The sequence below is a fragment of the Kitasatospora sp. NPDC098652 genome, from assembly GCF_044760155.1.
Taxonomy (GTDB): domain Bacteria; phylum Actinomycetota; class Actinomycetes; order Streptomycetales; family Streptomycetaceae; genus Kitasatospora.
In genome coordinates, this window is record NZ_JBIWAQ010000004.1 from 222,174 (window position 1) to 336,335 (window position 114,162).

Here is a 114,162-nt window from a genome sequence, read left to right on the forward strand (position 1 = left end):
AGCAGCGCGAGAGCGCCGAGGCCTACGCCGACCGCGTCCGCACCGAAGCCGAACAGCACGCCGCCGAACTGCGCACCGAGGTCGAGCAGTACGCCGTCGACCACCGCGCCGAGGCGGAGCAGTACGCCGCCGAGCAGCGCGCCGAGGCCGAACGGGCCGCGGCCGAACTGCGCGCCCTCGCCCAGCAGGAGACCACCCAGCAGCGCGAGAGCGCCGAGGCCTACGCCGACCGCGTCCGCACCGAAGCCGAACAGCACGCCGCCGAACTGCGCACCGAGGTCGAGCAGTACGCCGCCGACCACCGCGCCGAGGCCGACGAGCTGCTGGCCCAGGCCGACGCCGCCGCCGAGCAGCGCCGGGCCGAGGCCGCCCAGGACGCCAAGGCCACCCGCGAGAAGGCCGCCGCCGAGCTGGCGCTGGCCGAGGAGCAGGCCGAGACGGTCCGGGCCGAGGCCGGCCGGGAGCTGTCCGAGGCCCGCGCCACCGCCGACGCCATCCGCGCCGAGGCCGCCGCCGAGCTGGAGCAGGCGCGTGCCGACGGCCAGGACGTGGTGGCCGCCGCCCGGGCCGAGGGGGCCGAGCTGGTCTCCGCCGCCGAGGACGAGGCCGCCGAGGTCCGCCAGTCGGTGGCCGGCCTGCACGAGGCCGCCGCCGAGCAGATCGCCGCGCTGCGGGCCACCGCCGAGCAGGAGGCCGCGGACACCCGCGAGCGGGCCGAGCAGGACGCCACCGAGCTGCGCGAGCTCGCCGAGCGGGAGACCACCGAGCAGCGCGAGGCCGCCGACCGGTACGCCGCCGAGGTGCGCGAGCTCGCCGACCGCGAGACGGCCGAACAGCGCGAGCTGGCCGACCGCGAGACGGCCGAGCTGCGCGCCCGGACCGAGGCCGAGACCACCGCCCTGCGCGAGCAGACCGAGCTGGAGCTCACCGCCGAGCGCGAGGCCGTCGAGGCCGAGCTCGGCCGGCAGCGGGCCGAGGCCCAGGCCTACGACGAGCAGCTGCGCGCCGAGGCCGAGGCCGAGCTGCGGGCCGCCCAGGAGGCCGCCGAGCAGCTGCGCGCGGACGCCGAGGCGCAGGCCGCCCGTACGGTCGCCGACGCCGACGCCCAGGCCCGGCGGACGATCGCCGAGGCCGAGGAGCTGGCCGCCGGGCTGCGCGCCGAGGCCGAGGAGTACGCACTGGCCACCCGCACCCTGGCCGACGAGTACGACGCCGCCACCCACGCCCGCGCCGACGCCTACGACGCGCAGACCCGGGAGGCCGCCGAGCAGTTCGACAAGGCCACCCGGGACCGCGCCAAGTCCGTGCTGGAGAAGGCCTTCGCCGACGCCGAGTCGCTCGGCGAGGACGCCCAGACCACCGCGCTGGCCACCACCGCCGCCGCCGAGGAGCAGGCGGACGCGATGGTCGCCGCCGCCCGCAAGGAGGCCGACCGGCTGGTCGCGGCCGGCGAGGCGGCCGGTCAGGCCGAGGTCGAGAAGGGCCGCGCCGACGCCGACACGCTGCTCGCCGAGGCCCGCCGGGACGCCACCGCGATCCGCGAGCGCGCCGAGGAGCTGCGCGAGCGCACCGACGCCGAGGTGGAGGCGCTGCACGAGCGGGCCCGCAAGGAGAACGCGGCGGCCATGAAGTCGGCCGGCGAGCGGGTGGACGCGCTGGTGACGGCCGCCCAGGAACAGCTCACCGAGGCCGAGGAGCAGGCGGTGGCCACCGTCGCCGAGGCCGAGGACCGTGCCGCCGCCCTGGTCGCGGCCGCCGAGGAGCGGGCGTCCGAGCTCACCTCGGAGGCGTCCGCGGAGGCCAGCAAGGTCCGGCTGTCCGCCGTCCGCAAGGCCGAGGGGCTGCTCAAGGAGGCGGAGACCAAGCTCGCCAACTCCACCGAGCGGGCCGAGTCGCTGATCGCGAAGTCCGAGGCCAAGCTGCGCGCGGCCGAGGCGGAGGCCGAGGAGCGCCTCGACGGCGCGGCCGCCGAGGCGGAGAAGCGGCTGCGCGACGCCGACCGCACCGCGGACGAGCAGATCGAGCTGGCGAAGGCGGAGGCCGAGCGACTGATCGCCGAGGCGAAGGCCGAGGCCGAGCGGGTCACCGAGGAGGGCCGGCGCGAGCTGGACGAACTGGTGCGCCGCCGCAAGGACATCAACACCGAGATCTCCAGGGTCCAGGACGTGCTCTCGGCGCTGGAGGCGTTCGAGGCACCGACACCGGTCGCCCAGGTCAACGGGGGAAGCAACACCAAGAAGGACGGGGGCGCCAAGGCCGGTGCCGGAGTTGGCTCCCCCCGGTCGGGTGGCAATCGTTCCAAGAACGCACCACCCGATTGAGCGGACATTGGCGGTCATTGTCCGTGAGACAACGGCATTTCGCCGTCGACACTCCGGTACCGTGTCAGGATTCCCTCAACCACCTCAGCGGTTTGACGACAGGAAGCCCAGAGTCCCATGAGCGACAGTCACTCCCCTCACGGCTTCGACCTGGTACGCCGTGGGTACGAGCGCGCCCAGGTCGACGAGCGGATCACCAAGCTGGTGGCCGACCGTGACAGTGCCCTGACCCGGATCAGCGCACTGGAGAAGCGCATCGAGGAGCTCCACCTCGAAACCCAGACCGCCCAGGCGGCGGTCGCCGAGCAGGAGCCCTCCTACGCCGGCCTCGGCGCCCGGGTCGAGAAGATCCTGCGGCTCGCCGAGGAGGAGGCCAAGGACCTGCGCGACGAGGCGCACCGCGCCTCCGAGCAGCACCGCGAGCTGGCCGAGGCCGCCGCCCAGCAGGTCCGCACCGAGGCCGAGAACTACGCCAAGGACCGCAAGGCCAAGGCGGAGGACGAGGGGCTGCGGATCGTCGACAAGGCGAAGAGCGACTCCGCCCAGCTGCGCGCCGAGGCCAACAAGGACGCCCAGAACAAGCGCGAGGAGGCGGACGCCCTCTTCGAGGAGACCCGCACCAAGGCCGCCCAGGCCGCCCTGGAGTTCGAGACGAACCTGGCCAAGCGCCGCGAGCAGTCCGAGCGCGACCTGGCCGCCCGTCAGGCCAAGGCCGAGAAGCGCCTGGCCGAGATCGAGCACCGGGCCGAGCAGCTGCGCCTGGAGGCCGAGAAGCTGCGCACCGACGCCGAGCGCCGGGCCCGCCAGACCGTCGAGACGGCCCAGCGCCAGTCCGAGGACATCGTGGCGGACGCCAACGCCAAGGCGGACCGCATCCGCAGCGAGTCCGAGCGCGAGCTGGCGGCGCTGACCAACCGTCGCGACAGCATCAACGCCCAGCTGACCAACGTCCGCGAGATGCTGGCGACGCTGACCGGCGCGGCCGTGGCCGCCGCCTCGCTGCCGAACGACGACACCATGGGCGTGCCCGCCCAGCAGTCGCGCTGACGCAGCCGCTGACGCGGTCGTCCGACAGGCCCTCACCCGCCCGGGTGAGGGCCTGTCGTGCGTCCGCCCGTCATCACCTCGGGGGCAATTACCGGGGGTACGCCCCGTCGGGCCGCTGGTGCCCGCTGCTGAGCTGGTTCCCCTCGTCGTCCGACACGGTGCCGTACCAGGAGGTGCACCAGACCGACACCGAGTCGGGCCAGTACTGCACCTCGAAGGGGTGCCCGGAGCCGTAGTCGCCGTACGAGGTGACGATGAAGGTCTCGCCGGGGCGCATCCAGTAGTCCTCGCCCAGCGGCTCCAGGGTCAGCTCCACCAGCCCCTCGCCGCGGTTGGTCACCGGCATCCGGCCGGTGACCTCCAGCGCGGAGAAGTCCCAGCCCGCCGCGTCCGGGCTCATCCGGCGGCCACCCGGGCGAGCAGCCGGCGGACGGCGGCGTCGAACGCGCCCGGGGACTCCAGGGCGCTCAGGTGGCCCACGCCGGGGACGACGGTCAGCTCGGCGTCCGGGCGGGCCCGGTGCATCAGTTCGGCCTCCTCGGGCGCCACCAGGGCGTCCTGGGCGCCCGCGAGGAACGCCACCGGCACCCGGAGCCCGGCCAGCACCTCCAGGGAGTCCGGACGGGCCGCCATGGCCCGCTGGGCCCACGCGACGGAGGCGGGCGGCGCGGCGGCCACCATCGCCTGCACCCGCTCCACCAGGTGCTGGGAGTCGGGCCCGAGCTGCCCGGCCGCGACCTGCTCGTCCAGCAGCAGCTGGACGCTGCCCCGGGCGGTCACGGCGGCGGCGATCCGCTCCCGGTTGGCCCGCACGGCGTCCCGGTCCGCGGTGGCGCGGGTGTTGGCCAGCAGCAGGCCGGACAGCCGGTCCGGGTGGCGGCGGGCGAAGGCGAGCGCCACGTAGCCGCCCATGGAGAGTCCGCCGACCACCGCGCGGTCGATCCCGGCCGCGTCCAGCAGCAGCGCCAGGTCGTCGGCGACGAGGTCCAGCGAGGGTTCGTCGGTGCCCAGCTCGGTCCCGCCGAAGCCCCGCTGGTCGGGGGCGAGCACCCGGACCTCGTCCCCGGTCAGTCCGGGCAGCGCGTCCAGCTGGGCGGACCACATCGAGGCGTTCAACGGGAAGGCGTGCAGCAGCACGAGGGGTGTTCCGGTACCGCTCTCGCGGACGGACACTGCGGAGGGGAGCTGGCTCATGCAGCCACCGTATTGCGGCGCGCCCGACGGGCCCACTCAGCGGGCCGCGATATCCGCTTTGTCCTAGCCTGCCAGAGAGCAAGGGAGCGCCAATGATCGAGTTGCACGACCTGACGAAACGTTACGGCAAGACGCTCGCGGTGGACCGGCTCAGCTTCTCGGTCCCCCAGGGAGTGGTCACCGGCTTCCTCGGGCCCAACGGCGCGGGCAAGTCCACCACCATGCGCATGATCCTCGACCTGGACCGCCCCACCAGCGGCCGGGTCACCATCGACGGCAAGCGCTACGGGCAGCTCAGCGAGCCGCTCAAGTACATCGGCGCCCTGCTGGAGGCCAAGGCCGTCCACCCCGGCCGCACCGCCCGCGACCACCTGCTCTGGCTCGCCCAGAGCAACCGGATCCCGGTCGGACGGGTGGACGAGGTGCTCGCCCTGGTCGGCCTCACCCCGGTCGCCCGCAAGCGCGCCCGCGGCTTCTCGCTCGGCATGGGCCAGCGCCTGGGCATCGCCTCCGCCCTGCTCGGCGACCCGGAGATCGTCATGTTCGACGAGCCGGTCAACGGCCTCGACCCGGAGGGCATCCTCTGGATCCGCAACCTGATGAAGCGCCTGGCCGGCGAGGGTCGGACCGTCTTCGTCTCCTCCCACCTGATGAGCGAGATGGCCGTCACCGCCGACCACCTGGTGGTCATCGGCAAGGGCCGGCTGCTCGCCGACCTGGCGATGCCGGAGTTCATCCGGCGCAACTCCCGCTCCGCCGTCCGGCTGCGCACCCCGCAGCCCGAGCGCCTGCTCGACGTGCTGGCCAGCGCCGGCCTGCGGTACGAACCGGGCCCCGACGGCTCGTACGAGGTGGTCGACGGCGACATCGCCCGGCTCGGCGAACTGGTCGCCGCGCACGGCGTGGTGCTGCACGAACTCAGCCCCCAGCAGGCCTCGTTGGAGGAGGCGTTCATGCAGATGACGGCGGACTCGGTGGAGTACCACGCGGGCGACGGCCCCGGCCGGGACGCCGCCGGCGCACCCGGCGAGTGGGGCGCGGGCTGGAAGGCGGACGGCGCCCGGCCGGCCGCGGCGGCGCGGCAGGAGGAGAACTGAGATGACGTCCTTCCCGGCGATCCTGCGCTCCGAGTGGACGAAGATCCGCAGCGTCCGCTCCACCGTCTGGACCCTCGCACTGGCCTTCGTGGTCACCGTCGGCATCGGCGCGCTGCTGTCCCTGCTCACCAACAACAACTTCACCGAGTTCAGACGCCACGAGGTGACCCCGTTCGACGCCACCGGCACGGCCTTCTCCGGCATCATGCTCGGCGAGCTGGCCATCATCGTCTTCGGGGTGCTGGCGATCGGCAACGAGTACAGCAGCGGCATGATCCGGGTCACCCTGGCCGCCGTCCCCCAGCGCGGCACCCTGCTGGCCGGGAAGGCGCTGGTGCTCGGCGGGCTGGCCCTGGCGGTCTCGCTGGTGACCGCCTTCGTCACCTTCTTCGTCGGCCAGGCGCTGCTCGGCTCGCACTCCACCACCCTGGGCGAGCCGAACGTGCTGCGCGCGGTGCTCGGCGCCGCGCTCTACCTGACGATGCTCTGCCTGTTCTCGGCCGGCGTCACCGCCATGCTGCACAACCAGACCCTCGCCCTGGGCGTGCTGGTGCCGTTCTTCTTCCTGCTCTCGCCGATCCTCTCGGCGGTGCCGAAGGTCAAGACCCTGGCCCACTACTTCCCCGACTACGCCGGCTCGCGGATGCTGCTGGTCTACGAGCAGAACGGCCAGCCGTACGGGCCGTGGGCGGGCTTCACGATCTGCCTCGCCTGGACCGCGGCCGCGCTGGTCGGCGGCGCGCTGGTGCTCAAGAACCGGGACGCGTGACGGCGCGGCGGACTCAGTAGCGCGGAGCGCCGCGGCCCCGCAGCAGGTTGGAGGCCCGGCGCTCCCGCGCGCCCCAGCACGCCCGGTGCCAGTGCCGCCGGTCGTCCACCCCGCCGCCGTGCATCGGCCAGGCCACCACGTGGCCCACCCCGGGCGGGATCTCCTGGTCGCAGCCCGGGCAGCGGTAGAACCGCCCCGAGGTCCCGGCGACCGTCTGCACCACCCAGTCGTCGCCCTGGTAGTTCTCGGTGCGGCGCAGCGAACCGCCGAGCGGGGCGGCGGCCGGCTCGGCGTTCTCGCGGTCGGCGGCGCTCTTGATCCGGTTGCGGCGGGGCACGGCGGTCTGCCTCTCTTCCGGGGGCTCGAAGTCGCTCCAGCCTAAGGGTGTCAAACCCTTTTATCGGCCTCTATCACGGCTTCGGCCGACCCGTCCGGGGTTTTTGCCGAGATCCACCCGATCATCGGGGAAATCGGGGGTTCCGCGTGCCATTGGCACATGACATCGGATACCCACGAGTGGACAGGCGGGGCCCGCAGACCCTGCGTGCACCCGAGGAGGCCCCCAGGATGACCAAGACCAGCCCGCGCGCCGAGACCCGCCGACCCGTCGGCGTGCGCCCGCCCGCCCCGGGCCCGGCGCTCACCTCCGTACCGCCGCTGGCCGTCACCGGCGAACCGCTGACCGCCGCCCAGCGCACCGCCGCACTGCCGCCGGACACCGCCCCGGTACGGGTCGGCGCGTTCCTGCTGTCCGCGCAGTTCCCCGGGCAGAGCCACGGCGAGGTGCTGGAGCGCACCGTCCGGGCCACCGTCGAGGCGGAACGCGCGGGCCTGGACAGCGTCTGGCTGGCCGAGCACCACTTCGTCCCGTACGGAGTCTGCCCCGATGCCGCGACGCTCGCCGCGCTGCTGCTCGGCCGCACCCGCCGGATCGGCATCGGCACCGCCGTCAGCGTGCTCTCCACCAGCCACCCGGTGGCACTCGGCGAGCAGGCCGCGCTGCTGCACCTCACCTCCGGCGGGCGCTTCACGCTCGGGGTGGGCCGCGGCGGGCCGTGGATCGACCTGGACGTGTTCGGCAGCGGGGTGGACGCCTTCGAGACCGGCTTCCCGGAGCGGCTGGACCTGCTGCTGCGCTGGCTGCGCGGCTCCCGGGTCGGCGCGGACGGACCGCAGTTCTCCTTCCCCGAGGTCGCGGTGGTGCCGCGGGCCACCGAGTCGGTGCGCCGACCGGGCCTGGGCAGCTGGCTCGGCCTGGACGAGCCCTCCGGCCCGGTGCGCTTCCCCCGCCAGCGCCAGGACGCCGACGGCCTCGCCGAGGAACGAGACCGCACCGGACGGCCGCTGGCCGGCCCGCCGGTGGTGGTCGCCTGCACCTCCCCGGGCGGGGTGCGGCTGGCCGCCGAGCGCGGCCTGCCGATGCTGCTCGGCATGCACTCCGGCGACGACGACAAGATGCGGATGCTGGAGCTCTACCGCGCCGCCTGGCTGGCCGCCGGGCGGGGCGAGGAGCAGCTGCGCCGGGTGACCCGCCAGCACGTCGCGGCGGGCGTGGCCCAGGTGGACGACCGCACCTCGGCGGCCCGGGCCACCCTGCTGAACGCGATGCCCGGCTGGTTCGAGTACGGGCTCGGCGCCCACCGCACCGTGGACGGCCGCGAACGCAAGATGCGCGACCCGCACCAGTACACCGAACTGCTCTGCGACCTGCACGCGGTGGGCACGCCCAAGCAGTGCGCCGACCGGCTGCTGGCCACCGCCGAGCGCACCGGGATCCGCCGCTTCGCCCTGCTCGCGGAGGGCAGCGGCGACCGCGAGGCAACCCTGCACAACATCGCCCGGCTCGGCTCCGAGGTACTGCCGCAGCTGGGCTGACCCTCCGGGCCCGGACCGCCGCCCCTCCCCCCGCACCGGGGGACGGGACGGCCGGCTCCGGCCGGATCAGCAGTCCCGCAGCTCCTCGGACTGGTTGAGCAGCTGCTCCCGGACGGAGGTGAAGCGGTCGTACCGCGCCTCGTTGGCCTCCGACGGCACGAACACCGCCACCCGGTGACAGTTCTGGAAGGCCAGCCGGACGCCGAAGTGGCGCTGCAGGGCGCCCCGGATGGCATCGCTGGCCAGGGCGCGCAGCAGCTGGCCGCGGGCCTGCTCGCTGGGCGGCGGCACCTGGTTGTCGGCGAAGTCGGTACCGTCGACCTTGGCCTGCGCGACCAGCGAGCTGATCAGGTCCCAGGCGTACGGCAGCGAGACGCGGACGCAGTCGACGAATTCCCGCTCGTCGACCTCGCCCCGCTCGGCCTTTTCCAGCAGGGCCGGTGAGACGTCGAGCGACATGGATTCTCCTCTCGCGGTCCACCCGCGCGGCGCCCGGGTGGTCGTGCGTAGTCCAAGCTCACAGGGAGGGTGGGCGAAATCGCAGGCGGTGTCCGGAACACCGTCGAACGGGGGTTTCCGGCACCTGTTGCGAAGGCGGCGGCGCCACGGGACGTGACGTCCTGAACACCGACCGCGTCAGAACAGCGTGGCAGTCAACGGCGGAGCAGGCCGGTCGTTCCTACGGATTGCTCCGGAAATACGCCGTGGTGCACCAGATTGGCCTGATCCCGTCGGATCGTTCATCTGAAGTCTCCATCCCCGTTGACAGCGACCCCGCATCCGTAGCGTCACACACCGTAGCGACCCCAGGGGGCGTACGCCAGAGCGCGGCGAGCGGCGTCGGGTCCGCCGAACCTCCATGTTCGCGGGGTTCGCGCTTTCTTCACCCGGTCGTCTCGGAATCGCATCAACTGGCCCCGGTGGGCTAGCGTGGTCGACCGTGCGTCTCGTAATTGCCCGCTGCTCAGTCGACTATGCCGGTCGGCTCTCCGCCCATCTGCCCTCCGCCACCAGGCTGATCCTGGTCAAGGCCGACGGCAGCGTCAGCATCCACGCCGACGACCGCGCCTACAAGCCGCTCAACTGGATGTCCCCGCCGTGCGTCCTCAAGGAGGCCGACGGGGTCTGGACGGTGGAGAACAAGGCCGGCGAGAAGCTCATCATCACGCTGGAGGAGGTGCTGCACGACTCCTCCCACGAACTCGGGGTGGACCCGGGCCTGATCAAGGACGGCGTCGAGGCGCACCTCCAGGAGCTGCTCGCGGACCGGATGGAGGTGCTCGGCACCGGCTGGTCGCTGATCCGCCGCGAGTACCCGACCGCGATCGGCCCGGTCGACATCCTCTGCCGCGACTCCGACGGCGCCACGGTGGCCGTGGAGATCAAGCGCCGTGGCGAGATCGACGGCGTCGAGCAGCTCACCCGCTACCTCGAACTCCTCAACCGGGACCCGCTGTTGGCCCCGGTCAAGGGCGTCTTCGCCGCGCAGGAGATCAAGCCCCAGGCCCGCGTCCTGGCCACCGACCGGGGCATCGGCTGCGTGGTGCTGGACTACGACGAGCTGCGCGGCATCGACGACGACAAGCTCAAGCTGTTCTGACCGGTCAGCCCGACGTGCTCGACGTCGGGCTGGGCTGACCGGTCGGACTGGGGGACGCGGTCGACGTCGGGCTCGGCTTGGCCGTCGTCGCGGACGGGCTCGGCGACGGCGAGTTGCCGGTCCCGCCACCGGTGCCGCCACCGGTCTGACCGCCGCCTCCCCCGCCGTTGCCGCCCCCGCCCGACCCGCCGGGCTTCGGCCCCGGCGGCTGCTCCGACGGCTGCGGCTGCTCCGGGGCGGGCTGCTGCGACTGCTGCGGGGCCGCCGAGCCGGTGGCCCCCGGCGAGGAGCTCGACCGCTTCGACGGTGTGGCGCTCGGCGAGTGCGAGGCGCTCCCGCTGGCCGAGGGCTCCGCACCGGCCCCCGTCGCCGGGCCGCCCGGCTCGGTGCCGCCCGCCCCGGCCGTGCCCGGGGAGGCGTCGGCGGAGGGCACCGGCATCGGCGCGTTGCCGGTGTCGCCGACCTGGTCCAGCTGACCGTGCGGGTCCTTCGCCTTGTGCTCCTCGGGCCCGGTGAGGCTCATCGCCACCGCCGTACCGAGCACCCCGAAGGTGAGCAGGGCCGCGGAGGCCACCACCACCTTGCGCCGCCGCCCGGCCCTGGCCTTGAGGCCGGCCGGCACCCGGGCGGCGATCTTCCGGATCACCGGCCCGCGGCCCGACGCCGCCGCGGCGGTCGCGGCGGCCGGCAGCTGACGGCCGTCGGCACGCAGCAGGTCGAGCATCCGGCCCGCGGCGGCGACCCCGCGCGGCTCCCCCGCGGTGGCCCGCAGGGTTAGGGCGGTCTCCAGTTCGGCGATCGCCCGGGAGGGCTGCTGGAGGCAGATCGCGAGCACGCCCGCCTCGTGGTGGAACCAGGCCTGGTCGACCGTCGATCCGGTCCGCCGGGCCGCCTCCAGGCCGAGCTGGAGGACCCGCTCCCAGGCGCCCCAGCGCAGCGCCAGCGCCAGGGCGGGGGCGGCCGCCCTGGCCAGTCGGACGACCGCCTCGTGCCGCCCGGCCGTACGGTCCGCGAGCAGCACGCCGATCAGGACCTCGGCCTCGGCGGCGATCTGCGCCAGCGACACCGAGCTGTGCCCGACCCACCAGGCGAAGTGCTGGGCGGCGCCGTCCACGCAGCCGCGGGCCGGCCAGTGCGGGGCGAGCAGTTCGAGCGCCCCGGCGGTCAGCCGGTGGTGCCCGCCGATGGACACCGCGAGCCCGGCGTCGGCGAGTTCGGCCAGCGCGCTCTCGCCCTGGCCGACGTCGATCAGCGCGGGCAGGTGCGGCGCGGTGGGGCATTCGCCGCCGAGCGCGACGGCCAGCCGCAGCACGGCCTGCGCGGACTCGCCGAGCCCCTCGGCGAGCCGGACGGCGGGCGAGGCGGTCTCGGCGACCGAGGGCAGCGGCACGGTGCGCCGCAGCGCGTTCTCCCGGATCGCCGGGTCGGGGTCGTGGGCGGGCTCGTCGACCGCGCCGAAGACGTCCAGCCGGTCCTCCTCGGCGGCGACCAGCGCGTCCACCGCGACGTCCCGCTGCCGCAGCAGCGCGGCGGCCTGGACGAAGCGCAGCGGCAGCCCCTCGGACTCGAACCAGAGGTCGACCGCCCAGGCCTTCTCGGCGGCGTCCAGCGGCCGTCCGGCGAGCCGGGCGGTGAGGGCCAGGCAGGCGGGCCGGGAGAGGCCGGGGACGAGGTGGTCGCGCAGCCGGGAGTCGGCGGGCAGCGGCGGGCAGCCGGGGGCGACCGAGATCAGGAAGGCGCAGCCGGGGGCGGCGGCGAGCAGCTGCTCCAGCTCGTCGCCGGCGGGCTCGGCCTCGTCGATCACGACGACCGCGGCGACCCCGGCGAGGTGGGCGGCCAGCCGGGCCGGGTCGGGGCGGTAGCCGGGGGCGTGGTGGGTGGCCGCGAAGAGGTCCTGGAGCAGGTCGGCGGCGGTGCGGCGGTGGCCGCAGAGCTGGACGACGCCGCCGGGGGCGAGGTCGGCGGCGGCCTCGGCGACGGCCGACAGCAGGGTGCTGCGGCCCGAGCCGGCCTGGCCGACCAGGCGTATCGAGCGGCCCTCGGCGAGCAGGCCGAGGAGTTCGGCGATGTCGGCCTCGCGGTCGAGCAGCGGCAGGTCGGTGGGGCCGGCGCCGAGGGCGAGCGGGCCGACCGCCCGGCCGACGCCGCCGACCGGGCCGCGGGCGGGCTCGCTGCGTTCGATCCGGCGCGGGCGGGGCCGCCACTCCTCCGGACAGGGCCGGGCCTCGGAGCCGTCCGGGGCGCCGACGCCGACCAGCAGGGCGCCGGAGACCAGTTCGCCGCCGCGGGTGCGGGCGGCCTCCTGCCGGAACTCCCCGGATGGCTGTGCCACGTTCTGCTCCGCATCGTGTTCGGCCGCCGGCGCCCCGCGCCGGCCGGCACACGTCTCGGTCGCGGCCGCGGGCGGGCTGTGGGCAGCCGGCCCCGGGCGGCCGTCGTCTGACGGGCAGACTCTTGCACATCCGGGCCCGGCCGTGCAGTGCGGTCCGGTGCGGGGAAGGTGAAGGCCGGCGGGGCCGGTCGGGCCCGGCCCGGTCGCGGCGGGCGGCCCGAGGGCGCGTGAACAGGCGTACGGAACGTTCCGCGAGCCGCTCCGTACGCCCCCGGAACGGGCGTCAGGAGGCCTGGACCTCGGGGATCCCGCCGTCGACGGTGAGGATGCGGTGCAACTTGGTGGCCACCAGCAGCCGCTGGAGCTGAGCGGGGACGGCCCGCAGCACGAGCCGGCGGCCGATCCGGCCGGCCCGCCGGTGGGTGCCCATGATCACGCCGAGGCCGGTGGCGTCCCAGAACTCCAGCCGGCCGAGGTCGAGCACGAGGTCGCCGAGGCCGCCGTCCACGGCCTGGTGCAGCCTTGCCCGCGCGTCGGCGGCGGTGCGCACGTCGAGGCGGCCTTCGATGGCCAGCGCCGTGTGGTCGCCGGTGATGCGCATGCTCTCCTCCTTCGCCTGGGTGGCCTGGTGCGGGGCGGGTCCGGCCCCGGCCGGCACGGACCGGGAGGCGGGACGGCCGCTGGATCGGAGTGGGACGGCCCGGGCGGAACGCCTGCGTCGGCTCGGCTCGCGCCCGGCCCCGGTCGGAGTGCCGGGTTCCCTCATCTGACGGTGGAGCAGCGCCGCAGGTTGCTGTTTTCCGCCCTGATCTGAAGCAACTTCACTCGTCCGAGGGAATATACGCAGGAACTCTCCACACCTACGCTCGATTACCGCCCAAATCACCCGTCTGCGGCACCCGGCGTGAGGAAACTCACCCGCCCCGGTACGGCGGGCCGTACGATGCCCCGATCGCACGGCCCACCAGGGCGTTCAGCCCCGCGGGCTCACTTGCCCTCGTACGGGTAGAAGCCCCGGCCGCTCTTGCGGCCGAGGTCACCGGCGGTGACCATGCGGGCCATGATCTCCGGGGCGGCGAACTTCTCGTCCTTGGTCTCGGTGTAGATGTTGTGGGCGGCGTGCAGCAGGATGTCGACGCCGGTCAGGTCGGCGGTCTGCAGCGGGCCCATCGCGTGGCCGAAGCCGAGGCGGCAGGCGGTGTCGATGTCCTCGGCGGTGGCCACGCCCGACTCGTACAGCTTGGCGGCCTCGACGACCAGCGCGGTGATCAGGCGGGTGGTGATGAAGCCCGCCACGTCCCGGTTGACCACCACGACGTCCTTGCCGACGCCCTCGGCGTAGGCGCGGGCGGCGGCCAGCGTCGCGTCGCTGGTCTTGTAGCCGCGGACCAGCTCGACCAGCTTCATCATCGGGACCGGCGAGAAGAAGTGGACGCCGACGACCGACTCCGGCCGCTGGGTGACGGCCGCGATCCGGGTGATCGGGATGGCGGAGGTGTTGGAGGCGAGGACGGCGCCGTCCTTGGCGAGCTTGTCCAGCTCGCGGAACACGCCCTCCTTGACGTCCAGGTTCTCGAACACGGCCTCGACCACGATGTCGGCCTCGGCGACGGCGCCCAGGTCGGTGGTGGTGGTGATCCGGCCCAGCGCGGCCTCGGCGTCCTCGGCGCTCAACTTGCCCTTGGAGACGAACTTCTCGTACGAGGCGCGGATGCCGGCCAGGCCCCGCTGCAGCGCCTCCTCGGTCACGTCCCGCAGCACCACCGGGTGACCGGCCTGCGCGGACACCTGGGCGATACCGGCACCCATCAGGCCGGCACCGATCACGGCGATCTGCTTGCTGGACGCATTGCTCATGGCTGGGTCTCCCGATGCCGTCGCCGCCCTGCGGGCGGGCCCTGAAGGCGGCTCAGGGCAGGGATCACCCACCGGCAGCCGCTTTGCTCTGGCGGGGACTCTAGTGCCCAGACCGTCCGTGCCATAGCAATCGGGAGTGTGATCTGCAACCGACCTGGTCACCCGACCAGGATGGTCGTCAGATGGTCAGACCGAGGTCCTGGGCGAGGATCGCCGCCTGCACCCGGCTGCGCAGCCCGAGCTTCGCCAGGATCCGGCTGACGTGGGTCTTGGTGGTCGCCTCCGCCATCTCCAGCCGGCGCGCGATCTCCCCGTTGGACATCCCCGCCCCGACGCAGGCCAGCACCTCCCGCTCCCGCCCGGTCAGGCCCGCCACCGCCGTCCGGGCCTCCGGTCCGACCGGGCGCCCGGGCCGGGCGAAGGCGCCGATCAGCCGCCTGGTCACCGAGGGCGCCAGCATGCCGTCCCCGCGCGCCACCGTGCGGATGCCCTCGACCAGGGTGTCCGCCTCCAGGTCCTTGAGCAGGAAGCCGGCCGCGCCGGCCCGCAGCGCGCCGTAGACGTACTCGTCCAGGTCGAAGGTGGTCAGCACCAGCACCTGGGCCGCCCCGGCCTCCACCACCTGACGGGTCGCCGAGACGCCGTCCAGCCGGGGCATCTGGACGTCCATCAGCACCACGTCGGGCCGCAGTTCCAGGGCCAGCCGGACGCCCTCCTGCCCGTCGGCGGCCTGCCCGACCACCTCGAACCCGGGCTCCGCCCGCAGGATCATCACCAGCGCCGCCCGCACCGCCGCCTGGTCCTCGGCCACCAGTACCCGGATCGTCATGCCCGTCCCTCGCTCTCCCGGCGGCGCGGCAACTCCGCGCGCACCCTCCAGTACCCGTCCCGCGGCCCGGCCTCGAAGCTGCCGCCCAGCAGCGCGGCCCGCTCCGACATCCCCACCAGCCCGGCCCGGGCGCCGGGCAGTTCACGGCCCGGTTCGCCGCGGAACGGGCTGTCGACCGCGATCCGCAGCGCGTCCGGGCCGAACTCCAGCCGCAGCGCGACCAGTCCGGGCCCGGCGTGCTTGAGCGCGTTGGTCAGCGACTCCTGCACGATCCGGTAGGCGGCCAGCCCGACCGGCACCGGGAGGTCACCGCGCTCGCCGTCCTCGGTCAGCTCGAAGTCCAGTCCGACGCCCTGCCCGGCGGCCCGGGCCTTCTCCAGCAGGGCGTCCACCGCGGCGAGGTCGGGGGCCGCGTACGACTCGTCGGCCTCTCCCCCGCCGCTGTCCCGAAGCAGTCCGATCATGCGACGCATTTCGGCCAATCCCTGGACGCTGTTCTCCCGGATCACCGCCAGCACCTCGACCAGCGGATCGCCCTCGGGCAGGCTCCGCCGCCGGGCTGCCGACTGCGCGCCGGTGGCGTGGATCGCGATCGCCGACAGGTGGTTGGCCACCACGTCGTGCAACTCCCGTGCCATCCGGGACCGTTCGGCGACGACCGCCTCGCGCCGGTCCATCTCCGAGAGCAGCGCGGTCTGTTCGGCCCGTAGCCGCTCGTTCTCCGCCTGCTCCCGGTGCTTGCGCACCAGGTCCCCGGTCCACACCGGCGCCAGGAACACCAGCGAGCTGACCACCACGATCAGCAGCCCGGCCGAGGTCCCGGCCACGTACCAGGCCAGGCTGGACAGCACCAGCACGGTCGCGCCGCCGCTCAGGTGCAGCACCCGCGACATCCGGCTGGTGCCGTAGAGCACCGCCGCGTACAGCAGGTCGGTGTACATGATCGTCGTCGCCAGCAGGCTGCCGGCGAAGATGCTCCCCGCGAAGGCCAGCCCGCCCAGCGACACCGCCAGCACCGGCCGGGTGCGCCGGACCAGCTCCAGCCCCGCCGTCACCAGCAGCGGCGCCACCACGGCCCACAGCGGCACCCGGTCCGCTCGGTCGTACACCTTGAAGACGATCAGCACCGCACCGCCGAGCACCCCGCACAGGGCGATCAGCCGGTCCAGTTGCCGCGGGGGGAGGGACGGTACGAGCACGCCCCCATCTCACCATCCCCGGCCGCCCGCCCGGCTCCGATCCGCGGAGGAGCCCACTACATCGAAAGGTGCAGGCCGGGACGGCACCGGGCGACGACGACAACACCGCGCCCGCGCACGAGGCTGGGGGCACCGCCGAAAACGACCGGGAGCAGAAGTGATCGTCACCCTCATCGTCGCGGCCGAGATCTCCTGGTGGATCGTGCTCGGCCTCGCCCTCTCCGCCCGCTACCTGCTGCGGTGGCGCCGCGCCAGCACCGTGCTGCTGATCGGCCTGCCGGTGGTGGACCTCGCCCTGTACGCCCTCACCGTGCTGAACCTGCGCGGCGGCGCGCAGGCGAGCTGGATGCACGCCCTGGCCGCGAGCTACGCCGGCTTCTCGGTCGGCTACGGCCCCTCGCTGGTCGCCTGGGCCGACCGGCACTTCCTGCACCGCTTCGCCGGCGGCCCCAAGCCGCTGCCCTCCCCCAAGTACGGCCCGGAGCGGACGGCGTACGAGTGGCAGATCGCCAAGCGGACGGTCGTCTCCGCCGTGATCACCCTGGCGCTGATCAGCCTGCTCGTCCCGCTGTCGGCCGGCTCCGCCCACTTCGGCACCTTCGCCCAGTGGTACTGGAGGCTGGGCATCGCGGCCGTGGTCAACGTGGTCGTGGCCGGCTGCTTCTCGCGCTGGCCCAAGGAGCCGCCGGCGGGCGTCACCGTGGTGGACGGCCGGGTGGTCGAGCAACCCGCCCCGGAGAAGGTGTCCCAGGACGCCTCCTAGCGGTTCTCCCCCGGCACCCAGAGCACGTCGCCGCGCTCCTTGTTGGCCACCCGGGCCAGGATGAACAGCAGGTCGGACAGCCGGTTCAGGTACTTCGCGGTCAGCGGGTTGACGGAGTCCCCGTACGCGTCGATCGCCGCCCAGGTCGAGCGCTCGGCCCGCCGCACCACCGTGCAGGCCAGGTGCAGGTGGGCCGCGCCGGGCGTGCCGCCGGGGAGGATGAAGCTGCGCAGCTTCTCCACCTGCTCCAGGTAGTGGTCGCAGTCCCCCTCCAGCCGGTCCACGTAGGACTGGAGCACCCGCAGCGGCGGGTACTTCGGGTCCTCGACCACGGGCGTGGAGAGGTCGGCGCCGACGTCGAACAGGTCGTTCTGGACCCTGACGAGCACGGCCGCGACGTCCTCGGGCAGTGCGCCGACCGCGAGGGCCACCCCGATCGCCGCGTTCGCCTCGTTGGCGTCGGCGTACGCCATCAGCCGCGGGTCGGTCTTGGTGGTCCGGCTCATGTCGCCGAGCGCGGTGCTGCCGTCGTCCCCGGTACGGGTGTAGATGCGCGTCAGATTGACCATGCGGCCAGCCTAGCCGGGGAGGTCAGGCGACGTTGACCCTTTGCCCGGGCGGGGCCGCCTCCAGCCAGGCCAGGAAGCCGGTGAGCGCGTCCTCGCTCATCGCCAGCTCCAGCGGCGCCCCGTTGTGCAGGCAGCGCAGCACCACCGAGCCGGAGAGCAGCGCCAGCTCCTCCTGGCCCTCCGGGTAGCGCCGGCCCAGGACCTCGATCTCCCGGCGGGGCAGGACCTTGCGCGGGCGCGGGGCGTACGAGAAGACCCGGAACCACTCGATCGAGTCGCCGCTGTACCGCCCGATACCGAAAACCCACCCCTTGCCGTCGGTCGGGGGGACCGGGGCTGAGGTGGGTTTGCCGTTCTCGTCGAGGTCGGGCTGCGTCGAGGCGTCGGCGGGCATTTTGAGCCGGTAGCTGCAGTCGAACGTGCCGCCGACCCGCTGGATCAGGCGGCGGCGTACGGCGAAGGCCATCAGGCCGATCACTCCCAGCGCCACGACCGCCGCACACACCACAAGCGCGAGGACCATGCTCACCTACCTCCTCGCTACCCGCGTTCCCCGTTTGCGGCCGTCCCGGACGACCGCGCTGACCTACCAACTACGACGACAGTCCCGGGGTCACGCTCAGGCGTCCCCGGGACCGTCGGTCGACCCCGCGAAGTCGGGGTCCGGCACACTCAGGCGTGGGCCTTGAGGCCGCGCGCCGCGAACAGCCGGACCTCGGCGCGACGCTCGGCGTGCGCGTCCAGGTCGGACTTGGCCGCCTCCAGCGCGCGCTCGGCACGCGCGACATCGATCTCGTCCGCCAGCTCGGCGATCTCCGCGAGCAGAGACAGCTTGTTGTCGGCGAAGGAGATGAAGCCGCCGTGCACCGCGGCGATGACGGTGCCGCCGTCCACCGTGCGGATGGTGACCGGACCGGTCTCCAGCACGCTCAGCACCGGGGTGTGGCCCGGCATGATGCCGGTGTCACCGGAGGCCGTACGGGCGACGACGATGGTGGCCGCACCGGACCACACCTTGCGGTCGGCTGCGACCAGCTCGACGTGCAGCTCAGCCAACGTGGGCTCCTAGGCTCATGCAACCCCCGATTACTCGGGAGTTTCGGTAAGAATAACGGCCCCGCGCCCCCGGCATGAAACCGGCGGCACGGATTTGACCGGAATCACAGCCGATGTGCCGCGAGGGGTGGTCCCCAGGCTCGGGGGCCACCCCTCACGGTCACTCAGCTGCTACCGGCCGCGACTACTTCTTCGCCAGCTCGGCGGCGTTCTTCTCGAGGTCCTCGATGCCACCGCACATGAAGAAGGCCTGCTCCGGAACGGAGTCGTACTTGCCGTCGGCGATCGAGTTGAAGGCCTCGATGGTCTCCGACAGCGGCACGGTCGAGCCCTCGACACCGGTGAACTGCTTCGCCACGTAGGTGTTCTGCGAGAGGAAGCGCTCGATGCGACGGGCGCGGTGCACCGTGATCTTGTCCTCTTCGGACAGCTCGTCCATACCGAGGATGGCGATGATGTCCTGGAGGTCCTTGTACTTCTGCAGGATCCCCTTGACGCGGATGGCCGTGTCGTAGTGGTTCTGCGCGATGTACCGCGGGTCGAGGATGCGGGACGTGGAGTCCAGCGGGTCGACGGCCGGGTAGATGCCCTTCTCCGAGATCGGGCGCGACAGAACGGTGGTCGCGTCCAGGTGGGCGAAGGTGGTGGCCGGGGCCGGGTCGGTCAGGTCGTCCGCGGGGACGTAGATCGCCTGCATCGAGGTGATCGAGTGACCGCGGGTCGAGGTGATGCGCTCCTGGAGGAGGCCCATCTCGTCGGCCAGGTTCGGCTGGTAGCCCACCGCGGAGGGCATGCGGCCGAGCAGGGTCGACACCTCGGAACCGGCCTGGGTGAACCGGAAGATGTTGTCGATGAAGAGGAGCACGTCCTGCTTCTCGACGTCACGGAAGTACTCCGCCATGGTCAGCGCGGAGAGCGCGACGCGCAGACGGGTGCCCGGCGGCTCGTCCATCTGGCCGAAGACCAGCGCGGTCTTGTCCAGAACGCCCGAGTCGACCATCTCGTCGATGAGGTCGTTGCCCTCACGGGTGCGCTCGCCGACGCCGGCGAACACCGACACACCACCGAAGTTCTCGGCGACGCGGTAGATCATCTCCTGGATCAGAACGGTCTTGCCGACACCGGCACCACCGAACAGACCGATCTTGCCACCCGTGACGTACGGGGTGAGCAGGTCGATGACCTTGATGCCGGTCTCGAACATCTCGGTCTTGGACTCGAGGTCCTTGAAGTCCGGCGCCTTGCGGTGGATCGGCCAGCGGACCTCGACCTGCTTGTCGAACTCCGCCTTGTCGACGTTCAGCACGTCACCGAGGGCGTTGAACACCTTGCCCTTGGTGATCTGGCCGACCGGCACGGAGATCGCGGCACCGGTGTCGGTGACCTGCGAACCGCGGACCAGGCCGTCGGTCGGCTGCATCGAGATGCCGCGGACCAGGCCGTCGCCGAGGTGCTGGGCGACCTCGAGGGTGAGGGTCTTCCTGCCCGTGCCGTCGGGGTTGTCCACCTCGACGTGCAGGGCGTTGTACATCTCCGGAATCGCGTCGACGGGGAACTCCACGTCGACGACCGGGCCGATGACCCGCGCGACGCGGCCCGTCGCCGTGGTCGGCTCAACAGTGGTGGTCATTCTCATTCGCTCCCGCGGCTAGCGTCGGCGAGGGCGTTGGCGCCGCCGACGATCTCGCTGATTTCCTGGGTGATCTCGGCCTGACGGGCCGAGTTGGCAAGCCGCGTGAGCGACTTGATGAGCTCGCCGGCATTGTCCGTCGCGCTCTTCATCGCGCGGCGGCGGGCGGCGTGCTCGGAAGCGGCCGACTGCAGCAGCGCGTTGTAGATCCGGCTCTCGACGTACCGCGGCAGCAGCGCGTCGAGCACGCCCTCCGCCGACGGTTCGAAGTCGTACAGCGGGAAGATCTCCGACTTGGCCGGCGACTGGTCGCTGAGCTGGACCTCGTCCAGCTTGAGCGGCAGCAGCCGCGCCGCGACCGCGTCCTGCGTCAGCATGGACACGAACTCGGTCGAGACCACGTGGAGTTCGTCCACGCCGCCGGTCTCGGCCGTGAAGGCCTCGATCAGCTCGGCCGCCACCATCTTCGCGTCGCCGTAGGTCGGCTTGTCCGAGAAGCCCGTCCACGAGTTCCCCACCGCCAGGTTGCGGAAGGTGTAGTACGACAGACCCTTCCGACCGACGACGTAGGTCACGACGTCCTTGCCCTCGCCGCGCAGGCGCTCGGAGAGCGTCAGCGAGGCCTTGATGGCGTTGGACGAGTAACCGCCGGCCAGGCCGCGGTCCGCCGTGATCAGCAGGACCGCCGCGCGGGTGGCGTTCGGGTTCTCGGTGGTGAGCGGGTGCTTGGCGTTGGACCGGGTGGCCACCGCCGTCACCGCCCGGGTGAGCTCGTCGGCGTACGGAGCGGAGGCCGCCACCGCGCGCTGCGCCTTGCCGATGCGCGCCGCGGAGATCATCTCCATCGCCTTGGTGATCTTCTTCGTCGCGGTGACAGAGCGGATCCGGCGCTTGTAGACCCGAAGCTGTGCTCCCATGGGTCGTTACGTCCTTTCCCTCGCTACCGGACTCAGGCCTGCTCGGAGAGCAGCTTGCCGTCGGCGGTCTGGTAACCCTGCTTGAAGGCCTCGATCGCGCCGGTCAGGGCGTCGACGGTGCCGTCGGCCAGCAGACCGGTCTCGACGATGCCGGCGAGCAGGTCCTTGTGCTGCAGGCGGACGTGGTCCAGGAACTCGCGCTCGAAGCGACGGATCTCGGCGACCGGGACGTCGTCCAGCTTGCCGGTGGTACCGGCCCAGATGGAGACGACCTGCTCCTCGACCGGGAACGGCTGGTACTGGCCCTGCTTGAGCAGCTCGACCATGCGCGCACCGCGCTCCAGCTGGGCCTTGGAGGCCGCGTCCAGGTCGGAGCCGAAGCCGGCGAAGGCCTCCAGCTCACGGTACTGGGCGAGGTCCAGGCGCAGACGGCCGGCGACCGAGCGCATGGCCTTGATCTGGGCGGAGCCACCGACGCGGGAGACCGAGATACCGACGTTCACGGCCGGGCGGATGCCGGCGTTGAACAGGTCGGACTCCAAGAAGCACTGGCCGTCGGTGATGGAGATGACGTTGGTCGGGATGTACGCCGAGACGTCGTTGGCCTTGGTCTCGATGATCGGCAGACCGGTCATCGAGCCGCCGCCCAGGGCGTCGTTCAGCTTCGCGCAGCGCTCCAGCAGGCGGGAGTGCAGGTAGAAGACGTCACCCGGGTAGGCCTCGCGGCCCGGCGGGCGGCGCAGCAGCAGGGAGACGGAACGGTAGGCCTCGGCCTGCTTCGACAGGTCGTCGAAGATGATCAGGACGTGCTTGCCGTCGTACATCCACTCCTGGCCGATGGCCGAACCGGTGTACGGGGCCAGGTACTTGAAACCGGCCGGGTCGGACGCGGGAGCGGCCACGATGGTGGTGTACTCCAGCGCGCCGGCCTCCTCCAGGGCGCCGCGGACGGACGCGATGGTGGAGCCCTTCTGGCCCACGGCGACGTAGATGCAGCGGACCTGCTTCTCCGGGTCGCCCGAGCGCCAGTTGTCGCGCTGGTTGATGATCGTGTCGACGGCCACCGCGGTCTTGCCGGTCTGGCGGTCACCGATGATCAGCTGACGCTGGCCACGGCCGATCGGGGTCATCGCGTCGATGGCCTTGATACCGGTCTGCAGCGGCTGCTTGACCGACTTGCGGGCCATGACGCCGGGGGCCTGCAGCTCAAGGGCGCGACGGCCGGTGGCGGCGATCTCGCCGAGGCCGTCGATCGGGTTGCCCAGCGGGTCCACGACGCGGCCGAGGTAGCCGTCGCCGACCGGAACCGAGAGGACCTCGCCGGTGCGGCGCACGGTCTGGCCCTCTTCGATACCGCCGAACTCACCGAGGACGACGACACCGATCTCGCGGGTGTCGAGGTTCAGCGCGAGGCCGAGCGTGCCGTCCTCGAACTTCAGCAGCTCGTTCGCCATGACCGAGGGCAGGCCCTCGACATGCGCGATGCCGTCCGCCGCGTCAGTGACCGTGCCGACCTCTTCCACAGAAGCGGCGTCCGGCTGGTACGACTGGACAAAGTCGGCCAGCGCGTCCCGGATCTCCTCCGGACGGATCGTAAGCTCCGCCATCAGGCTTCCCTGCTCTCCTAGTTTGCGATCCTCGGCCCGCCGTTGAGGGCCGGCCGCAAGTACTCGACTCTCGGCCGGGTCGTATGAACCGGCCGTACGTTTTGCCGACTCCATGGGGAGCCGGTTTCCCGACCGAGGGTCGGATGGGCTGCTCGGTGCTGCTCGGTGCTGCTCAGCCTTCGAGCGACTGACGAGCGCCTTCGAGGCGGCTCGACACGGTGCCGTCGATGATCTCGTCGCCGATCTGCACCCGCACACCGCCGACGACCTCGGGGTCGACGTCGATGTTCAGGTGGACCTGGCGGCCGTACATCCGGCCCAGAGCACCGGTGAGGCGCTCCTTCTGGGTGTCCGACAGCGGCACCGCGCTGGTGACCAGGGCCACCATGCGGCCGCGGCGCGCGGCGGCGAGCTTCGAGTAGGACTCGAGGCCCTGCTCCAGGCTACGGCCGCGCGGCGCGTTGACGAGGGCGGTGACCAGCCGGACGGTGCCGGCGTTGGCGCGGCCGCCGAGCAGCTTGTTGATCAGCCCGGCCTTCGCGCCGGTGCCGGCCTTCGGCTCGGTGAGCGCGGCGCGCAGCTCGTGCGAGCCGCTGACCACCCGGCCGAAGCGGAACAGCTCGTCCTCGACGTCGTCCAGGGCGCCGGCCTTGTCCGCGGCGATGACCTCGGCGTAGGCGGCGAGCTCCTCGACCGCGTCCACCAGGTCACGCGCACCCGACCAGCGGGATCGGACCAGGCCGGAGACCAGGTCGACGGTCTCGCCGGAGACCTGACCGGTCAGCAGCGAGGTGACCAGCTGGGCCTTGTCCTGCCCCGACCGGGACGGGTCGGTCAGCACGCGGCGCAGCGACACCTCGCGGTCCAGCACGGCCGTGACGGCGGTGAGTTCCTCGGCGAGCTTGGCCGCGTCCACCGAGGTGGAGTCGGTCAGGCTGTCCAGGTTCTGCCGGCCGGCGGCAAGCGCCTCGCGGCTGGCGCCGATCACTTGGCCGCACCCTGAGCCACGGCGGCCTTGGCCTCGAGCTCGTTCAGGAAGCGGTCGATCACGCCGCTCTGCCGGGCGTTGTCCTCGAGGGACTCGCCGACGATGCGGGAAGCCAGCTGGGTGGCCAGCGAACCCACGTCCTGACGCAGGGCGGCAGTCGCCTGCTTCTTGTCGGCCTCGATCTGGGCGTGGCCGGCGGCGACGATGGCCTCGCGCTGACGCTGGCCCTCCTCGCGCATCTCGGCGAGCTGGGCGGCGCCCTGCTCGCGAGCCTGCTCGACGATGCGGGCAGCCTCGTGGCGCGCCTCGGCGAGCTCGGCGCGGTACTGCTCAAGCAGGGCCTGGGCCTCCGCCTGGGCGGCCTCGGCGCGCTCCATGCCGCCTTCGATGGCGTCCCGGCGCTCCGACAGCACCTTCTCGATGCTGGGGAGGAGCTTCTTGCCGAGCAGACCGAAGACGATGAAGAAGCAGAGCAGGCCGATGATGATCTCGGGCCACGCGGGAAGCAGGGGGTTCATCTTCTCCCCCTCCTCCGCGAGCTGTGCCGCGAAACTCATATCTGGACCTTCCTCGAAAGGGTCTACGGCGTGGGAATTACTTGCCGGCGCCGAAGACGAACGGCATGACGATGCCGATGAGGGCGAGCGCCTCGGTCAGCGCGAAGCCGATGAACATGTTGGTGCGGATCAGACCGACAGCCTCGGGCTGACGGGCCATGGCCTGGACACCGTTACCGAAGATGAGACCAACACCGATGCCGGGGCCGATCGCGGCGAGGCCGTAACCGAGGGAGGCGACGGAACCGTAGACCTCAGCGAGGTTCTGCATTTCAGCTTGTCCTTTGCGGGGTGGTGGACCGGTGGTGGTTGGCCACCGGGCGTTCGGGAGGGGTGGCAGCCGGAGCTGCGTGGCTCAGTGCGCCTCTTCCAGGGCACCGGCGATGTAGCTGCTGGCCAGCATCACGAAGATGTAGGCCTGCAGGAACTGGACCAGCAGCTCGAAGGCGGTGAGGCCGACGGCGACCACGAAGGAGGCCGAGCCGTACAGCGCGCCCAGGGTCGGGCTGAGCAGGTACCAGGAGGCGACGGAGAACATCACGACCAGCAGGTGGCCGGCGAACATGTTCGCGAAGGCTCGGACCGCCAGGGTGAAGGGGCGCACGAAGATGTTCGAGAAGAACTCGATCGGGACCAGGATGAACATGACCCAGCCCGGGATGCCCGACGGCCAGCAGAGGTTCTTCATGCCGCCGACGAACCCGTGGGTCTTGAAGGTCAGCGTCATGTAGGTGATCCACACGACCGCGGCCAGACCGGCCGGGAACGCGATCGCCGCCGTCACCGGGAACTGGGCGAACGGGATGATCGACATGATGTTCATCAACCAGATGAAGAAGAACATCGAGACCAGCATCGGGACGTACTTCTCGCCCCGCTTGCCGATCGTCTCCAGCGCGATCGAGCGCTTGACGAAGTCGTAACCGATCTCGGCGACCAGCTGCAGCTTGCCGGGGACCAGGCGCGGCTTGGCGAAGGCGGCCCAGAAGAACACGACGATCAGGAGCGCGACGATGATCGACAGCAGCATCGGCTTGTTGAAGTCGACGCCGCCGACCGAGAAGATCGGCTTGAACTGGAACTCGTTCAGGCCCGGGGCCGGGAAGCCGCAGCCAGCGTCCCCGAAGTGGCAACTGCCTGAGGCGAGCGAGGACGTGAGTTCAGCACTCACCACGGACTCCTTCGTCGTGACGCATGGTTACGGCAACCTCGGTGTGTCGGCGTGGCCTGCGACCACGGAGCGGCACTGGAACTTGATGGGTTTCTCGCCGACCCCGCGCGACGGCGCGCTGCGCGACCACGGGATCATCGAAGACTGCGCGGGTCCGGGGGGCGATCCGTCCAATGTCCGGACAGACCTGGCCTCTTCCCGTACTCCGTTGTTGCGACGGACGATAGCAGCCCGTCAGTGCGGCATAAACACCGCCCCCCTCGTTGGGGGGACAGCTGGGCCTCGTCACTGTTGACGACCCTTGTCGGAGGGCTTGTCACCCTTGCTTTCCGAGGCGTGGGGGTCGACGTAGAACATCTTGGCCTTGAGTGCGCCGCGCACCTGGAAGCCGGTGAAGACCAGCACGCAGCCGATCAACGTGAAGGCGAAGGTCTGCCGGTTGAAGAGCTCGGTGTCCTTGAACACCGCGAGCACGATGCCGACCAGCAGGATCTGGGTGGTGTACACCATCAGCGCCGCGGCCATCATGATCTGCGGGTTCGACCTGGTCAGCCGCTCGAGCGCGAACTGGCCGGAGCTGAAGAAGGCCAGCACCAGGAGGGCGCCGAAGAAAGCGCCGAGCAGGCCCTTCCCACCGGCGACGGCGAAGGAGATCGCCATGGCGATGATCCCGGCGACCGCAGTGGGAATCGCGGCGCCCCGGAGGATCTGGGCGTCGGTGGACGGCATGTCGGCAGCTCCGGCGGCATGTCGATGTGGCGGGGGACGGGCACAGATGGTGGCGGGGTGACACCGGACCGAGTGGCCGCCGCCGGACCGCCCGCGGTGAGCGGCGGATCCGTCGAGGGAGACCGACCAGGGACGGAAGTCCTCCACCTGTCAGGTCTTTCGGCGTGTTCTCGGTACTCGTGAACGGTATCACAAACTATTTGATGAGAGCTTTACCATGAATGTGTGGCTCCTGTCACACCGACGGCGCAACGAATCCGCCGTACGGGTGAGCCCACCTGGCGGATCGTCAACTTCGCTGTCACCGGCGGCCGGTGGCCTTGTGGTGGTCGGTGGACGCGGTGGACCCCCGGCTGGCTTCACCCAGAAGTTGCTTGTCCTTCGCCGACAGTTCGGCCATCGGGGCGGACGGCGAGCGCCGCCGGTACCGCGGCGGGACGAAGGACTGCACCGCCCGGGGCGCCCGCGGCCGGAACCGCGGCGTCAGCAGGACCACCAGGCCGACCAGGCAGAGCCCGGCGAGGGTCAGCACCACCGTGCGGCCGGTGTTGGTCACCGAGAAGGCGACCGTGCCGAAGGCGATCAGCGCGGCCCAGAAGTACATGATCAGCACGGCCCGGCTGTGCGAGTGCCCGACCTGGAGCAGCCGGTGGTGCAGGTGGCGCTTGTCGGCGGCGAACGGGGACTGGCCGGCCCAGGTGCGGCGCACCACCGCGAGCAGTAGGTCGGCCAGCGGCAGCGCGATGACCGTCAGCGGCAGCAGCAGCGGGATGTAGATCGGCACCAGGGTGTGCACGGTGGCGGTCTGCGAGCCGGTCTCGCTGTTGATCAGGTCCGGGTCGACCCGGCCGGTGATCGAGATCGCCGCGACGGCCAGCATCAGGCCGAGCATCATCGAGCCGGAGTCGCCCATGAAGATCCGCGCGGGGTGCATGTTGTGCGCCAGGAAGCCCAGGCACATGCCGATCAGCAGCACGCTGAACAGCACGGCGGGGGCCGCGTCGGAGATCGTGTAGCCGTACCAGAGCCGGTAGCTGTACAGGAAGAAGGCCATCGCGGCGATGCAGACCATGCCGCCCGCCAGGCCGTCCAGTCCGTCGATGAAGTTCACCGCGTTGACCATGACGACGACCAGGGTGACCGAGATGACCATGCCCTGGGTCGGGCTCACCGCGACCGAACCGACGCCGGGCACCGGGAGGCTGATCACCGTGACGCCCTGCCAGACCATCACGCCGGCGGCGATCATCTGGCCGCCCAGCTTGACCAGGGCGTCCACGCCCCACTTGTCGTCCAGCACCCCGAGCAGGAACATGATCCCGGCGCCGGACAACAGCGCGCGGATGTCACTGCCCCCGTTGAACACCTTGCTCAGGTTGTCCAGCTGGGAGGCGACCAGGATGCCCGCGCACAGTCCGCCGAACATCGCGATGCCGCCGAGCCGGGGAGTGGGCTCGCGGTGCACGTCGCGGGCGCGGACCGGGGGCATCGCGCCCGCCGCGATGGCGAACTTCCGGACCGGGCCGGTCAGCAGGTAGGTGACGGCGGCGGTGCAGAACAGCACCAGCAGATACTCACGCACCACTGGCCTCCTGCATCACTGTCGAACGGGGAGGTACCGAAGGTACTCCCCTGCCTTCCCGGGGTTCGAGGTGCGTCGCCACGGCACACACCTTATTGAGTCGGACGCCCGGGACGTGCATCGCGGTTCGCTCTCCCGGGTAGGAGATCCGAATCCCCGCGGACGCCCGGGCCTCAGGCCCGCCCCGCGAAGGCCGCCGCCAGCTCCCGGACCTGCGCCGCGACCGGCCCGGGGGGCTCCCCGGCGAGCAGCCGGCCGATCAGTGCGGCGATCCCGGCCAGCTCCGCCTCCCCCATCCCCTGGCTGGTCACGGTGCCCGTGCCCAGCCTGATCCCGGAGGCGTCGGCGGGCGGCGCCGGGTCGTACGGCAGCGCGCACTTGCCGAGCAGCAACCCGGCCGCCGCGCAGCGTCGTTCGGCCTCCGCACCGGTCACGCCGAGCGGGCTGACGTCGGCGGTCACCAGGTGGGTGTCGGTACCGCCCGTCAGAGGGCGCATTCCGGCCTCTGCGAGCCCCCTGGCGAGCGCCTGCGCCCCGGACACGGTCCGCTGCGCGTACGCCCGGTAGGCGGGCGTCCCGGCCTCCGCGAGGGCCACCGCCTTGCCGGCCACCTCGTTCATCGCCGCGCCGCCCTGGCTGAACGGGAACACCGCCCGGTCGATCCGCTCGGCCAGCTCCGCGGTGGACAGCAGCAGACCGCCGCGCGGGCCGCGCAGCAGCTTGTGGGTGGCGGCCACCGTGACGTCCGCGTACGGCACCGGGGAGGGCGCCACACCGGCCGCGATCAGGCCGGTGGTCTGCGCGACGGAGGCGATCAGATAGGCGTCCACCTCGTCGGCGATCTCCCGGAAGGCCGCCCAGTCCGGGTGCCGGGGGTAGGAGATCGAGCCCGCCACCACGGCCTTCGGGCGGTGCCGCCGGGCCAGCTCGCGCACCTGGTCCAGGTCGATCAGGCCGTCGTCCTCGCGCACGCCGTAGCCGGTGAACTCGAACCAGCGGCCGGAGAAGTTGGCCCGCGAGCCGCAGCTGAGGTGGCCGCCGTGCTCCAGCGACATCGCCAGCACCCCGTCACCGGGCCGCAGCAGCGCCGCGTAGGCCGCGAGCATCGCCGAAGTCGCCGACCGGGGCTGGACGTTGGCGTGCGGCGCGGCGAACAACTCGCGCGCCCGGTCGATCGCCAGCAGCTCCGCGGCGTCCGCCAGCGCGCAGCCGGTGTGGTGCCGGCGGCCGGGGTAGCCCTCGGCGTACTTGTCGATCAGCGGCCCGGTCAGCGCCGCCAGCACGGCGGGCGTGGTCAGGTTCTCCCCCGCCAGCAGCTGGATCGTTTCGGCGCGCCGCTCGGACTCGGCGGCCAGCAGGTCGGCGATCTGCGGATCCGCCCGGTGCAGCGCCTCGGACGCCCACGGGCGCCCCGTCGTCGCGGTCGGGCCGGTCGCGGCATCGGTGACGGTCATGGCAGGGCTCCCGGGCGCGGCAGGGACGGTGCCCCCAGCGTAGGACGGTCGCCCCCGTCCGGCCCGCCGAGAAGGGGCCGTTCGGCCGTCAGCGCGGCGCGGGCAGGCGTCAGCGCGGCGCGGGCACGCCCGTCAGCGCGGTGACCACCGGGTCGACCGCGTGGAATATCTCCTCGCCGCAGTTGCGGAACATGCCGATCGGAGCGCCGTACGGGTCGTCCACCTCGTCGGACTCCGGGGTCGCGGCCAGCAGCCAGCCGCGCAGCGCGGCGGCGGCCCGCACCAGGGCGCGGGCCCGCTCGGTGACGTCGGCGCCGCGGCGCGGGTCGGGCAGGGTGCCCGGGTCGATCGTCCGGACCAGCCGGGTGAACTCCTTCATCGTGAAGGTGCGCAGGCCCGCCTCGTGGCCCATCGAGATCACCTGGGCGCGGTGGTCCAGGGTCGCGGTCAGCACCAGGTCGGCCTCGACCACGTGCTCGTCCAGCAGTTCCCGGCCGGTGAAGCCCCCGCTGTCGGCGCCGTACTCGTCGAGCACGGTCGCCGCGTGGTCCTCCATCGGCGCGCCCACGTGGCCCCAGGTGCCGGCGCTCTCCACCAGGATCCGCCCGGCCACCCGGGGGCTGAGCCGGGTGTCCAGCTCACGCCGGGTGAGCCGCTCGGCGATCGGCGAGCGGCAGATGTTCCCCGTACAGACGAACAGGATCCGGAAGTGGTCCAGCGGCCTGGGACCCACGCTCAGGTACGGCGCTATGCCGGGCCCGTCATGGAGCGAGGCGGTGGGTGTCAACTTCCGGCCTCCAGGTCGGGGACGACCTCCCTCAGCTGCTCGATGCTGATCGCCCCGGCCCGCAGGAGCACGGGCACCTTGCCGGTGACGTCGACGATGGACGAGGCGGTGGCGTGGTCGGCGGTGCCGCCGTCCAGGTAGACCGAGATCGCGTCGCCCAGCTGGGCCTGCGCCTCGTCACAGGTCGCCGGGGACGGGCCGCCGGTCTTGTTGGCGCTGGAGACGGCGAGCGGGCCGGTGCTGTTCAGCAGCTCGATGGCGACCGGGTGCAGCGGCATCCGGACCGCGACGGTGCCGCGGGTCTCGCCGAGGTCCCAGCGCAGCGAGGGCTGGTGCTTGGCGACCAGGGTGAGCCCGCCGGGCCAGAACGCGTCGACCAGCTCCCAGGCCTGCTCGGAGAAGTCGGTGACCAGGCCGTGCAGGGTGGTCGGCGAGCCGACCAGGACGGGCGAGGGCATGTTGCGGCCGCGGCCCTTGGCGGCCAGCAGCTCGCCGACGGCCTCCGGGGAGAAGGCGTCCGCACCGACCCCGTACAGGGTGTCGGTGGGCAGCACGACGAGTTCGCCGCGGCGGATGGCCGATGCGGCCTCGCGCAGGCCGGTGGCGCGGTCCCCGGCGTCGGCACAGTCGTAGCGGCGGCTCATCGGTGCGGTCCCCTTCCGGAAAGGCTCATGACGTTCACGGCGGTGTTCACGACCCGGCCCCGCGGCCGGTCGTACGGTGCTCGATGTTCACGACCCGACCCTGCGGGCGGTCGTGCGGTGCTCGATGTTCACGACCCGACCCTCCGGGCCGTCGTGCGGTGCTCGATGTTCACGACCCGACCCTCCGGGCCGTCGTACGGTGCTCGATGTTCACGACCCGACCCTCCGGGCGGTCGTACGGTGCTCGATGTTCACGACCCGACCCTCCGGGCGGTCGTGAAGCGGGGCCGGTTGTTCAGGTCGCGGTGGTCGGCCGTGTCCGTCCAACCGCGCTCCTCGTTGAAGATCCACGGCACCTGGCCGCCCTGCTGGTCGGCGTGCTCGATCACCACCGCGCCGCCCGGGCGGAGCAGCCGGGCGGCCACCCGCTCGATGCCGCGGATGGTGTCCAGGCCGTCCTCGCCGGAGAACAGGGACATCTGCGGGTCGTGGTCGCGGGCCTCCGGCGCGACGTACTCCCACTCGGTGAGCGGGATGTACGGCGGGTTGGAGATCACCAGGTCGAAGCGGCCGTCCCAGGAGCGGTCGTCCTCGAAGGCCTTGGTGGCGTCACCGGCGTGCAGGGTGACCCTGGCCCGGTCCGGGCTGGCCTCGATGTTGCGCCGGGTGTACTCCAGCGCCCCCGCGTCCAGCTCGAAGGCGTGCACGGTCGAGCGCGGCAGCTCCTGGGCCAGGGCGAGCGCGATGGCGCCCGAGCCGGAGCACAGGTCGACCACCAGCGGCTCGGCGACGTCCATGTCGCGCACCGCGTCTATCGCCCACTCGACGACCGTCTCGGTCTCCGGCCGGGGCACGAACACCCCGGGGCCGACCGCCAGTTCGAGGTAGCGGAAGAACGCCCGCCCGGTGATGTGCTGCAGCGGCTCGCGGGCCTCGCGGCGCGAGACCGCCTCCCAGTAGCGGGCGTCGAAGTCGGCGTCCTGCACGGTGTGCAGCTGGCTGCGCTTGACGTTGTGGACGTAGGCGGCAAGTTCCTCCGCGTCGAAGCGCGGCGACGGCACGCCGGCCGCGGCCAACCGCTGGGTGGCCTGGGCCACCTCGGCGAGCAGCAGGTTCATCCGTACGACCTCATGTTTCTGCGCTCCGGCTTCGGTCTTGCGTCGGGCTGGGGCGCGCCGGTCTCAGTTCTCTTGGGCCGCGGCGAGCTTGGCCGCCGCGTCCTTGTCGACGCAGGACTGGATCACGGCGTTCAGGTCGCCGTCCAGGACCTGGTCCAGGTTGTACGCCTTGAAGCCCGTGCGGTGGTCCGAGATGCGGTTCTCCGGGTAGTTGTACGTCCGGATCCGCTCGGAGCGGTCCACCGTGCGGACCTGGCTGCGACGCGCGTCCGAGGCCTCCCGCTCGGCCTCCTCCTGCGCGGCGGCCAGCAGCCGCGAACGCAGGATGCGCATCGCCTGCTCCTTGTTCTGCAGCTGGCTCTTCTCGTTCTGGCAGGACGCCACGATACCGGTCGGCAGGTGGGTGATCCGGACCGCCGAGTCGGTGGTGTTGACCGACTGGCCGCCCGGGCCGGAGGAGCGGTAGACGTCGATCCGCAGGTCGTTGGCGACGATCTCGACCTCGACCTCCTCCGCCTCGGGGGTGACCAGCACGCCCGCCGCGGAGGTGTGGATGCGGCCCTGCGACTCGGTGGCGGGGACGCGCTGCACGCGGTGCACGCCGCCCTCGTACTTCAACCGGGCCCAGACGCCCTGGCCGGGCTCGGCGCTGCCCTTGGTCTTCACGGCCACCGAGACGTCCTTGTAGCCGCCGAGGTCGGACTCGTTGGAGTCGATGATCTCGGTCTTCCAGCCGATCCGCTCGGCGTAGCGCAGGTACATCCGGAGCAGGTCGCCGGCGAACAGCGCGGACTCCTCGCCGCCCTCGCCCGCCTTGATCTCCAGGATGACGTCCTTGTCGTCGCTCGGGTCGCGCGGGACGAGCAGCAGCCGCAGTTCCTCGGTCAGCTCGTCGCGGCGCGCCTCGGAGTCCTTCACCTCGGAGATGAACTCCGGGTCCTCGGCGGCGAGTTCGCGCGCGGCCTCGATGTCCTCGCCGGCCTGCCGCCACTGCCGGTAGACCCGGGTGATCGGGGTCAGCTCGGCGTACCGCTTGGCCAGCTTGCGGGCGTTGTTCTGGTCCGCGTGGACCGACGGGTCGGCCAGCCTCGTCTCGAGGTCGGCGTGCTCGACGAGGAGCTCTTCGACTGCCTCGAACATGGGGTGGCCTTCTTCCCGGGGACTCGGAACGTGCGGGGGGGGTGCGGAACGGGGCGGAGCTGCGCGGTTCGCGCTGGGACGCGAACGGCGCCGGCCCCCTGCGCCCCCGACAACGAGTAGGGGGCACCGGGAACCGGCGCCGAGGGAGCGCTAGGCCTTCGCGCTGTGCTGCTTGCCGAAGCGGGCCTCGAAGCGGGCCACGCGGCCACCGGTGTCGAGGATCTTCTGCTTGCCGGTGTAGAACGGGTGGCACTGCGAGCAGACCTCGGCGCGGATCTCGCCACTGGTCTCGGTCGAGCGGGTGGTGAACTCGGCGCCGCAGGTGCAGGTCACGCGGGTGACCACGTACTCCGGGTGAACGTTGGACTTCAAGGGGTTCTCCTAGTTTTCGGGAGGGCACCGGGTCGGCGGCTGGGAATGCCGCACGTGAACCGGGACCGACGGACCAGTCTGCCAGGACCGGCCGCATCTTCCCAAACCGGGTCCCGCCGCGGCTTATTCCGGGGGACGTCGGGCCGACGGCTCAGCGGGCCGCGGTGGGCTTCACGGACGGCTTCACGGTCGGCTTCACGGACTGCCCGGCGGCGCCCGTCGTCGGGGCCGTGGGGGCCGCCTGGGCGGGGTTCTCCGGCTGGGCCGAGACCACCGCCTGCGGGAGGGGCTGGTCCGCCCTGAGCGCCGCCCAGAGGCTCCCGGCCTGCGGCTGCTGCTCGACCACCCGGTTGGGGTCGCTGGGCGCGGTCACCACCGGCAGGGTGACCATGCTCAGCTGGTCCGGCCCGATCCCCTTGAGCTCCTGCACGAGCCCGACCAGGGAGTTCACCGAGCCGAGCGCGGAGTCGGTGGTGACGCTCTTGGTCATGGTGTCGCCGATCGACCACAGCTTGACCGGGTTGGAGAACAGCCCGAGCCCGCCGGCCTGCTGGAGCAGCGACTTGACCATCTGCTTCTGCAGCTCGATCCGGCCGAGGTCGCTGCCGTCGCCGACGCCGTGCCGGGTGCGCACGAAGGCCAGCGCCTGCTGTCCGTCCAGATGGTGCTGGCCCGCCGGCAGGTCGAGCCCGCTGTCCTTGTCGTGGATGGCCACCGTGGTGGTCACGGTGGCCCCGCCTATCGCGTCCACGACCCGGGCGAAGCCGGCGAAGTCCACCTGGAGGTAGTGGTCCATCCGCAGCCCGGTGAGCTGCTCGGTGGTCTTGACGGCGCAGGCCGCGCCGCCCGCCTCGAAGGCGCTGTTGTACATCGCGCGCTTGGCCGCCGGGACGGTCTTGCCGGCGCCGTCGGTGCACTGCGGGCGGTCGACCAGGGTGTCGCGCGGGATCGAGACGACCGAGGCCCTGGAGTGGTCCTGGTAGACGTGGACCACCATCGCGGTGTCGGAGCGGGCGGAGTCGCCGGTGTCCCCGCCGGCCAGGTCGCCGTTCTCGCCGACCCGCGAGTCGGAGCCCAGCACCAGGATGTTGAAGGAGCCGTCGGTGGCGGCCGGGGGCCGGGCGTCGCCGAGCCGGGAGTCGATGTCGACGCTCTTGATGTTGCCGTTGAGCTTCAGGTACGCGTACGCCCCCGCGCCGCCGCCGGCGACGACGAGCGCGGCGACCGCGCAGGCGGACCACCGCAGGACCTTGCGGCGGCGACTCGGGACCCTCTTGTGCTCGGCCATACGGTCCAGAGTAAATCGGACAAGAAGATCAAATAGTCCCAAGCTGTCCCAACTCTGGAACAAAGCGGCCACGGACGCACGGAACCCCGGACCGCTCGCGCGATCCGGGGTTCCGTGCTGTGCAGCCGGTCCGACTACGGTCAGTCGCCCGAGCCGGGGGTGGTCTTGGCGATCTGCATCAGGAACTCGGCGTTGCTCTTGGTCTGCTTCATCTTGTCCAGGAGCAGCTCGATCGCCTGCTGCGAGTCGAGCGCGTGCAGCACCCGGCGCAGCTTCCAGACGATGGCCAGCTCCTCGCTGCCGAGCAGGATCTCCTCCTTGCGGGTGCTGGAGGCGTCCACGTCGACGGCCGGGAAGATGCGCTTGTCCGAGAGCTTCCGGTCGAGCTTGAGCTCCATGTTGCCGGTGCCCTTGAACTCCTCGAAGATCACCTCGTCCATCCGCGAGCCGGTCTCGACCAGCGCGGTGGCCAGGATGGTCAGCGAGCCGCCGTTCTCGATGTTGCGCGCGGCACCGAAGAACTTCTTCGGCGGGTACAGCGCGGTCGAGTCGACACCACCGGACAGGATGCGGCCGGAGGCCGGCGCCGCCAGGTTGTAGGCGCGGCCCAGGCGGGTGATCGAGTCCAGCAGGATGACCACGTCGTGGCCCAGCTCGACCAGGCGCTTGGCGCGCTCGATGGCCAGCTCGGCGACGGTGGTGTGGTCCTCGGCCGGGCGGTCGAAGGTCGAGGAGATGACCTCGCCCTTGACCGACCGCTGCATGTCGGTGACCTCTTCCGGACGCTCGTCGACCAGGACGACCATCAGGTGGCACTCGGGGTTGTTGTGGGTGATCGCGTTGGCGACCGCCTGGAGCACCATGGTCTTGCCGGTCTTCGGCGGCGCGACGATCAGACCGCGCTGGCCCTTGCCGATCGGCGACACCAGGTCGATGATCCGGGTGGTCAGCACGCCCGGGTCGGTCTCCAGGCGCAGCCGCTCCTGCGGGTACAGCGGGGTGAGCTTGTTGAACTCGGGGCGGCCGCGGCCGGTCTCCGGGTCCATGCCGTTGACGGAGTCCAGCCGCACCATGGCGTTGAACTTCTCGCGGCGCTCGCCCTCGCGCGGCTGGCGCACGGCACCGGTGATGGCGTCACCCTTGCGCAGGCCGTTCTTGCGGACCTGGGCGAGCGAGACGTAGACGTCGTTCTGGCCCGGCAGGTAGCCGGAGGTGCGCACGAAGGCGTAGTTGTCCAGGATGTCGAGGATGCCCGCGACCGGGATCAGGACGTCGTCCTCGCCGATCTGGGTCTCGACCGGACCGGCCTCGAAGCCCTCGCGGCCACGACGGCCCCGACGGTCGCGGTAACGGCCCCGACGGCCGCGACGGCCCTCGCCGAACTCGTCGTCGTCGTAGCCGCCCTGCTGGGCCTGCGGCTGCTGGGCCTGCTGGCCCTGGCCGCCCTCGCGGCGCTGCTGGCCGTCGCCCTGGCCCTGCTGCTGGCCCTGCTGGCCCTGGCGGTCGGTGCGCTCGCGGCGGTTGCGGCGGTCGCGACGCGACTCGCGGCCGTCGGCGTCCTGCCCGGCCTGGGCCTCGCCGGCGTCCTGGCGCTCGGTGCGCTCCGTGCGCTCGCCGCCGTCCCGGCGGTCACGGCGCTCGCGGCGGTCGCGACGGGTCTCGCGACCCTCCTCGCGGCCTTCGAAGGCGCGGGTCTCGGCCGGACGGTCGGCCTGCTTGGGCTCGGCCACCGCGACGGTGGCGGCCTCGGCGACGGTCTCCGCGGCCGCGACGGGCGCGGTCGGGGCGCCGGCGGCCGAGGTGGCGCGGCGGCGGGTGCGCTCGGCACGGGCCGGCGCGGCGGTCTCGGCGGCGGCCTGGACCGGGATCTCGATCTGGGCCTGCGGCTCGGCGGCCGGGGCCGCGGCAGCGGCGGCGGCCTTGGTGCGGCGGGCCGGCTTCTCGGCCGGGGCCTCGGCGTCCGCCTTGGCGGCGGTGCGCTTGGCGGCCGGGGCGCCACCGGCGGCGAGCAGCGGGTCCCCGCCGCTCTTCTCCTTGATGGTCTCGATCAGCTGGCTCTTGCGCATGCGTCCGGTACCGGTGATGCCCAGGTCCGCGGCGAGCTTCTGCAGCTCGGCGAGGACCATCCCGTCCAGGCCCGCGGCGGCACTGCGGCGGCGGCGGGCCGGGGCAGCGGGGGCGGCGGTCGCGTCCGACGCTTCGGCGTCCGGGCGCGCGCCCATCAGATCGGTGGAGTCGCTCACTAAGGGTCCTTCCCTGGAGCGGACGTCGGCCTGTCTGGCTCGGCGACCGGTTGTGCTGTCCTGACCAACGCTCGACTGCGTCGGTCCGAGGCGGTGATCCCTCGAATGGCGGGAGCCCGTCGAGGGAGAGCTGCGAGGTGCGGTGCGTGAAGCACGGTGGTGCTGAGGTGGCGCGTGGGCCGGTCGTGGGTCGACCTCCCCAGAGGGCGTTGCGCCCACGCTGCCTGCGAATCCCGGGCCCCCGTCGCGTGACGGTGGCCCGCGCTCCGCCCGTCCTGGCCTCCAGGTGGGAGACCGCGGGTGGGAGTCAGGTGCCGTCACGGCTTCGGGATGCGACCGCTTGTCGCGCAGGCAGGCTGCGTACGCGCTGCGGTGGGCTCCCGGAGAATCGTCGCCCCGGACATCGCGGCGGTTCCACGGCAGTGGAACGCTGGGATCGGGACGCGGCGCACCTAGCCCCGGAGGGCACCTGGTGCAGCAATGAGGTTAACACTACCGACCCCCTCAGACATTCCCCGACCTCGAGCTTGCCAATCGTGTCCGGACGGCCCGGCTCCACGCCGGGCCGAACCGGCAGCTCAGACGCCCAGCGGAAGCACGGTGGCCCCGGTGCGGTCGACCTCGAGCCGGTGCGCGGCGAACGCCGGATCGCCGCCGTGGCCGTGGTGCCCGGCGAAGGAGAGCACCTTGTCGACGCCCGCCTCGTCGGTGAGCGCCAGCACGGTCGGGCCGGCCCCGGAGATGACCGCGGGGACGCCCTCCGCGCGCAGCGCGCCGACCAGCGCGGCGCTGTCCGGCATGGCGGAGGCGCGGTAGTCCTGGTGCAGCCGGTCCTCGGTGGCGGCGAGGAGCAGTTCGGGGCGCCTGGTCAGGGCCTCCACCAGCAGCGCGGAGCGGCCCGCGTTGACGGCGGCGTCGGCCAGCGGGACGGTCTTCGGCAGCAGGCCGCGGGCGGTCTCGGTGAGCACCTCGCCGGCCGGCACGAACACCACCGGGACGACCTGCCCGGAGGGCTCCAGGGCGACCGCCTTGGCCGACTCCTCGTCGGTCCAGGCGATGGTGAAGTTGCCGCGCAGGCAGGCCGCGACGTTGTCCGGGTGGCCCTCCAGCTCGGAGGCGAGGGCCAGCAGCGCGTCGTCGTCCAGCGCGGACGGGCCGCCGATGGTGACGGCGCGGGCGGCCACGATGCCGGCGCAGATGGCGGCCGAGGAGGAGCCCAGGCCGCGGCCGTGCGGTATCCGGTTGGCACAGACCACTTCGAGGCCGCGCGGCTGGCCGCCGAGCCAGTCGAAGGCGGCCCGCATCGAGCGGACCAGCAGGTGGCGCTCGTCCCGCGGCAGCGTCTGCGCGCCCTCACCGGCGATGTCGACGGAGAGGCCGGAGTCGGAGACCCGGACGACGACGTCGTCGTACAGACCCAGCGCGAGCCCGAAGGCGTCGAAGCCCGGGCCGAGGTTGGCGCTGGTCGCGGGAACCCGGACCCGGACGGCGGCGGCACGGAACGCAGGACCGGCCATGCGGTGGACTCTCCTGGGGAAATCGGGCGGCGCGGAGCGCGTCGTCGGTGCGAGGTGGGGAAAGGGCCGCGGGCCCCTCGGGCCTGGCGGTCGCTGTCGTCGGCGCGGCCCGTACCAGGACGGGCCCGGGGCATGTGCCACACGGCCGGACCCAGAGTATCGAAGAGAGGTTCCCCAGTGGTACACCCCGTGGGCCTTCGATCTGGTGTGTTGCCGGTTCTGGCCGGAATGCGCACCCCCCGCGGTCAGGGAACGGGGTGGAATCGGATCGGAATGCGCCGCGGAATTGACACAAAAGTGTCACCGGAGAACTTCGACGGGCCGACCCCCGAAAGGGTCGGCCCGTCGCAGTGTCAGGCCCCGCCGTCAGTCCAGCAGTCCGAGCCGCCGGGCCGCGGCCTCCGGGTCGACCGGGACGACCTGCGGCTGCGGCGCACCGGCCACCGCCCAGTCCGGGTCCTTGAGGCCGTTGCCGGTCACCGTGCAGACGATCCGCTGGCCCGGGTCGACCAGTCCGGCCTCCGCCTTGGCCAGCAGGCCGGCCACCGAGGCGGCCGAGGCGGGCTCCACGAAGACGCCCTCCTGTGCGGCCAACAGCCGGTAGGCGGCGAGGATCTGACGGTCCGTCACCTTGTCGATGAGGCCGCCGGACTCGTCCCGCGCGGCGAGCGCGAAGTCCCAGGAGGCCGGGTTGCCGATCCGGATCGCGGTGGCGATGGTCTGCGGCTTGAGGACGGGCGCGCCGTCCACGATCGGGGCCGAGCCGGCGGCCTGGAAGCCCCACATCCGCGGGGTGCGGGCGGCCATCCCGTCGGCGGCGTACTCCCGGTAGCCCTTCCAGTAGGCCGTGATGTTGCCCGCGTTGCCGACCGGCAGGACGTGGATGTCCGGGGCGTCGCCGAGCATGTCGACGATCTCGAAGGCCGCCGTCTTCTGGCCCTCGATCCGCACCGGGTTCACCGAGTTGACCAGCGCCACCGGGTACTTCTCGGACAGTTCGCGGGCGAGCGTCAGGCAGTCGTCGAAGTTCCCGTCGACCTGGAGGATCTTCGCGCCGTGCACCAGCGCCTGGCCCATCTTGCCCAGGGCGATCTTGCCCTGCGGGACGAGCACGGCGCAGACCATCCCGGCCCGCACCGCGTAGGCGGCGGCGGAGGCCGAGGTGTTGCCGGTGGAGGCGCAGATGACGGCCTGGGCGCCCTCCTCCTTGGCCTTGGAGATGGCCATCGTCATCCCGCGGTCCTTGAAGGAACCGGTCGGGTTGGCGCCCTCGACCTTGAGGTAGACCTCGCAGCCGGTGCGCTCGGAGAGCACCTGGGCCGGTACCAGGGGCGTGCCGCCCTCCAGCAGGGTGACCACCGGGGTGGCCGCGGTGACCGGCAGGCGGTCCCGGTACTCCTCGATCAGGCCGCGCCACTGGTGGGTGTGCGCGCCTCGGACGACGTTCTCGGCAACGGCGTTCATGGCTGGTTCCTTATTCCCCTTCGACCCGCATGATGCTGGCCACGTCCCGCACGCTGTCCAGCGCGCGGAGCTTGTCGACCGTCGCCGACAGCGCGGCGTCGGTGGCACGGTGGGTGACCACGACGAGCGAGGCGTCGCCGTCGCGGCCCTGCTGGCGCACGGTGTCGATGGAGACGCCGTGCTCGGCGAAGACGGACGCGACCTGGGCGAGCACACCCGCCCGGTCGTCCACGTCCAGGCTGACGTGGTAGCGGGTGACCACCTCGTCCATCGGCTTGGCGGGCAGCTGCGTGTACACGGAGTCACCGGGACCGGTGGCCCCGGCCAGCTTGTTGCGGCAGACCGCGACCAGGTCGCCGAGCACCGCGGAGGCGGTCGGCGAGCCGCCCGCGCCCGGGCCGTAGAACATCAGCCGGCCGGCCGCCTCGGCCTCGACGAACACCGCGTTGTACGCCTCGCGGACGGACGCCAGCGGGTGCGAGAGCGGGATCATCGCGGGGTGGACCCGCGCGGTGACGGACTCGCCGTCGGCGGCCCGCTCGCAGATCGCCAGCAGCTTGACCACGCAGCCCATCGCCTTGGCGGAGGCGATGTCGGCGGCGGTGACCTCGGTGATGCCCTCGCGGTAGACGTCCGCCGCGGTGACCTCGGTGTGGAACGCGATCCCGGCCAGGATGGCGGCCTTGGCGGCGGCGTCGAAGCCCTCGACGTCGGCCGTCGGGTCGGCCTCGGCGTAGCCGAGCGCGGTGGCCTCCTCCAGCGCCTCCGAGTAGCCGGCGCCGGTGGTGTCCATCTTGTCGAGGATGAAGTTGGTGGTGCCGTTGACGATGCCCAGCACCCGGTTGACCTTGTCCCCCGCGAGGGACTCGCGCAGCGGGCGCAGCAGCGGGATCGCGCCCGCCACCGCGGCCTCGTAGTACAGGTCCACGCCGGCCGCGGCGGCCGCCTCGTGCAGCTCGGTGCCGTCCTTGGCGAGCAGCGCCTTGTTGGCGCTGACCACCGAGGCGCCCTGCTCGAAGGCGGACAGGATCAGCGATTTGGACGGCTCGATGCCGCCCACCACCTCGACCACGACGTCGATGTCGCCCCGGGTGACCAGGGCCTCGGCGTCGGTGGTGATCAGGTGCTCGGGCACCCCGGGGCGCACCCGGCCGGCCCGGCGGACCGCGATCCCGGCGAGCTCGACCGGGGCACCGATGCGAGCGGCGAGGTCGTCGGCCGTCGTCGTCATGATGCGCGCCACCTCGGAGCCCACCACACCACAACCCAGCAACGCCACCTTCAGCGGGCGCGTACGCATCATCCGACTCCGCTCTGCATTCTTCGTGCTTCGGTATTTCCGGCGGTTTTCAGGGGCCGCCGGAGACTTCGGTCCGTACCAGTCTCGGGGACTTTCCGCACGGATCTACGGTCGTTCCATGATCTGAGACGAGAATTTCGTCATCCGATATCCAGGCGCAGGAGATCCTCCTCCGTCTCGCGCCGGACGATCACCCGGGCCGCGCCGTCCTTGACGGCGAGCACCGGCGGCCTGAGGGCGTGGTTGTAGTTGCTCGCCATCGAGCGGCAGTAGGCGCCGGTGGCGGGCACCGCGATCAGGTCGCCCGGAGCCAGGTCGGACGGCAGGAAGGCGTCCCGGACGACGATGTCGCCGGACTCGCAGTGCTTGCCGACCACCCGCACCAGCATCGGCTCGGCGTCGCTGGTGCGCGACACCAGGGCCACCGAGTACTCGGCGTCGTACAGCGCGGTGCGGATGTTGTCGGACATCCCGCCGTCCACGCTGACGTAGGTGCGCAGGCCCTCCAGCGGCTTGACGGTGCCGACCTCGTACAGCGTGAACGCGGTCGGGCCGACGATCGCCCGGCCCGGCTCCACGCTCAGCCGGGGGGTGTTCAGGTTCGCGGCGGCGCACTCCCGGCGGACGATCTCGGCCAGCGCGGCGGCGATCTCGGCCGGCTCGCGCGGGTCGTCCTCGCTGGTGTAGGCGATGCCCAGGCCGCCGCCGAGGTCGATCTCGGGCAGCTCGACGCCGTGCTCGTCGCGGATCCCGGCCAGCAGGCCGACCACCCGGCGGGCGGCGACCTCGAAGCCCGCCATGTCGAAGATCTGCGAGCCGATGTGCGAGTGGATGCCGCGCAGCTCCAGGCTGTCGTGGCCGAGCACCCGGCGCACCGCCTCGGCGGCCGCTCCCCCGTTGAGGGACAGGCCGAACTTCTGGTCCTCGTGCGCGGTGGCGATGAACTCGTGGGTGTGCGCCTCGACGCCGACGGTGATCCGGATCAGCACCTGCTGGCGCACGCCCTGGCGGGCGGCGATCGCGGCCAGCCGCTCGATCTCCTCGTAGGAGTCGACCACGATGTGCCCGACGCCGGTCTTCACGGCGTGTTCCAGCTCGTCCACCGACTTGTTGTTGCCGTGCAGCGCGATCCGCTCCGGCGGCATCCCGGCGGCCAGCGCCACCGCCAACTCGCCCACGCTGCACACGTCGAGGTTGAGGCCCTCCTCGTGCAGCCAGCGCACGACCGCCTTGGAGAGGAAGGCCTTGCCGGCGTAGTAGACGTCCGCGTCGGTGCCGAAGGCGTCCCGCCAGGCGCGGGCCCGGCTGCGGAAGTCCTCCTCGTCCAGCACGTAGGCGGGGGTGCCGAACTCGGCCGCCAGCCGCTTGACGTCGATCCCGCCGACGGTGGCCACGCCCTCGGCGTCGCGGGCGACGGTGCGCGACCAGACCTTGGGGTCGAGCGCGTTGAGGTCGGCCGGCGGGGCCTGGTAGTGGCCCTCGGGCAGGACGTCGCCGTGCCGGGGGCCTGCGGGGTGTGCGGAACGACTCATGTCCGGGTTCCTTCGAGACCTATGGCGAGGGGCGGCGACGGTCCCCGTTGACCGTCAGCCGCCCCCCGCTGAGCGCTTGGGGGTGGTGCCTACATCCGCTCGGGCGCCGTCACGCCCAGGAGCGTGAGGCCGTTGGCGATGACCGTGCGCGTGGCGTCGGCCAGCCAGAGGCGGGCGCGCGTGAGGTCCGTGACCTCCTCGTCGCCCCGGGGCAGGATGCGGCAGTTGTCGTAGAAGCGGTGGTACTTGGCGGCCAGGTCCTCCAGGTACACGGCGACCCGGTGCGGCTCGCGCAGCTCGCCGGCCGCGGCCAGCACGCGCGGGAACTCGCCGAGGTGGCCGAGCAGGTCGGACTCCCACTCGGTGGCCAGCAGCTCCGGTTTGAAGTCCTCGGCCACACCGCGCGTGATGCCCTGCTCGTCGGCGTTGCGCTGGACGGCGCACATCCGCGAGTGGGCGTACTGGACGTAGTAGACCCGGTTCTCGTTGGTCTGGCTGGTCAGGATGTTGATGTCCAGCGTGATCGTCGAGTCCGTGGAGGAGCGCGCCAGGGTGTAGCGGGCGGCGTCGACGCCGATCCACTCGACCACGTCGTCGATCGTGATGATGTTGCCGGCCCGCTTGGACATGCGGACCTCTTCGCCGTCGCGAAGCATCTTCACGAACTGGCCGATCTTCACCTCGATGTTGTGGCCCATGTCGTCGCCCGCGCAGGCCGCGATGGCCTTGAGGCGGTTGACGTAGCCGTGGTGGTCGGCGCCCAGCATGTAGAGCGCGACCTCGGCGCCGCGGTCCCGCTTGGACAGGTAGTACGCGGCGTCGGCGGCGAAGTAGGTCTTGTCGCCGTCGGCCTTGATCAGGACGCGGTCCTTGTCGTCGCCGAAGTCGGTGGTGCGCAGGAAGACCGCGCCGTCCTGCTCGAAGACGTGGCCCTGCTCGCGCAGCCGCTCGATGGCCTTCTCGACGGCGCCCGAGTCGTGCAGCGTCTTCTCCGAGAACCAGACGTCGAAGTGGGTGCCGAACTCGTCCATCGAGCGCTTGATCTCGGCCACCATGAGCTTGAGGCCCTCGGTGCGGAAGACCTCCAGCTGCTCGGCCTCGGGCAGGTCGAGCACGCCCGGGATCGCGTCGGTGAGCGCCTTGGCGATGTCGACGATGTACTCGCCGACGTAGCCGCCCTCGGGGACCTCACGGCCGTTCGCGGCGGCCTGCAGCGAGGCGGCGAACTTGCTGATCTGCACGCCGGCGTCGTTGAGGTAGTACTCGGTGGTGACGTCGGCGCCGGAGGCCCGCAGCACCCGCGCCAGCGAGTCGCCGACGGCGGCCCAGCGGACGCCGCCGATGTGGATCGGGCCGGTCGGGTTGGCGGAGACGAACTCCAGGTTGATCTTGAGGCCCTTGAGCGCCTCGTTGCGGCCGTAGGCCTCGCCCGCCTCGACGATGGTGCGGGCGAGCGCACCGGCGGTGGCGGTGTCCAGGGTGATGTTCAGGAAGCCCGGACCGGCGATGTCGACCTTGGCGACGCCGGTGATCCCTCGCAGGCGCTCGGCCAGGGCCTCGGCAACGGCTCGCGGCGGCTTGCCGGCCGCCTTGGCGAGCTGGAGGGCCACGTTCGTCGCGTAGTCGCCGTGGTCCCGGTTCTTGGGCCGCTCGACCGTCACGTGCTCGGGCACGGCGACGGCCAGCTCGCCCGCCTCGACGGCGGAGCTCACTGCGGCCTGGATTGCCTGGGAAAGGTCTGCGGGGGTCACGACGCCAAGCGTAGGCGAGACGGGGTGCCCGCCCGCCACTCGGTTTGCCGGTTGAGACGGCGCGGGACGGCGCCCCCTGGGGTGTCAGCCGTGATCCGTACGCTCTGTTCGCTCAGGGCGAAACCCGCCGGGCCGTTCCGCGGCCCGCATCAGTCGGCGGACCAGGGCCACCAGGTCGGCGGGGTCGAAGGGCTTGCCGAGGTAGCCGTCCACCCCGACCGCCTCCCCCAGGTCGAGGTCCGCCGGGGTGCAGGCGCTCACGATCGCGATCGGCAGCCCGCTGGTGTCCGGGGTCGCGCGCAGCCGGGCCGCCGTCCGCAGGCCGTCCAGCCGCGGCATCACCACGTCCAGCGTCACCACGTCGGGCTTCACCCGGCGGACGACCTCCAGGCACTCGGCGCCGTCGGCGGCGGTCACCACCTCGAAGCCCTCGAGCTCCAGGTTGACCCTGATCAGCTGGCGGATCACCTCGCTGTCGTCCACCACGAGGACCCGCCCGGACACTCCCGACACCTCACCGAGGGTATCGGCGGCCCCGCCGCCCCGTCCGGCCTTTGGACACTTCCGCCCGTCGGGCGGCCGCCGGCACTCCGACGATCTTTCCGGAAACCCGTGCACGGACCCCGCCGGAAGCCTGGTAGTGTTCATCCCGTCGGAACGCGCGAGTGACCGACAGGCCAACCGGCCCCCGTAGCTCAGGGGATAGAGCACCGCCCTCCGGAGGCGGGTGCGTAGGTTCGAATCCTACCGGGGGCACTTCGCAGGAAGTGCAACTGAGGCCCAGATCAGTGGAGTTGATCCACGGATCTGGGCCTTCGTCATGTCCGGGCACGGCTGCCCCGGAAGGGGTGCCGACGGGCCCGGGCCCCGGGGGGACGGGCCCGGACCCGTCGGGTCAGGGGGCGCTGCCCTCCACCTGGGTGTAAAGGGCCGCGATGGTGTGGTCGAAGTAGGCGCTGTACGAGGTGTCGTCGCTTTCGCCGCCCTGCTGGTAGCCGCCGATCGCGCCGACCACGTCCCCGGTCGCGGTGTTGATCCAGGGGCCGCCGCTGGTGCCGGCCGGGTAGGACGGGCAGTCGATCACCCGCTGGTAGGCGCTGTGCTGGGCGGTGGTGTTGGTGCAGAGGCTGGGCGTCTCGGCGTCGGCCGGGTAGCCGTACAGACGGACGGTGGCGCCGAAGGACTCGTCGGTGCCGAGCTTGTTGCCGCCGACCACGTCCTCGACGTTGCGGCCGTTGTTGGGGGCGGTCTCCAGGATCGCGAAGTCCTCGTCCACGTCGCCGTTCTGGGCCCAGCCGTCGGCGGTGTGGACCGCGGTCACCTGCCAGGTGCCGTACGGCGCGGAGCCGTCGCGGTAGCCGGGGGCGAAGGTCACGCCGCCGGCGCTGCTGACGCAGTGCGCGGCGGTCAGCAGCAGGTTGCCGGTGGCGCTGTGCAGCACGCTGGCGGAGCAGAAGTGGTTGCCGGGCCCGACCGGACCGCTGAACAGGGCGCCGACGGTGGAGGACTCCCGGTCGTCGGCGGGGGCGGCGGCCGTCCTCCCGAGCGCGACGCTGCGCACGTCGGGTGCGGCGGACGCGGTCGGCGACGGGGTGTCCGTGGCGGTCGGCGTCGGGGTGTCCGTCGGGGTGGGGGTGTCCGTCGGGGTCGGGGTCGGGGTCGCGCTCGGGGTGGTGTCCGCGGCCGGGCCCGGCGAGGCCGGCGCCGCGCTGGCGGTGGTCGGGGCGGGCACGACGGCCCGGGTGCTGCGGGCCACCTTCCCGGCGGCCGTCGCGTCCGACAGGCCGAACCCGTGCGTCCCGGCGACCACGCCGGCCACCAGGAGGGCGGACAGCGCGGTGAACAGCGAAGGGGCGAGCAGACGGTGACGGCGTGACCTCGCGCGGCGGTGCTGGCCCATTCCCTGACTCCCCTGCCCTGGTCGGTGGCGCCTCGTTCGGTCAATGACTGTGGCGCCTCAGCCTGGAAGGCTCGTTACCGTCGGCTTGGAGCTCGATGAGAAAGCGCCCACCGGAGCAGGAGCGTAACCGGAACGGGCTCCGCGATGAAGGCGGTGGAGGTCGAAGCCGGTGGATGTCGCGGCACGGCGGCGCCCCCGCGCTCCCCGGGCGGGTGGCCCGGGGAGCGCGGGGGCGCCGGGGTTGCGGTGCGCCGTCGCGGTCAGTCGGCCGGTGGCCGGTCCCGCCCCGCCTCCGCGCGGACCTCCGCGGCCGGCTTCACGTTGGCCTTCACGTCGGCCATGGCCGCGGCCCGCGGGCTCGGCCGGCCGTCCACGGCCGCCTGCGCGGCGGCCGGCGCCTGCGCGCCGCCCGGGACGGTGGTCGCCTCGGCGGGCGACGGCCGGTGGTCGATCATCAGGAAGGCGACCAGTGCAGCCAGCAGCAGCACGCCCATCGCGACCCAGGTGGCGACCACGTAGCCGTGCACCGCGCCCTGGGCCCGCACCAGCGGATCGCTGGTGATCCGGGTGGCCAGGTAGGTCGCGGTGGCACTGGCGGCGATCGTGTTCAGCAGCGCCGTACCGAGCGAACCACCCACCTGCTGGGCCGAGTTGATGGTCGCCGAGGCCGCGCCGGCCTCGTGCGGGGCGACCCCGAGGGTGGCCAGGCTCATCGCCGGCATGAACACCAGGCCCATGCCGAAGCCGATCAGCAGCACCGAGGGCAGCACCATGGCGGCCCACGGGCTGTCCACCTTCATCTGGGTCAGCCAGGCCATGCCGCCCGCGGCCAGCAGCAGCCCGGGGGTGATCAGGTTCCGGGACGGCACCCTGGTCATCAGCCGCGCCGCCACCCCGGTCGAGCTCAGGATGATGGCCGCCGTCATGGGCAGGAAGGAGACACCCGAGACCACCGGCGAGAAGTGCTTGATCGCCTGCATGTAGTAGGTGAGGAACAGGAACAGGCCGAACATGCCGACCATCGCCAGGCCCACCGAGAGGGCACCGCCGCCGCGGTTGCGCTCGGCCACGATGTGGATCGGCAGCAGCGGGTGCGCGGAACGCCTCTCGACCAGCACGAACACGGCCAGCAGGGCCAGGCCCAGCAGCAGCGAGCCGATCACAAGACCGTCGCTCCAGCCCCGGGTGACGGCCTCGGAGGTGCCGAACACGATGGCCAGCAGACCGCCGCAGCCGAGCAGCGCCCCGGGCAGGTCCAGCTTGATCCGGCGCCCCTTCTCGACGTGGTCGCGGTTGAGCACCCGGAATGCCGCGAAGGCGGTGACCGCGGCGATCGGAGCGTTCACGAACAGGCACCAGCGCCAGTCCAGGTACTCGGTGAGCAGCCCGCCGGCGATGAAGCCGATCGCGGCGCCGCCACCGGCGATCGCCCCGAAGATGCCGAAGGCCGTACTGCGTTCCTTCGGATCGGAGAAGGTGGTGGAGAGCAGCCCCAGCGCGGAGGGGGCGAGCAGGGCGCCGAACGCGCCCTGGAGGGCGCGGGCGCCGAACAGCATGGCCGGGTCGACCGCCGCGCCGCCGAGGGCGGAGGCGAGGGCGAAGCCCAGCAGGCCGAGGATGAAGACGCGCTTGCGGCCGAAGAGGTCGCCCAGCCGGCCGCCGAGCAGCAGCAGGCCGCCGAAGGCGAGGGTGTAGGCGGTGATCACCCACTGCCGGTCCGCGTCGGAGATACCCAGGTCCCGTTGGGCCGACGGCAGCGCGATGTTCACGATGGTGATGTCGAGGACGATCATGAGCTGGGCGATGGCGATGACCGTCAGCGCCCACCAGCGGCGACTGTCGGCGGTCCCATGACCGATGGCGGCGGGTTGAGCAGACACTGGTCGAGCCTTCCGGAGGGGGTACGGAGAGGTCACGCAGTCGCCTTCCAGCCAAACGCCGACGCCGGGGAATGGCAAGGAAAAACCTGACAAAATCGACTTTTGTCGGACAAAAGGACCAGGACCCCGGGACTTCTGACCGAGTCCCGGGGCCCTGATCCCCACCGCGCCGCCTCAGCGTGCCGGGAGCTCCACCCAGCGTGGCGAGAACCCCGCTGGGAACCCCGCTCGGAGCCCCACTCAGAGCCCCACTCAGAGCGCCGCTCAGAGCGCGGAGAGCTCCTCGACCAGGTCGTCCAGCCCCAGCGAGCCCTGCGAGAGCGCCGCCATGTGCCAGGCCTTGAGGTCGAACTCCTCGCCGCGCGCCTCGTGCGCCGCCCGCGCCGCCGCCCGGCCCCGCAGCCAGGCGCGCTCGCCCAGCTTGTAGCCGATCGCCTGGCCGGGCATGCCCAGGTAGCGGACCAACTCGCTGTCCAGGAAGTCGGCGGACAGGCCGCAGTAGCGGCCGAAGAACTCCCGGCCGTGCTCCGGGCTCACCGGCTCGCCCGGCCGGTACGGGGAGTCCGCCGGGAAGTCCAGGCCGACGTGCATGCCGATGTCGACGATGACCCGCAGCGCCCGCATCATCTGGGCGTTGAGGAAGCCCAGCCGGTGGCCCGGGTCGGTGAGGTAGCCGAGCTCGTCCATCAGGCGCTCGGCGTACAGCGCCCAGCCCTCCAGGTTGGCGCTCACCCCGCCGAGGCTCACCTGGTAGCTGGAGAGCCGGTCGGCGACGTACACCCACTGCGCGAGCTGGAGGTGGTGGCCGGGGACGCCCTCGTGGTACCAGGTCGACACCAGGTCCCAGACCGGGAAGCGCTCCTCGCCGAGGACCGGCAGCCAGGTCCGGCCGGGGCGGCTGAAGTCCAGGGCGGGCTGGGTGTAGTACGGCGCGGCGGCGCTGCCGGGCGGGGCGATCCGCGACTCGACCCGGGTGACCGGCTCGGCCAGGTCGAAGTGGGTGCCCTGGAGGTCCCGGATGGCCTGGTCCATCAGGCCCTGGAGGTACTCCCGGGCGGCCTCGGCGCCCTCGATCGCCGGGCCGTCCGTCTCCAGCCACTTCATCGCCGCCATCGGGCCGGCGCCCGGGCGGACCTTCTCGGCCTCGGCCTCCATCTGCGCGAGCAGGTCGTGGAACTCGCTCCAGGCCCACGCGTACGCCTCGTCCAGGTCCAGGTCCGCGCCCGTCCAGTAGCGCACCCAGCGGGCGTAGCGCTCCCGCCCGGCGGTGTCCGGGGCGTCGGCGGCGGCCGGGCCGTACACGTCGCGCAGCCAGTCGCGCAGCGCGGCCAGCGCCTCGGCGGCGGCCACCGCGTGCACGGACAGCTCGGCCCGCACGCGCTCCGGGGCGTCCTGGACGAACTCGCCGAACCAGCCGCCCGGGACGTCCCCGGCCAGCCACTCGCCGAACTGGCCGACCACCGTCTCGACCTGGCGCGGGCCGGACAGCAGACCGCGCTCGATGCCCTCGGTCAGCGTCCGCCGGTACTGCTCCAGCGCCAGCGGGACGCGGGCCAGCCGGCGGCCGATCAGCCGCCACTCGGCCTCGGTGCCGGTGGCCATCAGGGTGAAGGCCTCCCGCGTGTTGTGCACCGGGGAGCCCAGGTTGCGCACCGCGCGGTAGTCCTCCCCGGCGTCGTGCACGGCGAGTTCGGCGGTCAGCCGCTCGCGCAGCAGGCGGGCGCAGCGGCGCTCGGCCTCGTCGTCGGCGGCTCCGGCCCGCTCGGCCTCGTCCAGCCGGGCCAGGGTGCGGCGGGCGAGGTCGGCGATCCGCTCGGCGCCCTCCGGGGAGAGGTCGGGCAGCCGGTCGTCCTCGGGGTTGAGGCCGAGGTAGACGGCGGTCAGCGGGTCGAGGTCGGCCAGGGCCTGGACGTAACCGTCGGCGATGCGGCGGGGAGTGTCGCCGCCGGTGGTGATCAGTTCTTCAACCATTCGGACATCATGGCGGTGCCCGGGCCGATTGCAAGCCTCCGTCGTCGACCGTTGACGGGCTGGGGTCCACGGTCTGACCCAGCGTGAGCGAGGCAAACGCCCGTTCGGAGAGATCCGGTGCGCGACAGGCCCCGATCGGTACCACGCCCATTACGCTGACGGCCATGGAAGCCCGCCCCACCTCGGCAACCGACCCGGCCGCCCCCGGACCGCGCCCGCGCCGCGCCGGCTACCGGCGACTGCCGGTCGAACAGCGGCGCGAGCAGCTGATCGCGGTCGCCCTGGAGCTGTTCGCCGCCCGGCCGCCCGAGGAGGTCAGCCTGGACGACGTCGCCGAGGCCGCGGGCGCCTCCCGGCCGCTGGTCTACCGCTACTTCGCGGGCGGCAAGCAGCAGTTGTACGAGGCCGCGCTGCGCACCGCGGCGGACGAGCTGACCGACCGGTTCGCCGTCCCGTCGGCCGGGCGGCCCTCCGAGCAGCTGGCCGCGGCGCTGGACGGCTACTTCGCCTTCGTGGCCGAGCACGACGCGGGCTACTCGGCTCTGCTGCGCGGCGGTTCGGTGGTGGAGACGGCCCGGACCACGGCCATCGTGGACGACGTCCGGCGGGCGGCGCTCCGGCGGACCCTGCGGCACCTGGGGGTACGGGAGGCCGGGCCGCGGCTGACCCTGCTGGTGCGCTCCTGGATCGCGGTCGTCGAGGGCGCGGCGCTGAGCTGGCTGGACGAGGGGCGCGCGCTGCCGGTGGAGGGGCTGCGGGACTGGCTGGTGGACCAGTTCACGGCGATGGCGGCGGCGACGGCGCTGCACGATCCGCAGACGGCGGAGGTGCTGGCGGGGCTGCTCGCGCTGGAGGGGCCGCGGGCGGAACGGGCCGAACGGCTGCGGGCGGTGCTGGGCGGCGCTCGCCCGGACGGGGCCTGACGGCCTCCCGACCCCCGTGCCAAGGGTCGGGCCTCGGGCCTCAGGCCGCGGGCCTCGGGCCGCGGGCCTCGGGCCGCGGGCCGCGGGCCGCGGGCCTCGGGCCTCAGGCCGCGGGCCTCAGGCCTTGCCGAGCACCTGGCGCTGCCGGCCGAGGCCGTCGATCTCGATCTCGACGACGTCCCCGGGGGCCAGGAACGACTTGCCCGGGTGGCCCAGGGTGACCCCGGCCGGGGTGCCGGTGACCATCACGTCGCCGGGCTCCAGCACCATGAACTGGCTGGCGTAGCGCACGAGTTCCAGCACCGGGAAGATCATCTCCGCGGTGCTGCCGTGCTGCCGCCGCTCGCCGTTGACCCAGAGCCGCAGCGTCAGGGCCTGCGGGTCGGCCACCTCGTCCGCGGTGACCAGCCAGGGCCCGAGCGGGGTGAAGGTCTCCGCCGACTTGCCCTTGTCCCACTGGCCGCCGCGCTCGAACTGGAAGGCCCGCTCGGTGACGTCGTTGGCGATCGTGTAGCCCGCGATCACGGCGGCGGCCTCGGCGTGCGAGTCCAGGTAGCGCGCGGTGCGGCCGATCACGATCGCCAGCTCGGCCTCGTAGTCGGTCTTCTCACCGCCGCGCGGCACCAGCACCTCGTCGTAGGGGCCGACCACGGTGGAGCTCGGCTTGAGGAAGATCACCGGCTCCTCCGGGATCGCGGCCCCGGCTTCGGCCGCGTGGTCACGGTAGTTGAGCCCGATGCCGACCACCTTGCCCGGCCGGGCCACCGGCGCGCCCACCCGCTGGCCGGCCAGGTCCACCACCGGCAACGCGCCGGCGGCCACCTCCCGGGCCAGCTCGGCGGTGTCCAGCCCGGCGAGGAAGGCCCCGTCGAGGTCGCGGGCCCGTCCGGAGAGGTCGTACGCGGTGCCGTCCTGGCCCAGTACGACCGGGCGCTCGGCGCCCGGGGGTCCGACGCGGAGGAGCTTCATCGATCCGTCACCAGCCTTTCGTCGCAGCTCACCGGGGCGGCGCGGACACCGCTCCCGAGTCTGGCAACGAGGTATATCAACGCGCCGGGCCGGTGGACCAGACCGTCCCGATGGGCGGATTTCCATCAAATCGCACGAAGCCACGGGGGCCCGAATAGGTGGCCCGTACGGTTGACAGACCTCCCGGGCCGCCGGATCCGCCGGACCGGGAGGTCGGATCCACCGGACCGGAAAGCACGCCCAGGGCGAACGTCCGTGTGGCGGGGCGCCGCGGGGCGCAGGATCCGGGGCATGGAGATCACCCGGGTACGCGACGAGTTGCACATGATCACCCTGGAGTTCGGCACCGTCTACCTCTGGCAGGACGACCACGGACCGACCCTGATCGACACCGGCATCGCCGGGTCGGCGGACGCGATCGAGAAGGCGATCCGCACCATCGGACCGGAGCCGACGGCCGTACGCCGGATCGTGCTCACCCACCACCACGAGGACCACACCGGCTCCGCCGCCGAGCTGGCCCGCCGCTGGTCCGCCGAGGTGGTGGCGCACCGGCTGGAGGCGCCGGTGGTGCGGCGCGAGCAGCCGGCGGTGCCGCCCGTGCTCAGCCCCTTCGAGCAGCAGCTGTGGGACGGGCTGCCGCCGATCCCGCCGGCCGAGCCCTGCCCGGTGCACCGCGAGGTCGAGGACGGGGACGTGCTGGACACCGGCGGCGGCGCCGTGGTCGTGCACGTGCCCGGGCACACCGACGGCAGCATCGCCCTGCACCTGCCCGGGCCCGGGGTGCTGTTCACCGGGGACGTGGTGTCCAACGTCCAGGGGCAGACCCGGCCGGGGGTGTTCCACACCGACCCGGCACTGGCCCTCGCCTCCTTCCACCGGCTCGCCGCGCTACCGGTGGAGACCGCCGTCTTCGGGCACGGCGACCCGATCGCCGCCGACGCCTCAGCCGCGCTGCGGGCCGCCGCCGAGCAGCACCCGCAGGTCTAGCGAGGGCCCCTGGCCCGGGCCGAGCCGCTCGGCCTCCCGCCGCCAGTACGCGAGGTCGCGGCGCAGGTCGGCCCGGGCCTCCGGGGCGGTGCCGGGCTGCTCGGCCAGCGCCTCCAGCAGGGCGACGGCGGCCGCCCGGCCGCCGTCCCGGGCCAGCCAGAGGGCCAGGTCGTGGCAGGTGCGCAGGGTGCGCGGGTCGGCCGGGCCGCAGGTCCGGGCGAAGTCGGGGACGAGCTGGAGCAGCATGTCCACCGCGTCCCCGGGCCGGCCCTCGGCGCCGTGCTGCCAGGCCTGGTCGGCTCGGCGACGCAGCTGCTCCGGGCTGGGCCCCGGCCCCTGCAGCCCGGGCCGGACCGCGCGCAGCAGCTCCAGCACCTCGGCGGCGTCGGCGGGCCGGTCCGCGGGCCGCTTGGCGAGCAGCCGGGCGACCAGCTCGGCCAGCGCCGGGTCCGTGCCGCGCAGCCGGGGCGGGGTCTCGTCCATGTGCTTGCGCATGTACTCGTACGGCGAGTCGGCGCGGAACGGCCGCCGGCCGGTGCTGACCTCGTACAGCATCACGCCGAAGGCGTAGAGGTCGGCCCGGCCGTCCACGGTGCCGCCGGACCAGCACTCGGGCGCCAGGTACGGGACGGTGCCGACCACGCTGCCGGTGGAGGTGAGCCCGACCGACTGGGTGAGCAGCCGGGCGATGCCGAAGTCCAGCACCTTGGCCCGGCCCCCGCCGTCCTGGATCATGACGTTCTCCGGCTTGATGTCCCGGTGGATCACCCCGCTGCGGTGCGCGACGTCGAGCGCCTCGCAGACCTGGGTCATCCAGGCCAGCGCGAGTCCGTGCTCCGGCAGGCCGTCCTTGAGCACCGCGGACAGTGGGCGGCCGCGGACCAGCTCCATCACCAGGTAGTGGACCTCCCCCTCGGCACCGGTGACCCGGCCGTAGTCGTGCACCGTGACGATGTGCGGATGGGACAGGTTCCCGGCCAGCTTGGCCTCGCGGACGAACCGGCCGACGGCCTCCCGGTCGGCCGCGTGCTCGGCCAGCAGCAGCTTGACCGCGACCGGCCGGTCCAGCACGGTGTCGGTCGCCCGCCAGACCTCGCCGAAGCCGCCCTTGCCCAGCCACTCCTCCAGCCGGAAGCGGCCGCCGAGCACCTCACCCTTGCGCATGCCCTCCCCCAACGTGCCCCCGCCCGACCGGCGTTCGCCGTCGGAGGGGTCACCATAGCGGCGGTCGGGGACGAACGGGTGAACGACGGAGGCTCCGGTGTCACGGCTTGGGCTTGGGCAGGCCCAGCGGGTTGATCTCGGAGGTCTGGACGGCCTCGTTCTCCAGGCCCCAGCGCTTGAGCACCTGCCCGTACGTCCCGTTCCTGATCAGCTCGTTGATGGCGCCGTTGAGCGCCTTGACCAGGCCGTTGTCCTTGTGGGTGGTGGCCGCGATCTTGCCGAGGACGTCCGCGCCGCCGCCCGAGTAGGTGCCGACCACCTCGGTCTCGCCGGTCTGCACGGCGTGGAAGGCCAGGCTGGGGTTGGGGCCGGTGTAGACGTCGATCCGGCCGGAGGAGAGCGCCAGGTAGTACTCGGTGCCGGAGAAGTACTTGATGTCGATCGGCTTGAGGCCGTTGCGGACGTTCTCCTCGCTCCAGGAGAGCAGCAGCTTCTCCTGGTTGGTGCCGGTGGCGACGCCGACGGACCGGCCGGCCAGGTCCTTGGCGCCGGTGACCTTGATCCCGCTGCCCTTCTTGGTCTCGAAGCCGAGGACGTCCAGCCGGTAGGTGGCGAAGTCGTACTTCTCCTTGCGCTCCTCGGTGACGGTGATGTTGGACAGGCCGGCGTCGTACTTGCCGCTGTCCAGGCCGACGAAGATGTTCTCCCAGGAGACCGGGTTGAACTCGACCTTGAGGCCGAGCACGTCGCCGATCAGCGAGGCGATGTCCGGCTCGATGCCGATGATCGTCTTGTCGTCGTTGGCGTAGAAGTCCAGCGGTGGGGTGGTGCCGATCGAGTCGACGACCTTCAAGGTGCCTCTCTTCCGGATCTCCTCCGGGACGAGTGCCGCGATCGCGTCGACCTTCGCCGTCGAGACCCGGTTCTGCTGCGGCGACAGGTTCACCACGGTGCCGTTCGGCGCCGTGCTGCCCTTGGCCGGGGCGAGTTCCGCCGAGGCGCCGTTCGCGCCGCTGCCGCAGCCGGCCAGGACGAGGGCGGCGGCGAGAGAGCCGGCGGCGGTCACGAGGGCGCGACGGGGTAGGGACATGGCGGAACTCCTGCTCGGGTGAAGGGGGTTCGATTCGGGGAGGTTCGGGCGGGGTGCTACAGCACCTTGGCCAGGAAGGCCCGGGTGCGCTCCTGCCGCGGACGGTCCAGGACCTCGGCCGGCGGGCCCTGCTCGACCACCACGCCGCCGTCCATGAAGACCACGGTGTCGGCGACCTCGCGGGCGAAGCCGATCTCGTGGGTGACCACGATCATCGTGGTGCCGCTGCGGGCGAGGTCCTTGATGACGTCCAGCACCTCGCCGACCAGTTCGGGGTCGAGCGCCGAGGTCGGCTCGTCGAACAGCAGCACCTTGGGCTCCAGGGCCAGCGCCCGGGCGATCGCCACCCGCTGCTGCTGGCCGCCGGACAGCTGCCGGGGGTAGGCGGCGGCCTTGTCGGCCAGGCCGACCCGTTCCAGCAGCGCCAGCGCCGCCGCCCTGGCCTCGGCCCGCGGGCGGCCCAGAGCGGCGATCGGCGCCTCGACCAGGTTCTCCAGCACCGTCAGGTGCGGGAACAGGTTGAAGTTCTGGAACACGAAGCCGATGCCGGTGCGCTGGCGCAGCACCTCGCGCTCCTTGAGCTCGTACAGCCGGTCGCCGGAGCGGCGGTAGCCGATCAGCTCGCCGTCGATGGCGACGTGGCCGCGGTCCAGCTTCTCGAGGTGGTTGATCGCCCGCAGCAGGGTGGACTTGCCGGAGCCGGACGGGCCGAGCACCACGGTGACCGAGCCGGCCGGGACGTCCAGGTCGACCCCGCGCAGCACCTCCAGCCGGCCGAAGCTCTTGTGCAGGCCGCGGACCTGCACCATCGGGGCGGCGCCGTCGGTGCGGTCGGCCGGAGGGGTCGGGTCGGCCTTGGTCAGCGTGGTCACGGGGTTCCTCCGGGGGTGCGAACGGCGGTACGAGCGTCGGTACGGGCGTCGGTACGGGCGGCAGTGCGCGCACCGGCGCGGACGTCGGCGCGGGCGTCGGTGCGGACGGGCAGGCTGCGCAGCAGCGTCCGCAGGCGGTGCAGCGGGCCGGGCGGCGGGGTGCGCCGGGAGCCGCGGGCGAAGTAGCGCTCGACGTAGTACTGGCCGATCGACAGCACCGTGGTCAGCACCACGTACCAGACCGTGGCCACCATCAGCAGCGGCACCACCCGGCCGGTCCGGCCGTAGATCACCTGGGCCTGGTAGAAGAGCTCGCCGATGGCCATCACATAGACCACCGAGGTGCCCTTGAGCAGCGAGATCACCTCGTTGGCGGCGGCCGGCAGGATGCCCCGCATGGCCTGCGGCAGCACGATCCGCCAGGCCTGCCGCCAGCGCGGGATGCCGAGCGCGGCGGCGGCCTCGCGCTGGCCGGCCTCCACCGCGATGATGCCGCCGCGGATGATCTCGGCGGCGAACGCGGCCTGGTGCAGCCCGAGTCCGAGCACCGCGGCGCCGAGCGCGCCCAGCACCCCGACCGTCTCGAACTCGCCGAAGGTCGGGCCGAACGGGATGCCGAAGCCAAACCGCTTGTAGAGGTAGGAGAGGTTGAACCAGAACACCAGTTGGACGATCAGCGGGATCGAGCGGAACACCCAGACGTACGCCCAGGCGATGGTCCGCAGCACCGCGCTGCGGGACAGCCGCATCCCGGCCACCACGGCGCCGAGCGCGAAGCCCAGCACCGTGCCGTAGGCGGTGAGTTCGAGGGTGCGGCCGATCGCCTGGAGGATGGTGTCGGCGGTGAAGTAGAGCCGGAAGGTGGCCCAGTCCCAGCCGGGGTTGGTGGCCAGGCCGTGCAGGAACTGGAGCAGGACGACGAGGGCGGCCGCCCCGGCCGCCCAGCGCCACGGGTGCCGGGCGGGGACGGTCCGCAGGCCGGCCAGCTCGGCGGCGTCGAGGCCGGGGCCGGGGGCGGGGCCGGGGCCGGGCGCAGGGGCGGGTCTCGGCGGGGACGGCGGTGCCGGGGTACTGGTGGTCATCGGAGGACTCCTTCGACAGGCCCTGCGGTCACGGGTGTTCGGGCGGGCTGATCTGCGACTCCTTGATCGCCGAGTCGGTGAGCCCCCACTTCCGGAGGATCCGCTCGTACGTCCCGTCCTTGATCAGCTGGTTGACCGCCGCCTGGAAGGCCGGGGTGAGCGGGGAGCCCTTCTTGAAGGCGAAGCCGACGTCCAGGCGGTGGAACTCGTTGAGGAAGCGCACCCCGGCGGCCTCCTGCGCGGCCTGGTGGCGCAGTCCGTTGATGGTGGACATCTCGACGTCCACCCGGCCCTGCTGCAGGCCGGTCAGCAGGGCGCCGCCCTCGCTGAACGCCTTCACCTCGTACGGCTTCTTCCCGGCGTCGGTGCAGACGTTCTTCTTGCTGTTGAGCGTGGTCTCGAAGGTGGTGCCGGCGCCGGTGCCGATGGTCAGTCCGCAGAGCTGGGCCAGGTCGGTGACCGGCTGGACGGACGTGTTGTCCTTCTTCACCGCGAAGCCCTGGCCGTCGTCGATGTAGGTGACGAAGTCGATGGTCTTCAGGCGGGCGGTGGTGACCCCGAAGTTGCCGGTGCCGACGTCGAACTTGCCGCTGTCCAGGGCGGGCAGGATGGTCTCGAAGGCGGCGTCCTGGCGCTGGACGGTCAGGCCGAGGACCTTGGCGACGGCGTCGGTGAAGTCCACGTCGACCCCGACCGGCTTCTTGGTGGTCTGGTCGGCGTAGTAGGCGCTGGGCGGGGCGCCGAAGGACGAACCGAACTTCACCACCCCGGACTTGCGCACCTCCTCGGGCAGCAGCGCGGCGGCGGCCTCCGACTTGCCGAGGCCGGAGACGACATCCTCGGTGGCGGTGGCGGCCGGTCCGCCCGCCCCGGCCGCGCCCGCGATCTTCGGGTCCGAACCGCAGGCGGCCAGTGCCAGGACCGGCAGCAGCGCGGTGGTCGCGAGGAGACGGCGGCGGACGGTGGTGGTTCTCACGGGGGGCCTTTCAGTGGGTCGGGACCAGCGCGGGAAGGGGCTTCTCGAACGGGAGCGGGCCGATGGTCAGGGGGTCGGCGCCGACGTCGAACAGCGGGGTGTAGCCGGCGGCCAGGTAGAGGCCCTTGGCCTCGGGCTGGCGCGGGCCGGTGGTGAGGTAGATCCGCCGGTAGCCGACGGCCGCGGCGGTCCGCTCCAGCTCGGCGAGCACCCGGCGGGCCAGGCCCCGCCGGCGGTGCGCGGAGTGGGTCCACATCCGCTTCACCTCGGCGGTCCGCTCGTCGTACCGCTTGTACGCACCGCCGGCCACCGGCTCGCCGTCCTCCAGCAGGAGCAGCAGCGCTCCGTGCGGCTCGGCGAAGGCGTCGTCCGGGTAGCGGGTCATCTCCTGGTGGGCCTCGGGGCCGTAGCGGGTGACGTACTCGTGGGTGAGCTCGCGCAGCAGCGGCTCGACCAGCGGATCCGCCAGGGCGACCCGGCGGAACTCCCACCCAGGGGTCGGGCTCACGCCTGCACCGCGATCAGCTGGTGCCGGTCCCGCTCGGCGCGGGCCGCCGCCTCGGCCGCTGCCTCGGCCTTGGCCGCGTCGCGCTTGGCGACCTCCTCGCGGACGATCGGGATCACGTACCGGCCGAAGTCGATCGCGTCGTCCAGCAGGTCGTAGCCGCGCGCGGAGAGGATGTCCACGCCCAGGTCGTAGTAGTCCAGCAGCGCTTGGGCGACCGTCTCCGGGGTGCCGACCAGCGCGTTGGAGTTGCCGGCCCCGCCGGTGGCCGCGGCGGTCGGGGTCCACAGCGCGCGGTCGTAGCGCTCGCCGGCCTCGGCGATCTCGATCAGCCGCTGCGATCCGGTGTTTTCCGGGGCCCCGCCGACCGGGCGGCGCCTGGTCACCGGCTCCCCGCTCTCCCGGCGGGCCCGGATGGCGGCCACCGTGCGGTGCGCCTTCTCCCAGGCCAGTTCCTCGGTGGGCGCGATGATCGGCCGGAACGCCACCTGGATCCGCGGCAGGTCGGTCCGCCCGGCGGCCCGGGCCGCCTCCCGTACCCGCTCGATCTGCTCGGCGGTACGGGCCAGCGGCTCGCCCCACAGGCAGTAGATGTCGGCCTCGGCCCCGCCGGCCGCGTAGGCGGCGTCCGAGGAGCCGCCGAAGGAGACCGCCGGGCGCGGCTGCTGGACCGGGAAGACGTCGGAGACGAAGTCGTTGAAGCGGTAGTGCGGGCCCTCGTGGTCGAAGGGCTCCCGGCTGGTCCAGGCCTTCTTCACGATGCCGATGTACTCGCGGGTGCGCTCGTAGCGCTGTTCCTTGGTGAGGAAGTCGCCCTCGCGCTGCTGCTCGTGGTCGGTGCCGCCGGTGATGAAGTGGACGGTCAGCCGGCCCTCGCTGATCTGGTCGAGGGTCGCGAAGGTCTTGGCGGCGAAGGTCGGGTAGGAGACGTTCGGCCGGTGGGCGAGCAGGATCTGCAGCCGGTCGAGGTGCGAGGCGAGGAAGGCCGCCGCGGCCGCGGGCTCCGGGGAGCCGGAGCCGTACGCGAAGAGCACCCGGTCCCAGCCGTGGTCCTCGTGCGCCCGGGCCAGCCGCAGGGTGTAGTCGCGGTCGAAGGCGGCGGTGGTGCGCGGGTTGGTCTCCGAACCGTCGCCGGTGGCGGCGATGCCGAGGAATTCGACGGGCATGGCGGAACCTTTCGGGTGGGCTGACTCCGGTGGGCTGCGGGTGGGCAGGCCGGAGGCGGCCGCGGCGGGGCGCGGCCGTCGGGCACGGGGCGGTGACGCGGGCGTACAGGCGTACGGGCGTACGGGCGTACGGACGTGCGGACGCGGGAGGAGGGACGCGGAAGGAGGGCGGACGCGAGCGGGAACTGCCGGAGCGCAGAACGAGGGCGGTGGAGGGCGAGGCGGCAGCGTGCGCCTGATGATCCGTCAACTACCGTGACGGACCATGGTTCCCGGCCCGCGACGGGGCACACCGAGGGAGGTCTCCCCGAAGGGATTCAGGGCCGGACGGGCGGCCCGCTGCCGGGTCAGCCGCGACACGCCGCGGACCACACCCGACCGAAGTCGATGTGGTCGCGGGTGACCAGGGGCTGCTCGGCGTACATGGCTCCAAGTTGAGCAGTCGGCCGAGCGGTACGTCAACCGTGCATCATTGCCGCACTGTTGCGATCTCCTGTCGCTTCTCCCGCCGCCCGCGAGCGGCCCCGACCGCGCCCCTACCGCCCCCCGATCACCCTTGACAGCCGTCGATCGCGCATGCGTACGATCGACATGGAGTGCAGTGCGTTGCGCCGGCCGCGTTGAGGGACGCGAGCCGGTGCGCGAGGGCCCGTACGTGATCACACCCGTACCTCTCCCCGCCCGCACTCCGCCCAGGAGCCGCCGCCATGGCCACCCCGCAGGACGTCCTGCCCGCCCCCGCACCCGCCGCCGCGCCCACCCTCACCGAGAGCCCGCCGGCGCCCCCTGAGGCCCGGATCGTCGCCCGCCGCAGGCCCGGGCAGTGGATCGCCGCGGCCGCCGCCCTGCTGCTGGCCGCGATGGCGGTCGGCTCGGTGGTCCGCAACAAGGCCTTCCAGTGGGGCGTGGTCGCCGAGTGGTTCACCGCCCGGTCCGTCCTCAACGGCCTGACCCTCACCCTGTGGCTGACCGCCGTCACCCTCGCCCTCGGCTTCGTCCTCGGCACCGTCCTGGCCACCATGCGGCTGTCCACCAACCCGGTGCTGCGCACGCTCAGTTGGGGCTACATCTGGATCTTCCGCTCCACCCCGCCGCTGGTGCAGCTGCTGTTCTTCTTCAACATCGGCGCGCTCTACCCGACCCTCGGCCTGGGCATCCCCTTCGGCCCCGAGTTCGTCACGGTCAGGACCGTCAACCTGATCGGCCCGACCCTGACCGCCGTCATCGGCCTCACCCTGCTGGAGAGCGCGTACGCCGCCGAGGTGATCCGCGGCGGCATCCTCTCCGTCGACCGCGGCCAGCTGGAGGCGGCCGCCGCGCTCGGGCTCGGCCGGTGGCGGGTGCTGCGCCGGATCGTGGTGCCGCAGGCGATGCGCGCGATCGTGCCGAGCGCCGGGAACATGCTGATCGGGGCGCTCAAGGGCACCAGCATCGTCAGCGTGCTGGCCGTCTCCGACCTGCTCTACTCGGTGCAACTGGTCTATCTGCAGTCCTACCAGGTCATCCCGATGCTGATGGTCGCCACCCTCTGGTACCTGGTGGTCACCACCGTGCTGTCGCTCCTCCAGTACTACGTCGAACGCCACTTCGCCAGGGGCGCGACCCGGGACGGCCTGCCGCCCACCCCGCTGCAGCGCGCCCGCGCCGCCCTCGCCCGGGTGGTCCGGGCATGACGACGACGCTCGTGATCGTCGGCGCCGGGCCGCGCGGCACCGGACTGCTGGAGCGGATCGCCGCCAACGCCGCCGAACTCCTCCCCGCCGACCAGCCGTTGGAGATCCACCTGGTCGACCCGTACCCGCCCGGCGCGGGCCGGATCTGGCGCCGCGACCAGTCCCCGCTGCTGCGGATGAACTCGATGGCCGAGGACGTCACCATGTTCACCGACGAGCGCTCCACCATCGAGGGCCCGGTCCGCCCCGGCCCCTCACTGGCCGAATGGGCCCTGCGGCAAAGGGAGTTCGCGCCCTACCGGGAGGTCGCCGACCCGGCCGTACGGGCCGAGCTGGCCACCCTGGCGCCCACCGACTTCCCCACCCGGCGCGCCCAGAGCGCCTACCTGGACTGGGTGTTCCGCCGCGCCGTCGCCGACCTGCCGACCCACGTCACGGTCACCGTCCACCGGGGCACGGTACGGCGGATCGACGGACCGGCCGACGGCCCGCAGACCGTCCACCTGGACGGCACCACCCTCACCGCCGACCATGTCGCCCTCACCCTCGGCCACCTCGACTCCGCCCCGCACCCCCGGTACGCCGCCGACGCCGCCTTCGCCGCCCGGCACGGCCGCTTCCACCTCCCGCCCGCCTACTCCGCCGACGTCGAGGCCGAGTTGGCCCGGATCGCCCCCGGCGAGCAGGTGGCGCTGCGCGGCTTCGGCCTGGCCTCCGTCGACCTGGTCGCGATGCTCACCGAGGGGCGCGGCGGCCGCTTCGAACCCACCGGCGAGGGGCCCGCCCTGCGCTACCTCCCGTCCGGCCGCGAACCGGTACTGCACCTGGGCTCCCGGCGCGGCGTGCCCTACCACTCCAAGACCGACTACCGGCTCCAGGGGCCGCCCGCCCCGCTCCCCCGGTACTTCGACGCGGCCGCCGTGGACGCCCTGCTCGCCACCGGCCGGCCGCTGCGGCTGCGCCGCGACGTCTGGCCGGCGATGGCCAAGGAGGTCGGCTTCGGGCACTACCACGAGCTGTTCCACGCCCACCCGGAGCGCACCGCGCTGCCCTGGCCCGAGTTCCTCGCCCGGTACGACCGGCACGACTGGTACTCCCCCGAACTGGCCGCACTCGTCGCCGAGGCCGTCCCCGACCCGGCCGACCGGATCGACTTCGAACGGCTCGACCACCCGCTGGCCGGGCTCGAACTCGGCTCCGCCGAGGAGCTCCAGGCCCACCTGCGCGACTACGTCACCGCCGACGCCGACCGCCGCGCCGACCCGGCCCACAGCGCCGACCTGGGCGCCTTCCTCGCCCTGCTGTCGCTGTTCGGCCAGCTCCCGCGGATCCTCGCCTCCGGCCGGCTCACCGCCCGCTCGGTCGCCGAGGACGTCGACGAGTGGTTCTTCGGCTATTTCAGCTTCCTCGCCTCCGGCCCGCCCGGCTTCCGGCTGCGCCAGCTGCTCGCGCTCTCCGAGGCCGGGGTGGTGCGCTTCCTCGGCGCGGGCGTACGGATCGAGCGGGACGAGGCCACCGGCACCTGGCGGGCCTCCGGCAGCACCGTGCCGGGCCACGCCGTCACCGTCACCGCGCTGGTCGAGGCGTACCTGCCCAAGCACGCGCTGGCCCGCACCCTCGACCCGGTGCTGGACTCGCTGCACCGCGCCGGACGGGTGGCGGAGGAGGTGGTGAGCGACGCGGAGCACACCCACCGCTCCGGGCTGGTCACCATCGACCCCGCCGACAGCCGCCTGATCGACCCGGCCCTGGGCGGCGCCCCGCACCCGCGCCGCACCGCACTCGGCCCGCACACCAGCCTCCGGGCGGCCGCCGCCTTCGCCCGGCCCCGCACCAACGCCCCGGCCTTCCGCCAGAACGACGCCGCCGCCCGGGCCCTGCTCCGCGCCCTGGCCGCACTCCCGGCGGCGGCCCTGGTGGGGTGAGGCCGGGGGCGGGGCGTCACGGCCCGAAGACCTCCACCAGCAGGTCCTCGTCCGAGACGAAGGGCGGCGCCGAGGCCACCCGCTCCGCGAGGCCCTTGACGCCCGTCCCGCGCTCCAGCTCGCGGGACAGCTCCGGGACGGGCTCCCCGGCGGTCCGGATCCACCGGACCAGCCGCAGCGCCTGGTCACGGTCGATCCGCACCCGCCAGGCGCGGACGGCCCGGTGCGGCGCACGGTGGAACCGGGCCCGCTTCCGGTACTCCGCCAGGTCGGCCCCGGCCTGCACGCAGCGCCGATGGGCCGGGCCGAAGGCCTCCACCAGCTGGGGCAGCAGCTCCTCCAGGCGGGCCGCGGCGACCGGGAAGTCGCCCAGCTGCGCGGAGCACGCCGCGAGGTCGACCCCGGCCTGGAGGACGAGCGGGCCGCGCGGGCCCCGGGCGCTCCGCAGCGCGGGCAGCAGCGCGGTCAACAGCCGGACGGCGGTGGCCGGGTGGCCGCTCCTGCGGACCATCCCGGCCAGGTCGTACCGCACCTCCAGCACCTGCGGATCGAGCTGCCCGAGGACGGGCTGGAGGTCCGCCAGCAGGTCCTCCAGCAGCCCGACGGCCTGCGCCGGGCGGCGGTCCCGGTCGAGGTGCCGGGCGAGGTCCCGCCGGGCGGCGACGACCTCCGGGTCGGTCCCGCCGAGCGAGCGCACGGCCGCCTCGACCACCGGCCGGAGCCGGTGCACGGCCGCCGCGGGCCGCTCGTCCTGCACGGCCCCCACGGTCGCCGCCAGCCGGGCCCGGACGGCCACCGCGTCCTCGACCGGCCCGGGCGGTTCGACGGGGCGGCCGACCGGCCGGGGCGCCGGGTACAGCAGCGCGGGCCGGCCCACCGGCCGGAGCTTCGGCTGCCGGGTCGGGGCACGCCGCCGGACGGGGACGGGCCGCTTCGCCAACTCCGCTTTCGGGGCGGCCGGTTCGGGGGCCGTCGACTCCGGGGCGGCCGGCTTCGGGCCCGCCGGCTCCAGGCCCGTCGACTCCGGGCCCGTCGGCTCCGGGGCCGCCGGTTCCGCAGCAGCCGCGTCCGGCCCGACCCGGTCGACCGGTGTCGCCGTCGGCGGCGGCTCCCGGCCCTCCGCCAGGTCCGCGAAGCGCTGGGCGACCGTCCGGGCGTCGGCCGGCCGGTCCGCCGGCTCCTTCGCCAGCAACTGGACCAACAGGTCGGGGAGTTGGCGCGGAAGACCGTACTTCACCGGGTCCACCGCCGGGGGCGGCTCGTTGAGGTGCTGGTACATCAGCACCGGCGTCGAGTCCCCGGTGAACAGCCGCTTCCCGGTGAAGAGTTCGACCAGGACGCAGCCCAGCGCGTAGAGGTCCGCCCGGCCGTCCACCCGGCCGCCGGTCCACCGCTCCGGCGCCATGTACGGCGGACTGCCGATCACCGTGCCGACGGTGGTCAACCCGCTCGCCCCGACGTCCAGTTGGGCGATGCCGAAGTCCAGCACCTTGGCCAGGCCGTCCTCGGTGATCATCACGTTGTCCGGCTTGACGTCCCGGTGCACCATCCCCGCGTCGTGCGCGGCCGCCAGCGCCTCGCAGATCTGCCGGGCCCAGCGCAGACCCACCTGCGGATCCGGCCGGCCCTCCCGGATCACCTGGGTCAGGGTGCGGCCGGTGAGCAGCTCCATCACCAGGTAGGTGACCTGCTGGTCGTCGGCCTCGCTGTGGCCGAGGTCGTGCACGGTGACGATGTGCGGGTGCGACAGGTTGCCCGCCGCCGAGGCCTCCCGGGCGAACCGCAGCGCGGCCTTCGCCTGGTCGCCGTCGTCGTGCCGGATGACCTTGACCGCCACCGGCCGCCCGACCCGGGTGTCCTGGGCCCGCCAGACCACCCCGAATCCACCTTGGCCGAGCTTCTCCCGGAGCTCGTACCGGTCGTCGAGGACGTCACCGACCCGCACCTGCCCTCCCCCCAATCGGCTGTGTACCCACCGACTCTAGCGAGCGGCCCGGGCAGCGGCGCGCCCCGCCCTCACGGGCCGAAGATCTCCTCCACCACGTCCTCGTCCGAGACGTGGTCCGGCGCCTCGAACACCACGTCGGCAACGCCCTTGAGGCCGATGCCCCGCTCCAGCGCGCCGACGCAGGCGGCCGCCTCCTGGTCGGTGGCGAAGTCCCACACCCGCAGCCGGCGGACCAGCACCAGGGCCTCGATCGGGCTCATCCGCGGCGCCCGGCGGCGGTGGTGGCCGCCCTTGCGGCCGGACTGGGCCAGCCGCTGCTGGTAGCCGGCCAGGTCCTGCCAGGCCTGGACGGTGTTCGGGTGGTGGTCGCCCAGCGCCCGGGCCAGCTCGGGCAGCAGCGCGTGCAACTGCACCACCGCGCCCTGGAGGTCGCCGCGGTTGGCCTGGTGGACGGCGAGGTCGTGCCGGGCCTTGAGGACCCGGCTGTCCTGCGGGCCCCAGGCCGCGGCCAGGTCCGGCAGCAGTTCGCGCAGCAGCCGGATCGCGGTGACCGCCGAGCCGCTCTCGCCGATGCACCAGGCGAGGTGGTAGCGGGCGCCGAGGGTGTCCGGGTCGGTCGGGCCGAGCGCGGAGCGCATGTCGGCCACCACGCTGGAGAGCAGCCGGATCGCGCCGTCCAGGTCCCCGGTCCGGCTGAGGTACCAGGTGAAGTCCCGCCAGGCTCCCAGGGTGTCCCGGTCGCTCGCGCCGAGCGCGGTGACGCTCTCCTGGGCGACCGCCTGCAGCAGGATCGCCGACTCGCCCGCCGTCGCGGCCCGGTACGCGGCCGCACGGCGCTCGCGCAGCCCGGCCCGGACGGCGTCCCCGGACGCGGGGGCCGCGACCACCGGCGGGGTGGTCAGCGGGGACAGCACGGAGGGCGCCGCAGGAGCCGCGGGCGGCGCCGAAGGCACGGGCGGCGCGAGCGGAGGCGGCGCGACCGGCGCTGGCGGAACAACCGGAGCAGCGGGCACAACGGGCACAGCAGGAGCCACCGGAGCGACCGGAACCGCCCGGTCCGCCCCCGCCGCCACCCCGTCGACCGGCCACCCGGCCAGCTCGGCGAGCCGCCGCTCGACCGTACGGGCGTCGGCCGGCCGCTCCGCCGGGTCCTTCGCCAGCAGCTCCGCGACCAGCCCGGCCACCTGCGGCGGCAGCCCGAACTGGGCCGGATCGAGCGCCGGGGGCGGCTCGTTGAGGTGCTGGTACATCAGCACCGGCGTCGAGTCCCCGCCGAACGGCCTTGCCCCGGTGAAGAGTTCGACCAGGACGCAACCCAGCGCGTAGAGGTCCGCCCGCCCGTCCACCCGGCCGCCGGTCCACCGCTCCGGCGCCATGTAGGCGGGGCTGCCGACGATCGTCCCGGTGGTGGTCAGCCCGCCGGCGCCGGTGTCCAGCTGGGCGATGCCGAAGTCCAGCACCTTGAGGTGCCCGGCGTCGGTGATCATCACGTTGTCCGGCTTGATGTCCCGGTGCACCATGCCCGCGTCGTGGGCGGCCGCCAGGGCCCCGCAGATCTCCCGCCCCCAGCGCAGGCTGAGCGCGGGCTCGGGCAGTCCGGCCCGGAGCACCTCGGTCAGGGTGCGGCCGGTGAGCAGCTCCATCACCAGGAAGGTGACCTGCTGGTCGTCGGCCTCGCTCTGCCCCAGGTCGTGCACGGTGACGATGTGCGGGTGCGAGAGGTTCCCGGCCGCGCAGGCCTCCCGGACGAAGCGCAGCGCGGCCTTCGCCTGGTCGCCGCCGTGGTGCCCGATGACCTTGACCGCCACCGGCCGCTGCATCCGGGTGTCCTGGGCCCGCCAGACCACTCCGAAACCGCCCTGGCCGAGCTTCTCCCGCAGCTCGTACCGGCCGTCCAGCACGTCCCCGACTCGCACGCGCCCCTCCCCCACCCGTTGTGACGCCCAGACTCTACCGACGGCCCTCCCCACCTGACGGGCCTCCCCACCCGACAGCCCTCCCCACCCGACGGCCCAGGTGGAAGGATGAGCGGAGAGCCCGCAACGGTGCGACGGCTCGGACCCGTACAGCCCCGAGGAGCGCAGTCATGGCCAAGCAGGCCCCGCAGAGCGACCCGGTGCAGGACGCCCCCGAGGTGTCCGCGCCCCAGCACGCGGCCGCCGGCCTGCCCGCCGTCGGTCACAGCCTGCGGATGGCCGCCGAGCAGATGGGCGCCCGGCGCACCCTCGCCACCCTGCTCAAGGTCAACCAGCCGGACGGCTTCGACTGCCCCGGCTGCGCCTGGCCGGAGCCCGGCAAGACCCACACCGCCGAGTTCTGCGAGAACGGCGCCAAGGCCGTCGCCGAGGAGGCCACCGAGCGCCGGATCCGGGCCGAGTTCTTCGCCGCCCACCCGGTCGCCGACCTGGCCGAACGCTCCGGCTACTGGCTGGGCCAGCAGGGCCGGCTCACCCAGCCGATGCTGCTGGACGAGGGCGCCACCCACTACACCCCGGTCTCCTGGGACGACGCCTTCGCGCTGATCGCCGAGGAGCTGCGCGCCCTGGACACCCCGGACGGCGCCGCCTTCTACACCTCCGGCCGCACCAGCAACGAGGCCGCCTTCGCGTACCAGCTGTTCGCCCGCCGGTTCGGCACCAACAACCTGCCGGACTGCTCCAACATGTGCCACGAGTCGTCCGGTTCGGCGCTCACCGAGACGCTCGGCGTCGGCAAGGGCAGCGTCAGCCTCAAGGACCTCTACCAGGCCGACCTGATCATCGTGGCCGGCCAGAACCCGGGCACCAACCACCCCCGGATGCTCTCCGCGCTGGAGCGCGCCAAGCGGGCCGGTGCCACCGTGGTGAGCGTCAACCCGCTGCCGGAGGCGGGCCTGGAGCGGTTCAAGAACCCGCAGAACGCCCGCGGCCTGCTCGGCCACGGCACCAAGCTGACCGACCTCTTCCTGCAGATCCGCCTCGGCGGCGACCTGGCGCTGTTCCGCGCGCTCAACCGGATGATCCTGGAGGCGGACGGCGTGGACCGCGCCTTCGTCGCCGAACACTGCCACGGCTTCGAGGAGTTCGAGGAGCAGGCCCGGAAGACGGACCGCGAGGAGGTGCTCGCGGCCACCGGCCTGCCCTGGGAGCAGATCGAGGAGCTCGGCCGGCTGGTGCTGGCCTCGAAGAAGATCATCGTCTGCTGGGCGATGGGCCTCACCCAGCACAAGCACGCGGTGCCGACCATCCGCGAGGTGGTCAACTTCCTGCTGCTGCGCGGCAACGTGGGCCGCCCCGGCGCCGGGGTCTGCCCGGTGCGCGGGCACAGCAACGTCCAGGGCGACCGCACCATGGGCATCTTCGAGCGGCCCGCCAAGGCCTTCCTGGACGCGTTGGAGAACGAGTTCGGCTTCGAGCCGCCGCGCGCGCACGGCCTCGACTCGGTGGACACCATCCGGGCGATGCGCGACGGCAGGGTCAAGGTGTTCTTCGCGATGGGCGGCAACTTCGTCGCCGCGACCCCGGACACCGAGGTCACCGAGGCCGCGATGCGCCGCTGCCGGCTGACCGTCCACGTCTCCACCAAGCTCAACCGCTCGCACGTGGTCACCGGCGCCCGGGCCCTGATCCTGCCCACCCTGGGCCGCACCGACCGGGACGTCACCGCCGCCGGCGCCCAGTTCGTCAGCGTCGAGGACTCGATGGGCCAGGTCCACTCCTCGCGCGGCGGACTGCGCCCGCCCGCGCCGGGGCTGCTCTCCGAGACGGCGATCGTCTGCCGCCTCGCCCGCACCGTCCTCGGCCCGCGGGACACCGTGCCGTGGGAGGACTTCGCGACCGACTACGACACCCTGCGCGACCGGATCGCCCGGGTGGTGCCGGGCTTCGAGGACTTCAACGAGAAGGTCCGCCGCCCCGGCGGCTTCACCCTCCCGCACGGCCCCCGGGACACCCGCACCTTCCCCACCGCCACCGGGAAGGCCAACTTCACGGTCAACCCGCTGACCGCCCCCGAGGTCCCGCCGGGCCGGCTGCTGCTGCAGACCCTGCGCTCGCACGACCAGTACAACACCACGATCTACGGCCTGGACGACCGCTACCGCGGGATCAAGGGCGGTCGCCGCGTCGTCCTGGTCAACCCGGCGGACGCCGCCGAACTCGACCTCGCCGAGGGCCGGTACGTCGACCTGGTCAGCGAGTGGACGGACGGCACCGAGCGCCGCGCCCCGCACTTCCGGGTCGTCCACTACCCCGTCGCCCGCGGCGGCGCGGCGGCCTACTACCCGGAGACCAACGTGCTGGTGCCGCTCGACTCCACGGCCGACATCAGCAACACCCCGACCTCCAAGGCCGTGGTGATCCGCTTCGAGCCCGACACCGGCGCGGCCGGGTAACGGCACCCCCGAACGGCACGGAGGCCGCCCGGCGTCCCTGGGACGCGGGGCGGCCTCCTCGTGCCGGAGCCGTACGCGGCACCGGAGCCGAACGCGGCGCCGAAGCAACGCGGCGCCGGAGCCGTACGCGGCGCCGGAGCCGTACGCGATCAGTGCAACAGGCCGCCGAGCGGCAGCGTGGCCGTGGGGCTGCCCGGCACGGGGGCGCCCGCCGAGCCGGTGCCGCTCGGGGTGCCGGTGCCCGACGGCGTCCCGGTGCCGGACGGCGTGCCGGTCGGGGTGCCCGTCGGCGTCTGGGTGGGCTTGTCGCTCGGCGTCTGGGTCGGCGTGCCCGTCGGCGTCTGGGTCGGGGTCCCGGTGGGCGTACCGGTCGGCGTGCCCGGGCCGGTCGGCGTCGTCGGCGTGCCGGTGCCGGACGGCGTCCCGGTCGGCGTGCCGGTGCCGCCCGGGGTGGGCGTGGCCGGGGTGCCGCCGGTGGCCGGCGGGGCCGGGGTCCGGTCGACCGGGCTGGGCGCGATCGGGGTGACGGTGTCCCAGCCCTTCGGCAGGTCCGGCACCTTCCAGGCGCCGCCGGCGTCGTCGGCCGTGCCGTCCGGGTCGGGGCGGACGGCGCCGAGGATCGCCATCGAGCCGATCGGCGAGACCTTGATGAACGCGCCCGGCCGCGGCGCCTGGACGATCAGCCCGCCGCCGATGTACATCGCGACGTGCGAGGCGTCCTGGAAGTAGACCACCAGGTCGCCGGGCCGCAGCTGGTTCAGCGGGACGTGCTGCAGCTGCGCCCACTGCTCCTGGCTGGTGCGCGGGATCGCCTTCCCCGCGTGCAGCCAGGCCTGCGAGGTGAGGCCGGAGCAGTCGTAGGAGTCCGGGCCGGTGCCGCCCCACAGGTACGGCTTGCCGAGCTGGGCGAGTGCGAAGGCCACGGCGCCGCGGCCGGCCAGCGAGGGGGTGCGCTCGCCCTTGCCGAGGGCGCCGGAGGCGAGGAAGGCGAGCTGGGCCTCGTCAGCCTTGGCCTTCTCCAGCTGTTCGAGTTCGGTGCGCTGGGCGCCGGTGAGCGAGGAGACCAGCTGTTCGACCGAGGCGAGGTCGGCCGTGACCTTGGCCTTGGCGGCGTCCTGCTGGACGACCAGCGCCTGCGAGGTCTTGAGGGCTTCCTCGGTCTGCTTCTTCAAGCCGTCGAGCGCGTCCCGGTCGGCCTTGAGCTTGTCCAGGAACTCGGACTGCGAGCGGCTGGCCGCGGCGAGCAGTTCGGCGATGGTGACGGCCTCGTACGGGTCCTTGGAGAGCAGCAGCTCGGCGTAGGCGGAGGAGGCGCCGTTGCGGTACTGGGCGGCGGCGAGCTGGGAGGCGATGTCCGTCCCGGCGTCGACCTGCTTCTGCTGCTTGTCGAGCCTGCCCTGGAGGTCGGTGAGCGTGGTCTGCTGCTCGGTGACCTTGGCGACCGCGCCGTTGTACTGCTCGGTGGCGGCCTCGGCGCTCTGGTAGAGCCCGTGCAGCTGGTCGAGCAGCGGGCCGAGGGTGGCCTTGGCCGCGGCGAGCGGGTCGGCTCCGGGGGCGACGACGGCACCGGCGCCCGGGTCGGGTGCCGCGTAGGCGGCCTGGGTGGCGACCGGCAGCGCCAGCGCGGCGGCCGCGAGGACGGCTCCGCACCGCAGGGCCGCCCGCACCCAGGGGCGTACTCCTGATGTCTCCGTGCGCTGTGCAGCCCCGCCCATGGGTGGTCCTCCCCGCCCTTGCCCTGTCCTGCCGGTGCGCCGCCCGCGGGCTCCCCCGGGAACGATCCCGCAGATCCTCCCACGGGTTACTCGTCGGAAACAGAGCGCACGCGGACCGGGAGGTTAATTCTCGATTGATCTGTCGATCCGCCGATCCGTTGATCCGCGCGGCAGCTGTGAGACAGGTCTCAGCAAACGGGGGCGAAACAGGACGTTCTCCGCCAATGCCCAGCTCAGCGGGGCCCAGGACACCCCTCCGAAAGCTCCCGGACACCGGCGGGTCACCGGCGGAACCACGATTCCCGGCTCAGTTCACCTTCCGTTTACCCAACAGACCTACGGTCGCGAGGTCATCAACGTCCGTGCGACAACTACGACGATTGTTTGGGTATGGAACACATCTCGTTCCTGGTAGCCGTTGTGATCATCACGGCGCTCGCCTTCGACTTCACCAACGGGTTCCACGACACCGCCAACGCGTCCGCCACCGCGATCGCGACCGGGGCCCTCCGTCCGAAGGTCGCGGTCACCATCGCGGCCCTGCTCAACTTCGCAGGCGCGTTCCTGTCGGTGAAGGTCGCCACCACCATCTCCGGTGGCATCGTCAACGAGAAGGCCGGCATCCACCCCGAGGTGATCTTCGCCGCCCTGGCCGGCGCGATCCTCTGGAACCTGCTGACCTGGCTGCGCGGTCTGCCGTCCAGTTCCTCGCACGCCCTGTACGGCGGCCTGATCGGCGCCACGATCGTCGGCGTCGGCATGAACGGCGTCAACTTCGACACCGTGATCACCAAGATCATCATCCCGGCGGTCGCCTCCCCCCTGGTCGCCGGCCTCGCCTCCTGGGGCGCCACCAAGCTGGCCTACGCGATCACCCGCAGGGGCAACGGCGCCGCCACCGACAAGGGCTTCAAGACCGGCCAGATCTTCTCCTCCTCGCTGATCTCGCTGGCGCACGGCACCAACGACGCCCAGAAGACGATGGGCATCATCACCCTGACCCTGGTCTCGGTCGGCGCCCTGCCGCACGGCGCGCTGCCCCCCACCTGGGTGATCGTCTCGGCGGGCGCCGCGATCGCGCTCGGCACCTACATGGGCGGCTGGCGGATCATCCGCTCGATGGGCAAGGGCCTGGCGGACATCAAGCCGCTGCAGGGCTTCGCCTCCGAGTCGGCTGTCTCCACCGTCATCCTGACCTCCTCGCACATGGGCTTCGGCCTCTCCACCACCCAGGTCTGCACCGGCGGCATCATGGGCGCCGGCCTCGGCGGCCCGAAGCCGGAGCTGCGCTGGAGCCTGGTCCGCCGCATGGTCTACACCTGGGGCCTGACCCTGCCGGCCGCCGGCCTGGTCGCCGGCGGGGCGGCCGTGCTGGCCCGCCAGGGCGCCTGGGGCGTCGCCCTGGTCGGCGCCGTGCTGGTGGCCGGTTCGGCCACCATGTGGGTCATCTCCCGCCGCCAGCCGGTCAGCGCGGACAACGTCAACGACATCCCCGAGGTCACCCCGGTCGAGGTCACCCCCGTCGAGGTCGCCGCCACCCCGGCCACCGCCGCCCCCACCCCCGCCTCGACCACGGTCGCGGCCTGAGCGCCGCAGACCGAGGAGCACTCCCATGCACATCAAGTGGAACGCCCTGGCCCAGACCGCCGGCATCAGCTTCGGCGTCACCGTCGCCGTGGTCGCCGTCTTCGCCCTCGGCATCCTGGCGCTGTCCCGCCGGGAGGCCGCGCTGAGTTCCCGCGCGGCGGGCGGTCAGGCGGCCGGCGGCGGCAAGCCCGCCCTGCTGGCCGGCGCGTACGCCTGCTTCGCGCTCTGCGCCTGCGCCGTGGTCTACGGCCTGGTGCTGATCGCCGCGCCGTAAGGCGTCGCGGCTCGGTGCCGCGCCGTAAGGCATCACGGCACCGAGCGACGCCGACGGGCCGGGGAGAGTCGAACTCTCCCCGGCCCGTCGGCGTTCGTGCCTGCGCGCTTCCCCGCCCCGGTCAGCTCTCCTGGGTGGTCCGCAGCGCGGTCTCCCGGATGAACAGCACGGTGACGAAGGACAGCGCCGCGAAGGGCGCGGCCCACAGGAAGACCGTGCCGACGCCGTGGCCGAAGGCGTCGGTGACCAGCGGCAGGATCGGGGCCGGCAGCTTCGCCAGGTCCGGGATGCCGCCGCCGGAGGCCGCGGCCCCGGCCGGGATGTGCGCCGCGGCGAGGTTCTCGGCCAGGTAGTGGCCGACCTTGTTGGACATCAGCGCGCCCAGCGCGGAGACGCCCATCGCGCCGCCCATGGTGCGGAAGAAGGTGACGACGGAGCTGGCCGCGCCGAGCTCGTGCCGGGGCACCGTGTTCTGCACCGCGAGCACCAGGTTCTGGCTGGTCAGGCCGAGGCCGATGCCGGTGAGCGCCATGTAGAGGGAGAGCAGCCCGTAGTTCGTGTCGACCCGGGCGGTGCCGAGCAGGCCGAAGCCGATCGCGAGCAGCGCGGTGCCGGCGACCAGGTAGGCCTTCCACCTGCCGTACTTGGTGATCAGCCGGCCGGCCACCGCGGAGGAGACCGCCAGGCCGATGATCATCGGCAGCGTCATCAGGCCGGCCGTCGTCGGGGACTTGTCCCGGGCCAGCTGGAAGTACTGGCTGAGGAAGGTGGTCGCGCCGTACATCCCGACGCCGACCAGCACGCTGGCGATCGCGGCCAGGGTGACGGTGCGGTACTTGAACAGCGACGGCGGGATGATCGGCTCGGCGGCGCGGCGCTCGACCACCACGGCCAGCGCGGCCAGCAGCACGCCGCCGCCGACCATGGCCGCGGTCTGCCAGGACAGCCACGGGTAGTCGGTGCCCGCCAGCGTGATCCAGATCATCAGCAGGCTGACGGCGCCGGTGATGACCAGCGCGCCCAGGTAGTCGATCTTCGCCGGGCGCTTGACCACCGGCAGCTTGAGGGTGCGCTGCACCACCAGGATCGCGGCCAGCGCGAACGGGATGCCGACGTAGAAGCACCAGCGCCAGCCGAGCCAGGAGGTGTCGACGATGACGCCGCCGATCAGCGGGCCGCCGATGGTGGCGAGGGCGAACACCGCGCCGAAGTAGCCGCTGTACCGGCCGCGCTCGCGCGGCGGGACCATCGCGGCCAGGCAGATCTGGCCGAGCGCGACGACGCCGCCGGCGCCGATGCCCTGGAGGGCGCGGCAGGCGATCAGCTCGCCGGTGTTCTGCGAGAGGCCGGCCAGCGCGGAGGTGGCGATGTAGATCAGCAGGGCTATCTGGAGCAGCAGCTTCTTGCTGGCCAGGTCGGAGAGCTTGCCCCAGATCGGGGTGGAGGCGGTCAGCGTGAGCAGGGCCGCGGTGATCACCCAGGTGTAGGCGGACTGGCCGCCGTGCAGGTCGGTGAGGATGTGCGGCAGGGCGTTGGAGACGACGGTCGACGAGAGCACGGCCACGAACAGGCCGAGCAGCAGGCCGGACAGCGCCTCCATCACCTGCCGGTGGGTCATCGGACGGTCGTCGACGGCGGCTGCGGCGCCGGTCGAGGCCTGGGTGGTCACGGTCATCTGGGTCCTTCGGCGAGGCGGACGGCTACGGGGCGGGGCACCGGGCGCGGCGTGCGGGGTACACGGGCAGGGAAATTCGTTGCCTTAAGCAACCATACGACTGATAGTTGAGTAAGGCAACCTTCTTCAAGCCCAAGTAAAGCCCCGCCCGGCGTGAGAGTTCCGCCACTTCGGCGCGGCCCGCCGGACCCTCACCCCGACCCGACACCCCGTCACCACCAGGCACTCCTCGTCCGCCGCGGCGCCGGCGCCACCCAGTAGCGGTGGCCGAGAACCGGCGCGGGAGGTAGGAAGAGCAAGTTAGTTCATGGTATTAAGTATCCGTTTTCCGCCGATACGCAAGGAGATGTGGATGACCGCCCCGGGGCAGGGATTCGTCGCCGAACTGAAGGGCGCGGTCACACCGCGTGCGGCACTGCTGGTGATCGGCGTGCTGCTGCTGCAGCTCGGGTTCATCACCTCGTACGTCGGGGCGCTGCACCACCCGACGCCGCACAAGCTGTCGATCGCGGTGGTCGCGCCGCCGCAGGTCACGCCCAAGCTGGTCCAGGCCCTGGAGTCGGTGCCGGACGAGGCGGTCAAGCCGGTCACCGCGCCGGACACCGAGACGGCGACCCAGCAGATCAAGGACCAGAAGATCTACGCCGCGCTGGTCGTGGACCCGAACGGCACCCAGGACACCCTGCTGACCGCCGGCGCCCGCGGCACCTCGGCCGCCAAGGCCGCCGAGAGCATCACCACCGCGCTGGACAAGTCCCAGGGCCGCACCGTCAAGGTCGAGGACGTCGTGCCGCTGGCCAAGGGCGACACCAACGGCCTCACCGGCTTCTACCTGGTGATCGGCTGGTGCGTCGGCGGCTACCTGGTCGCCTCCATCCTCGGCATCAGCGCCGGCTCCAAGCCGGCCAACGTCCACCGCCTGCTGATCCGCCTCGGCGTCCTCGCGCTGTACTCGGTCGGCGCCGGCCTCGGCGGCACGATCATCGCCGGGCCGGTGCTGGACGCGATGCCCGGCTCGATCCTGTCGCTGACCGCCCTCGGCGCCCTGGTGGTGTTCACCGTCGGCGCCTTCACCATGGCCCTGCAGTGCCTGTTCGGCATCATCGGCATCGGCCTCGCGGTGCTGGTCTTCGTGGTGCTCGGCAACCCGAGCGCCGGCGGCGTCTACCCGGCCCCGATGATGCCGCCGTTCTGGCGGGCGATCGGCTCGCTGATCCCGAACGGCGCCGGCACCAGCGCCACCAAGTCGATCGCCTACTTCGGCTCCACCAACCTGGGCATGCCGATCCTGGTCCTGGTGGTCTGGGCGCTGGTCGGCGTCGCCGTCGCCTTCCTGGCCGTGCTGCGCACCCCGCGCGAGGCCGGGCGCGAGCTCGACGCCGACGCCCCCGCTGCGGCCTGAGCCCCGGCGCACCGCCCACGGCACCGGACGGGCCCCCGACCGCAGTGGTCGGGGGCCCGTTGCTGTTCCGGGGGCCCGTTCCCGGGGCCCGCTCCTGTTCGGGGGCCGGTCGGCTCAGCCGCCCGCGAGCGGCCCCGGGTCGGCGACGATCGCGCGCACCACGCCCACCGCCGCCCCCAGCAGCGGCCCGCGCCGGCCGAGCCGGGAGACCGTGAGCCGGTCCTCCGCCCAGGGCCGGACCGTCACCCGGGCCGCCAGCTCGTGCCGCATCGCCGGCACCAGCCAGGGCGCCAGCCGGGCGTAGCCGCCGCCCAGCACCACCTCGGCCGGGTCCAGCAGGTTGACCGCCCCGGCGGCGGCGATGCCGAGCGCGGCCCCCGCCCCGGCCAGCGCCGTCCGGACCGGCTCGTCCCCGGCGCCGGCGCGTTCGGCGAGCAGCGCCACCCAGTCGCCGGGCACCCCGGCCAGCCCCGCCGCCCGCAGCACCGCCGCCTCTCCCGCGTACTGCTCCAGGCAGCCGTGCGAGCCGCAGGCGCAGCGCCGCCCCTCGGGGTGGACGGGCATGTGGCCCAGCTCGCCCGCGTAGCCGCGCGACCCGCGCAGCAGCCGGCCGCCGACCACCACGGCGGCGCCGACGCCGGCCTCGGCGGAGACGTACAGGAAGTCCTCCGGGCCCTCGCCCAGCCAGCGTTCGGCCAGGCCGCCGAGGTTGGCCTCGTTGTCCGCGTCGACCGGCAGCTCGGCCAGGCCTTCGCCGACCACGCGCAGCGCCGGGCGCAGTTCGGCGGCCAGCGGGACGTCCTGCCAGCCGAGGTTGGCGGCCCGCTGGAGCACCCCGCCGCTGCCGACCAGCCCGGGCACGGCCAGGGTCAGCCCGGCCGGGCGCAGGCCGGACTCGGCGACGGCCGAGCGCACCAGCCGGGCCAGGTCGGCCATCACGGCGGCGGGTTCCCGGCCGTGGTTGGCGCTCTCCTCGCGCCGCCAGGCCCGGACCTCGCCGCGCAGGTCGACCACGCAGACGCCGAGGTGGCGGACCCCGATCTCGGCGCCGAGGCCGCCGGGCCCGAGCGGGTTGAGGCCGAGCGCGGTGCCGGGGCGGCCGACCTTGCCGCTGGGGGCGGCCGGGCCCTCCTCGACGACCAGGCCGGCCGAGATCAGCTGTTCGGCGAGCGAGGAGACCGCGGCCCTGGTCAGCCCGGTTCCGGCGGCCACCTCGGCGCGCGAGCGGGGGCCGCGCGCGATCAGGCCGAGCACCAGGGCCAGGTTGGCCCGGCGCATTCCCTGCTGGCTGGCGGGCCCGGTCCGGACGCCGTCCGGCTCCCCGCGCATAACCCTCACCTCACGGTCTTTCCGGTACATCCCGTGGCATCTCGGGTGCAGCGTAACCGGGTTCCGGCTCCGCGTGCGTCCGGGCGGCGGGGCTGGTGAAGACCCAGCGCCGCATCGCCCAGAAGCGGAACAGCATGGCGACGAAGGTGCCGACCACCATCCCGCTGAGGAAGTCGGCAACCTCCTGCTGGAACGGGTCGACGTACGGCTCGCGCAGGTCGAGGGCGTACCGGGAGAGCGCCAGCGGGATGTCGTTGACCCCGATCGCCACCACGCTGACCAGGAAGAACAGCAGGGCCTCCGGCCGGCGCCCGTCCGTCCGGAAGGCCCAGCGGCGGTTGAGCACGTACGAGACGGCGGTGGCGATCACCGTCGCCACCGTCAGGGCGACCACCGGCTGGTGCTCCAGGACGGTGAACTTGAGCTCGACGTCGATCACCGTGGTGAGGACGAAGCAGCCGCTGCCGACCGTCAGGAACTTCACCAGCCGGCGGTGCCGCACCAGGAACGGCCGCAGCCTCGCCGGCACCCGGGCCAGGACGCGCTGCGTGGGGGACGGCATCTCCGCAGTGTGGCACGCGGCGGGCCGGTCCGGCGGATCCGCCGGACCGGCCCGGGCCGCCCGCCCCGACCGCGTCAGGCCGCGGCGACCAGCACTCCGGCCGGCTCCAGGGCCAGCTCCAGCACCTCCCGCACGTCGGCCACCGGGTGGACGGTGAGCCGCTCCAGCACCTCGGCCGGGACGTCGTCCAGGTCGGCCTCGTTGCGCTTGGGGATGATCACCGTGGTGACGCCGGCCCGGTCGGCGGCGAGCAGCTTCTGCTTCACCCCGCCGATCGGCAGCACCCGCCCGGTCAGCGACACCTCGCCCGTCATCGCCACGTCGGTGCGAACCTTGCGGCCGGAGAGCAGCGAGGCGAGCGCCGTGGTCATGGTGATGCCGGCGCTCGGCCCGTCCTTGGGGACGGCCCCGGCCGGGATGTGCAGGTGCACGCCGCGGTCGCGCAGCGAGGTGACCGGCAGTTCCAGCTCGGCGCCGCGCGAGCGGAGGTAGGAGAGCGCGATGTGCGCGGACTCCTTCATCACGTCGCCCAGCTGCCCGGTCAGGGTCAGCCCGGTGCCGCCCGTCTCGGCGTCGGCCAGCGAGGCCTCGATGTAGAGGACGTCACCGCCGGCGCCGGTGACGGCGAGGCCGGTGGCCACCCCGGGGACGGCGGTGCGGCGCTCGGCCGGCTCCTGGGCGGACTCCGGCACGTGGTGCGGGCGGCCGATCAGGGCGGGCAGGTCCGCCGCGCCGACCGCGGCGGGCAGCTCGCGCTCGCCCAGCTCGGCCTGAGCGGCGATCTTGCGCAGCACCCGGGCGATCGAGCGCTCCAGGTTCCGCACGCCCGCCTCCCGGGTGTACTCCCCGGCGAGCCGGCGCAGCGCCTCCTCGTCCACGCCGACCTGCTCGCCGCCGAGGCCGGCCTTCTCCAGCTGGCGCGGGAGCAGGTGGTCCCGGGCGATGACGACCTTCTCGTCCTCGGTGTAGCCGTCCAGCCGGACCAGCTCCATCCGGTCGAGCAGCGGCTCGGGGATGGCCTCCAGCACGTTGGCGGTGGCGAGGAAGACCACGTCGGAGAGGTCGAGCTCGACCTCCAGGTAGTGGTCCCGGAAGGTGTGGTTCTGGGCCGGGTCCAGCACCTCCAGCAGGGCGGCGGCCGGGTCTCCCCGGTAGTCGGAGCCGACCTTGTCGATCTCGTCGAGCAGGACGACCGGGTTCATCGAACCGGCCTCCTTGATCGCCCGCACCAGCCGGCCGGGCTGCGCGCCGACGTAGGTGCGCCGGTGGCCGCGGATCTCGGCCTCGTCCCGGACGCCGCCGAGCGCGACCCGGACGAAGCTGCGGCCCATGGCGCGGGCCACGCTCTCGCCGAGCGAGGTCTTGCCGACGCCGGGCGGCCCGACCAGGGCCAGCACCGCGCCGCCCCGGCGGCCGCCGACCAGCCCGAGCCCCTGGTCGGCCCGGCGCTTGCGCACCGCGAGGTACTCGACGATGCGGTCCTTCACGTCGGCCAGGCCGGCGTGGTCGGCGTCGAGCACGGCGCGGGCGCCGGCGATGTCGTACGCGTCCTCGCTGCGTTCGTTCCAGGGCAGTTCCAGGACGGTGTCCAGCCAGGTGCGGATCCAGGAGCCCTCGGGCGACTGGTCTGAGGAGCGCTCCAGCTTGTCGACCTCCTTGAGCGCGGCCTCGCGGACCTTCTCGGGCAGGTCGGCGGCCTCGACCCGGGCGCGGTAGTCGCCCTCCTCGTCGGCCGGGTCGCCGTTCAGCTCGGCCAGCTCCTTGCGGACGGCCTCCAGCTGGCGGCGGAGCAGGAACTCCTTCTGCTGCTTGGCCACGCCCTCCTCGACGTCCTTGCGGATGGTGTCGTTGACCTCCTCCTCGGCGAGGTGGTCGCGCAGCAGGGTGAGCGCGTACTCCAGGCGGGCGACCTGGTCGGCCTCCAGCAGCACCTTGAGCTTCTGCTCGGCGGTGGCGAAGGGTGCGTAGCCGATGTTGTCGGCGAGCTCGCCGACGCCCTCGATCTGCGCCACCCGGTCGACGATCTGCCAGGCGCCGCGCTTGCGCAGCCACTGGGTGGACAGCGCCTTGTACTCCTTGACCAGCTCGGCGGCCCGCCCGGCCACCGGCATGCCGACCGAGGACTCCTGGAACGGTGTGGTCTCCACCCAGAGGGCGGCCCCGGGGCCGGTGGTGCCGACCCCGATCCGGACCCGGCGCACGGCGCGCACCAGCGCCGCCGGCTGCCCGATCGTGCCCGGGCCGTCGGCCAGTCGGCCGACCTGCTCGACGGTGGCCAGCGTGCCGGCCGCCGCGTACGAGCCGTCCACCCGCGGGACCAGCAGGACCTGGGGCTTGCCGGAGCCGGCGGCCGCGGCACGGGCGGCCTCGACCGCGGCGCGCACCTCGGTGTCCTTGAGGTCCAGCGGGACGACCATGCCCGGGAGCACCACCTCGTCGTCGAGGGGCAGCACGGGCAGGGTGAGCGGTGTGGACGTCGATGCCATGATCTCTCCCCGGTCAGTGAACTTGAGTCGACCTGACTAAGGATTCACGAGCGCCAGTTGTTCCCCGCATCTTGTTCGCCGTGAGCGAACGGCGACGTCACCGGAACGGCCGGGAGGAGGCGCCGTCAAAAGGAAGCGGAAAGAACGGCCCAAGAGGGCCCCGGCGTCAGCGCGCGGTGGACGGCCGCCGCCCGGCCCGCACCGCCGCGGCGGCCAGGGAGACGACCGGGGAGACGACCGAGGAGAGCACCGAGGAGGCGGACGGGGAAGCGGCGGAGCCGACCGCCCGCAGCCGCGCCGGACGCGACCGCGGCCCGGGCGGGCGCCGCTCGATCCGGTCCAGCCGGCGCCCCAGCGCCATCCCGGTGAGCAGCGCGGCCGGGTGCCCCACCGCCGTGACCAGGTCCTTCTGGGTGGCGATCTGCTGGACGAGCATCAGCCCGACGCCGGCCAGCGCCACCGCCCGCGCGCGCGGCGGCAGCGCCCCGGCCGCCGCGCCCAGACAGGCGAGCACGCCGTAGCTGACGCCGATGTCCAGCTGGTCCATCGCGGCCGGGGCCAGCCGTCCGGTCTCCACCGCGGTGATCACCACGCCCTGGGAGAGCAGGGTGGCCGCGACGTGCCCGGCGGCGAGCACCGCCGCCGTCCGGGCCGGCCCGACCCGGCGCTCCAACGGGGCCAGGGTGAGGGCGAACCCCCACAGGTAGGGCAGCCACGATCCCCCGGCCACCCAGAAGCCGCTGAGCAGCAGGGCGCGCAGCGGGTGCTCGAGCAGGTTGTGGCCGTCCGAGCTGGAAGCTTCCTGCAAACGCCGGACGAGTTCCGGATCGGCGATCCCGGCGAAGGTCGAGGTGGCTCCGACGACCGCGAGATATCCGATCGTGAACGGAGTACGCCGCGGTGTCGGCACGCGTTCCAGCAGCCATTCGACGGCACCGCCGCGCAGCCGGCCCGGAAGCATTCCGTACGGCGCCCCCGAAGGCGCGCGCCCGCCGGCACCCCACCGCAGTCCAGCCATGACGCCTCCGCTCCCACACCCGCAGCCGCACGGCGCCCGGAGGCACCCGACGCCCCGGCGCGGAGGCCGGATTCCGCCCTGCGGGGCGTTGTCGCGGCCACGCTACGTCGAGGTTCTGAGAGGCACCTGAGAAAAGCCCGTGAAGACCGTCGACGGCGGGACCGGCCGGATTCCCGGCATTGGTCCAGACCTACTTCCGATTAACGCGTCAGTAGGGCCTCTGACCGGCGACTTGGCGTCAACTGAACTGCATACGTACCGTTACGCAGTGAAAATTCGCCGGGTAAGGTATCGGCCCGTGCCCACTCGTGCGGTGGGCCCAAGGGTGGCCGGACAGCCGGCCCAGCGGGCCGGAAACGTCCGGTCCGCCTGCCGGGAGGCATCCGCTGTCCGTACGCTGCGAAGTGCGTGGGAGGAGTGGACGGAAGACCATCCGTCCGCCACTCCCCGGTGCACGAACGGGACGGCGGACCCGGCACAGTCCACGACGGAACAAGACTACGAGCGGAGCCCCGCCATCCCCACAGGTGGCCGGCCCGCAGCCCTGGGGGCGGTGGCGTGACCGTGACAGAAATTCAGCAGGACAACCCCAACACCGGCGGCACTGTGAGCAGCCAGCGCAGAGTGCTGGTGGTGGAGGACGAACCCACGATCGCCGAGTCGATCGCGGCGCGACTGGGCGCCGAGGGGTTCAAGGTCGCCGTGGCCCACGACGGCCCCGGCGCGGTGGACGGCTTCCACACCTGGCAGCCGGACCTGGTGGTCCTGGACATCATGCTGCCCGGCTTCGACGGGCTGGAGGTGTGCCGCCGGATCCAGGCCCAGCGCCCGGTGCCGGTACTGATGCTGACCGCCCGCGACGACGAGACGGACCTGCTGGTCGGCCTCGGCGTCGGCGCCGACGACTACATGACCAAGCCGTTCTCCATGCGCGAACTGGCCGCCCGGGTCAACGTGCTGCTGCGCCGCGTCGAGCGTGCCCAGCAGGCGGCCCGCACGCCCGCGCTCGGCAGCCTGCGCTTCGGCGAGCTGGAGATCGACCACGTGCAGCGCCGGGTCCGGCTCGCCTCGGGCGACGTCCACCTGACGCCGACCGAGTTCGACCTGCTGGCCTGCCTGGCCGCCCAGCCGCGCGCGGTGCTCACCCGCGAGCAGCTGCTGGCCGAGGTGTGGGACTGGACCGACGCGTCCGGCACCCGCACCGTGGACAGCCACGTGAAGGCGCTGCGCCGCAAGATCGGCGCCAGCTGGATCCGCACCGTCCACGGCGTCGGATACGCGCTGGAGGCCCCGCTCTCCTGACGGGGGCTTCGGGCGACGGGCCACCGGGGGGCCCGTGTCCCGGCACCGCCGTGACAACACGCGGGGATCACAGGGGACCAATGACCTTTCCACAGCAACGCAACGGGGACGCCGACGGCGCTCGCCCGCAGACCCTGGCCGCCCGGGCGGCCAGCCGGGTCTGGGCCGACATCCGTCCGCTCGACCCGGTCCGCTCGATCAAGGGCAAGCTCGCCCTGCTGGTGATCGTCTCCGTGTTCCTGGCCACCGGGATGGTGGTCGTGGCGATCCGGTCCGAGACCCAGATCCGGATCATCATGGTCTTCTCCATGATCGCCTCGCTGCTGTTCATGCAGTTCCTCGCACACGGGCTGACCGCCCCGCTGCGCGAGATGACGGACGCCGCCCGCGCGATGGCCTCCGGCGACTACAGCCGCCGGGTCGAGGTGAACTCGCGCGACGAGATCGGCGAACTGGCGGCCGCCTTCAACGGCATGGCCGCCGACCTCCAGGCCGCCGACCGGCACCGCCGGGAGCTGGTCGCCAACGTCTCGCACGAGCTGCGCACGCCGATCGCGGCACTGCGCGCCGTGCTGGAGAACGTGGTGGACGGCGTCGTCCAGCCCAACCCGGCGACGCTGGGGGCCGCGCTGGAGCAGACCGAGCGGCTCGGCCGCCTGGTCACCCACCTGCTGGACCTCTCCAAGATCGACGACGGCGTGGTCGACCTGGACGCCCGCCCCTTCGAGGTGCGCGAGTTCCTGGACGGCGTGCTGCGCGGGGTCACCGTGGACGGCGCGACGGCCGGCGGGGCCTTCTCCCGGCGCGGCGACGTCCGGCTCGCCCTGGAGGTCAGCCCGGTCGGCCTGACCGCCGTGGCGGACCCGGAACGCCTCCACCAGGTGGTCGCCAACCTGGTCGACAACGCCTGCAAGCACTCCCCGCCCGGCGGCACCGTGACGGTGCGCGCCCGGCCCGACGGCGAGGACGGCGGCCTGCTGCTGGAGGTCCAGGACGAGGGCCCCGGCATCCCGCCGGCGGACCGCGGCCGGGTCTTCGAGCGGTTCAGCCGCAGCGGCACCGCGACGGCCTCCGGGCCGGGCTCGGACGGCGGCACCGGGCTGGGCCTGGCGATCGCCCGCTGGGCGGTGGACCTGCACGGCGGACGGATCGCCGTCGCCGAGTCGCCGCGCGGCTGCCGGATCGAGGTCCGGCTGCCCGGGCAGTCCTGAGCCGGCCGGGACATTTGTCACAGATCCGACACAGACGCATACGAAGATCGTCGACGGATGAACCCGGGTGTTTGTCCGCTTTCGCCCCGGTTTAGGGGGTGATCGGGCGCGATCGGTTCCCCTCAGATACGGCTTTCTAACGTGCTTTTTCAGCCAATCTGCAGGTCAGGACTGTGATCTGGGCGACGCCTGGGGCCCGGGGACTGCGCGATCACTGGTCAGGGGCGTAGCCTTAATCCCCGCTGTCCAAACATCCCAAAAGGAAGCGGAAGAGGGCGGTTGCCGCCGTGTCGCCACAGTCCCCTGAAACCCCCAACAGCTCGGCAAGCTCCACTGGCTTCGGCCCCAATGAGTGGCTCGTCGATGAGATCTACCAGCAGTACCTCCAGGACCCGAACTCGGTAGACCGAGCCTGGTGGGACTTTTTCGCCGACTACAAGCCCGGTACCGAGGTGACCCCAGTGACCCAGGCCGCGACCCAGGCCGGCCCCACGCCGACCCCTGCCGCTGCCCCCGCGCCCGCCGCAGCTGCTGCGCCGGCCGCACCCGCCGCCGCCCCGGCCGCTCCGGCCCCGGCCGCCGCCGCCCCGCTCGCCGCCGCGCCCGCCGCGCCCCCGGCCCCCAAGGCCGCCGCCCCGGCCGCGCCCGCCGCCCCCGCCGCGGCCGGCCCCGAGCTGGTCCAGCTGCGCGGCCCGGCCAAGGCCGTCGCCACCAACATGGACGCCTCGCTGGAGGTGCCGACCGCCACCTCGGTCCGCGCCGTCCCGGCGAAGCTGTTGATCGACAACCGCATCGTCATCAACAACCACCTGCAGCGCGCCCGCGGTGGCAAGGTCTCCTTCACCCACCTGATCGGTTACGCCCTGGTCCAGGCCATCAAGGCCGCCCCGGGCATGAACCACAGCTACAAGGTGGAGGACGGCAAGGCCTTCCTGGTCAAGCCGGAGCACGTCAACCTCGGCCTGGCGATCGACCTGGTCAAGCCGAACGGCGACCGCCAGCTCGTGGTCGCCGCCATCAAGAAGGCCGAGACCCTCGACTTCTTCGGCTTCTGGCAGGCCTACGAGGACATCGTCCGCCGGGCCCGCGCCAACAAGCTGACCATGGACGACTTCACCGGCGTCACGGTCTCGCTGACCAACCCCGGCGGCATCGGCACCGTGCACTCCGTGCCGCGCCTGATGCAGAACCAGGGCACCATCGTCGGCGTCGGCGCCATGGAGTACCCGGCCGAGTTCCAGGGCTCCGCCCCGGAGACCCTGTCCCGCCTGGGCGTCTCCAAGATCATGACGCTGACCTCGACCTACGACCACCGCGTCATCCAGGGCGCGGCGTCCGGCGAGTTCCTGCGCGAGATCCACCGCCTGCTGCTCGGCGAGAACGGCTTCTACGACGAGATCTTCGAGTCGCTGCGGATCCCGTACGAGCCGGTCCGCTGGGCCACCGACGTCGCCACCACCCACGACGACGAGGTCAACAAGACCGCGCGCGTCATGGAGCTGATCCACTCCTACCGGGTCCGCGGTCACCTGATGGCCGACACCGACCCGCTGGAGTACAAGCAGCGCAAGCACCCCGACCTGGACGTCACCACCCACGGCCTCACCCTGTGGGACCTGGAGCGCGAGTTCGCGGTCGGCGGCTTCGGCGGCCAGAAGATGATGAAGCTCCGCGACATCCTCGGCCTGCTGCGCAACACCTACTGCCGCACCGTCGGCATCGAGTACATGCACATCCAGGACCCGAAGCAGCGCAAGTGGCTGCAGGAGCGCCTGGAGAAGCCGTACTCGAAGCCGGAGCGCGAGGAGCAGCTGCGGATCCTGCGCCGGCTGAACTCGGCGGAGGCCTTCGAGACCTTCCTGCAGACCAAGTACGTCGGCCAGAAGCGCTTCTCGCTGGAGGGCGGTGAGTCGCTGATCGCGCTGCTGGACGCGACCATCGACTCCGCCGCCGAGCACCGCCTGGACGAGGCCGTCATCGGCATGGCCCACCGCGGCCGCCTGAACGTGCTGGCCAACATCGTCGGCAAGCCGTACGGCAAGATCTTCGGCGAGTTCGAGGGCAACCTCGACCCGAAGTCGATGCACGGCTCCGGCGACGTCAAGTACCACCTGGGCGCCGAGGGCACCTTCACCGGCCTGGACGGCGAGACCATCAAGGTCTCGCTCGCCGCGAACCCCTCCCACCTGGAGGCCGTGGATCCGGTCGTCGAGGGCATCGCCCGCGCCAAGCAGGACATCCTGGACCAGGGCGGCACCACCTTCCCGGTGCTGCCGATCCAGATCCACGGCGACGCGGCCTTCGCCGGCCAGGGCGTCGTCGCGGAGACCCTGAACATGTCGCAGCTGCGCGGCTACCGCACCGGCGGCACCGTGCACGTCGTGGTGAACAACCAGGTCGGCTTCACCGCCGCCCCGGCGTCCTCGCGCTCCTCGATGTACTGCACCGACGTGGCCCGCATGATCGAGGCCCCGATCTTCCACGTGAACGGCGACGACCCGGAGGCCGTGGTCCGCGTCGCGCGGCTCGCCTTCGAGTTCCGCCAGGCGTTCCACAAGGACGTCGTGATCGACCTCATCTGCTACCGCCGCCGCGGTCACAACGAGGCCGACAACCCGTCGTTCACCCAGCCGCTGATGTACGACCTGATCGACAAGAAGCGCTCGGTGCGCAAGCTGTACACCGAGGGCCTGATCGGTCGCGGCGACATCACCATGGAAGAGGCGGAGCAGGCGCTCCAGGACTTCCAGGGCCAGCTGGAGAAGGTCTTCGCCGAGGTCCGCGACGCCGCCCAGGCGCCGGCCCCGACCTCCGGCGGCAAGCCGCAGGCCGACTTCCCGGTCAACATCCAGACCGGCATCTCCCAGGAGATGGTCAAGCGGATCGCCGCCTCGCAGGTCAACCTGCCGGACTGGCTGACCGTCCACCCGCGCCTGCTGCCGCAGCTGCAGCGCCGCGCCGCCTCGGTCGAGGACAACACCATCGACTGGGCGATGGGCGAGACCCTCGCCATCGGCTCGCTGCTCATGGAGGGCCACCCGGTCCGCCTGGCCGGCCAGGACAGCCGCCGCGGCACCTTCGGCCAGCGGCACGCCGTGCTGATCGACCGCAAGACCGGCGAGGACTACACCCCGCTGCAGTACCTCACCGAGGACCAGGCCCGCTACACCGTCTACGACAGCCTGCTGTCGGAGTACGCGGCCATGGGCTTCGAGTACGGCTACTCGCTGACCCGCCCGAACGCGCTGGTCATGTGGGAGGCGCAGTTCGGCGACTTCGTCAACGGCGCGCAGACCATGGTGGACGAGTACATCGCCTCCGCCGAGCAGAAGTGGGGCCAGCACTCCGGCGTCACCCTGCTGCTGCCGCACGGCTACGAGGGCCAGGGGCCGGACCACTCGTCCGCCCGCCCGGAGCGTTTCCTGCAGATGTGCGCGCAGGACAACATGACGGTCGCGATGCCGACCCTGCCGTCGAACTACTTCCACCTGCTGCGCTGGCAGGCGCACAACCCGCACCACAAGCCGCTGGTCGTCTTCACCCCGAAGTCGATGCTGCGTCTCAAGGCCGCGGCGAGTGCGACCGAGGAGTTCCTGTCCGGCTCGTTCCGCCCGGTCATCGGTGACACCACCGTCGACCCGGCGCAGGTCCGCAAGGTGGTCATCACCGCCGGCAAGTTCTACTACGACGTGGCGGCCGCCCGCGCCGAGCGCGGTGTCACCGACACCGCGATCGTCCGGGTCGAGCGGCTCTACCCGCTGCCGGTGGCCGAGCTCCAGGAGGAGCTGGCCCGCTACGGCGACAACGTCCAGTTCGTCTGGGCGCAGGAGGAGCCGGCCAACCAGGGTGCCTGGCCGTTCATCGCGATGAACCTGGTCGACCACCTCCAGGTCGTCATCGGCCGCAGCGGCGGCGACGCCCGCCTGCGCCGGGTCGCCCGCACCGCGGCCTCGTCGCCGGCGGTCGGCTCCGCCAAGCGGCACGCGGCCGAGCAGCAGGCGCTGCTGGAGGAGATCTTCGCGCTCTGACGCGCGCAGGCTCCACCGCACCACCGACGCCCGCGGCCCCGTCCCCCGACCAGGGGGGCGGGGCCGCGGGCGTACCGGCCGACCGCCGCCGCACCGGTCGGCCGGCCCCGACTATCCTGACCGGGTCAATCCCCATCCGACCGGAGCGAACCGTGTACTTCACCGACCGAGGCATCGAGGAGCTGGAGAGCCGGCGCGGCGAGGAGGAGGTCACCTTCGAGTGGCTCGCCGAGCGCCTGCGCGAGTTCGTCGACCTCAACCCGGACTTCGAGATCCCGGTCGAGCGGCTGGCCACCTGGCTGGCCCGGCTCGACGACGAGGACGACGACGAGTGAGCCCCGGCGGCCGCTCGTAGCAGGGCCCGGGAGGCGACCGCCTCCCGGGCCCTTCGCACGTCTCCCGTAGGGGACGGCTCCGGGATGCGTCCGGGGTGGGTTCCGGGGTGGAACCGCTTGCTTTTCCCGGCACGCGATATATCGTCTTTGGAAGAGAACGCGATACATCGCGATCCGCTACGGGAGGCGGCAGAGATGAGCCAGTGGACGATCGAGGAGCCGGGCAGGACCACGTTCGAGGACGAGGTCCGCGCGCTGCACGTGCGCGTCATCGACGGCACGGTGAACGTGGTCGCGGCCGAGGGCCCGGCCCGCCTGGAGGTCACCGACCTCACCGGTGACCCGCTGCACCTGACGCTGGTCGACGGCGTCCTGACCGTCACCTACAAGGACATCAACAGCTGGGGCGAGTTCGGCAGCTGGATCAAGTCGGTCGGCTCGGTCCGCAGCTTCTTCGACTCCTTCAAGCGCAAGCGCTCGGTCGGCGTCACCCTGACCGTGCCGGCCGGCACCGAGGTCAAGGTCGGCACCGTGTCGGCGCACGCCACCGTGACCGGCATCGACGGCCAGGTCTCGGTGCAGAGCGCCAGCGGCGACACCACCCTGGCCGGGGTCACCGGCCGGATCGACGCGAGCACCGTCACCGGCGACGTGGACGCCCAGGCGGTCGGCGGCCAGCTCAAGGTCAACACCGTCTCCGGGCAGCTCACCGTGATCGCCGGCACCGCCGACCGGGTCCAGGCCAACACCGTCACCGGCGCCGTCACCCTGGACCTCGACGTGGCCGGCGAGACCGACGTCAAGGTCAACACGGTCAGCGGCCCGGTCGTGGTCCGGATCCCCTCGCTGGCGGACGCCACCGTCGAGGCCGGCTCCACCAGCGGCGACGTCTCCAGCACCTTCGACGAGCTCAGGATGAGCAGCACCTGGGGCGCCAAGAAGATCACCGGCCAGCTCGGCGAGGGCCGCGGCAGCCTCAACGTCACCACCGTCTCCGGCGCGGTCACCGTGCTGCGCCGCCCCGAGTCGGAGGACGACGCCCCGGTGGTGGTCCGGGAGCTCCCGGCCGGCCCCGCCTCCGACGGGCCCACCGGCCCCGACCTCACCAAGGAGGCCTGAGATGAGCCCCGTGTTCGGCCACGGCCGGCTCCGGCTCTACCTGCTCAAGCTGCTGGACGAGGCCCCGCGGCACGGCTACGAGGTGATCCGCCTGCTGGAGGAGCGCTTCCAGGGCCTGTACGCGCCGTCCGCCGGCACCGTCTACCCGCGACTGGCGAAGCTGGAGCAGGAGGGCCTGGTCAGCCACAGCACCGAGGGCGGCCGCAAGGTCTACCGGCTGACCGACGCCGGGCGCGCCGAACTCGAAGCCCGGCGGGTCGAGTTGGACGAGCTGGAGCTGGAGATCCACGACTCGGTGGCGCAGCTCGCCGGGGCGATCCGGGAGGACGTCCGGGACAGCGCCAAGGACCTGCGCGAGGAGCTCTGGCAGGCCGCCAAGCAGGCCCCCCGACCGGACCGCGCCGAGACCGGCGGCGACCCGTGGGCCGGGCCCTGGGGCGACAACGACGCCTGGCAGCGCGCCAAGGAGGAGTTCGCCCAGTTCAAGCGGCAGGCCAAGGAGCAGGCCAAGCGCGCCCGGGAGCAGGAGCGGGCCGCCAAGGCCAAGGCGAAGGCCGCCGAGGAGGAGGCCCGCCGGCTGCGCGAGCAGGCCAAGGCCTCCCGCACCGCCGCCCAGCAGGAGGCGCTGCGGATCAAGCGCCGGGTCGAGCAGCAGGTGCGCGAGCACGCCGCCAAGGGCGACTGGCCGACCGGGCTGGCCGAGGGCCTGTCCGAACTGACCAAGGGCCTGGCCGGGCTGGCCGACGCGGCCCGCTGGGGCCATCCGACCGGCGAGGCCGGCGAGGGCGCCGGGGCGGCCGAGCCCTCCGAGCGGGTCACGGTCACCCGGATCGACCTGGACAAGGACTCGGGCGAGGACTCGGGCGAGGACTCGGGCAAGGGCCAGGACGGACCGACCGCCACCGCGGACCTGCCGCCGTGGGCGCGCACCGATCCGGACGGCGACCCGGCCCGCGAACTGGAGCGGCTGCTCGACCGCTTCCGCGACCAGGTCCGCGACGCGGCCCGGGACGGCGCGGTGAGCGCCGACCGGCTGGCCGAGGCCCGCTCGGTGCTGGGCGCCGCCGGCGAACGGTTGAAGCGGCTGCTCGGCTGACCAGGCCGCCCGCCCGGGCCCGGTGCCCCCTGCCAGGGGGCACCGGGCCGCCGCACGTCAGGGGTTGAGCACGATCTTGCCGAAGACCTCGCCCTTGGCGAGCCGGGCGAAGCCGTCCCGGGCCTCGGCCAGCGGCAGCACCGAGTCGATCACCGGACGGACCCCGCTGTTGGCGCACAGGGACAGCAGCCCGGCCAGCTCCTCCTTGGTGCCCATGGTCGAACCGACCACCTTGAGCTCCAGGAAGAAGATCCGGTTCAGCTCGGCGGCCTTCGGGCTGGGGCCGGAGGTGGCACCCGAGATGACGATGGTGCCGCCCGGGCGCAGCGACTTCACCGAGTGGGACCAGGTCGCGGCGCCGACCGTCTCCATCACCGCGTCCACCCGGTCAGGCAGCCGGGCGCCGCTCTCGAAGGCCGCGTCCGCGCCGAGCCCGACCGCCCGGTCGCGCTTGGCCTCGTCCCGGCCGGTGACCCAGACCCGCAGGCCGGCCGCCTTGGCGAGCACGATCAGCGCGGTCGACACCCCGCCGCCGGCCCCCTGCACCAGTACCGTGTCACCGGGCTTGACCCCGGCGTTGGTGAACAGCATCCGGTACGCCGTCAGCCAGGCCGTGGGCAGGCAGGCGGCCTCCTCGAAGCTCAGCTCGGCCGGCTTGGGCAGCAGGTTCCAGGTGGGCACGGCCACCCGCTGGGCGAAGGTGCCCTGGTAACGCTCGGTCAGGATCGACCGGGGCTCCTTCGGGCCTACCCCGTGGCCGGACTGGCCGATCACCGAGTGGACGACCACCTCGTTGCCGTCCTCGTCGACGCCGGCGGCGTCGCAGCCGAGGATCATCGGCAGCTTCTCGGCGGGCAGGCCGACTCCGCGCAGCGACCACAGGTCGTGGTGGTTGAGGCTGGCGGCCCTGACCGTGACCACGCTCCACCCGGGACGGGCCTGCGGCTCGGGGAGTTCGCCCAGCTCCAGCCCGCTCAGCGGGTCGTCGGCGTCGATACGGGCGGCATAGGCAGCAAACATGACCCGGACACTAGCCGGGACGGCCGGGGCCGGGAACCACGCGTGGGTGTGACGCGTGTCCCGACTGTTACTCCCCCGCTTGTTACTCCCCCGCTTGTTACTCCCCCGCTCGCCTCCGGGCGCTCGGACCCGCTGCGGCTCGGGGGGCGGGGGAGCGGCCGTCGTGGCCGGCACGCTCCCCCGGCCCCGGGGGCCGGTGCCCGATCGTCAGATCCGGGCGACGCCCTCCGCGCGGGCGGCGTCGGCCACGGCCTTGGTGACGGCCGGGGCGACCCGCTCGTCGAACGGCGAGGGGATGACCTTCTGCGGGGTCAGCTCGTCGGCCACCACGGCGGCCAGCGCCTTGGCGGCGGCCAGCTTCATGCCCTCGGTGATCCGGGAGGCCCGCACCTGGAGGGCGCCGGCGAAGATGCCCGGGAAGGCCAGCACGTTGTTGATCTGGTTCGGGAAGTCGCTGCGCCCGGTGGCGACCACCGCCGCGTACCTGTGCGCCACCTCGGGGTGGATCTCCGGGTTGGGGTTGGCCATCGCGAAGATGAACGCGCCCTCGGCCATGGTCGCCACGACCTCCTCCGGCACGGTGCCGCCGGAGACGCCGATGAACACGTCGGCGCCGGCCAGCGCGTCGGCCAGCGAGCCCTTGAGCTCCGAACGGTTGGTCAGCTCGGCGATCTCGGCCTTGACGTCGGTCAGGTCCTCACGGCCCCGGTACACCACGCCCTTGCGGTCGCAGACGGAGACGTCGCCGATGCCCGCCGCCAGCAGCATCTTGGCGATGGCGATGCCGGCCGCGCCGGCGCCGGAGATCACGGCCCGCAGCGAGCCGATCTCCCGGCCGGTCACCTTGGCGGCGTTCCACAGGGCGGCGGTGGTGACGATCGCGGTGCCGTGCTGGTCGTCGTGGAAGACCGGGATGTCCAGGGCCTCCTGGAGCCGGCGCTCGATCTCGAAGCAGCGGGGGGCGGAGATGTCCTCCAGGTTGACGCCGCCGAAGGACGGGGCCAGCCGGACCACCGTCTCGACGATCTCGTCCACCTCGGTGCAGGCCAGCGCGATCGGCACCGCGTCCACCCCGCCGAACTGCTTGAACAGGATGGCCTTGCCCTCCATCACGGGGAGCGAGGCCTCCGGGCCGATGTCGCCCAGGCCCAGCACGGCGGTGCCGTCGGTGACCACCGCGACGGTGTTGGACTTCCAGGTGTAGTCGTTGACCAGCTCCGGCTGCTCGGCGATGGCCGTGCAGACCCGGGCGACACCGGGGGTGTAGGCGAGGGACAGGTCGTCCGCGTCGCGCACCGGCACGGTCGCCCGGATCTCCATCTTGCCGCCGCGGTGGAGCGCGAAAACGGCGTCGACCGGATCGTCGGTGTCCTGGGTGCTGCTGATGATCTCCGCTGCCACGATGACCTCTTCGTCATTGTTCCGGCGAGGTGCGCGGCCGACGGACTGGGCGCCCCGGCCGTAAGCCGGAAACCGGGTACGCCTGAGCGGACCCGGGGTCGGGGCGGGGGCGCTGCCGTCGGGTGGCGCCCTCGGATGAGGGTTTTTTATGGGGTCTTGTGTTGTCCGCTTGTGCTACCGGGCCGAGCGTAGGTCGGACCAAGGCATCGCACCTATGCCTTTTCGTCCTCGTCGCGCGCAGTTCATCGCCGTGCTGTCGCGTCGGCTGGGGCCCGGTGTCGGAAGCGCCGGGCTCCGGCGGCGGCAACGGCGCTGAGGCACGCGCACCCGCAAGTGTGAACGCAGATCCACGGGGGATCGGTGCCCCGGATACGGAGCCACGTGATGACTTCCGGTCCTGGGCACCCCGAGCCTGTCGGGGCTCGTCGGTCTGGTTCGAGCGTTCGGGGGTCACCCGGTACCGAATTCTGACACACCCGCTGCCGGGCCCGGCAGGGCGGGATGGCAGGATCGCTTGTCCGCCGTTCCGCGTACACCCGCGCGACACCGCAGTGACCACGGTTCCGCCCTCAGGAGCACCCTCATGCCTCACCTCACGCCCGCCCGTCGCCCGGCCTTCGCCGCGGCCGCCCTGGCCGCCGCCGGCGCCCTGCTGCTCACCGGTTGCGGCGGTGGCGGGCAGGCCGCCGCGAGCGACCCGGTCAAGGACATCCGCGCCAAGCTGCCGAAGGCCCAGCGCTCCGCCGGCGTGCTGCGCATCGGCATGGACGTCAACTACGCGCCGGTGGAGTTCCGCGGCCCGGACGGCAAGCCGACCGGCCTCGACCCGGACCTCGCCGCCGCCCTCGGCCGGATCCTCGACGTGCGGGTCGAGTTCGTGGACACCCCGTTCGACAAGCTGATACCGAACCTCCAGGGCAAGCAGTTCGACGTGGCGATGTCCGCGCTCAGCGACGTCCGCACGCGCCGCGACGGCCTGGACGACGACGGCAAGCAGGTCAACCCGGGCGTCGACTTCGTCGACTACTTCATCGCCGGCACCTCGATCGTCGTCCCGAAGGGCAACCCCAAGGGGATCCGGACCCTGGACGACCTGTGCGGCAAGACGGTCGCCTTCCAGCAGGGCACCACCCAGGACGAGATCGCCACCCGGCAGGTCGCCGTCTGCTCGCGCGCCGGCAAGCAGCTGACGGTGCACCGCTTCGACACCGACGCCAAGGCGCTGGCCGAGGTCGCCGCCGGCACCGCCGCGGCCGGGCTGAACGACTTCCCGGTGGCCGCCTACGCGGCGAAGACCACCGACGGCGGGGGCCGCTTCGAGGTGACCGGGGCCCAGTCCACCTCCAACCCGTACGGCATCGCGGTCCGCAAGGAGGACACCGAGCTGCGCGACACCGTGTCCAAGGCGGTGGACCAGCTGATCCGCAGCGGCGAGTACGACAAGATCCTCGCCAAGTGGAACGTGAGCGCGGGCGCGGCGCAGAACGCGGTGGTCAACGGGGGCATCTGACCCGCGGGCAGCGGCGGGGCGCGGGTCGGGAACGGGCGGGGCCGCGGGGCAGCGGCGGGGCGTGCGGGAACAGCACAGCCGGATCTGCATACTTATACGCAGGGTGACAGGGGCACGCGATCCGTCCGAATAGCGGACAGCACGAGCCCTCGTTATCCGATTTTGATCTGGATGAGGGCCCCCTGACCGTCATCAGATGGCAGGATTCCCCCCATCTCGGATCGAGCCGACCACCGGTCGAGGCGGTTCAGGTCGACGTCCACCTCGGCGGAGGGTGGCGGAAGCAGTACCCCGCACCACCCTGGGCGGCCACCTGCGCCCAGGCAACTGCACCACCCGGCAACGCACGTACGAAGACGTACCGCGAGTGACCACCCGTACGGCTCCGTACGGCCAGCTGCCCCGGTGCGCCGCTCCCGCGGCGCGCTCCGCCCGATTTCTCTCCCCAGGAGGAGATCCCCCTCATGACCGTCCGTACCCAGCGCACCCGCCTCTTCGCGGCCGGCGTGGCTGCCGTGTCCGTGTCCCTGGTGCTGACCGGCTGTAGCAGCAGCAAGAGCAGCGACGGCAGTGGCGCCCCCAACGCCTCCGCGACCGTGAACACGGTCAAGGCCGACGACAAGCTGGCCGCCCTCGTCCCCGCCGACGTCAAGTCGGCCGGGAAGCTCCTGGTCGGCGCGGACGCCTCGTACGCGCCGGACGAGTTCAAGGACGACAGCGGCAAGGTCATCGGCATGGACGTCGACCTCGCCAACGCGATCGCCGCCAAGCTCGGCCTCACCGCCGAGGTCCAGGACTCCGGCTTCACCGCGATCATCCCCGGCATCCAGTCGAACAAGTTCCAGCTCGGCATGTCGTCCTTCACGGACAACAAGGAGCGCGAGCAGGTCGTCGACATGGTGACCTACTTCAACTCGGGCAGCGCCATCGCGGTCAAGAAGGGCAACCCCGGCAAGGTCGACCCGAAGGACCTCTGCGGCAAGAAGGTCGCCGTGCAGACCGGCACCACCCAGGCCGACGAGATCAAGGACACCCGCAACCCGGACTGCGCCAAGGCCGGCAAGCCGGGCATCCAGAACGACGGCGACAAGTTCGACCTCCAGACGGACGTCACCAACGCCGTGGTCTCCGGCCGCGACGACGCGATGATGGCCGACTCCCAGGTCGTCGACTACGCGATCAAGCAGTCCGGCGGGCAGCTGGAGAAGCTCGGCGACACCTACGGCGTGGCCCCCTACGGCGTCGCCCTCGCCAAGGGCTCCAAGCTCACCCCGGCCATCCAGGGCGCCATCCAGTCGCTGATCGACGACGGCACCTACAAGCAGATCCTCACCAAGTGGGGCGTCGAGAGCGGTGCCATCGACAAGTCGACCGTCAACGGCGCCGTCAGCTGACCCCTCGTACGCTTCATCTCTCCCCCGAGGCCACACCGTGAACTCTCTGGACAAGGGGACGGCGCCGAAGGGACGGCCTGAGACCATCAAGGCCGTCCCGGTCCGCCACCCCGGACGCTGGGCGGGCGCCGTCGTCATCGCCCTGCTCGCGGCGATGCTGCTGAGCGCCCTCCTCACCAACCCCGCCTTCAAGTGGGACATCGTCGGGCAGTACCTGTTCCACGACAGCATCATGCACGGGCTGCTCGTGACGCTGGAGCTGACCGCCCTCTCCATGCTCATGGGTGTGGTCGGCGGCATCATCCTCGCGGTGATGCGGCTCTCCCCGAACCCGCTGCTGGCCGGCACCGCCTGGGTCTACATCTGGGTCTTCCGCGGCACCCCGGTCCTGGTGCAGCTGGTGTTCTGGAACTTCCTCGGCCTGATCTGGGCCAAGCTGTCGATCGGCGTCCCGTGGGGTCCGGAGTTCTGGTCCGGCGAGACCAACGTCCTGATCCCGACCTTCGTCGCCGCGCTGCTGGGCCTCGGCCTCAACGAGGCCGCCTACATGGCGGAGATCGTCCGCGGCGGCATCCAGTCGGTCGACGAGGGCCAGACCGAGGCCGCCCACGCGCTCGGGATGAGCCGGTTCCAGACCATGCGGCGGATCGTCCTGCCGCAGGCCATGCGGGTGATCATCCCGCCGACCGGCAACGAGACCATCTCGATGCTCAAGACCACCTCGCTGGTCTCCGTGATCTCCCTGGAGGAGATCTTCCGGGCCGGCCAGGTCATCTACTCCCGGAACTACCAGAACATCCCGCTGCTGATCGTGGTCAGCCTCTGGTACCTGTTCTTCACCTCGGTGCTGACCATCGGTCAGTACTACATCGAGCGCCACTACGCCCGAGGTTCCAACCGAACCCTCCCGCCCACCCCGCTGCAGCGACTGCGGGGCCTGTTCGCCGGGAAGCCCGCCCCGAAGACCACCGCCGACGTCGTCCCGGGGCTCGAGGGAGGTGGTCACGTATGACCGATCTGAGCAAGACCCCCACCGACTCCGCGCCCACCGGCGAGCCGATGGTCCGGGCCGAGAACGTGCACAAGTCCTACGGCCTGGTCGAGGTGCTCAAGGGCATCGACCTGGAGGTCAAGCAGGGCGAGGTGTTCTGCCTGATCGGCCCGTCCGGCTCCGGCAAGTCGACCTTCCTGCGGTGCATCAACCACCTGGAGAAGATCAACGGCGGCCGCCTCTGGGTGGACGGCGAACTGGTCGGCTACCGGCAGAAGGGCGACAAGCTCCACGAGCTCAAGGACCGCGAGGTCGCCCTCAAGCGGCGCGACATCGGCATGGTCTTCCAGCGCTTCAACCTGTTCCCGCACATGACCGCCATGGAGAACGTCATCGAGGCGCCGGTCCAGGTCAAGGGCGAGAGCCGGGCCGAGGCCCGGGAGCGCGCGATGGCCCTGCTGGAGCGGGTCGGTCTGGCCGACAAGGCGAAGAACTACCCCTCGCAGCTGTCCGGCGGCCAGCAGCAGCGCGTGGCGATCGCCCGCGCGCTGGCCATGAAGCCCAAGCTGATGCTCTTCGACGAGCCCACCTCGGCGCTCGACCCGGAGCTGGTCGGCGACGTCCTGGACGTCATGCGCGGCCTGGCCGAGGAGGGCATGACGATGGTGGTCGTGACCCACGAGATGGGCTTCGCCCGCGAGGTCGGCGACGCGCTGGTGTTCATGGACGGCGGTGTGGTGGTCGAGTCCGGCAACCCCCGCGAGGTGCTCACCAACCCCCAGCACGAGCGCACCAGGGCCTTCCTCTCCAAGGTGCTCTGAGCCCGTACGCCCGGCGCCCGGCAGACGACTTCCTGCCGGGCGCCGACGTTTTCCCCGGCCGGGTAATAGGCTGGAAGCGCCCAGCCCGTTACCGCAACGGTCCGGGCCCGTTACCGCAACCACTGGAAGGACCGCCGTGGAGCTCGCCTCGTACGCCGATCTCGCCGTTCGGCTGGTGAACACCGAGGAACCCGAGCGCGGCACCGACACGCTGACCTCGGTGGACGCCGTACGCGCCCTGTTCTCCGACTCCTCCCGCGCCGCCGCGCTGGCCGACGAGTCCGACGTGCCCCGGCTGCGGGCGGTGCGGACCAGGCTGCGCGGGGTGTTCGAGGCCGCCGCCGAGGGGGACGAGATCCGGTCCGTCGACCTGCTGAACAGCCTGCTGATGGAGTACCCCGTCAGCCCGCTGGTCTCCGGGCACGACTACCTGGACGACGCCGGCCGGCCGCGCTGGCACCTGCACCTGGCCGACAACTCGCCCACCGCCACGGCGCACTTCAGCGCCGTCGCCTGCATGGGCCTGGCCGTGCACCTCACCGAGCTGGGCGCCGACCGGCTCGGCATCTGCCAGGCCGCGCCGTGCCGCAACGCCTACCTGGACACCTCGACCAACCGCTCCCGCCGCTACTGCTCCGACCGCTGCGCGACCCGCGCCAACGTCGCCGCGTACCGGGCCCGCAAGCGCCAGGAGGCCGAGGCGGCGCACACCGCCGGGACGTAGCGGCGGCCTCAGGGCTCGTCGACGAAGACCCCGAACCGGCGGGCCAGGCCCGGCACCCGGGCCAGCCGGGGGCCGAGCAGCAGCCGCTCCAGTCCCCGGCCCGGCGCCAGCCAGGCCGGGCTCGGCCGCAGCCGCAGCAGCACCCGGCCGAGCACCAGCTCGTCCGGGACCGGGCCGTAGCTGCGGCTGTCGCTGTCCACCGGACGGTTGTCGGACAGCAGCCACCAGCCCTTCGGACGGCGCTCGGCGGCCCGCTTCACCACCAGCAGGTCCTGCTGGAACGGGTGCCGGAACAGCACCACCGCACCGGGCCGGATCGGCGCGCCGTAGCGGACCAGCAGCTGGTCGCCCTCGCGCAGGGTCGGGACCATCGACGGGCCCGAGACGTCCACCAGCCCGAACGGCACCGCGCCGCCCGGCCCGCCGCCCTGCGGCTCCGTGCTCCGCGTCATGGCTCCTCCTCCGGGGGACCGACCGCCCCCAGTCTGCCGTACGGACCGTCATCCGTTCGATGTCCGGACGACCCCGGTCACAGGTCCGTTCGATGTCCGGATTACCCCGGTTCCGGGTCCGTCTTTTGCCCTAGGCCCACCGCCCGGCCGCGAAACCCGGAGGCCGGAAGGGTAATCTCGGGCGCGGGAAGACGATCTAAGGAAGGACTCCCATGTTCTCTCGTCTGTTTGCACCGCGTGCCACTGCTCACGCCCACTGCGACCTGCCGTGCGGTGTCTACGACCCGGCCCAGGCCAAGCTGGAGGCCGAGTCGGTCAAGGCCACCCAGGAGAAGTACCAGGCCAACGAGGACCCGCACTTCCGCGCCCGCGCCATCATCATCAAGGAGCAGCGCGCCGAGGCCGTCAAGCACCACATCTCGGTGCTGTGGAGCGACTACTTCAAGGCCCCGCACTTCGAGAAGTACCCGCAGCTGCACCAGCTGATCAACGACACCCTGAAGGCCGCCTCGGCCGCCAAGGCGTCCACCGACCCGGCCACCGGCCAGGCCCTGCTGGACCTGATCGCCGAGGTCGACAAGATCTTCTGGGAGACCAAGCAGGCCTGAGCCTGACGCGTCGCCACCCGGCCGCCCCCGTCCGCACCGTCGGACGGGGGCGGTCGTGCGTTTCCCGGGCCGGTCCGGGTCTCCCAGGCCTGCCACCCCGGGAACGGATCCCGGTAAGGGTTGCCTGCCCTGAGTGGCTGTTATGCTGCCAGGGCGTCCGAGGGGGAAGTCCGGTGCGAATCCGGCGCTGACCCGCAACGGTGAGCACGGCCCGCGGTCCCGGGGCCGGGCCAGCCCGATCGCCCCCGGCCGCTGAACTCCCGACAACTCGCCGTGGACTGCGAGGGGAAGGCGCCCGGGCCCGCCCCCGACCGGCGCCCGCCCCGGCACACCCGCGGCCCGAGGCAAGGCGCGCCCGCACGTGAGTGACCCCGTTCGCCGAATACCGACCCTCCCGCTCGCCCTCGGCCTCGCCGCCGCCCTGCTGCTCTCGCTGGTCTGCGGAGTCGCGCTCGGCGCCTCCGGGATCGAACTCCCGGGCGTCCTGCGGCTGTTGGGCGCCGGGCTGACCGGCGGACGGCTGGACGCGAACGACGCGGCGGCGTACGCGATCGTCTGGGAGCTCCGGCTGCCGCGCACCCTGCTGGCCGCCGTGGTCGGCGGCGGGCTGGCCGCCACCGGGGTCGCCGTCCAGGCCCTGGTGCGCAACGCCCTCGCCGACCCCTTCGTGCTCGGCATCTCCTCCGGCGCCGCCGTCGGCGCCAACGCCGTCCTGCTGCTCGGCGCCTTCGCCTCGCTCGGGGTGTGGGCGATCTCGGTCTCCGCGTTCGGCTCCGCGCTGCTCGCCATGGCGCTGGTCTACCTCGCCGCCCGCACCGCGTACGGGCTCACCCCGCTGCGGCTGGTGCTCACCGGCACCGCGCTCTCCTACGGCTTCTCCGCCGTGACCACCCTGATGGTCTTCTCCGCCGACCACGCCGAGGCCGCCCGGGACGCCATGATGTGGCTGCTCGGCAGCCTCGGCGGCGCCACCTGGGGCTCGGTGCCGATCGCGGCCGGCACCGTACTGGCCGGACTGGCCTACCTGGCCTGCGCCGCCGGGCGGTTGGACGCGCTCGCGATGGGCGACGAGACCTCCGCCTCGCTCGGCGTCGACCCGGACCGGCTGCGCCGGGAACTGTTCGTGGTCACCGCCGCCGTCACCGGCACCGTGGTCGCCGTCAGCGGGGCGATCGGCTTCGTCGGACTGCTGATGCCGCACCTGGCCCGGATGCTGGTCGGCGCCGGGCACCGCCGGGTGCTGGTGATCGCGCCGCTCGCCGGCGCGCTGCTGCTGGTCTGGGTGGACATCGCCTCCCGCACCCTGCTGGCGCCCGCCGAACTGCCCGTCGGAGTGTTCACCGCGGTGCTCGGGGTGCCCGCCTTCCTGCTGATGATGCGCCGCCGCGGCCAGGCCTTCGGAGGCCGGCGATGACGGCGAAGACGGGCCCGACCCCTTCGACCGGCGCCGAGGACCTGCGCGTCGACGGCGTCTCGGTGGAACTGGCCGGCGCCCGGCTGGTCCACGAGGTGAGCCTGGCGGCCGCCGCCGGGCAGGTGGTCGGGCTGATCGGCCCGAACGGCAGCGGCAAGTCGACCCTGCTGCGCTGCGTCTACCGGGTGCTGCGCCCGGCCGGTGGGACCGTCCGGCTGGCCGGCGACGACCTGCACGCGCTCACCGCCCGCGACACCGCCCGCCGGGTGGCCGCGCTGACCCAGGAGCACCCCGCCGAGTTCGAGTTCACGGTGGCCGAGGTGGTCGCCATGGGCCGGCTGCCGCACCGGCGCGGATTCGCCGCCGGCCCGACCGCCGGGGACCGGGAACGCTGCGCCGCCGCGCTGCGCCGGGTCCGGGCCGACCACCTCGCCGAACGCGCCTTCCCCAGCCTGTCCGGCGGCGAGAAGCAGCGGGTGCTGATCGCCCGCGCCCTCGTCCAGGAACCGCGCCTGCTGGTGCTGGACGAGCCCACCAACCACCTTGACATCGCACACCAGTTGGAGGTGCTGGCGCTCGCCCGCGAGGCCGGGCCGACGGTGCTCACCGCCCTGCACGACCTCAACCTGGCGGCGGCCCACTGCGACCGGCTGTACGTGCTGGAAGCCGGCCGGATCGTCGCCGCCGGTGAGCCCCACGAGGTGCTCCGCCCCGAGCTGCTGGCCGAGGTGTTCGGCGTCCGGGCCACCCCCGTCCGCCACCCCGCGACCGGCGCCCTCCAGCTGCTGTTCGACCGTCTCGTCTGAACCCCCGCGAATCCCCGAGCCGACCCGCGAATCCCCGAGGAACTCGTATGCGCACCAAGACCGTTGCCACCACCGCCCTGCTCACCCTCGGGCTGACCGCCTGCGGCGCCGAGATCGCCCCCGGCCCGGGCGCCACCACCGCCTCCGCCCACTACCCGGTGACCGTGACGAACTGCGGCGAGCAGCTCACCTTCGCGCAGCAGCCCGCCCGGGTGGTGACCAACGACGTCAACATCACCGAACTGATGCTCTCCCTCGGCCTCGCCGACCGGATGGCCGGCTACGTGATGCCCGACGACAAGGGGAAGGTCGACAAGGTGGCCTGGAAGGACGGCTACCAGCAGACCGCCTGGCTGTCCAAGAAGGTGCTCACCAAGGAGATCGCCCTGGACGCCAAGGCCGACCTGGTGTTCGCCGGCTGGCACTACGGCTTCGACGAGGGCAGCGGGGTCACCCCGCAGGCGTTCAAGGCGCTCGGCGTGGACTCCTACGTGCTCAGCGAGTCCTGCCGCAGCGGCAAGGGCTCCGAGCGCGGGGTGATGGATCCGCTGGAGGCGCTCTACACCGACCTGGCCAACCTGGGCGCGATCTTCGACGTCAAGGACCGCGCCGACCGGCTGATCGCCGAGTCCAGGGCCACCATCGCCGCCGTGCCGCGGCCGGAGCGCCGCCCGTCCGTCTTCCTGTACGACAGCGGGCAGGACAAGCCGTACACCGCCGGGAAGTTCGCCGCCGCGAACGAGATCATCGCGAAGGCCGGCGGGGCCAACATCATGGGCGACCTCGCGGACACCTGGGTCACCGCCGGCTGGGAGAGCGTGGTCCAGCGCGACCCCGAGGTGATCGTGATCAACGACTACGGGACCCCGGGCGCCGAGGAGAAGCGGAAGTTCCTCAAGTCCTTCCCGCCGCTGGCGAACGTCGCCGCGATCAGGAACGACCGGATCTTCGTCATGGACTACGCCGACCTGGTCGAGAGCCCGCGCAACCCGGCCGCGATCAGCACCCTGGCCGAGTTCCTGCGGACCGTCCCGGCCCGCTGAACCGTCCACCGACCGGTCGGCCCTGGGCCCGGGCGGGGCCCGCGCAGTAGGCTCGCGGCATGATCCGCACCGCCGTAGTCACCGACGTCCCCGTCATCCTGGCCATGATCCGCGAACTCGCGGAGTACGAGAAGGCCCCCCAGGAGGCGGTGGCCACGGAGGAGCAGCTGCGCGAGGCCCTGTTCGGCGCCGCCCCGGCGCTGTTCGGCCTGATCGCGGAGGACCCGGCCACCGGCGAGCCGGTCGGCTTCGCGCTCTGGTTCCTCAACTTCTCGACCTGGCGCGGCACCCACGGGATCTACCTGGAGGACCTCTACGTCCGCCCGGAGGCCCGCGGCGGCGGCCACGGCAAGGCGCTCCTGCTGGAGCTGGCGCGGATCGCCGTCGAGCGCGGCTACGCCCGGGTCGAGTGGTCGGTGCTCGACTGGAACCAGCCCTCGATCGACTTCTACCGCTCGCTCGGCGCGGTGCCGATGGACGGATGGACGGTCTACCGGCTCACCGACGAGGCACTCACGGCCGCCGGGAAGCGTTGAACCCACGCACGGAGTACGGGCAAAGCCCCTGCCACCCTGCGTCGCAATGCCTTACCATGAGTAACTCCCGCACCGGGTGCGGAGGACGCCCCCTCGGGGGACCAAGCAAGCACAGCGCGTCACCCAGGAGGCAAGGGTGTCCCAGATCGACAGCGATCTCGGAGTTCAGGACTTCGTGGAGGTCCGGCTGCCCGCGGCGGGGGCCTACCTCTCCGTGCTGCGAACAGCGACGGCCGGGCTTGCCGCCCGGCTGGACTTCACCCTCGACGAGATCGAGGACCTGCGGATCGCGGTGGACGAGGCCTGCGCCATCCTGCTCCAGCAGGCGGTGCCCGGCTCCGTCCTGTCCTGCGAGTTCCGGCTGGTCGGCGACTCGCTCAAGGTGACCGTCTCCGCTCCCACCACGGACGGCAAGGCGCCCGAACGCGACACCTTCGCGTGGACGGTGCTCTCCGCGCTGGCCGGCGAGGTGGACTCCTCGGTCGCCGAGGACAACACCGTGACGATCAGCCTGCACAAGAAGCGCGGCGGGTCCGCCGCCCACTGACCGGGCACCGAGCAGCACCCTGCAAGGGCCGTCCGCCGCACCCCGCCCGGGGCCGGCGGGCGGCTCCCGGTACCGCCCCACCGGCGGTACGACCAACGAGACGATGCCGGGGCCGACGGCCCCGGTGCTCCCGGAACGGAACGGGGGAATGGCCGTGAGTGATCTGGACCGTACCGGCCTCGCGACGGCGGGACCTGCCGTACCGACCCAGGCGAGCGTTTCCGGCCTCGCCGCCAACGACGAAGCGCACCCGAAGGACGCCCACCGGATGAGCCACCCGACCGAGCCGACGTCTGAGCCGACGCCTGCCTCCCCTCCCCCGGCGGAACCGGCGGAGGAGGGCGCGGACCTGCACGGCGCCGTGCCCGCCCAGGGCTCGCACCGCACCGGCGCGCCGGACCGGGAGGCCGCCCGCGCGCTGTTCGTCCGGCTGGCCGCGCTGCCCGAGGGCTCCCCGGAGCGCGTGGAGCTGCGCAACCAGCTGGTCCGGATGCACATCCCGCTGGTCGAGCACCTGGCCCGGCGGTTCCGCAACCGGGGCGAGCCGCTGGACGACCTGACCCAGGTCGCCACCATCGGACTGATCAAGTCGGTGGACCGCTTCGACCACGAGCGCGGGGTCGAGTTCTCCACCTACGCGACGCCGACCATCGTCGGCGAGATCAAGCGGCACTTCCGCGACAAGGGGTGGGCGGTACGCGTCCCGCGCCGCCTCCAGGAGCTGCGGCTGTCGCTCACCACGGCGACCAGCGAGCTCTCCCAGCGGCACGGCCGCTCCCCCACGGTGCACGAACTGGCCGAGCACCTGGGCATCTCCGAGGAGGACGTGCTGGAGGGCCTGGAGTCCGCCAACGCGTACTCCACGCTGTCCCTGGACGTCCCGGACAGCGACGACGAGTCGCCGGCCGTGGCGGACACCCTGGGCGCCACCGACGAGGCGCTGGAGGGCGTCGAGTACCGCGAGTCGCTCAAGCCGCTGCTGGCCCAACTGCCGCCCCGGGAACAGAAGATCCTGGTGCTGCGGTTCTTCCGGAACATGACCCAGTCGCAGATCGCCGCCGAGGTGGGGATCTCCCAGATGCACGTGTCCCGACTGCTGGCGCGGACCTTGGCCCAGCTGCGGGAGAAGCTCCTCGTGGAGGAGTAGCAGGCGCAGGACGAACGGACGGCCGCCGCAGCGGGTGCTGCGGCGGCCGTCCGTTCGCGTTCGGGGCACTGCGGTGCGAGTACGGGGCGGTGCGGGTGCGCGGGGGGGCGGTGCGGGCGCTCAGCCCTCCTGCTGCTGCGCGTACAGGGCCGCCGTCGACCTCGGGTTCAGCAGCGCGCCGATGCCCACCAGGCCGAGCAGCCCGACCAGCACACCGACCGCGATCATCGCGCCGCCGCTCTGGATCATGTAGTAAGCGACCGGCAGGCAGATCGAGTTGGTCAGCACGGCGGGGCTGCGGCCCCAGCGGCGCTCCTTGAGCAGCGCCCGGGCGGCCAGTATCGGCAGCACCCCGAGCAGCACGATGACCAGGCCGCCGAACTCGTTCAGGGCCAGCTGCTTGGCCTGGCCGGACAGCGCGGAGACCATGTCCGAGACGCCGACGACGGCGAGCGCCGCGCCCTCCAGGGCGGTGATGGCGGCGCCCAGGGTGAGCGGGACCGGACGGGCGGGTGCGGGTGCGGAGGATTCTGCGGTCACTCCAGCAGGGTAGCCGCCGGTCGGTCCGTACCGCCCCGTAGGCTTTCCCCATGCGCGCTCTCCTGGTCGTGAACCACAAGGCCACCACCACCAGTGGCCGGACCAGGGACGTACTGATCCACGCGCTGCGCAGCGACCTCAAGCTGGACGTCGCCGAGACCCAGTACCGGGGGCACGCGCACGACCTGGCCCGGGACGCCGCCCAGGACGGCACGGTCGACCTGGTGGTGGCGCTGGGCGGGGACGGCACCGTCAACGAGGTGGTGAACGGGCTGCTGGCGCACGGCCCGGGCGAGAAGGTCCCGCGACTGGCCGTGGTGCCGGGCGGTTCGACCAATGTCTTCGCCCGCGCGCTGGGCCTGCCCAACGACCCGGTGGAGGCCACCGGCGCCCTGCTGAACGCGCTGGAGCGCGGGCACGAGCGGCCGATCGGACTGGGCAAGGCGATGACCGAGGGGCTGCCGGACCGCTGGTTCACCTTCACCGCCGGCCTCGGCTTCGACGCCGGCGTGGTGGGCCGGGTCGAGGAGCAGCGCAGGGCCGGGCGCAAGTCCACCCACGCCCTGTACGTCGGGCAGGCCCTCCGGCACTACTTCACCCAGCGTGAGCAGCGCCGCTCGGGCCCGGTGGCCTTGGAAATCCCGGGCCACGAGGCCGTTCCGGGCCTGGCGCTGACGATAGTCAGCAACACCTCGCCGTGGACGTTCCTCGGCAACCGACCGGTCTACCCCTCGCCCCTCGCCTCCTTCGACACGGATCTGGACGTCTTCGGCATCACCCGGATGACGGCGTTCGGTACGGCTCGAACGATCCGTCAGATCCTGCGGTCGTACGCGCCTTCGAGTGACGGCGCCCCGGTGGCCGGACCGTCCGGAAAGCACGTCGTCTCCTATCACGACGTCAGACACTTCACCTTGGTTTCCCAGGAACCCGTGCCGTTCCAGGTCGACGGGGACCATCTTGGAGACCGGAGTCGCGTCAGTTTCACAGGCGTTCGGCGGGCACTGCGTGTGATTGTGTGACCGGAAGGGGGGTTCGCCCTTCTTCTCGAACGCACAAGCCCCCTTCACTCCATGGAAGTACTGGCTGTGAGCTAGGCGACACCGAAGAATCAAAAATTCCTCCCCGAAGGGGGTTGTATCCGAGCCCGAGGTTTGCGAACCTCTACATGGCGATCGGGACACATCGCAGCGACGGCACCTCCGGAACCACAGGAGCGCCGACCGCGGAGTGCCCCTCGAATCGCCGAATCCCCTCCCAGCACAGACCACCCGGGCCCGGTGGGCCTTTGGTCTCTTTTGCTGTTGTGGGATTCGTGAAAGCGTTCACATTCACAAGCCATTCGATTATGCCGATCGGGCCACCCCCCGCGGCAGGAGGAGTTGGACGACCATGGACTGGCGCCACCGCGCTGTCTGCCGCGAAGAGGACCCGGAGCTGTTCTTCCCGATCGGGAACACCGGTCCTGCTCTGCTGCAGATCGAGGAAGCCAAGGCCGTGTGCCGCCGCTGTCCGGTGATGGAGCAGTGCCTCCAGTGGGCCCTCGAGACCGGCCAGGACGCCGGCGTCTGGGGCGGCATGAGCGAGGACGAGCGTCGCGCGATGAAGCGCCGTGCCGCCCGCAACCGCGCCCGCACCGCCTGATCAGCAGCATCCGGTCACACGCCGTAGCACCAGCAGTAACCGTAGTACCGATCAACAACCGATCAACACATGATCAAAGGCTTCCCTGCTCCTCCTGGTGAAGCCTTCCGCACCAAGGGCCTTGCCTCGCGAGGTCCCGCGACACCGAACCGTCCAGCCACTTGATACTGTTCACTTAGAGCAATATCGTGGAGCTGAGGCGCTCACCGTGTGCAACGCACATGCGAGGTGCCGCACCACCCAGAGCCCCCGTTCCGGCCGACTCCCCCCGACGGCCGGAACGGGTTGAGAGGCCCTGTCGACCCACCCCCCCCGGTCGACAGGGCCTCGTTTCTGTTTCCGCGCGCCTCCGCTGCGCCTGCGCCGCGCCCGCGCCCGGTCTCCACTCCGGCTCCGCTACATCTGCGCCCCGCCTCCGCCCCGGCTCCACACGCCGGGCGCGCGGAGCGTGCACCCGGCGCTTCCACCACGCGCACGCCCCCGACGCGCAACCCGACGCATCAGCGCACCGGGATCTCCAGGATCACCTTGGTGCCGCCGTTCGGACCGGCCACCATGTCGAAGGTCCCGCCCAGCTCGCCGGTGGCGAGCGTCCGGACGATCTGCAGACCGAGGTTGCCGGCCGTCTTCGGGTCGAAGCCCTCCGGCATGCCGCGCCCGTCGTCCTGCACGGTGATCAGCAGGTACTCCTCCGGCCGGGCGCCGCCGTTCCAGCTGTCCGACCAGCCCTTGCCGGTCGCCGGGGCCCGCCCGCGCAGCGCGCTGACCTCCAGGTTGCCGGAGGCCGTCGGACCGAAGGCGTGTTCCAGCGCGTTCTGCAGCAGCTCGGTCAGCACCATCGACAGCGGCGTGGCCACCTCGGCGGAGAGGATGCCGAAGCTTCCGCTGCGGCGGGTCGCCACCCGGCCGTCCTGGGACAGCTCCATCGCCATCGCCAGCACCCGGTCGGCGATCTCGTCGAAGGCCACCTGCTCGTCCAGCGCCTGGGAGAGCGTCTCGTGCACGATCGCAATCGAGCCGACCCGGCGCACCGCCTCGTCCAGCGCGGCCCGGGCCGGCTCGGACTCCATCCGGCGGGACTGCAACCGCAGCAGGGCGGCGACCGTCTGCAGGTTGTTCTTCACCCGGTGGTGGATCTCCCGGATGGTGGCGTCCTTGGTCATCAGCTCGCGGTCACGGCGGCGCAGCTCGGTGACGTCCCGGCAGAGCACCAGGGAGCCGGTCAGCGTCCCCTTCGGCTTGAGCGGGATCGCGCGCAGGGTCACCACTCCCCCCTGCGCCTCCACCTCGGTCTGCCGGGGCGCCCAGCCGCTGGCCAGCTTCACCAGCGCCTCGTGGACGGCCGAGCGGGAGGGCGGGGCGAGGTCGGCGGTGGCGCGGCCGAGGTGGCTGCCGACCAGGTCGGTGGTGAGACCGAGCCGGTGGTAGGCGGAGAGCGCGTTGGGGCTGGCGTAGGTGACGATGCCGTCCGCGTCCACCCGGATCAGGCCGTCGCCGACCCGGGGGGCGGCGTCCATGTCGGCCTGCTCGACGCCGTGGTACGGGAAGCTGCCGGCCGCGATCATCTGGGCCAGGTCGGAGGCGCTCTGCAGGTAGGTGAGCTCCAGCCGACTGGGGGTGCGCACGGTCAGCAGGTTGGTGTTGCGGGCGATCACCCCGAGCACCTTGCCCTCGCGCCGGACCGGGATCGACTCGACCCGGACCGGGACCTCCTCGCGCCACTCCGGATCGCCCTCGCGCACGATCCGCCCCTCGTCGAAGGCGGCGTCCAGCAGGGGGCGGCGCCCGCGCGGGACGAGGTGGCCGACCATGTCGTCCTGGTAGGAGGTCGGCCCGGTGTTGGGCCGCATCTGTGCCACCGACACGTAGCGGATGCCGTCCCAGGTGGGGATCCACAGCACCAGGTCGGCGAAGGAGAGGTCGGAGAGCAGCTGCCACTCCGAGACCAGCATGTGGAGCCAGTCCACGTCGGCCCCGGTCAGGGTGGTGTGGCGGCGGACGAGTTCGTTCAGCGAGGGCACATGGCGAGCGTAGCGCCGCGGCCCGGTGGGGGGCTCGGCGGACTGTCCGCTGGCGCCGGATGACTGTCCGGAGTTGTTTAGACCAATTCGCCGAGCTGCCTGGACAACCCAGATTGGTCTAGTCCACAATGAAAGGGCACCAAGGAGAGGCCCACCGCGCAACTGCCCTGACCGCGCGCGGCTTCTCCTCGGTCGGACGCCGCCGAACGAGGACCCCGCACAGTCCTCGATCGACACCGGCGCCCGACGACAGCTCCGGGCTGCGGTGCCGCATGGGTTGAGGGTCCCGTGTCGGCGCCGTGGCCCGTAGTGCTTTCCGGACCCGTTTCCGCCGCTCAGCGAACCGGCCCCCGTCCACAGCCTGTGGACGGGGGCCGGTTCCGTTCCCGAGCGGGCGAGTACCAGCGAGCGGGCGAGCCCCCGCCCCGAGCCGAAGGGGCGCGCCGGTGCCGAAAGCGAGGAGCGACAAGCGAGGCACGAGCGCCGGAGCGACGACCGTCGGCACCGGGTCCGAGCGCCCCGGAGGCGAGCGGGCGAGTAGCAGCGAGCGGGCGAGTATCAGCGCGTCTCGGTGACCTTGGCCAGGGCGCGCGGGGCGTCCGGGTCCTGGCCGCGGGCGATGGTGACCTCGTAGGCGAGCTGCTGGAGCGGCAGGATCTCCAGGATCGGCTGGACCTCCTCGGGCACGCCGGCCGGCAGCGCGAAGCCCGCCGAGGCGGCGTCCACCTGCGCCTGCTGGCCGATCACCACGAGGTCCGCGCCGCGGCCCCGCAGTCGGTCCAGCACCGGCTGGAGGGCCTCGCCGCCCTTGCCGTCCGGGACGATCGCGATCACCGGCGAGACGTTGTCCACCATGGCCAGCGGTCCGTGCAGCAGGTCGGCGCCGGAGAACGGGGTGGCCGGGATGTACGTGGTCTCCATCAGCTTGAGCGCCGCCTCGCGGGCGGTCGGGTAGCCGTAGCCGCGCGAGGTGATGACCAGGCGCTGGGCGAAGCGGTAGCGCTCGGCCAGCGCCTTCACCTCCGCCTGGCGGGCCAGCACCCCGGCGGCCAGGCCCGGCAGCTCCTTGGCCGCCGAGCCGTCCCCGCCGCGCAGGCCCTCGACCAGGAGGTAGAGCGCCAGCAGTTCGGCGGTGTAGGTCTTGGTGGCCGGCAGCGCCTTCTCCGGCCCGGCCAGCACGTCGATGTGGAACTCGGACACCTCGGCGAGCGGGGAGTCGGGGTTGTTGGTGACGGCGAGGGTGATCGCTCCGGCCTCGCGGGCGGCCTTGGTGGAGGCGACCAGGTCCGGCGAGCCGCCGGACTGGCTGACGGTGATCACCAGGACGTCGGTGAGGTCGGGCCGGGCCCCGTACGCCGTGGTGGTGGACATCGAGGTCAGGCCGGCCGGCTTGCCGAGCAGGATCTCGATCAGGTACTTGGCGTAGAGCGCGGCGTTGTCGGAGGTGCCGCGCGCGGTCAGCAGGACGAAGCGCGGACTGCGGGCGGCGATCCCGGCCGCGATCTCACGGATCTTCGGGGCTCCCTCGTCGAGGATGCGCTGGAGGACGGCCGGCTGCTCGGCCATCTCCGCCGCCATGATCCGGCCGGGGACGGAAACAGTCTGCGGGTCGGACATCTGGATTGCCTCCGATGAGATGGGTCGACCCCGCCCGGGCGGGCTGCCCGACGGGGACCTCTACGGCGGCGAGTCCGCACACTCGCTGCGATTCCTGCTGGGCAATCCTACGAGTGGACCCCCGCCGCGGCACCCCCGGACCGGAGGGTGGACGGGGGTGGACGGGGGCGGCGGGCGGACCGGGTGTCAGGACGGGTTGTTGATCAGCTGGTCGATCGCCGCGTCGGCGTCCTTGGTGGCCTGGTCGACGGACTTGCCCTTGAGGATCGCGGTCAGCATGTCGGGGATGATCTTCTGCTTCTCGACCGCGCCCCAGCCGGGGGCGAGCGGGGTGAACCAGGCGTCCGGGACGGCGTTGGCCGCGGCGGCGGTGTTGGGCTTGTTCTTCAACGGGTTCAGCTGGTTGAGGTTGTTCGGCAGGATGTCCTTGTCGGCCAGCGCCTGTTCGGACTTGGTACTGGTGAACATCCGGATCCAGTCGGCGGCCGGCGCCGCCTGCTGGGACTTGGCGGTGACGGCGAGGTCGGAGCCGCCGATGAAGGTGGGCAGCGGCTTGCCGTCCGGGCCTGGCATGGTGGCGACCTTGACGCTGTCCTTGAGGCCCGAGTCGCCGGTGACCGGCGCGATCACGCTGGCGGCCTCGAAGCCGTTGCCGTAGAAGGACGCGGCGTGCCCGCGCGCCATCGCCTCGAACTGGTTCTGCTCGTTCTGCGTCAGGTCGCCCTTGTTGTACTTGCGGACGAGGTCCACGAAGTGGCTGATGCCCTGCTGGGACTTGGCGTCGTGCAGGGTGCCGTGCCAGTTGCCGGAGCTGTCGAACTTGGCGATGCTGCCGCCGTACGCGGCCACGTAGCTCATCGCGGCGTACCAGTACGGCCCGGGCAGGTAGAGCGGGGAGAAGGTCCGGTCCGATCTGTTCTTCTCGGCGATCTTGTCCAGGGCGGTCATCAGCTCGCCCTCGGTCCTGGGGAACTCCCCGCTGCCGGTGGCCTGTTGGAAGACGGTGGAGTTGTAGACCGCGACCCGGGCGCCCGCGTAGTAGGGCACGCACCACAGCTTGTCCTGGTAGGTGCAGGTGTTGGCGAGCGCCTTGATCCAGCTGTCGGAGTTGTCGAAGGTGGTGCGGTCCACCGGGGCCAGCGCGCCGGAGAGCACGTACTTCATCGTCTCGGTGTTGCCGAGTTCGACCACGTCGGGGGCGTTGCCGTCGGCGATCGCCTTGTCGAGCTTGCCGACCTTGTCGGCCCAGCCCTGGTAGACCAGCTTGAGGGCGACCTTGGGGTACTTCGCCGCGAACTCGTCGTTGACCCGCTGGACCAGGTCCGGCCAGTTCTTCTGGGCGTCGTCCATCAGCCAGACGGTGACGGTGCCGGCGGCGGCCTTCGGATCCGCGGCGGAGCTCCGGCCGTCGCCCGAGGGTGATCCGGTCGAGGAACAGGCCGTCAGTGCGACGGCCAGCGCCACGATCCCGAGCGTCGAAACGAGCTGACGCTTCTTCACGCCATCCTCCGAGGGTTGTCCAAGAACGGTGGTGCCCGCCGACAGCGTGATTGGCGCCCGCGGCGGAGAGTCCTGGCGGGGGCGGCGAAGAGCTTCGAGGAGGGCGCGATACCACAACCGGTGAGTTCGATTTCGAACCGGTTGCATGGACTCTGGCCTAGACCAACTGTGGTGTCAACGGCCAACAGGCCTTGTTACCAAGGCTGTTGCCGACCCGTTGTACCGCGTGGCGATCAGTCGTCGGGTCATCACCCTCAGTGGGACTTAAGGTGGATTTAAGGCTGTCTTGAGGGAGCACGGTCATTCGGCGGACCCCCGGGTCGACACCGGGGAAACGCGACGGGCCCGCCATGCGACATGCGCATGACGGGCCCGTCGGCGGACGCCCCCGGCTGCGGCCGGCGGCGTCCGTACGGTCTCAGCCGACCGCTCCCGGCTGCCCGGTGAGCACCTCCACGGCCGCCAGCCCGCAGACCCGGGCGGCGCCGTGGGTGGCGATGTACAGCGCGCCGACCGGCTCGGACTGGGGCAGCCCCATCTCCACCACCGCGGCGTCCGGCCGGGCCGCCACCAGACGGGCCAGCGCGGCGGCCATCCAGGCGTGCCGGTGGGCGTCCCGGACCACCAGCACCAGGCGGCGGCCCTGCGCCCCCGCCACCAGCTCGGCGACCAGGGCCTCCAGCAGCTCCGGCGCGGCCTCGGCCGCGGACACCGCACGGGTGCGGGTGCCCGGGAAGCGGTCGGCCAGCATGCCGGCCACGCCCCACGGGGTCACGTCGCCGACCGCGATGTTCGGCTCGTCCGAGAAGGAGGCCACGTACGGGCGCTCGCTCACCGGCAGCACCTCGCGGCCCGGCGCCCGGACCACCTTGAGCGCCCGGCGCGCGGCCCGCAGGCCCACCGCGAGGTCCGGCTCGGCCTGCTCGCCCTGGGCCGCGATCCGGCCCCAGCTGCCCAGCGCCCGGACCCGGTCGGCGGCGTCCGCGAGCCGCTCCTCGGTGAGCCGGCCGGAGCGCACGCCCGCCACGATGGCGTCGCGCAGCATCAGCACGGTCTCCTCGTCGGCCAGCCCGCCGCCGACGCAGATCGCGTCCGCGCCGGCCGCCAGCGCCAGCACGGTGCCCTCGCCCATCCCGAAGGTGTCGGCGATGGCGCCCATCTCGATCGCGTCGCTGACGATCAGGCCCTGGTAGCCGAGGCCGCCGTCGGCCGGGGCGGCGCGCAGCAGGTCGCGCAGCACGGTCGGGCTCAGGGTCGCGGGCAGCTTCGGGTCCAGCGCCGGGACCATGATGTGGGCGGTCATCACGGCCTTGGTGCCGGCGGCGATCGCGGCCTGGAACGGGATCAGGTCGCGGGTGCGCAGCACGTCCAGGTCGACGTCGATCACCGGCAGGCCGTGGTGCGAGTCCACCGCGGTGTCGCCGTGGCCGGGGAAGTGCTTGGAGCAGGCGGCCACACCGGCCGACTGCAGGCCCTCCACCCAGGCGGCGGTGTGCCGGGCGCACAGCTCGGGGTCGGCACCGAAGGAGCGCACGCCGATGACCGGGTTGCGCGGGTTGGAGTTGACGTCCGCGGTGGGCGC

The 114,162-nt window shown here is 72.6% G+C and carries 96 protein-coding genes, 1 tRNA gene, 1 pseudogene and 1 riboswitch (1 of these 99 cut by a window edge); of the genes and pseudogenes, 36 read left to right on the forward strand and 62 right to left on the reverse strand.

Going from position 1 to position 114,162, the window contains the following annotated elements:
* Nucleotides 1-2,321 (forward strand): annotated as a pseudogene (locus ACIQWA_RS11750) (hypothetical protein); the annotation flags it as partial.
* Nucleotides 2,322-2,438: 117 nt separating this feature from the next.
* Entirely contained in the window at nucleotides 2,439-3,368 is a 930-nt protein-coding gene (locus ACIQWA_RS11755; protein WP_188306039.1) for a cellulose-binding protein, read from the forward strand.
* 88 nt (nucleotides 3,369-3,456) lie between these two features.
* Here the strand turns inward: ACIQWA_RS11755 and ACIQWA_RS11760 are convergent, their stop codons facing one another.
* Together ACIQWA_RS11760 and ACIQWA_RS11765 are read right to left on the reverse strand one after the other, a co-directional pair.
* Entirely contained in the window at nucleotides 3,457-3,768 is a 312-nt protein-coding gene (locus ACIQWA_RS11760) for a hypothetical protein (RefSeq protein ID WP_360233680.1), read from the reverse strand.
* On the reverse strand, nucleotides 3,765-4,562 hold the full coding sequence (locus tag ACIQWA_RS11765; RefSeq protein WP_402481143.1) for an alpha/beta fold hydrolase: 798 nt from the start codon (nucleotides 4,560-4,562) through the stop codon (nucleotides 3,765-3,767). Before ACIQWA_RS11765 ends, ACIQWA_RS11760 begins: the two co-directional genes overlap by 4 nt.
* A gap of 92 nt (nucleotides 4,563-4,654) precedes the next feature.
* On the opposite strand from ACIQWA_RS11765, the gene ACIQWA_RS11770 reads away from it, so the two are divergent.
* Together ACIQWA_RS11770 and ACIQWA_RS11775 are read left to right on the forward strand one after the other, a co-directional pair.
* Nucleotides 4,655-5,659 carry an ABC transporter ATP-binding protein gene (locus ACIQWA_RS11770; RefSeq protein WP_402481146.1) on the forward strand — a complete coding sequence of 335 codons (1,005 nt, stop codon included), beginning with the start codon at nucleotides 4,655-4,657 and terminating at the stop codon, nucleotides 5,657-5,659.
* Nucleotide 5,660: 1 nt separating this feature from the next.
* Nucleotides 5,661-6,428 carry an ABC transporter permease subunit gene (locus ACIQWA_RS11775; protein ID WP_360233671.1) on the forward strand — a complete coding sequence of 256 codons (768 nt, stop codon included), beginning with the start codon at nucleotides 5,661-5,663 and terminating at the stop codon, nucleotides 6,426-6,428.
* A 13-nt stretch (nucleotides 6,429-6,441) separates the two neighbouring features.
* Here ACIQWA_RS11775 and ACIQWA_RS11780 read toward each other — a convergent pair whose 3' ends face one another.
* Nucleotides 6,442-6,765, reverse strand: coding sequence for an ATP/GTP-binding protein (locus ACIQWA_RS11780; protein WP_402481150.1), 324 nt, complete (start codon nucleotides 6,763-6,765; stop codon nucleotides 6,442-6,444).
* A gap of 230 nt (nucleotides 6,766-6,995) precedes the next feature.
* Here ACIQWA_RS11780 and ACIQWA_RS11785 point away from each other — a divergent pair, with 230 nt between their 5' ends.
* Nucleotides 6,996-8,303 (forward strand): LLM class flavin-dependent oxidoreductase, encoded by a 1,308-nt coding sequence (locus tag ACIQWA_RS11785; protein ID WP_402481153.1) that lies wholly within the window; start codon nucleotides 6,996-6,998, stop codon nucleotides 8,301-8,303.
* Nucleotides 8,304-8,369: 66 nt separating this feature from the next.
* On the opposite strand, the gene ACIQWA_RS11790 is transcribed toward ACIQWA_RS11785, so the two are convergent.
* Nucleotides 8,370-8,762, reverse strand: a complete 393-nt coding sequence (locus ACIQWA_RS11790; RefSeq protein WP_350504362.1) for an SCO5389 family protein — start codon at nucleotides 8,760-8,762, stop codon at nucleotides 8,370-8,372.
* A 481-nt stretch (nucleotides 8,763-9,243) separates the two neighbouring features.
* Between ACIQWA_RS11790 and nucS the strand changes: the two genes are divergently transcribed.
* Nucleotides 9,244-9,903, forward strand: coding sequence for an endonuclease NucS (gene nucS / locus ACIQWA_RS11795; RefSeq protein ID WP_360233661.1), 660 nt, complete (start codon nucleotides 9,244-9,246; stop codon nucleotides 9,901-9,903).
* A 4-nt stretch (nucleotides 9,904-9,907) separates the two neighbouring features.
* Here nucS and ACIQWA_RS11800 read toward each other — a convergent pair whose 3' ends face one another.
* The 5 genes from ACIQWA_RS11800 to ACIQWA_RS11820 form a co-directional block, all read right to left on the reverse strand.
* Nucleotides 9,908-12,235, reverse strand: a complete 2,328-nt coding sequence (locus tag ACIQWA_RS11800) for an ATP-binding protein (protein WP_402481156.1) — start codon at nucleotides 12,233-12,235, stop codon at nucleotides 9,908-9,910.
* Nucleotides 12,236-12,518: 283 nt separating this feature from the next.
* Nucleotides 12,519-12,836, reverse strand: coding sequence for an STAS domain-containing protein (locus ACIQWA_RS11805; protein ID WP_360233655.1), 318 nt, complete (start codon nucleotides 12,834-12,836; stop codon nucleotides 12,519-12,521).
* Between the two features lie 386 nt (nucleotides 12,837-13,222).
* A complete protein-coding gene (locus ACIQWA_RS11810) occupies nucleotides 13,223-14,092 on the reverse strand; it encodes a 3-hydroxyacyl-CoA dehydrogenase family protein (RefSeq protein ID WP_402481159.1) in 870 nt (289 codons plus the stop codon).
* 178 nt (nucleotides 14,093-14,270) lie between these two features.
* Nucleotides 14,271-14,921, reverse strand: coding sequence for a response regulator (locus ACIQWA_RS11815; RefSeq protein WP_402481162.1), 651 nt, complete (start codon nucleotides 14,919-14,921; stop codon nucleotides 14,271-14,273).
* Complete coding sequence (locus ACIQWA_RS11820; RefSeq protein ID WP_402481165.1) at nucleotides 14,918-16,120, reverse strand: sensor histidine kinase; 1,203 nt, start codon at nucleotides 16,118-16,120, stop codon at nucleotides 14,918-14,920. The genes ACIQWA_RS11815 and ACIQWA_RS11820 overlap by 4 nt, the downstream gene beginning before the upstream one ends.
* Nucleotides 16,121-16,277: 157 nt before the next feature.
* Between ACIQWA_RS11820 and ACIQWA_RS11825 the strand changes: the two genes are divergently transcribed.
* Nucleotides 16,278-16,883, forward strand: a complete 606-nt coding sequence (locus ACIQWA_RS11825) for a hypothetical protein (protein WP_402481167.1) — start codon at nucleotides 16,278-16,280, stop codon at nucleotides 16,881-16,883.
* Here the strand turns inward: ACIQWA_RS11825 and ACIQWA_RS11830 are convergent.
* The 26 genes from ACIQWA_RS11830 to ACIQWA_RS11955 all read right to left on the reverse strand — a co-directional run bounded on the left by ACIQWA_RS11830 (nucleotide 16,880) and on the right by ACIQWA_RS11955 (nucleotide 44,803).
* On the reverse strand, nucleotides 16,880-17,452 hold the full coding sequence (locus ACIQWA_RS11830) for a cob(I)yrinic acid a,c-diamide adenosyltransferase (RefSeq protein ID WP_360233640.1): 573 nt from the start codon (nucleotides 17,450-17,452) through the stop codon (nucleotides 16,880-16,882). The two genes, ACIQWA_RS11825 and ACIQWA_RS11830, sit on opposite strands and share 4 nt — an antisense overlap.
* Before the next feature lie 22 nt (nucleotides 17,453-17,474).
* A complete protein-coding gene (locus ACIQWA_RS11835) occupies nucleotides 17,475-17,975 on the reverse strand; it encodes a DUF2550 domain-containing protein (RefSeq protein ID WP_030057523.1) in 501 nt (166 codons plus the stop codon).
* Between the two features lie 149 nt (nucleotides 17,976-18,124).
* Nucleotides 18,125-18,508 (reverse strand): F0F1 ATP synthase subunit epsilon, encoded by a 384-nt coding sequence (locus tag ACIQWA_RS11840; protein ID WP_360233637.1) that lies wholly within the window; start codon nucleotides 18,506-18,508, stop codon nucleotides 18,125-18,127.
* Between the two features lie 184 nt (nucleotides 18,509-18,692).
* Nucleotides 18,693-20,138, reverse strand: coding sequence for a F0F1 ATP synthase subunit beta (gene atpD, locus ACIQWA_RS11845; protein ID WP_402481171.1), 1,446 nt, complete (start codon nucleotides 20,136-20,138; stop codon nucleotides 18,693-18,695).
* 2 nt (nucleotides 20,139-20,140) lie between these two features.
* Entirely contained in the window at nucleotides 20,141-21,055 is a 915-nt protein-coding gene (locus tag ACIQWA_RS11850) for a F0F1 ATP synthase subunit gamma (RefSeq protein WP_360233631.1), read from the reverse strand.
* Nucleotides 21,056-21,087: 32 nt separating this feature from the next.
* Nucleotides 21,088-22,662 carry a F0F1 ATP synthase subunit alpha gene (gene atpA, locus ACIQWA_RS11855; RefSeq protein WP_360233628.1) on the reverse strand — a complete coding sequence of 525 codons (1,575 nt, stop codon included), beginning with the start codon at nucleotides 22,660-22,662 and terminating at the stop codon, nucleotides 21,088-21,090.
* A gap of 172 nt (nucleotides 22,663-22,834) precedes the next feature.
* On the reverse strand, nucleotides 22,835-23,650 hold the full coding sequence (locus ACIQWA_RS11860; RefSeq protein WP_402481174.1) for a F0F1 ATP synthase subunit delta: 816 nt from the start codon (nucleotides 23,648-23,650) through the stop codon (nucleotides 22,835-22,837).
* The gene (locus ACIQWA_RS11865; RefSeq protein WP_360233623.1) at nucleotides 23,647-24,207 is read right to left on the reverse strand and encodes a F0F1 ATP synthase subunit B; all 561 of its coding nucleotides are present in this window, start codon (nucleotides 24,205-24,207) and stop codon (nucleotides 23,647-23,649) included. The genes ACIQWA_RS11860 and ACIQWA_RS11865 overlap by 4 nt, the downstream gene beginning before the upstream one ends.
* Before the next feature lie 37 nt (nucleotides 24,208-24,244).
* Complete coding sequence (gene atpE, locus ACIQWA_RS11870) at nucleotides 24,245-24,478, reverse strand: ATP synthase F0 subunit C (RefSeq protein WP_360233620.1); 234 nt, start codon at nucleotides 24,476-24,478, stop codon at nucleotides 24,245-24,247.
* Between the two features lie 84 nt (nucleotides 24,479-24,562).
* Nucleotides 24,563-25,378 carry a F0F1 ATP synthase subunit A gene (gene atpB / locus ACIQWA_RS11875; RefSeq protein WP_360233617.1) on the reverse strand — a complete coding sequence of 272 codons (816 nt, stop codon included), beginning with the start codon at nucleotides 25,376-25,378 and terminating at the stop codon, nucleotides 24,563-24,565.
* 285 nt (nucleotides 25,379-25,663) lie between these two features.
* Nucleotides 25,664-26,107 carry a hypothetical protein gene (locus ACIQWA_RS11880; RefSeq protein WP_402481178.1) on the reverse strand — a complete coding sequence of 148 codons (444 nt, stop codon included), beginning with the start codon at nucleotides 26,105-26,107 and terminating at the stop codon, nucleotides 25,664-25,666.
* Between the two features lie 301 nt (nucleotides 26,108-26,408).
* Nucleotides 26,409-27,689 carry an MraY family glycosyltransferase gene (locus ACIQWA_RS11885; RefSeq protein WP_360233611.1) on the reverse strand — a complete coding sequence of 427 codons (1,281 nt, stop codon included), beginning with the start codon at nucleotides 27,687-27,689 and terminating at the stop codon, nucleotides 26,409-26,411.
* 173 nt (nucleotides 27,690-27,862) lie between these two features.
* Nucleotides 27,863-29,143 carry a serine hydroxymethyltransferase gene (gene glyA / locus ACIQWA_RS11890; protein ID WP_360233608.1) on the reverse strand — a complete coding sequence of 427 codons (1,281 nt, stop codon included), beginning with the start codon at nucleotides 29,141-29,143 and terminating at the stop codon, nucleotides 27,863-27,865.
* A gap of 109 nt (nucleotides 29,144-29,252) precedes the next feature.
* Nucleotides 29,253-29,894: a protein-tyrosine-phosphatase gene (locus ACIQWA_RS11895; protein WP_360233710.1), complete on the reverse strand. Its 642-nt coding sequence runs from the start codon at nucleotides 29,892-29,894 to the stop codon at nucleotides 29,253-29,255.
* A 32-nt stretch (nucleotides 29,895-29,926) separates the two neighbouring features.
* The gene (locus ACIQWA_RS11900) at nucleotides 29,927-30,574 is read right to left on the reverse strand and encodes an L-threonylcarbamoyladenylate synthase (RefSeq protein ID WP_360233605.1); all 648 of its coding nucleotides are present in this window, start codon (nucleotides 30,572-30,574) and stop codon (nucleotides 29,927-29,929) included.
* A gap of 251 nt (nucleotides 30,575-30,825) precedes the next feature.
* Complete coding sequence (gene prmC, locus ACIQWA_RS11905; protein ID WP_360233602.1) at nucleotides 30,826-31,692, reverse strand: peptide chain release factor N(5)-glutamine methyltransferase; 867 nt, start codon at nucleotides 31,690-31,692, stop codon at nucleotides 30,826-30,828.
* A gap of 63 nt (nucleotides 31,693-31,755) precedes the next feature.
* Nucleotides 31,756-32,832, reverse strand: coding sequence for a peptide chain release factor 1 (gene prfA, locus ACIQWA_RS11910; protein WP_402481183.1), 1,077 nt, complete (start codon nucleotides 32,830-32,832; stop codon nucleotides 31,756-31,758).
* 150 nt (nucleotides 32,833-32,982) lie between these two features.
* Nucleotides 32,983-33,204, reverse strand: coding sequence for a 50S ribosomal protein L31 (gene rpmE / locus ACIQWA_RS11915; protein WP_030235761.1), 222 nt, complete (start codon nucleotides 33,202-33,204; stop codon nucleotides 32,983-32,985).
* A gap of 151 nt (nucleotides 33,205-33,355) precedes the next feature.
* On the reverse strand, nucleotides 33,356-34,492 hold the full coding sequence (locus ACIQWA_RS11920) for an LCP family protein (RefSeq protein ID WP_402481186.1): 1,137 nt from the start codon (nucleotides 34,490-34,492) through the stop codon (nucleotides 33,356-33,358).
* A 140-nt stretch (nucleotides 34,493-34,632) separates the two neighbouring features.
* On the reverse strand, nucleotides 34,633-36,735 hold the full coding sequence (rho, locus tag ACIQWA_RS11925) for a transcription termination factor Rho (protein ID WP_402481188.1): 2,103 nt from the start codon (nucleotides 36,733-36,735) through the stop codon (nucleotides 34,633-34,635).
* A gap of 578 nt (nucleotides 36,736-37,313) precedes the next feature.
* Nucleotides 37,314-38,252 carry a homoserine kinase gene (gene thrB / locus ACIQWA_RS11930; RefSeq protein WP_402481190.1) on the reverse strand — a complete coding sequence of 313 codons (939 nt, stop codon included), beginning with the start codon at nucleotides 38,250-38,252 and terminating at the stop codon, nucleotides 37,314-37,316.
* A 366-nt stretch (nucleotides 38,253-38,618) separates the two neighbouring features.
* On the reverse strand, nucleotides 38,619-39,716 hold the full coding sequence (gene thrC, locus ACIQWA_RS11935; protein WP_402481193.1) for a threonine synthase: 1,098 nt from the start codon (nucleotides 39,714-39,716) through the stop codon (nucleotides 38,619-38,621).
* 10 nt (nucleotides 39,717-39,726) lie between these two features.
* The gene (locus ACIQWA_RS11940) at nucleotides 39,727-41,019 is read right to left on the reverse strand and encodes a homoserine dehydrogenase (protein WP_360233585.1); all 1,293 of its coding nucleotides are present in this window, start codon (nucleotides 41,017-41,019) and stop codon (nucleotides 39,727-39,729) included.
* 137 nt (nucleotides 41,020-41,156) lie between these two features.
* Nucleotides 41,157-42,548: a diaminopimelate decarboxylase gene (lysA, locus tag ACIQWA_RS11945; protein ID WP_402481195.1), complete on the reverse strand. Its 1,392-nt coding sequence runs from the start codon at nucleotides 42,546-42,548 to the stop codon at nucleotides 41,157-41,159.
* Nucleotides 42,549-42,637: 89 nt separating this feature from the next.
* Entirely contained in the window at nucleotides 42,638-44,299 is a 1,662-nt protein-coding gene (argS, locus tag ACIQWA_RS11950; protein ID WP_402481197.1) for an arginine--tRNA ligase, read from the reverse strand.
* Nucleotides 44,300-44,383: 84 nt separating this feature from the next.
* Nucleotides 44,384-44,803 (reverse strand): response regulator, encoded by a 420-nt coding sequence (locus ACIQWA_RS11955; RefSeq protein WP_402481608.1) that lies wholly within the window; start codon nucleotides 44,801-44,803, stop codon nucleotides 44,384-44,386.
* 180 nt (nucleotides 44,804-44,983) lie between these two features.
* On the opposite strand from ACIQWA_RS11955, the gene ACIQWA_RS11960 reads away from it, so the two are divergent.
* Nucleotides 44,984-45,055: transfer RNA gene (locus ACIQWA_RS11960), tRNA-Arg, on the forward strand.
* A gap of 139 nt (nucleotides 45,056-45,194) precedes the next feature.
* Here the strand turns inward: ACIQWA_RS11960 and ACIQWA_RS11965 are convergent.
* The 3 genes from ACIQWA_RS11965 to ACIQWA_RS11975 all read right to left on the reverse strand — a co-directional run bounded on the left by ACIQWA_RS11965 (nucleotide 45,195) and on the right by ACIQWA_RS11975 (nucleotide 50,050).
* The gene (locus ACIQWA_RS11965; RefSeq protein ID WP_402481200.1) at nucleotides 45,195-46,199 is read right to left on the reverse strand and encodes a trypsin-like serine peptidase; all 1,005 of its coding nucleotides are present in this window, start codon (nucleotides 46,197-46,199) and stop codon (nucleotides 45,195-45,197) included.
* Nucleotides 46,200-46,459: 260 nt separating this feature from the next.
* A complete protein-coding gene (locus tag ACIQWA_RS11970; protein ID WP_402481610.1) occupies nucleotides 46,460-47,992 on the reverse strand; it encodes an MFS transporter in 1,533 nt (510 codons plus the stop codon).
* Nucleotides 47,993-48,343: 351 nt separating this feature from the next.
* Nucleotides 48,344-50,050 (reverse strand): DUF885 domain-containing protein, encoded by a 1,707-nt coding sequence (locus ACIQWA_RS11975; protein WP_402481202.1) that lies wholly within the window; start codon nucleotides 50,048-50,050, stop codon nucleotides 48,344-48,346.
* A 164-nt stretch (nucleotides 50,051-50,214) separates the two neighbouring features.
* Here ACIQWA_RS11975 and ACIQWA_RS11980 point away from each other — a divergent pair, with 164 nt between their 5' ends.
* A complete protein-coding gene (locus tag ACIQWA_RS11980; RefSeq protein WP_402481203.1) occupies nucleotides 50,215-50,973 on the forward strand; it encodes a TetR/AcrR family transcriptional regulator in 759 nt (252 codons plus the stop codon).
* A 117-nt stretch (nucleotides 50,974-51,090) separates the two neighbouring features.
* Here the strand turns inward: ACIQWA_RS11980 and ACIQWA_RS11985 are convergent, their stop codons facing one another.
* Nucleotides 51,091-51,942: a fumarylacetoacetate hydrolase family protein gene (locus ACIQWA_RS11985; protein WP_402481206.1), complete on the reverse strand. Its 852-nt coding sequence runs from the start codon at nucleotides 51,940-51,942 to the stop codon at nucleotides 51,091-51,093.
* A 291-nt stretch (nucleotides 51,943-52,233) separates the two neighbouring features.
* Here ACIQWA_RS11985 and ACIQWA_RS11990 point away from each other — a divergent pair, with 291 nt between their 5' ends.
* Complete coding sequence (locus ACIQWA_RS11990) at nucleotides 52,234-52,932, forward strand: MBL fold metallo-hydrolase (protein ID WP_402481208.1); 699 nt, start codon at nucleotides 52,234-52,236, stop codon at nucleotides 52,930-52,932.
* On the opposite strand, the gene ACIQWA_RS11995 is transcribed toward ACIQWA_RS11990, so the two are convergent.
* The 7 genes from ACIQWA_RS11995 to ACIQWA_RS12025 form a co-directional block, all read right to left on the reverse strand.
* A complete protein-coding gene (locus ACIQWA_RS11995; RefSeq protein WP_402481210.1) occupies nucleotides 52,888-54,096 on the reverse strand; it encodes a serine/threonine-protein kinase in 1,209 nt (402 codons plus the stop codon). The two genes, ACIQWA_RS11990 and ACIQWA_RS11995, sit on opposite strands and share 45 nt — an antisense overlap.
* A 100-nt stretch (nucleotides 54,097-54,196) precedes the next feature.
* Nucleotides 54,197-55,186, reverse strand: a complete 990-nt coding sequence (locus ACIQWA_RS12000) for a transporter substrate-binding domain-containing protein (RefSeq protein WP_402481211.1) — start codon at nucleotides 55,184-55,186, stop codon at nucleotides 54,197-54,199.
* A 56-nt stretch (nucleotides 55,187-55,242) separates the two neighbouring features.
* Nucleotides 55,243-55,995, reverse strand: coding sequence for an amino acid ABC transporter ATP-binding protein (locus ACIQWA_RS12005; protein WP_360233704.1), 753 nt, complete (start codon nucleotides 55,993-55,995; stop codon nucleotides 55,243-55,245).
* Nucleotides 55,996-56,054: 59 nt separating this feature from the next.
* Nucleotides 56,055-57,140: an amino acid ABC transporter permease gene (locus tag ACIQWA_RS12010; protein ID WP_402481214.1), complete on the reverse strand. Its 1,086-nt coding sequence runs from the start codon at nucleotides 57,138-57,140 to the stop codon at nucleotides 56,055-56,057.
* A 28-nt stretch (nucleotides 57,141-57,168) separates the two neighbouring features.
* Nucleotides 57,169-58,116, reverse strand: coding sequence for an ABC transporter substrate-binding protein (locus ACIQWA_RS12015; protein WP_360233549.1), 948 nt, complete (start codon nucleotides 58,114-58,116; stop codon nucleotides 57,169-57,171).
* Nucleotides 58,117-58,126: 10 nt separating this feature from the next.
* Nucleotides 58,127-58,624, reverse strand: coding sequence for a GNAT family N-acetyltransferase (locus ACIQWA_RS12020; protein WP_402481217.1), 498 nt, complete (start codon nucleotides 58,622-58,624; stop codon nucleotides 58,127-58,129).
* A complete protein-coding gene (locus ACIQWA_RS12025; RefSeq protein WP_402481220.1) occupies nucleotides 58,621-59,787 on the reverse strand; it encodes an LLM class flavin-dependent oxidoreductase in 1,167 nt (388 codons plus the stop codon). Before ACIQWA_RS12025 ends, ACIQWA_RS12020 begins: the two co-directional genes overlap by 4 nt.
* A 707-nt stretch (nucleotides 59,788-60,494) precedes the next feature.
* On the opposite strand from ACIQWA_RS12025, the gene ACIQWA_RS12030 reads away from it, so the two are divergent.
* Nucleotides 60,495-61,460 carry an amino acid ABC transporter permease gene (locus tag ACIQWA_RS12030; protein ID WP_402481223.1) on the forward strand — a complete coding sequence of 322 codons (966 nt, stop codon included), beginning with the start codon at nucleotides 60,495-60,497 and terminating at the stop codon, nucleotides 61,458-61,460.
* The gene (locus ACIQWA_RS12035; protein ID WP_402481226.1) at nucleotides 61,457-63,385 is read left to right on the forward strand and encodes an FAD/NAD(P)-binding protein; all 1,929 of its coding nucleotides are present in this window, start codon (nucleotides 61,457-61,459) and stop codon (nucleotides 63,383-63,385) included. The genes ACIQWA_RS12030 and ACIQWA_RS12035 overlap by 4 nt, the downstream gene beginning before the upstream one ends.
* 16 nt (nucleotides 63,386-63,401) lie before the next feature.
* Here ACIQWA_RS12035 and ACIQWA_RS12040 read toward each other — a convergent pair whose 3' ends face one another.
* Nucleotides 63,402-65,330 (reverse strand): protein kinase, encoded by a 1,929-nt coding sequence (locus tag ACIQWA_RS12040; RefSeq protein WP_402481228.1) that lies wholly within the window; start codon nucleotides 65,328-65,330, stop codon nucleotides 63,402-63,404.
* A gap of 71 nt (nucleotides 65,331-65,401) precedes the next feature.
* Nucleotides 65,402-67,249, reverse strand: a complete 1,848-nt coding sequence (locus tag ACIQWA_RS12045; protein ID WP_402481230.1) for a protein kinase — start codon at nucleotides 67,247-67,249, stop codon at nucleotides 65,402-65,404.
* A 170-nt stretch (nucleotides 67,250-67,419) separates the two neighbouring features.
* Between ACIQWA_RS12045 and ACIQWA_RS12050 the strand changes: the two genes are divergently transcribed.
* Nucleotides 67,420-69,705 carry an FdhF/YdeP family oxidoreductase gene (locus ACIQWA_RS12050; RefSeq protein WP_402481233.1) on the forward strand — a complete coding sequence of 762 codons (2,286 nt, stop codon included), beginning with the start codon at nucleotides 67,420-67,422 and terminating at the stop codon, nucleotides 69,703-69,705.
* 149 nt (nucleotides 69,706-69,854) lie between these two features.
* Here ACIQWA_RS12050 and ACIQWA_RS12055 read toward each other — a convergent pair whose 3' ends face one another.
* The gene (locus ACIQWA_RS12055) at nucleotides 69,855-71,372 is read right to left on the reverse strand and encodes an NlpC/P60 family protein (protein ID WP_402481235.1); all 1,518 of its coding nucleotides are present in this window, start codon (nucleotides 71,370-71,372) and stop codon (nucleotides 69,855-69,857) included.
* Between the two features lie 438 nt (nucleotides 71,373-71,810).
* Between ACIQWA_RS12055 and ACIQWA_RS12060 the strand changes: the two genes are divergently transcribed.
* Together ACIQWA_RS12060 and ACIQWA_RS12065 are read left to right on the forward strand one after the other, a co-directional pair.
* Nucleotides 71,811-73,007 carry an anion permease gene (locus ACIQWA_RS12060; protein WP_402481238.1) on the forward strand — a complete coding sequence of 399 codons (1,197 nt, stop codon included), beginning with the start codon at nucleotides 71,811-71,813 and terminating at the stop codon, nucleotides 73,005-73,007.
* A gap of 25 nt (nucleotides 73,008-73,032) precedes the next feature.
* Entirely contained in the window at nucleotides 73,033-73,281 is a 249-nt protein-coding gene (locus tag ACIQWA_RS12065) for a hypothetical protein (protein ID WP_402481241.1), read from the forward strand.
* Between the two features lie 121 nt (nucleotides 73,282-73,402).
* Here ACIQWA_RS12065 and ACIQWA_RS12070 read toward each other — a convergent pair whose 3' ends face one another.
* On the reverse strand, nucleotides 73,403-74,956 hold the full coding sequence (locus ACIQWA_RS12070) for an MDR family MFS transporter (RefSeq protein ID WP_402481244.1): 1,554 nt from the start codon (nucleotides 74,954-74,956) through the stop codon (nucleotides 73,403-73,405).
* Nucleotides 74,957-75,308: 352 nt separating this feature from the next.
* Between ACIQWA_RS12070 and ACIQWA_RS12075 the strand changes: the two genes are divergently transcribed.
* Nucleotides 75,309-76,358, forward strand: coding sequence for an ABC transporter permease (locus ACIQWA_RS12075; protein WP_402481246.1), 1,050 nt, complete (start codon nucleotides 75,309-75,311; stop codon nucleotides 76,356-76,358).
* Between the two features lie 114 nt (nucleotides 76,359-76,472).
* Here ACIQWA_RS12075 and ACIQWA_RS12080 read toward each other — a convergent pair whose 3' ends face one another.
* From ACIQWA_RS12080 to ACIQWA_RS12095, 4 genes are all read right to left on the reverse strand, one after another.
* Nucleotides 76,473-77,687: an ROK family protein gene (locus ACIQWA_RS12080; RefSeq protein ID WP_402481248.1), complete on the reverse strand. Its 1,215-nt coding sequence runs from the start codon at nucleotides 77,685-77,687 to the stop codon at nucleotides 76,473-76,475.
* Between the two features lie 10 nt (nucleotides 77,688-77,697).
* Nucleotides 77,698-78,249, reverse strand: a complete 552-nt coding sequence (locus ACIQWA_RS12085) for a GtrA family protein (protein WP_402481250.1) — start codon at nucleotides 78,247-78,249, stop codon at nucleotides 77,698-77,700.
* A 74-nt stretch (nucleotides 78,250-78,323) separates the two neighbouring features.
* A complete protein-coding gene (lon, locus tag ACIQWA_RS12090; protein ID WP_402481253.1) occupies nucleotides 78,324-80,735 on the reverse strand; it encodes an endopeptidase La in 2,412 nt (803 codons plus the stop codon).
* Between the two features lie 166 nt (nucleotides 80,736-80,901).
* Nucleotides 80,902-81,753 carry a rhomboid-like protein gene (locus ACIQWA_RS12095; RefSeq protein ID WP_402481256.1) on the reverse strand — a complete coding sequence of 284 codons (852 nt, stop codon included), beginning with the start codon at nucleotides 81,751-81,753 and terminating at the stop codon, nucleotides 80,902-80,904.
* Between the two features lie 564 nt (nucleotides 81,754-82,317).
* On the opposite strand from ACIQWA_RS12095, the gene ACIQWA_RS12100 reads away from it, so the two are divergent.
* The 6 genes from ACIQWA_RS12100 to ACIQWA_RS12125 all read left to right on the forward strand — a co-directional run bounded on the left by ACIQWA_RS12100 (nucleotide 82,318) and on the right by ACIQWA_RS12125 (nucleotide 90,844).
* Nucleotides 82,318-83,055, forward strand: coding sequence for a response regulator transcription factor (locus ACIQWA_RS12100; RefSeq protein ID WP_094742879.1), 738 nt, complete (start codon nucleotides 82,318-82,320; stop codon nucleotides 83,053-83,055).
* 80 nt (nucleotides 83,056-83,135) lie between these two features.
* Nucleotides 83,136-84,266 (forward strand): sensor histidine kinase, encoded by a 1,131-nt coding sequence (locus tag ACIQWA_RS12105; protein WP_402481259.1) that lies wholly within the window; start codon nucleotides 83,136-83,138, stop codon nucleotides 84,264-84,266.
* Between the two features lie 287 nt (nucleotides 84,267-84,553).
* Complete coding sequence (locus ACIQWA_RS12110) at nucleotides 84,554-88,294, forward strand: multifunctional oxoglutarate decarboxylase/oxoglutarate dehydrogenase thiamine pyrophosphate-binding subunit/dihydrolipoyllysine-residue succinyltransferase subunit (protein WP_402481261.1); 3,741 nt, start codon at nucleotides 84,554-84,556, stop codon at nucleotides 88,292-88,294.
* Between the two features lie 152 nt (nucleotides 88,295-88,446).
* Nucleotides 88,447-88,629: a DUF6104 family protein gene (locus ACIQWA_RS12115; protein ID WP_350504423.1), complete on the forward strand. Its 183-nt coding sequence runs from the start codon at nucleotides 88,447-88,449 to the stop codon at nucleotides 88,627-88,629.
* Nucleotides 88,630-88,824: 195 nt separating this feature from the next.
* Nucleotides 88,825-89,748 (forward strand): DUF4097 family beta strand repeat-containing protein, encoded by a 924-nt coding sequence (locus tag ACIQWA_RS12120; protein WP_402481266.1) that lies wholly within the window; start codon nucleotides 88,825-88,827, stop codon nucleotides 89,746-89,748.
* 1 nt (nucleotide 89,749) lies between these two features.
* Nucleotides 89,750-90,844 (forward strand): PadR family transcriptional regulator, encoded by a 1,095-nt coding sequence (locus ACIQWA_RS12125; RefSeq protein WP_402481269.1) that lies wholly within the window; start codon nucleotides 89,750-89,752, stop codon nucleotides 90,842-90,844.
* Nucleotides 90,845-90,901: 57 nt separating this feature from the next.
* Here ACIQWA_RS12125 and ACIQWA_RS12130 read toward each other — a convergent pair whose 3' ends face one another.
* Nucleotides 90,902-91,864: a zinc-binding dehydrogenase gene (locus tag ACIQWA_RS12130; RefSeq protein ID WP_360233485.1), complete on the reverse strand. Its 963-nt coding sequence runs from the start codon at nucleotides 91,862-91,864 to the stop codon at nucleotides 90,902-90,904.
* A gap of 207 nt (nucleotides 91,865-92,071) precedes the next feature.
* Nucleotides 92,072-93,265, reverse strand: a complete 1,194-nt coding sequence (locus ACIQWA_RS12135) for an NADP-dependent malic enzyme (RefSeq protein ID WP_402481272.1) — start codon at nucleotides 93,263-93,265, stop codon at nucleotides 92,072-92,074.
* A gap of 583 nt (nucleotides 93,266-93,848) precedes the next feature.
* Here ACIQWA_RS12135 and ACIQWA_RS12140 point away from each other — a divergent pair.
* The 5 genes from ACIQWA_RS12140 to ACIQWA_RS12160 all read left to right on the forward strand — a co-directional run bounded on the left by ACIQWA_RS12140 (nucleotide 93,849) and on the right by ACIQWA_RS12160 (nucleotide 98,705).
* Nucleotides 93,849-94,775, forward strand: coding sequence for an ABC transporter substrate-binding protein (locus ACIQWA_RS12140; protein ID WP_402481275.1), 927 nt, complete (start codon nucleotides 93,849-93,851; stop codon nucleotides 94,773-94,775).
* Nucleotides 94,776-95,239: 464 nt separating this feature from the next.
* A complete protein-coding gene (locus ACIQWA_RS12145; protein WP_360233476.1) occupies nucleotides 95,240-96,169 on the forward strand; it encodes an ABC transporter substrate-binding protein in 930 nt (309 codons plus the stop codon).
* Nucleotides 96,170-96,206: 37 nt separating this feature from the next.
* Complete coding sequence (locus ACIQWA_RS12150; protein ID WP_360233473.1) at nucleotides 96,207-97,181, forward strand: amino acid ABC transporter permease; 975 nt, start codon at nucleotides 96,207-96,209, stop codon at nucleotides 97,179-97,181.
* Nucleotides 97,178-97,981, forward strand: a complete 804-nt coding sequence (locus ACIQWA_RS12155; protein WP_402481278.1) for an amino acid ABC transporter ATP-binding protein — start codon at nucleotides 97,178-97,180, stop codon at nucleotides 97,979-97,981. Before ACIQWA_RS12150 ends, ACIQWA_RS12155 begins: the two co-directional genes overlap by 4 nt.
* A 136-nt stretch (nucleotides 97,982-98,117) precedes the next feature.
* Entirely contained in the window at nucleotides 98,118-98,705 is a 588-nt protein-coding gene (locus tag ACIQWA_RS12160) for a CGNR zinc finger domain-containing protein (protein WP_402481281.1), read from the forward strand.
* Nucleotides 98,706-98,713: 8 nt separating this feature from the next.
* Here the strand turns inward: ACIQWA_RS12160 and sodX are convergent, their stop codons facing one another.
* A complete protein-coding gene (gene sodX, locus ACIQWA_RS12165) occupies nucleotides 98,714-99,157 on the reverse strand; it encodes a nickel-type superoxide dismutase maturation protease (protein WP_402481284.1) in 444 nt (147 codons plus the stop codon).
* Between the two features lie 212 nt (nucleotides 99,158-99,369).
* Between sodX and sodN the strand changes: the two genes are divergently transcribed.
* The 7 genes from sodN (at nucleotide 99,370) to ACIQWA_RS12200 (ending at nucleotide 105,258) form a co-directional block, all read left to right on the forward strand.
* Complete coding sequence (gene sodN, locus ACIQWA_RS12170; protein ID WP_045699892.1) at nucleotides 99,370-99,765, forward strand: superoxide dismutase, Ni; 396 nt, start codon at nucleotides 99,370-99,372, stop codon at nucleotides 99,763-99,765.
* 120 nt (nucleotides 99,766-99,885) lie between these two features.
* Nucleotides 99,886-100,031: riboswitch (cobalamin riboswitch) on the forward strand.
* Nucleotides 100,032-100,126: 95 nt separating this feature from the next.
* A complete protein-coding gene (locus tag ACIQWA_RS12175; RefSeq protein ID WP_402481287.1) occupies nucleotides 100,127-101,179 on the forward strand; it encodes a FecCD family ABC transporter permease in 1,053 nt (350 codons plus the stop codon).
* Nucleotides 101,176-101,985 carry an ABC transporter ATP-binding protein gene (locus tag ACIQWA_RS12180; RefSeq protein ID WP_402481290.1) on the forward strand — a complete coding sequence of 270 codons (810 nt, stop codon included), beginning with the start codon at nucleotides 101,176-101,178 and terminating at the stop codon, nucleotides 101,983-101,985. The genes ACIQWA_RS12175 and ACIQWA_RS12180 overlap by 4 nt, the downstream gene beginning before the upstream one ends.
* A gap of 47 nt (nucleotides 101,986-102,032) precedes the next feature.
* On the forward strand, nucleotides 102,033-103,028 hold the full coding sequence (locus ACIQWA_RS12185; RefSeq protein ID WP_402481293.1) for an ABC transporter substrate-binding protein: 996 nt from the start codon (nucleotides 102,033-102,035) through the stop codon (nucleotides 103,026-103,028).
* 59 nt (nucleotides 103,029-103,087) lie between these two features.
* Nucleotides 103,088-103,564: a GNAT family N-acetyltransferase gene (locus ACIQWA_RS12190; RefSeq protein WP_360233455.1), complete on the forward strand. Its 477-nt coding sequence runs from the start codon at nucleotides 103,088-103,090 to the stop codon at nucleotides 103,562-103,564.
* A 136-nt stretch (nucleotides 103,565-103,700) separates the two neighbouring features.
* Nucleotides 103,701-104,111, forward strand: a complete 411-nt coding sequence (locus ACIQWA_RS12195; protein ID WP_360233452.1) for an anti-sigma regulatory factor — start codon at nucleotides 103,701-103,703, stop codon at nucleotides 104,109-104,111.
* Nucleotides 104,112-104,265: 154 nt separating this feature from the next.
* Entirely contained in the window at nucleotides 104,266-105,258 is a 993-nt protein-coding gene (locus tag ACIQWA_RS12200; protein WP_360233449.1) for an RNA polymerase sigma factor SigF, read from the forward strand.
* Between the two features lie 120 nt (nucleotides 105,259-105,378).
* Here ACIQWA_RS12200 and ACIQWA_RS12205 read toward each other — a convergent pair whose 3' ends face one another.
* Nucleotides 105,379-105,798, reverse strand: a complete 420-nt coding sequence (locus ACIQWA_RS12205) for a hypothetical protein (RefSeq protein WP_360233446.1) — start codon at nucleotides 105,796-105,798, stop codon at nucleotides 105,379-105,381.
* Nucleotides 105,799-105,848: 50 nt separating this feature from the next.
* Here ACIQWA_RS12205 and ACIQWA_RS12210 point away from each other — a divergent pair, with 50 nt between their 5' ends.
* Together ACIQWA_RS12210 and ACIQWA_RS12215 are read left to right on the forward strand one after the other, a co-directional pair.
* Complete coding sequence (locus ACIQWA_RS12210) at nucleotides 105,849-106,820, forward strand: diacylglycerol kinase family protein (protein ID WP_360233443.1); 972 nt, start codon at nucleotides 105,849-105,851, stop codon at nucleotides 106,818-106,820.
* Nucleotides 106,821-107,190: 370 nt separating this feature from the next.
* The gene (locus ACIQWA_RS12215) at nucleotides 107,191-107,442 is read left to right on the forward strand and encodes a WhiB family transcriptional regulator (protein WP_014138019.1); all 252 of its coding nucleotides are present in this window, start codon (nucleotides 107,191-107,193) and stop codon (nucleotides 107,440-107,442) included.
* 500 nt (nucleotides 107,443-107,942) lie between these two features.
* On the opposite strand, the gene ACIQWA_RS12220 is transcribed toward ACIQWA_RS12215, so the two are convergent.
* From ACIQWA_RS12220 to ACIQWA_RS12235, 4 genes are all read right to left on the reverse strand, one after another.
* A complete protein-coding gene (locus tag ACIQWA_RS12220) occupies nucleotides 107,943-109,463 on the reverse strand; it encodes a PAS domain-containing sensor histidine kinase (protein WP_360233440.1) in 1,521 nt (506 codons plus the stop codon).
* 558 nt (nucleotides 109,464-110,021) lie between these two features.
* Complete coding sequence (locus ACIQWA_RS12225) at nucleotides 110,022-111,080, reverse strand: SIS domain-containing protein (RefSeq protein WP_360233437.1); 1,059 nt, start codon at nucleotides 111,078-111,080, stop codon at nucleotides 110,022-110,024.
* Between the two features lie 186 nt (nucleotides 111,081-111,266).
* Nucleotides 111,267-112,580 (reverse strand): extracellular solute-binding protein, encoded by a 1,314-nt coding sequence (locus ACIQWA_RS12230; RefSeq protein WP_402481301.1) that lies wholly within the window; start codon nucleotides 112,578-112,580, stop codon nucleotides 111,267-111,269.
* A gap of 418 nt (nucleotides 112,581-112,998) precedes the next feature.
* On the reverse strand, nucleotides 112,999-114,162 hold the 3' portion of the coding sequence (locus ACIQWA_RS12235) for a glycoside hydrolase family 3 protein (protein WP_360233431.1). Its footprint extends 390 nt past the window's final position; 1,164 of the gene's 1,554 nt are visible here — the last part of the coding sequence; its start codon lies off the right edge, out of view; the stop codon is at nucleotides 112,999-113,001.

Bases quoted from the DNA above. Each gene is read 5' to 3' on its own strand.
- ACIQWA_RS12050 (WP_402481233.1), top strand. From the start codon at position 67,420: ATGGCCAAGCAGGCCCCGCAGAGCGACCCGGTGCAGGACGCCCCCGAG.
- thrC (WP_402481193.1), bottom strand. From the start codon at position 39,716: ATGAACGCCGTTGCCGAGAACGTCGTCCGAGGCGCGCACACCCACCAG.
- ACIQWA_RS11980 (WP_402481203.1), top strand. From the start codon at position 50,215: ATGGAAGCCCGCCCCACCTCGGCAACCGACCCGGCCGCCCCCGGACCG.
- ACIQWA_RS11810 (WP_402481159.1), bottom strand. From the start codon at position 14,092: ATGAGCAATGCGTCCAGCAAGCAGATCGCCGTGATCGGTGCCGGCCTG.
- ACIQWA_RS11970 (WP_402481610.1), bottom strand. From the start codon at position 47,992: ATGATCGTCCTCGACATCACCATCGTGAACATCGCGCTGCCGTCGGCC.
- ACIQWA_RS11815 (WP_402481162.1), bottom strand. From the start codon at position 14,921: ATGACGATCCGGGTACTGGTGGCCGAGGACCAGGCGGCGGTGCGGGCG.
- ACIQWA_RS11805 (WP_360233655.1), bottom strand. From the start codon at position 12,836: ATGCGCATCACCGGCGACCACACGGCGCTGGCCATCGAAGGCCGCCTC.
- ACIQWA_RS12070 (WP_402481244.1), bottom strand. From the start codon at position 74,956: ATGACCGTGACCACCCAGGCCTCGACCGGCGCCGCAGCCGCCGTCGAC.
- ACIQWA_RS12080 (WP_402481248.1), bottom strand. From the start codon at position 77,687: ATGCGCGGGGAGCCGGACGGCGTCCGGACCGGGCCCGCCAGCCAGCAG.
- ACIQWA_RS11850 (WP_360233631.1), bottom strand. From the start codon at position 21,055: ATGGGAGCACAGCTTCGGGTCTACAAGCGCCGGATCCGCTCTGTCACC.
- ACIQWA_RS12185 (WP_402481293.1), top strand. From the start codon at position 102,033: ATGCGCACCAAGACCGTTGCCACCACCGCCCTGCTCACCCTCGGGCTG.
- sodN (WP_045699892.1), top strand. From the start codon at position 99,370: ATGTTCTCTCGTCTGTTTGCACCGCGTGCCACTGCTCACGCCCACTGC.
- prfA (WP_402481183.1), bottom strand. From the start codon at position 32,832: ATGTTCGAGGCAGTCGAAGAGCTCCTCGTCGAGCACGCCGACCTCGAG.
- sodX (WP_402481284.1), bottom strand. From the start codon at position 99,157: ATGACGCGGAGCACGGAGCCGCAGGGCGGCGGGCCGGGCGGCGCGGTG.
- ACIQWA_RS11920 (WP_402481186.1), bottom strand. From the start codon at position 34,492: ATGGCCGAGCACAAGAGGGTCCCGAGTCGCCGCCGCAAGGTCCTGCGG.
- ACIQWA_RS11770 (WP_402481146.1), top strand. From the start codon at position 4,655: ATGATCGAGTTGCACGACCTGACGAAACGTTACGGCAAGACGCTCGCG.
- ACIQWA_RS11760 (WP_360233680.1), bottom strand. From the start codon at position 3,768: ATGAGCCCGGACGCGGCGGGCTGGGACTTCTCCGCGCTGGAGGTCACC.
- ACIQWA_RS11880 (WP_402481178.1), bottom strand. From the start codon at position 26,107: ATGCCGTCCACCGACGCCCAGATCCTCCGGGGCGCCGCGATTCCCACT.
- ACIQWA_RS12155 (WP_402481278.1), top strand. From the start codon at position 97,178: ATGACCGATCTGAGCAAGACCCCCACCGACTCCGCGCCCACCGGCGAG.
- ACIQWA_RS12075 (WP_402481246.1), top strand. From the start codon at position 75,309: ATGACCGCCCCGGGGCAGGGATTCGTCGCCGAACTGAAGGGCGCGGTC.
- ACIQWA_RS12105 (WP_402481259.1), top strand. From the start codon at position 83,136: ATGACCTTTCCACAGCAACGCAACGGGGACGCCGACGGCGCTCGCCCG.
- ACIQWA_RS11755 (WP_188306039.1), top strand. From the start codon at position 2,439: ATGAGCGACAGTCACTCCCCTCACGGCTTCGACCTGGTACGCCGTGGG.
- ACIQWA_RS11830 (WP_360233640.1), bottom strand. From the start codon at position 17,452: ATGGTCAATCTGACGCGCATCTACACCCGTACCGGGGACGACGGCAGC.
- ACIQWA_RS11790 (WP_350504362.1), bottom strand. From the start codon at position 8,762: ATGTCGCTCGACGTCTCACCGGCCCTGCTGGAAAAGGCCGAGCGGGGC.
- lysA (WP_402481195.1), bottom strand. From the start codon at position 42,548: ATGAGTCGTTCCGCACACCCCGCAGGCCCCCGGCACGGCGACGTCCTG.
- ACIQWA_RS11940 (WP_360233585.1), bottom strand. From the start codon at position 41,019: ATGATGCGTACGCGCCCGCTGAAGGTGGCGTTGCTGGGTTGTGGTGTG.
- prmC (WP_360233602.1), bottom strand. From the start codon at position 31,692: ATGAACCTGCTGCTCGCCGAGGTGGCCCAGGCCACCCAGCGGTTGGCC.
- ACIQWA_RS12095 (WP_402481256.1), bottom strand. From the start codon at position 81,753: ATGGCTGGACTGCGGTGGGGTGCCGGCGGGCGCGCGCCTTCGGGGGCG.
- ACIQWA_RS12190 (WP_360233455.1), top strand. From the start codon at position 103,088: ATGATCCGCACCGCCGTAGTCACCGACGTCCCCGTCATCCTGGCCATG.
- ACIQWA_RS12120 (WP_402481266.1), top strand. From the start codon at position 88,825: ATGAGCCAGTGGACGATCGAGGAGCCGGGCAGGACCACGTTCGAGGAC.
- atpD (WP_402481171.1), bottom strand. From the start codon at position 20,138: ATGACCACCACTGTTGAGCCGACCACGGCGACGGGCCGCGTCGCGCGG.
- ACIQWA_RS11775 (WP_360233671.1), top strand. From the start codon at position 5,661: ATGACGTCCTTCCCGGCGATCCTGCGCTCCGAGTGGACGAAGATCCGC.
- ACIQWA_RS12025 (WP_402481220.1), bottom strand. From the start codon at position 59,787: ATGCCCGTCGAATTCCTCGGCATCGCCGCCACCGGCGACGGTTCGGAG.
- ACIQWA_RS12085 (WP_402481250.1), bottom strand. From the start codon at position 78,249: ATGCCGTCCCCCACGCAGCGCGTCCTGGCCCGGGTGCCGGCGAGGCTG.
- ACIQWA_RS12130 (WP_360233485.1), bottom strand. From the start codon at position 91,864: ATGTTTGCTGCCTATGCCGCCCGTATCGACGCCGACGACCCGCTGAGC.
- ACIQWA_RS11985 (WP_402481206.1), bottom strand. From the start codon at position 51,942: ATGAAGCTCCTCCGCGTCGGACCCCCGGGCGCCGAGCGCCCGGTCGTA.
- ACIQWA_RS12210 (WP_360233443.1), top strand. From the start codon at position 105,849: ATGCGCGCTCTCCTGGTCGTGAACCACAAGGCCACCACCACCAGTGGC.
- ACIQWA_RS12035 (WP_402481226.1), top strand. From the start codon at position 61,457: ATGACGACGACGCTCGTGATCGTCGGCGCCGGGCCGCGCGGCACCGGA.
- ACIQWA_RS11785 (WP_402481153.1), top strand. From the start codon at position 6,996: ATGACCAAGACCAGCCCGCGCGCCGAGACCCGCCGACCCGTCGGCGTG.
- ACIQWA_RS11975 (WP_402481202.1), bottom strand. From the start codon at position 50,050: ATGGTTGAAGAACTGATCACCACCGGCGGCGACACTCCCCGCCGCATC.
- ACIQWA_RS12030 (WP_402481223.1), top strand. From the start codon at position 60,495: ATGGCCACCCCGCAGGACGTCCTGCCCGCCCCCGCACCCGCCGCCGCG.
- lon (WP_402481253.1), bottom strand. From the start codon at position 80,735: ATGGCATCGACGTCCACACCGCTCACCCTGCCCGTGCTGCCCCTCGAC.
- ACIQWA_RS12225 (WP_360233437.1), bottom strand. From the start codon at position 111,080: ATGTCCGACCCGCAGACTGTTTCCGTCCCCGGCCGGATCATGGCGGCG.
- ACIQWA_RS12180 (WP_402481290.1), top strand. From the start codon at position 101,176: ATGACGGCGAAGACGGGCCCGACCCCTTCGACCGGCGCCGAGGACCTG.
- atpE (WP_360233620.1), bottom strand. From the start codon at position 24,478: ATGCAGAACCTCGCTGAGGTCTACGGTTCCGTCGCCTCCCTCGGTTAC.
- ACIQWA_RS12215 (WP_014138019.1), top strand. From the start codon at position 107,191: ATGGACTGGCGCCACCGCGCTGTCTGCCGCGAAGAGGACCCGGAGCTG.
- ACIQWA_RS11990 (WP_402481208.1), top strand. From the start codon at position 52,234: ATGGAGATCACCCGGGTACGCGACGAGTTGCACATGATCACCCTGGAG.
- ACIQWA_RS11865 (WP_360233623.1), bottom strand. From the start codon at position 24,207: ATGAGTTTCGCGGCACAGCTCGCGGAGGAGGGGGAGAAGATGAACCCC.
- ACIQWA_RS11965 (WP_402481200.1), bottom strand. From the start codon at position 46,199: ATGGGCCAGCACCGCCGCGCGAGGTCACGCCGTCACCGTCTGCTCGCC.
- thrB (WP_402481190.1), bottom strand. From the start codon at position 38,252: ATGGCCGGTCCTGCGTTCCGTGCCGCCGCCGTCCGGGTCCGGGTTCCC.
- ACIQWA_RS12060 (WP_402481238.1), top strand. From the start codon at position 71,811: ATGGAACACATCTCGTTCCTGGTAGCCGTTGTGATCATCACGGCGCTC.
- ACIQWA_RS11765 (WP_402481143.1), bottom strand. From the start codon at position 4,562: ATGAGCCAGCTCCCCTCCGCAGTGTCCGTCCGCGAGAGCGGTACCGGA.
- glyA (WP_360233608.1), bottom strand. From the start codon at position 29,143: ATGACCGTCACCGATGCCGCGACCGGCCCGACCGCGACGACGGGGCGC.
- ACIQWA_RS12000 (WP_402481211.1), bottom strand. From the start codon at position 55,186: ATGTCCCTACCCCGTCGCGCCCTCGTGACCGCCGCCGGCTCTCTCGCC.
- ACIQWA_RS12065 (WP_402481241.1), top strand. From the start codon at position 73,033: ATGCACATCAAGTGGAACGCCCTGGCCCAGACCGCCGGCATCAGCTTC.
- ACIQWA_RS11900 (WP_360233605.1), bottom strand. From the start codon at position 30,574: ATGAGCCGCCGCTACGACTGTGCCGACGCCGGGGACCGCGCCACCGGC.
- ACIQWA_RS11835 (WP_030057523.1), bottom strand. From the start codon at position 17,975: ATGGTCCTCGCGCTTGTGGTGTGTGCGGCGGTCGTGGCGCTGGGAGTG.
- ACIQWA_RS11995 (WP_402481210.1), bottom strand. From the start codon at position 54,096: ATGCGCAAGGGTGAGGTGCTCGGCGGCCGCTTCCGGCTGGAGGAGTGG.
- ACIQWA_RS12125 (WP_402481269.1), top strand. From the start codon at position 89,750: ATGAGCCCCGTGTTCGGCCACGGCCGGCTCCGGCTCTACCTGCTCAAG.
- ACIQWA_RS12005 (WP_360233704.1), bottom strand. From the start codon at position 55,995: ATGGTGCAGGTCCGCGGCCTGCACAAGAGCTTCGGCCGGCTGGAGGTG.
- ACIQWA_RS12145 (WP_360233476.1), top strand. From the start codon at position 95,240: ATGACCGTCCGTACCCAGCGCACCCGCCTCTTCGCGGCCGGCGTGGCT.
- ACIQWA_RS12010 (WP_402481214.1), bottom strand. From the start codon at position 57,140: ATGACCACCAGTACCCCGGCACCGCCGTCCCCGCCGAGACCCGCCCCT.
- ACIQWA_RS12140 (WP_402481275.1), top strand. From the start codon at position 93,849: ATGCCTCACCTCACGCCCGCCCGTCGCCCGGCCTTCGCCGCGGCCGCC.
- atpA (WP_360233628.1), bottom strand. From the start codon at position 22,662: ATGGCGGAGCTTACGATCCGTCCGGAGGAGATCCGGGACGCGCTGGCC.